The 115,343-nt window shown below is 40.8% G+C and carries 116 protein-coding genes and 1 riboswitch (2 of these 117 running past the window's edge); of the genes, 16 read left to right on the top strand and 100 right to left on the bottom strand.

Features of this window, described 5'->3' with window-relative positions; genetic code table 11:
- Positions 1-329, top strand: the 3' end of a protein-coding gene (locus tag MHB37_RS15400) for a hypothetical protein (RefSeq protein ID WP_312149527.1). It extends 463 nt beyond the left edge of the window; only the last 329 of its 792 coding nucleotides appear in the window; the start codon falls outside the window, past its left edge; it ends in the stop codon at positions 327-329.
- Between the two features lie 70 nt (positions 330-399).
- Here MHB37_RS15400 and MHB37_RS15395 read toward each other — a convergent pair whose 3' ends face one another.
- The 8 genes from MHB37_RS15395 to MHB37_RS15360 form a co-directional block, all read right to left on the bottom strand.
- Positions 400-666, bottom strand: coding sequence for a CD3324 family protein (locus MHB37_RS15395; protein ID WP_038570858.1), 267 nt, complete (start codon positions 664-666; stop codon positions 400-402).
- Between the two features lie 187 nt (positions 667-853).
- Positions 854-2,248 (bottom strand): protoporphyrinogen oxidase, encoded by a 1,395-nt coding sequence (locus MHB37_RS15390; protein WP_076280682.1) that lies wholly within the window; start codon positions 2,246-2,248, stop codon positions 854-856.
- Between the two features lie 143 nt (positions 2,249-2,391).
- Positions 2,392-4,995: an ABC transporter permease gene (locus MHB37_RS15385; protein WP_405169543.1), complete on the bottom strand. Its 2,604-nt coding sequence runs from the start codon at positions 4,993-4,995 to the stop codon at positions 2,392-2,394.
- Entirely contained in the window at positions 4,992-5,675 is a 684-nt protein-coding gene (locus MHB37_RS15380; RefSeq protein ID WP_076125806.1) for an ABC transporter ATP-binding protein, read from the bottom strand. Before MHB37_RS15380 ends, MHB37_RS15385 begins: the two co-directional genes overlap by 4 nt.
- A 95-nt stretch (positions 5,676-5,770) precedes the next feature.
- On the bottom strand, positions 5,771-6,772 hold the full coding sequence (locus tag MHB37_RS15375) for a sensor histidine kinase KdpD (RefSeq protein WP_076125808.1): 1,002 nt from the start codon (positions 6,770-6,772) through the stop codon (positions 5,771-5,773).
- On the bottom strand, positions 6,773-7,456 hold the full coding sequence (locus MHB37_RS15370) for a response regulator transcription factor (RefSeq protein ID WP_076125811.1): 684 nt from the start codon (positions 7,454-7,456) through the stop codon (positions 6,773-6,775).
- 35 nt (positions 7,457-7,491) lie between these two features.
- Positions 7,492-8,292, bottom strand: coding sequence for a GNAT family N-acetyltransferase (locus MHB37_RS15365; protein ID WP_405169542.1), 801 nt, complete (start codon positions 8,290-8,292; stop codon positions 7,492-7,494).
- Between the two features lie 211 nt (positions 8,293-8,503).
- Positions 8,504-9,271: an SDR family NAD(P)-dependent oxidoreductase gene (locus MHB37_RS15360; RefSeq protein ID WP_405169541.1), complete on the bottom strand. Its 768-nt coding sequence runs from the start codon at positions 9,269-9,271 to the stop codon at positions 8,504-8,506.
- A gap of 256 nt (positions 9,272-9,527) precedes the next feature.
- Between MHB37_RS15360 and MHB37_RS15355 the strand changes: the two genes are divergently transcribed.
- Positions 9,528-10,136 carry a TetR/AcrR family transcriptional regulator gene (locus MHB37_RS15355; protein WP_405169540.1) on the top strand — a complete coding sequence of 203 codons (609 nt, stop codon included), beginning with the start codon at positions 9,528-9,530 and terminating at the stop codon, positions 10,134-10,136.
- A 99-nt stretch (positions 10,137-10,235) separates the two neighbouring features.
- On the opposite strand, the gene MHB37_RS15350 is transcribed toward MHB37_RS15355, so the two are convergent.
- The 4 genes from MHB37_RS15350 to MHB37_RS15335 form a co-directional block, all read right to left on the bottom strand.
- Positions 10,236-10,553 carry an iron-sulfur cluster biosynthesis family protein gene (locus MHB37_RS15350; protein WP_076125818.1) on the bottom strand — a complete coding sequence of 106 codons (318 nt, stop codon included), beginning with the start codon at positions 10,551-10,553 and terminating at the stop codon, positions 10,236-10,238.
- A 121-nt stretch (positions 10,554-10,674) separates the two neighbouring features.
- Positions 10,675-11,133, bottom strand: coding sequence for a DMT family transporter (locus MHB37_RS15345; protein ID WP_076125820.1), 459 nt, complete (start codon positions 11,131-11,133; stop codon positions 10,675-10,677).
- Between the two features lie 31 nt (positions 11,134-11,164).
- Positions 11,165-11,590, bottom strand: a complete 426-nt coding sequence (locus MHB37_RS15340) for a DMT family transporter (RefSeq protein WP_076190424.1) — start codon at positions 11,588-11,590, stop codon at positions 11,165-11,167.
- A gap of 190 nt (positions 11,591-11,780) precedes the next feature.
- Positions 11,781-12,182 carry an NUDIX domain-containing protein gene (locus MHB37_RS15335; RefSeq protein ID WP_341164918.1) on the bottom strand — a complete coding sequence of 134 codons (402 nt, stop codon included), beginning with the start codon at positions 12,180-12,182 and terminating at the stop codon, positions 11,781-11,783.
- Between the two features lie 367 nt (positions 12,183-12,549).
- Here MHB37_RS15335 and MHB37_RS15330 point away from each other — a divergent pair, with 367 nt between their 5' ends.
- The gene (locus tag MHB37_RS15330; RefSeq protein ID WP_076125834.1) at positions 12,550-13,350 is read left to right on the top strand and encodes a polysaccharide deacetylase family protein; all 801 of its coding nucleotides are present in this window, start codon (positions 12,550-12,552) and stop codon (positions 13,348-13,350) included.
- A 74-nt stretch (positions 13,351-13,424) separates the two neighbouring features.
- On the opposite strand, the gene MHB37_RS15325 is transcribed toward MHB37_RS15330, so the two are convergent.
- The 16 genes from MHB37_RS15325 to MHB37_RS15250 all read right to left on the bottom strand — a co-directional run bounded on the left by MHB37_RS15325 (position 13,425) and on the right by MHB37_RS15250 (position 33,955).
- Positions 13,425-14,567, bottom strand: coding sequence for a copper amine oxidase N-terminal domain-containing protein (locus tag MHB37_RS15325; protein ID WP_076190425.1), 1,143 nt, complete (start codon positions 14,565-14,567; stop codon positions 13,425-13,427).
- Between the two features lie 68 nt (positions 14,568-14,635).
- Positions 14,636-15,796, bottom strand: a complete 1,161-nt coding sequence (locus tag MHB37_RS15320) for a DHHA1 domain-containing protein (RefSeq protein WP_076190426.1) — start codon at positions 15,794-15,796, stop codon at positions 14,636-14,638.
- A gap of 129 nt (positions 15,797-15,925) precedes the next feature.
- Positions 15,926-16,153, bottom strand: coding sequence for a hypothetical protein (locus MHB37_RS15315; RefSeq protein ID WP_076190427.1), 228 nt, complete (start codon positions 16,151-16,153; stop codon positions 15,926-15,928).
- Between the two features lie 89 nt (positions 16,154-16,242).
- A complete protein-coding gene (locus MHB37_RS15310; protein WP_405169539.1) occupies positions 16,243-17,868 on the bottom strand; it encodes a DUF4179 domain-containing protein in 1,626 nt (541 codons plus the stop codon).
- Positions 17,846-18,436, bottom strand: a complete 591-nt coding sequence (locus tag MHB37_RS15305; RefSeq protein ID WP_076125840.1) for an RNA polymerase sigma factor — start codon at positions 18,434-18,436, stop codon at positions 17,846-17,848. The genes MHB37_RS15310 and MHB37_RS15305 overlap by 23 nt, the downstream gene beginning before the upstream one ends.
- Positions 18,437-18,605: 169 nt before the next feature.
- The gene (locus tag MHB37_RS15300; RefSeq protein WP_341164919.1) at positions 18,606-19,895 is read right to left on the bottom strand and encodes an amidase; all 1,290 of its coding nucleotides are present in this window, start codon (positions 19,893-19,895) and stop codon (positions 18,606-18,608) included.
- Between the two features lie 95 nt (positions 19,896-19,990).
- Positions 19,991-21,556 (bottom strand): ABC-F family ATP-binding cassette domain-containing protein, encoded by a 1,566-nt coding sequence (locus MHB37_RS15295; protein ID WP_341164920.1) that lies wholly within the window; start codon positions 21,554-21,556, stop codon positions 19,991-19,993.
- 445 nt (positions 21,557-22,001) lie between these two features.
- Positions 22,002-23,312, bottom strand: a complete 1,311-nt coding sequence (locus MHB37_RS15290) for a voltage-gated chloride channel family protein (RefSeq protein WP_341164921.1) — start codon at positions 23,310-23,312, stop codon at positions 22,002-22,004.
- 67 nt (positions 23,313-23,379) lie between these two features.
- A riboswitch (Fluoride riboswitch) is annotated at positions 23,380-23,442 on the bottom strand.
- Positions 23,443-23,449: 7 nt separating this feature from the next.
- The gene (locus MHB37_RS15285; RefSeq protein ID WP_036678376.1) at positions 23,450-24,172 is read right to left on the bottom strand and encodes a YebC/PmpR family DNA-binding transcriptional regulator; all 723 of its coding nucleotides are present in this window, start codon (positions 24,170-24,172) and stop codon (positions 23,450-23,452) included.
- Positions 24,173-24,336: 164 nt separating this feature from the next.
- Positions 24,337-25,464, bottom strand: a complete 1,128-nt coding sequence (locus MHB37_RS15280; RefSeq protein WP_076146088.1) for a 5-methyltetrahydropteroyltriglutamate--homocysteine S-methyltransferase — start codon at positions 25,462-25,464, stop codon at positions 24,337-24,339.
- Between the two features lie 139 nt (positions 25,465-25,603).
- Positions 25,604-26,719, bottom strand: a complete 1,116-nt coding sequence (locus MHB37_RS15275) for a 5-methyltetrahydropteroyltriglutamate--homocysteine S-methyltransferase (protein ID WP_339282087.1) — start codon at positions 26,717-26,719, stop codon at positions 25,604-25,606.
- Between the two features lie 16 nt (positions 26,720-26,735).
- The gene (locus MHB37_RS15270; RefSeq protein WP_076105621.1) at positions 26,736-27,668 is read right to left on the bottom strand and encodes a LysR family transcriptional regulator; all 933 of its coding nucleotides are present in this window, start codon (positions 27,666-27,668) and stop codon (positions 26,736-26,738) included.
- A 120-nt stretch (positions 27,669-27,788) separates the two neighbouring features.
- On the bottom strand, positions 27,789-28,916 hold the full coding sequence (locus MHB37_RS15265; protein WP_076184510.1) for a phosphodiester glycosidase family protein: 1,128 nt from the start codon (positions 28,914-28,916) through the stop codon (positions 27,789-27,791).
- A gap of 174 nt (positions 28,917-29,090) precedes the next feature.
- Positions 29,091-30,620: a TPM domain-containing protein gene (locus tag MHB37_RS15260; protein WP_076184509.1), complete on the bottom strand. Its 1,530-nt coding sequence runs from the start codon at positions 30,618-30,620 to the stop codon at positions 29,091-29,093.
- A gap of 1,267 nt (positions 30,621-31,887) precedes the next feature.
- The gene (gene cysK, locus MHB37_RS15255; protein WP_076129370.1) at positions 31,888-32,820 is read right to left on the bottom strand and encodes a cysteine synthase A; all 933 of its coding nucleotides are present in this window, start codon (positions 32,818-32,820) and stop codon (positions 31,888-31,890) included.
- Between the two features lie 112 nt (positions 32,821-32,932).
- The gene (locus MHB37_RS15250; protein WP_076185862.1) at positions 32,933-33,955 is read right to left on the bottom strand and encodes a LacI family DNA-binding transcriptional regulator; all 1,023 of its coding nucleotides are present in this window, start codon (positions 33,953-33,955) and stop codon (positions 32,933-32,935) included.
- A gap of 315 nt (positions 33,956-34,270) precedes the next feature.
- Between MHB37_RS15250 and MHB37_RS15245 the strand changes: the two genes are divergently transcribed.
- Positions 34,271-35,323 (top strand): 2,3-butanediol dehydrogenase, encoded by a 1,053-nt coding sequence (locus MHB37_RS15245; RefSeq protein ID WP_076308544.1) that lies wholly within the window; start codon positions 34,271-34,273, stop codon positions 35,321-35,323.
- 686 nt (positions 35,324-36,009) lie between these two features.
- Here the strand turns inward: MHB37_RS15245 and MHB37_RS15240 are convergent.
- Positions 36,010-36,606 carry a GNAT family N-acetyltransferase gene (locus MHB37_RS15240; RefSeq protein ID WP_076302012.1) on the bottom strand — a complete coding sequence of 199 codons (597 nt, stop codon included), beginning with the start codon at positions 36,604-36,606 and terminating at the stop codon, positions 36,010-36,012.
- Positions 36,603-37,283, bottom strand: coding sequence for an HAD family hydrolase (locus MHB37_RS15235; RefSeq protein WP_076185867.1), 681 nt, complete (start codon positions 37,281-37,283; stop codon positions 36,603-36,605). Before MHB37_RS15235 ends, MHB37_RS15240 begins: the two co-directional genes overlap by 4 nt.
- A 129-nt stretch (positions 37,284-37,412) precedes the next feature.
- On the opposite strand from MHB37_RS15235, the gene MHB37_RS15230 reads away from it, so the two are divergent.
- Positions 37,413-37,907, top strand: coding sequence for a DUF6803 family protein (locus tag MHB37_RS15230; protein ID WP_076302011.1), 495 nt, complete (start codon positions 37,413-37,415; stop codon positions 37,905-37,907).
- A 78-nt stretch (positions 37,908-37,985) separates the two neighbouring features.
- On the opposite strand, the gene MHB37_RS15225 is transcribed toward MHB37_RS15230, so the two are convergent.
- Positions 37,986-39,434: an MDR family MFS transporter gene (locus MHB37_RS15225; RefSeq protein WP_076129364.1), complete on the bottom strand. Its 1,449-nt coding sequence runs from the start codon at positions 39,432-39,434 to the stop codon at positions 37,986-37,988.
- A 154-nt stretch (positions 39,435-39,588) separates the two neighbouring features.
- Here MHB37_RS15225 and MHB37_RS15220 point away from each other — a divergent pair, with 154 nt between their 5' ends.
- The gene (locus MHB37_RS15220; RefSeq protein ID WP_076129363.1) at positions 39,589-40,137 is read left to right on the top strand and encodes a PadR family transcriptional regulator; all 549 of its coding nucleotides are present in this window, start codon (positions 39,589-39,591) and stop codon (positions 40,135-40,137) included.
- Between the two features lie 60 nt (positions 40,138-40,197).
- Here the strand turns inward: MHB37_RS15220 and MHB37_RS15215 are convergent, their stop codons facing one another.
- The 4 genes from MHB37_RS15215 to msrA all read right to left on the bottom strand — a co-directional run bounded on the left by MHB37_RS15215 (position 40,198) and on the right by msrA (position 44,270).
- Positions 40,198-41,595: a cell wall metabolism sensor histidine kinase WalK gene (locus MHB37_RS15215; protein ID WP_076129362.1), complete on the bottom strand. Its 1,398-nt coding sequence runs from the start codon at positions 41,593-41,595 to the stop codon at positions 40,198-40,200.
- Positions 41,592-42,299 (bottom strand): response regulator transcription factor, encoded by a 708-nt coding sequence (locus MHB37_RS15210; protein WP_175620041.1) that lies wholly within the window; start codon positions 42,297-42,299, stop codon positions 41,592-41,594. Before MHB37_RS15210 ends, MHB37_RS15215 begins: the two co-directional genes overlap by 4 nt.
- Positions 42,300-42,397: 98 nt before the next feature.
- Positions 42,398-43,588: an ArsR family transcriptional regulator gene (locus tag MHB37_RS15205; protein WP_076129361.1), complete on the bottom strand. Its 1,191-nt coding sequence runs from the start codon at positions 43,586-43,588 to the stop codon at positions 42,398-42,400.
- Positions 43,589-43,757: 169 nt separating this feature from the next.
- Positions 43,758-44,270, bottom strand: a complete 513-nt coding sequence (msrA, locus tag MHB37_RS15200) for a peptide-methionine (S)-S-oxide reductase MsrA (protein ID WP_076194248.1) — start codon at positions 44,268-44,270, stop codon at positions 43,758-43,760.
- Between the two features lie 161 nt (positions 44,271-44,431).
- On the opposite strand from msrA, the gene MHB37_RS15195 reads away from it, so the two are divergent.
- The gene (locus tag MHB37_RS15195) at positions 44,432-45,340 is read left to right on the top strand and encodes an aldo/keto reductase (protein ID WP_405169538.1); all 909 of its coding nucleotides are present in this window, start codon (positions 44,432-44,434) and stop codon (positions 45,338-45,340) included.
- 336 nt (positions 45,341-45,676) lie between these two features.
- On the opposite strand, the gene MHB37_RS15190 is transcribed toward MHB37_RS15195, so the two are convergent.
- The 22 genes from MHB37_RS15190 to MHB37_RS15085 all read right to left on the bottom strand — a co-directional run bounded on the left by MHB37_RS15190 (position 45,677) and on the right by MHB37_RS15085 (position 64,415).
- A complete protein-coding gene (locus tag MHB37_RS15190; protein WP_076302004.1) occupies positions 45,677-46,369 on the bottom strand; it encodes a class I SAM-dependent methyltransferase in 693 nt (230 codons plus the stop codon).
- Positions 46,370-46,477: 108 nt separating this feature from the next.
- A complete protein-coding gene (locus tag MHB37_RS15185) occupies positions 46,478-46,876 on the bottom strand; it encodes an Rrf2 family transcriptional regulator (RefSeq protein ID WP_076306767.1) in 399 nt (132 codons plus the stop codon).
- Positions 46,877-46,965: 89 nt separating this feature from the next.
- Entirely contained in the window at positions 46,966-47,148 is a 183-nt protein-coding gene (locus MHB37_RS15180) for a hypothetical protein (protein ID WP_076194255.1), read from the bottom strand.
- Positions 47,149-47,167: 19 nt separating this feature from the next.
- Positions 47,168-48,250: a CHAP domain-containing protein gene (locus MHB37_RS15175; RefSeq protein WP_254848978.1), complete on the bottom strand. Its 1,083-nt coding sequence runs from the start codon at positions 48,248-48,250 to the stop codon at positions 47,168-47,170.
- Positions 48,251-48,325: 75 nt separating this feature from the next.
- Positions 48,326-49,015, bottom strand: a complete 690-nt coding sequence (locus MHB37_RS15170) for a hypothetical protein (protein ID WP_076306766.1) — start codon at positions 49,013-49,015, stop codon at positions 48,326-48,328.
- Position 49,016: 1 nt separating this feature from the next.
- The gene (locus tag MHB37_RS15165; protein ID WP_076308553.1) at positions 49,017-50,405 is read right to left on the bottom strand and encodes a serine hydrolase; all 1,389 of its coding nucleotides are present in this window, start codon (positions 50,403-50,405) and stop codon (positions 49,017-49,019) included.
- A 116-nt stretch (positions 50,406-50,521) separates the two neighbouring features.
- Positions 50,522-50,758, bottom strand: coding sequence for a DUF3977 family protein (locus tag MHB37_RS15160; RefSeq protein WP_076219092.1), 237 nt, complete (start codon positions 50,756-50,758; stop codon positions 50,522-50,524).
- Between the two features lie 30 nt (positions 50,759-50,788).
- Positions 50,789-51,304 (bottom strand): GNAT family N-acetyltransferase, encoded by a 516-nt coding sequence (locus tag MHB37_RS15155; RefSeq protein ID WP_076219091.1) that lies wholly within the window; start codon positions 51,302-51,304, stop codon positions 50,789-50,791.
- A gap of 150 nt (positions 51,305-51,454) precedes the next feature.
- Positions 51,455-52,111 carry a CatB-related O-acetyltransferase gene (locus MHB37_RS15150; RefSeq protein ID WP_339174046.1) on the bottom strand — a complete coding sequence of 219 codons (657 nt, stop codon included), beginning with the start codon at positions 52,109-52,111 and terminating at the stop codon, positions 51,455-51,457.
- Positions 52,112-52,295: 184 nt separating this feature from the next.
- Positions 52,296-53,072 carry a DUF817 domain-containing protein gene (locus tag MHB37_RS15145; RefSeq protein WP_076135041.1) on the bottom strand — a complete coding sequence of 259 codons (777 nt, stop codon included), beginning with the start codon at positions 53,070-53,072 and terminating at the stop codon, positions 52,296-52,298.
- A gap of 2 nt (positions 53,073-53,074) precedes the next feature.
- Positions 53,075-53,290: a helix-turn-helix transcriptional regulator gene (locus tag MHB37_RS15140; RefSeq protein WP_076129351.1), complete on the bottom strand. Its 216-nt coding sequence runs from the start codon at positions 53,288-53,290 to the stop codon at positions 53,075-53,077.
- A 9-nt stretch (positions 53,291-53,299) separates the two neighbouring features.
- The gene (locus MHB37_RS15135) at positions 53,300-53,782 is read right to left on the bottom strand and encodes a DUF2975 domain-containing protein (RefSeq protein WP_038570783.1); all 483 of its coding nucleotides are present in this window, start codon (positions 53,780-53,782) and stop codon (positions 53,300-53,302) included.
- 208 nt (positions 53,783-53,990) lie between these two features.
- The gene (locus MHB37_RS15130) at positions 53,991-55,205 is read right to left on the bottom strand and encodes a hypothetical protein (RefSeq protein WP_076194266.1); all 1,215 of its coding nucleotides are present in this window, start codon (positions 55,203-55,205) and stop codon (positions 53,991-53,993) included.
- Between the two features lie 24 nt (positions 55,206-55,229).
- Positions 55,230-56,075, bottom strand: coding sequence for a hypothetical protein (locus MHB37_RS15125; protein ID WP_248548200.1), 846 nt, complete (start codon positions 56,073-56,075; stop codon positions 55,230-55,232).
- On the bottom strand, positions 56,072-56,758 hold the full coding sequence (locus MHB37_RS15120) for an ABC transporter ATP-binding protein (protein WP_076280707.1): 687 nt from the start codon (positions 56,756-56,758) through the stop codon (positions 56,072-56,074). The genes MHB37_RS15125 and MHB37_RS15120 overlap by 4 nt, the downstream gene beginning before the upstream one ends.
- Positions 56,755-57,171, bottom strand: coding sequence for a GntR family transcriptional regulator (locus MHB37_RS15115; RefSeq protein ID WP_076129346.1), 417 nt, complete (start codon positions 57,169-57,171; stop codon positions 56,755-56,757). Before MHB37_RS15115 ends, MHB37_RS15120 begins: the two co-directional genes overlap by 4 nt.
- A 138-nt stretch (positions 57,172-57,309) precedes the next feature.
- Positions 57,310-58,818: a malate:quinone oxidoreductase gene (locus MHB37_RS15110; protein WP_076129345.1), complete on the bottom strand. Its 1,509-nt coding sequence runs from the start codon at positions 58,816-58,818 to the stop codon at positions 57,310-57,312.
- Between the two features lie 216 nt (positions 58,819-59,034).
- Positions 59,035-60,075 carry a hypothetical protein gene (locus tag MHB37_RS15105; protein WP_340395575.1) on the bottom strand — a complete coding sequence of 347 codons (1,041 nt, stop codon included), beginning with the start codon at positions 60,073-60,075 and terminating at the stop codon, positions 59,035-59,037.
- Positions 60,076-60,311: 236 nt separating this feature from the next.
- Positions 60,312-61,313 (bottom strand): Gfo/Idh/MocA family protein, encoded by a 1,002-nt coding sequence (locus MHB37_RS15100; RefSeq protein WP_076194274.1) that lies wholly within the window; start codon positions 61,311-61,313, stop codon positions 60,312-60,314.
- Between the two features lie 30 nt (positions 61,314-61,343).
- Positions 61,344-62,432 carry a Gfo/Idh/MocA family protein gene (locus tag MHB37_RS15095; protein ID WP_076278977.1) on the bottom strand — a complete coding sequence of 363 codons (1,089 nt, stop codon included), beginning with the start codon at positions 62,430-62,432 and terminating at the stop codon, positions 61,344-61,346.
- A gap of 32 nt (positions 62,433-62,464) precedes the next feature.
- Positions 62,465-63,226 carry a sugar phosphate isomerase/epimerase gene (locus MHB37_RS15090; RefSeq protein WP_340395574.1) on the bottom strand — a complete coding sequence of 254 codons (762 nt, stop codon included), beginning with the start codon at positions 63,224-63,226 and terminating at the stop codon, positions 62,465-62,467.
- Positions 63,227-63,251: 25 nt separating this feature from the next.
- Positions 63,252-64,415, bottom strand: a complete 1,164-nt coding sequence (locus MHB37_RS15085) for a Gfo/Idh/MocA family protein (RefSeq protein WP_076185915.1) — start codon at positions 64,413-64,415, stop codon at positions 63,252-63,254.
- Positions 64,416-64,569: 154 nt separating this feature from the next.
- Here MHB37_RS15085 and MHB37_RS15080 point away from each other — a divergent pair, with 154 nt between their 5' ends.
- The 4 genes from MHB37_RS15080 to MHB37_RS15065 are packed head-to-tail and all read left to right on the top strand — an operon-like array spanning position 64,570 to position 67,714.
- Positions 64,570-65,406, top strand: a complete 837-nt coding sequence (locus MHB37_RS15080; RefSeq protein ID WP_305953559.1) for an AraC family transcriptional regulator — start codon at positions 64,570-64,572, stop codon at positions 65,404-65,406.
- Between the two features lie 29 nt (positions 65,407-65,435).
- The gene (locus tag MHB37_RS15075) at positions 65,436-65,912 is read left to right on the top strand and encodes a GNAT family N-acetyltransferase (protein ID WP_280753001.1); all 477 of its coding nucleotides are present in this window, start codon (positions 65,436-65,438) and stop codon (positions 65,910-65,912) included.
- Between the two features lie 34 nt (positions 65,913-65,946).
- Positions 65,947-66,801 carry an SDR family oxidoreductase gene (locus tag MHB37_RS15070; RefSeq protein WP_076280711.1) on the top strand — a complete coding sequence of 285 codons (855 nt, stop codon included), beginning with the start codon at positions 65,947-65,949 and terminating at the stop codon, positions 66,799-66,801.
- A 22-nt stretch (positions 66,802-66,823) separates the two neighbouring features.
- Positions 66,824-67,714 carry a LysR family transcriptional regulator gene (locus MHB37_RS15065; RefSeq protein ID WP_405169537.1) on the top strand — a complete coding sequence of 297 codons (891 nt, stop codon included), beginning with the start codon at positions 66,824-66,826 and terminating at the stop codon, positions 67,712-67,714.
- A 24-nt stretch (positions 67,715-67,738) separates the two neighbouring features.
- Here MHB37_RS15065 and MHB37_RS15060 read toward each other — a convergent pair whose 3' ends face one another.
- The 9 genes from MHB37_RS15060 to MHB37_RS15020 all read right to left on the bottom strand — a co-directional run bounded on the left by MHB37_RS15060 (position 67,739) and on the right by MHB37_RS15020 (position 75,906).
- Entirely contained in the window at positions 67,739-68,422 is a 684-nt protein-coding gene (locus MHB37_RS15060; RefSeq protein WP_076129337.1) for an ABC transporter ATP-binding protein, read from the bottom strand.
- Positions 68,419-69,537 (bottom strand): ABC transporter permease, encoded by a 1,119-nt coding sequence (locus MHB37_RS15055; protein ID WP_076185926.1) that lies wholly within the window; start codon positions 69,535-69,537, stop codon positions 68,419-68,421. Before MHB37_RS15055 ends, MHB37_RS15060 begins: the two co-directional genes overlap by 4 nt.
- A 69-nt stretch (positions 69,538-69,606) precedes the next feature.
- Positions 69,607-70,983, bottom strand: coding sequence for a HAMP domain-containing sensor histidine kinase (locus MHB37_RS15050; RefSeq protein ID WP_340395573.1), 1,377 nt, complete (start codon positions 70,981-70,983; stop codon positions 69,607-69,609).
- Positions 70,980-71,657, bottom strand: coding sequence for a response regulator transcription factor (locus MHB37_RS15045; protein ID WP_340395572.1), 678 nt, complete (start codon positions 71,655-71,657; stop codon positions 70,980-70,982). The genes MHB37_RS15050 and MHB37_RS15045 overlap by 4 nt, the downstream gene beginning before the upstream one ends.
- Before the next feature lie 71 nt (positions 71,658-71,728).
- Positions 71,729-72,535: an NmrA family NAD(P)-binding protein gene (locus tag MHB37_RS15040; protein ID WP_340395571.1), complete on the bottom strand. Its 807-nt coding sequence runs from the start codon at positions 72,533-72,535 to the stop codon at positions 71,729-71,731.
- A gap of 17 nt (positions 72,536-72,552) precedes the next feature.
- Positions 72,553-73,002 carry a MarR family winged helix-turn-helix transcriptional regulator gene (locus MHB37_RS15035; protein WP_076129332.1) on the bottom strand — a complete coding sequence of 150 codons (450 nt, stop codon included), beginning with the start codon at positions 73,000-73,002 and terminating at the stop codon, positions 72,553-72,555.
- Positions 73,003-73,144: 142 nt separating this feature from the next.
- Positions 73,145-74,338, bottom strand: coding sequence for a metallophosphoesterase (locus MHB37_RS15030; protein ID WP_076301988.1), 1,194 nt, complete (start codon positions 74,336-74,338; stop codon positions 73,145-73,147).
- 152 nt (positions 74,339-74,490) lie between these two features.
- On the bottom strand, positions 74,491-74,901 hold the full coding sequence (locus MHB37_RS15025) for a bacteriohemerythrin (RefSeq protein ID WP_051491008.1): 411 nt from the start codon (positions 74,899-74,901) through the stop codon (positions 74,491-74,493).
- Positions 74,902-75,036: 135 nt separating this feature from the next.
- Positions 75,037-75,906: a cation diffusion facilitator family transporter gene (locus MHB37_RS15020; RefSeq protein WP_076129330.1), complete on the bottom strand. Its 870-nt coding sequence runs from the start codon at positions 75,904-75,906 to the stop codon at positions 75,037-75,039.
- A 249-nt stretch (positions 75,907-76,155) separates the two neighbouring features.
- Between MHB37_RS15020 and MHB37_RS15015 the strand changes: the two genes are divergently transcribed.
- Positions 76,156-77,514, top strand: a complete 1,359-nt coding sequence (locus tag MHB37_RS15015; protein WP_405169536.1) for a PQQ-binding-like beta-propeller repeat protein — start codon at positions 76,156-76,158, stop codon at positions 77,512-77,514.
- A 37-nt stretch (positions 77,515-77,551) separates the two neighbouring features.
- On the opposite strand, the gene MHB37_RS15010 is transcribed toward MHB37_RS15015, so the two are convergent.
- Positions 77,552-78,055: a ferritin gene (locus tag MHB37_RS15010; RefSeq protein ID WP_076129328.1), complete on the bottom strand. Its 504-nt coding sequence runs from the start codon at positions 78,053-78,055 to the stop codon at positions 77,552-77,554.
- Between the two features lie 127 nt (positions 78,056-78,182).
- On the opposite strand from MHB37_RS15010, the gene nagZ reads away from it, so the two are divergent.
- Positions 78,183-79,481, top strand: coding sequence for a beta-N-acetylhexosaminidase (nagZ, locus tag MHB37_RS15005; RefSeq protein ID WP_340395568.1), 1,299 nt, complete (start codon positions 78,183-78,185; stop codon positions 79,479-79,481).
- A gap of 19 nt (positions 79,482-79,500) precedes the next feature.
- Here nagZ and MHB37_RS15000 read toward each other — a convergent pair whose 3' ends face one another.
- From MHB37_RS15000 to MHB37_RS14945, 12 genes are all read right to left on the bottom strand, one after another.
- Positions 79,501-80,589 (bottom strand): efflux RND transporter periplasmic adaptor subunit, encoded by a 1,089-nt coding sequence (locus MHB37_RS15000; protein WP_340395567.1) that lies wholly within the window; start codon positions 80,587-80,589, stop codon positions 79,501-79,503.
- Between the two features lie 30 nt (positions 80,590-80,619).
- Positions 80,620-82,008, bottom strand: coding sequence for an ABC transporter permease (locus MHB37_RS14995; RefSeq protein ID WP_175617373.1), 1,389 nt, complete (start codon positions 82,006-82,008; stop codon positions 80,620-80,622).
- Positions 81,998-82,717, bottom strand: coding sequence for an ABC transporter ATP-binding protein (locus MHB37_RS14990; protein ID WP_076129325.1), 720 nt, complete (start codon positions 82,715-82,717; stop codon positions 81,998-82,000). The genes MHB37_RS14995 and MHB37_RS14990 overlap by 11 nt, the downstream gene beginning before the upstream one ends.
- Before the next feature lie 39 nt (positions 82,718-82,756).
- Positions 82,757-85,354 (bottom strand): hypothetical protein, encoded by a 2,598-nt coding sequence (locus MHB37_RS14985; RefSeq protein ID WP_248548192.1) that lies wholly within the window; start codon positions 85,352-85,354, stop codon positions 82,757-82,759.
- A 132-nt stretch (positions 85,355-85,486) separates the two neighbouring features.
- A complete protein-coding gene (locus MHB37_RS14980) occupies positions 85,487-86,815 on the bottom strand; it encodes a hypothetical protein (RefSeq protein WP_339282072.1) in 1,329 nt (442 codons plus the stop codon).
- On the bottom strand, positions 86,812-87,900 hold the full coding sequence (locus MHB37_RS14975) for a DUF58 domain-containing protein (protein ID WP_076129323.1): 1,089 nt from the start codon (positions 87,898-87,900) through the stop codon (positions 86,812-86,814). The genes MHB37_RS14980 and MHB37_RS14975 overlap by 4 nt, the downstream gene beginning before the upstream one ends.
- A 3-nt stretch (positions 87,901-87,903) precedes the next feature.
- Complete coding sequence (locus tag MHB37_RS14970; RefSeq protein ID WP_076217909.1) at positions 87,904-88,881, bottom strand: MoxR family ATPase; 978 nt, start codon at positions 88,879-88,881, stop codon at positions 87,904-87,906.
- Between the two features lie 131 nt (positions 88,882-89,012).
- Positions 89,013-90,101 (bottom strand): GerAB/ArcD/ProY family transporter, encoded by a 1,089-nt coding sequence (locus MHB37_RS14965; RefSeq protein WP_076185951.1) that lies wholly within the window; start codon positions 90,099-90,101, stop codon positions 89,013-89,015.
- 21 nt (positions 90,102-90,122) lie between these two features.
- Complete coding sequence (locus tag MHB37_RS14960; RefSeq protein ID WP_076301985.1) at positions 90,123-91,274, bottom strand: Ger(x)C family spore germination protein; 1,152 nt, start codon at positions 91,272-91,274, stop codon at positions 90,123-90,125.
- Positions 91,271-92,713: a spore germination protein gene (locus MHB37_RS14955; RefSeq protein WP_340012544.1), complete on the bottom strand. Its 1,443-nt coding sequence runs from the start codon at positions 92,711-92,713 to the stop codon at positions 91,271-91,273. The genes MHB37_RS14960 and MHB37_RS14955 overlap by 4 nt, the downstream gene beginning before the upstream one ends.
- Positions 92,714-92,912: 199 nt before the next feature.
- Positions 92,913-94,190 carry a right-handed parallel beta-helix repeat-containing protein gene (locus tag MHB37_RS14950; protein WP_405169605.1) on the bottom strand — a complete coding sequence of 426 codons (1,278 nt, stop codon included), beginning with the start codon at positions 94,188-94,190 and terminating at the stop codon, positions 92,913-92,915.
- Between the two features lie 859 nt (positions 94,191-95,049).
- Positions 95,050-95,910: a DUF421 domain-containing protein gene (locus MHB37_RS14945; protein ID WP_076129318.1), complete on the bottom strand. Its 861-nt coding sequence runs from the start codon at positions 95,908-95,910 to the stop codon at positions 95,050-95,052.
- A gap of 207 nt (positions 95,911-96,117) precedes the next feature.
- Between MHB37_RS14945 and MHB37_RS14940 the strand changes: the two genes are divergently transcribed.
- On the top strand, positions 96,118-96,324 hold the full coding sequence (locus MHB37_RS14940) for a DUF1657 domain-containing protein (RefSeq protein WP_036678243.1): 207 nt from the start codon (positions 96,118-96,120) through the stop codon (positions 96,322-96,324).
- Between the two features lie 37 nt (positions 96,325-96,361).
- Here MHB37_RS14940 and MHB37_RS14935 read toward each other — a convergent pair whose 3' ends face one another.
- From MHB37_RS14935 to MHB37_RS14895, 9 genes are all read right to left on the bottom strand, one after another.
- Entirely contained in the window at positions 96,362-98,155 is a 1,794-nt protein-coding gene (locus tag MHB37_RS14935) for a sensor histidine kinase (RefSeq protein ID WP_076185958.1), read from the bottom strand.
- 16 nt (positions 98,156-98,171) lie between these two features.
- The gene (locus MHB37_RS14930; protein WP_076185961.1) at positions 98,172-99,752 is read right to left on the bottom strand and encodes a response regulator; all 1,581 of its coding nucleotides are present in this window, start codon (positions 99,750-99,752) and stop codon (positions 98,172-98,174) included.
- 170 nt (positions 99,753-99,922) lie between these two features.
- Positions 99,923-101,608, bottom strand: coding sequence for an extracellular solute-binding protein (locus MHB37_RS14925; protein ID WP_339282070.1), 1,686 nt, complete (start codon positions 101,606-101,608; stop codon positions 99,923-99,925).
- Positions 101,609-101,680: 72 nt separating this feature from the next.
- Positions 101,681-102,577, bottom strand: coding sequence for a carbohydrate ABC transporter permease (locus MHB37_RS14920; RefSeq protein ID WP_036678249.1), 897 nt, complete (start codon positions 102,575-102,577; stop codon positions 101,681-101,683).
- A 29-nt stretch (positions 102,578-102,606) separates the two neighbouring features.
- Complete coding sequence (locus MHB37_RS14915; protein ID WP_076129315.1) at positions 102,607-103,575, bottom strand: sugar ABC transporter permease; 969 nt, start codon at positions 103,573-103,575, stop codon at positions 102,607-102,609.
- A 244-nt stretch (positions 103,576-103,819) separates the two neighbouring features.
- Positions 103,820-105,040, bottom strand: coding sequence for an FAD-dependent oxidoreductase (locus MHB37_RS14910; protein ID WP_076185964.1), 1,221 nt, complete (start codon positions 105,038-105,040; stop codon positions 103,820-103,822).
- Positions 105,041-105,124: 84 nt separating this feature from the next.
- The gene (locus MHB37_RS14905; RefSeq protein ID WP_232061338.1) at positions 105,125-105,685 is read right to left on the bottom strand and encodes a YeeE/YedE thiosulfate transporter family protein; all 561 of its coding nucleotides are present in this window, start codon (positions 105,683-105,685) and stop codon (positions 105,125-105,127) included.
- A gap of 22 nt (positions 105,686-105,707) precedes the next feature.
- Positions 105,708-105,935 carry a sulfurtransferase TusA family protein gene (locus tag MHB37_RS14900; RefSeq protein WP_076129313.1) on the bottom strand — a complete coding sequence of 76 codons (228 nt, stop codon included), beginning with the start codon at positions 105,933-105,935 and terminating at the stop codon, positions 105,708-105,710.
- Positions 105,936-106,001: 66 nt separating this feature from the next.
- On the bottom strand, positions 106,002-106,691 hold the full coding sequence (locus MHB37_RS14895) for a YeeE/YedE thiosulfate transporter family protein (RefSeq protein ID WP_076135115.1): 690 nt from the start codon (positions 106,689-106,691) through the stop codon (positions 106,002-106,004).
- A gap of 173 nt (positions 106,692-106,864) precedes the next feature.
- On the opposite strand from MHB37_RS14895, the gene MHB37_RS14890 reads away from it, so the two are divergent.
- Positions 106,865-107,749, top strand: a complete 885-nt coding sequence (locus MHB37_RS14890; RefSeq protein ID WP_076135116.1) for a LysR family transcriptional regulator — start codon at positions 106,865-106,867, stop codon at positions 107,747-107,749.
- 2 nt (positions 107,750-107,751) lie between these two features.
- Here MHB37_RS14890 and MHB37_RS14885 read toward each other — a convergent pair whose 3' ends face one another.
- From MHB37_RS14885 to MHB37_RS14845, 9 genes are all read right to left on the bottom strand, one after another.
- Positions 107,752-107,967, bottom strand: a complete 216-nt coding sequence (locus MHB37_RS14885) for a sulfurtransferase TusA family protein (RefSeq protein WP_076129310.1) — start codon at positions 107,965-107,967, stop codon at positions 107,752-107,754.
- Positions 107,964-108,308 (bottom strand): PhzF family phenazine biosynthesis isomerase, encoded by a 345-nt coding sequence (locus MHB37_RS14880; protein WP_340395565.1) that lies wholly within the window; start codon positions 108,306-108,308, stop codon positions 107,964-107,966. Before MHB37_RS14880 ends, MHB37_RS14885 begins: the two co-directional genes overlap by 4 nt.
- A gap of 43 nt (positions 108,309-108,351) precedes the next feature.
- The gene (locus tag MHB37_RS14875) at positions 108,352-109,083 is read right to left on the bottom strand and encodes a DUF5071 domain-containing protein (protein WP_405169535.1); all 732 of its coding nucleotides are present in this window, start codon (positions 109,081-109,083) and stop codon (positions 108,352-108,354) included.
- A 44-nt stretch (positions 109,084-109,127) separates the two neighbouring features.
- Positions 109,128-109,568, bottom strand: coding sequence for a hypothetical protein (locus MHB37_RS14870; protein WP_175618980.1), 441 nt, complete (start codon positions 109,566-109,568; stop codon positions 109,128-109,130).
- 332 nt (positions 109,569-109,900) lie between these two features.
- Positions 109,901-110,404: a GNAT family N-acetyltransferase gene (locus MHB37_RS14865; RefSeq protein ID WP_339173991.1), complete on the bottom strand. Its 504-nt coding sequence runs from the start codon at positions 110,402-110,404 to the stop codon at positions 109,901-109,903.
- Between the two features lie 10 nt (positions 110,405-110,414).
- Positions 110,415-110,930, bottom strand: coding sequence for a TlpA disulfide reductase family protein (locus MHB37_RS14860; RefSeq protein WP_076185973.1), 516 nt, complete (start codon positions 110,928-110,930; stop codon positions 110,415-110,417).
- Between the two features lie 15 nt (positions 110,931-110,945).
- The gene (locus MHB37_RS14855) at positions 110,946-111,473 is read right to left on the bottom strand and encodes a ClbS/DfsB family four-helix bundle protein (RefSeq protein WP_076278990.1); all 528 of its coding nucleotides are present in this window, start codon (positions 111,471-111,473) and stop codon (positions 110,946-110,948) included.
- Between the two features lie 30 nt (positions 111,474-111,503).
- A complete protein-coding gene (locus MHB37_RS14850; protein WP_081386361.1) occupies positions 111,504-111,695 on the bottom strand; it encodes a DUF2569 family protein in 192 nt (63 codons plus the stop codon).
- The gene (locus MHB37_RS14845; protein WP_340395563.1) at positions 111,646-112,512 is read right to left on the bottom strand and encodes a S66 peptidase family protein; all 867 of its coding nucleotides are present in this window, start codon (positions 112,510-112,512) and stop codon (positions 111,646-111,648) included. The genes MHB37_RS14850 and MHB37_RS14845 overlap by 50 nt, the downstream gene beginning before the upstream one ends.
- A 170-nt stretch (positions 112,513-112,682) precedes the next feature.
- On the opposite strand from MHB37_RS14845, the gene MHB37_RS14840 reads away from it, so the two are divergent.
- Positions 112,683-113,177, top strand: coding sequence for a hypothetical protein (locus tag MHB37_RS14840; RefSeq protein ID WP_076185978.1), 495 nt, complete (start codon positions 112,683-112,685; stop codon positions 113,175-113,177).
- A 62-nt stretch (positions 113,178-113,239) separates the two neighbouring features.
- Here MHB37_RS14840 and MHB37_RS14835 read toward each other — a convergent pair whose 3' ends face one another.
- The 3 genes in view from MHB37_RS14835 to MHB37_RS14825 are tightly spaced (at most 41 nt apart) and all read right to left on the bottom strand, a layout consistent with a single transcriptional unit that may run on beyond the window.
- Positions 113,240-113,713: a GNAT family N-acetyltransferase gene (locus MHB37_RS14835; RefSeq protein WP_248548186.1), complete on the bottom strand. Its 474-nt coding sequence runs from the start codon at positions 113,711-113,713 to the stop codon at positions 113,240-113,242.
- A 41-nt stretch (positions 113,714-113,754) separates the two neighbouring features.
- On the bottom strand, positions 113,755-114,786 hold the full coding sequence (locus MHB37_RS14830; protein ID WP_405169534.1) for a Gfo/Idh/MocA family protein: 1,032 nt from the start codon (positions 114,784-114,786) through the stop codon (positions 113,755-113,757).
- 18 nt (positions 114,787-114,804) lie between these two features.
- Positions 114,805-115,343, bottom strand: partial view of a sugar phosphate isomerase/epimerase gene (locus MHB37_RS14825; protein ID WP_076129303.1) — the 3' portion only. The gene runs 349 nt beyond the window's last position; 539 of the gene's 888 nt are visible here — the last part of the coding sequence; its start codon lies beyond the right edge, outside the window; it ends in the stop codon at positions 114,805-114,807.

The raw sequence follows: 115,343 nt of genomic DNA, 5'->3' as shown, positions 1-115,343 counted from the left end.
ATGTAAAGAACAGAATAGATACAGGTAACAATAGAAAACAACGCTATACAGCGTTCAATAATGTAATCATTCCTAATTACACTAAGTTGGTAATAGAGGCGAAAAAAATTAAAGCACCCAATACAGAATTGCAGGCGTTACATGAAATCTATTTAAAAGCGATTAAGTTGCAATTAGAAGCAATGACAATGATGAAAGAAGCACTATACAAAACAAAAGTTTCGAGTACAGCTATTAATGCGGCAAATAAAAAGATGGATGAAGGCGTGAAGTATGAAGGACAGTTCGTAGATGGGATCAATAAATATCGGAAAAAGTATGGTATTTAAGATTAAATTATAATTAAATTCCAAAAACCACGTCAGAGTTTCCTCTAACGTGGTTTTTTTGGATGATAAGCTATTTTTTTGAATAAACAATTTTCTTAATACTATCCCTAGATAGGCAATATTCATCTGAAAGCTGGTCAACCGTTGCACCCACAGCAAACCTTAGACAGATTTCGATGTTTCTAGATCTTAAGTATTTTCTGCTCCCTGACTTTTCGCCCCATTTTACATGTGATTCTTCAGGCTTAGGGATATAAACCATACCCCCGTTGATATATTTCTGAATTTCCTCTAATAATTCTTTTGGGAAAATCGTATCTGCATTTACATATTTCATAATCGCTCTGCTCCTTAAACTTTTTATGAGTTTGAAGGTAGCAAAGTCTATTCTTTAAACAACCCATGCACACTGCACTAGCGGTAAAATCAATTTTTCGCTCTATACAAACAACCGCCGTTGTTTATAAGTCTAGACTTTGCATAGAGCTGATCGCTAATCTTCTCACGATTGTACACCCTCCTTTTTAATGTGAAATTACTTGTTCCAAAATACGCTCTGCTGTTTTTTCTCCATTCGCAATACAATCTGGAATGCCTACACCATAATAGGAGCATCCAGCAAGGATAACATTAGGATACCTGTCTGTCATCTTCTTCTCTAAGGATACTACAATTTGATGATGAAGTTTATGGTAGTTTGGCATTACATCATGCCATTTGGTCACATCGTAGGTAGCTGGCTGTCCTGTTATCCCGAGACTGGTCTGTATATCTTTCAAAGCCACCTTCAATAGTTCCTCTTCAGATAGCTTGATCAACGAATCATAATGAGGGTTTGAGCTTTTATAAAAGAGTCTGACAAGCAGACGCTGTTGTCCTGACGTATGCTCCCACTTGCGACTTGTCCACGTACACGCATTACATAGAACATCATCGCTGTTGGCAGTGATGAACCCTGTGCCATTCGCAGGCAGCTGACTGTCGGGGATATCAAATCCTAAATATACACTAATCATAGAACTATTATATAACTGATTGAAATCTTCATTTAGTTCTTCGTCTTGAAGTAGCGCTTGTGCAGTAGAATGCATCGTTCCAAGTACGACAACATCGGAGTCTATGATTCGTCCATCTGCCAAAGTTACCTGGTACTGCTCTCCACGCTTCTCAATTCTTTCGGCACGAATCCCTTTGATGATCTCCGAATTAGAAAGATGTTCTTCCATAGAGTCGATCAAGGCAGATACACCTCCCTTGAATGACATGAACTTCTTATCACCATTCCCTTGAAATTTGGCTTTATTTGCGGATAAGCCTTGAATAATACTGCCGTATTCATTCTTATAATCAATCAAATAAGGCAGCGTTGAGGCAATTGTAAGTTCGCTTAGCTTCCCGGAATATACACCTGAAAGAACCGGTGAAATTTGCTTCTCGACAAGTTCTTTTCCAAAGAATGCTTCTAGAAAATCACCCACGGAATCGTTTTTCGTAAACTTATTATTGGGAGTGTAGAAATCTTTGAGTGCTTCAACCTTTCCTTCAGCTGAGATCAGTTCTGTTGTAGCAAGCGACTCCATACTGAGCGGAATGCCAAAGACTGCATCTTTAGGAATTTGCTTCAGTTTACCTTCTGTATAAATAAAGGATATTCCTGTCGCGTTATATACAACCTCATTTTGAATACCCAACTCTTCAATCAGAGGTGCAACATTCGTTTTACGGGTGACAATAGAATCTGCCCCAGACTCCATAATGAAGTCTTCTTGTTTTAGTGTTCTGATTTTGCCGCCCAGTCTATCGCTGGCTTCAACCAAAATGATTTTTACATCTAGCTTGTTATGCTCTATAGATTTCTGTAAATAGTAAGCGGTAGACAATCCAGTAATTCCCCCGCCAATCACGACAACTGTTCTCAATTCGTTGACACCTACCTCGTGGTTATAATCTGTTCAATTCAATTGTGTACATTATATCATAGGAATTTATAAGAATTTACATACCAACGTGTCAGATATGACACAAAAAAGCCGCGTTAAACGCGGCAATGATGGGCTAATAGTTATATATTTTCCTGTTTCAATGCATCGATAATGTTCTCTTTTTTCACTTTTGAGCTTGAATATAACATAGCTGCGCTAACGATGATAAACACTGCCAATATGACACACAAGATACTCATCCACGGAAGTGTGAATCCATAAGAGAAGCTGCTCATCATTGATCTATAGATCAAGTACATAATAACTATACTAATCGGAAGCCCATATAGTAGTGACTTTATTCCATAAAAAACACTTTCGTAATTAATCATTTTATTAAAACCATTTGGCGTCATGCCCACAGACTTCAGCATCGCAAACTCTCTTTTACGAAGAGATATGCTGGTTGATATCGTATTAAAAATATTCGCAATTGATATTAAAGTAATCAAAGCAATAAAACCATAGGTGAAAATAGACATTAACATGATCATCTGCTCACTATTTTGTCTATTTTGATACACATTTTGAACATAGATATTCCCCTCTTTCATTTCCTCTATGGCTTGTTGTGTCGCTAATGGGTTTGTGCTGTTCAAGTTAAGCCGGCTTTGAATATCTTTGCTCATCGCATCATTTGTTAGTTTATCGAAGACTTGTTTAGAGACGATGATGTTTATTCCACCAACCATTGCTGAATGTACTCCCATTGGACGTTTATCAGTTAGAGCGACAATTTTTACTGGTGATAAATTCGTCTCTTTTTTGGTATCCCAATCCGTATAAATAAGCTCAAGCTTTTGGCCGACTTCAGAGTGAAAAGCTTTGGTCTCAACAATTTTTTTAGCTTTCTCATCCTCAAAGGTAACCGTATCATTCACAATAGCAGTCATCTGATCAAGCTTCGTTAGTTGTTCATAATTTATACCGACCGTTTCTGCATAGGTTTTCAAACTCTGTTCATTTAGTGCATAGATCTGAATATAGTAAGGATATTTCCCGTTCTTTAGAACACTCTTATCCGCCTGCACAATCTCTTGCAATTCTTTTGCCATATTTTTCTCATCAATCCATGAACTCACACTGAGTTCCTTAGTCACATTATATTCCGTTATATTAGGTAATTTGGATATCGAGTTCGTCAACCGGTCCACTTTTTGAGCGTCCTCAGTCCCCATATATACTTGGATATCATAGTTCAAACCATCCTGTGAGAGTTCTACCGATCTTCTCATATTAGAAGTGAACGCTGATACAGATAAAAATAAAACAATACTAATGACAAGTGAGAACACGGTTGCTTGGTACCTGCGTTTATTTCTCTTTAAATTCTTCAAACCAATTTCTGCTTCAATACCAAACAATCTGCGCACGAACTTGGATGTTTTCACCGCTTTACCTGAGAGCTTAACATCGGTTGTTTGTCTGATCGCATCAATTGCCGAGATCTTTGAAGCCTTTCTGGCTGGAAGATAGGTGGATATAAAAATTGTCAGTATTGAAACTAAACCAGCGGTTAGTAGAGACAGAGGTGTAACAATCAACATTAATCTCTCAGTTATCCCTAATACATCTTTAATCATCGAATTGATAAACATAAAAGTGATCCCGATGCCTGCTATACCGCAAATGATCCCAATTGGAATACTAATTAAACCGATAATCATTCCTTCAAAAAACACTGAATTCTGCTTTTGCCACTTTGTAGCCCCTACACTGGAGAGCATCCCTAAATGACGTGCACGCTCCGAGACAGAGATTGCAAAAGCATTATAGATTAAAGAAACGGAACCAATGATAATCACAACCATAATAATTACTGACAATAAAAGAAGTGTGTTACGTAAGCCATCGTTATTCGTCACACCATAATAGCGGAGCAGACTATTATTATAAGAGATCGACTCGATCTTATTTTCTTTTGCCAATTCCTCTGCATGCTTATATATGGAGCTGTCCACCTTTTTTAATACAACCGTCGCTGTGGTTTTTTCAGCTGCTCCAATCATGCTTTCATCCACATAACTTATGGCAGTATAACCCGGAGACCATGTTGGTTCCCAAGTAGGACGTTTTATCACTCCCACAATCGTATAGTTCATTGATTTTTTATGAATAATCTTTTCAAGCAGGGTATCCTCTTCAGTCCGTAATCGTTCATTCTGAGATAGGGGTTGGCCACTATTTTCATCATCGCTAGTGACACGTTCACCCACATCAAGCGTTAAAGTTTCACCAATCTTGTAAGAGACTTTTGCATTCTTTGCAATCTCCTCAGAAATGACTACTTCGTGGTTTGTCTTCGGGAGTCTACCTTCCAGCAGTTCAATCGGGAATTGTTTAAAACCAGCTGCATTATATTCCTTGATATACCAATAGGGTTTATTCTCATTCTTCCCACCCTCTAAAGGGGCGTAGCCACGATCGTTGGAGATCACTAGGGCTTTTGTCGCATCATCTGTTTCTATCGCTTTGAGCTGAGCTTTAGTAACATTTCTATATTGGACATGCCATTCTCCATTTGTAGAGATACTTTGCTTCTTCATTAATTCCATAAAAGAAAAACCTAACGTCGCCACAGCCGTTACCATAGCTACTGAAATGATAACTCCAATGATAGTTACCAATGTTCTTCGCTTATTCTGTTTCAAATGTCTTATAGTTAATTTGTTTACGATATTCACGGACGAATCACCTCATCTTTAGCGATCCTTCCATCTTCAATAGTAATAACCCGATCTGCTTGCAAGGCAATACGTTCATCGTGAGTAATCACAATCAGTGTTTGATTATACGTTTTATTAAACATTTTTAATAATTCAATAATTTCACTGCTATTCTTGCTGTCAAGATTACCAGTTGGCTCATCTGCCAGCATAATTGCAGGGTTACTAATTAATGCTCTGCCTATGGATACCCGCTGCTGCTGTCCGCCTGATAGCTGATTCGGCAGATGGTTTAAACGATTTTCCAAATTTAACGCCTTCACGGTATCTGCAAATTGCTTCTTATCCACTTTATGCTGATCGAGCAGCAACGGAAGTGTGATATTCTCTTCAACCGTCAGCACCGGTATGAGATTATAGAACTGATAAATAAGACCAATTTGTCTGCGTCTAAAGATCGCCAGCTGTGTTTCATTCAAATCATAAATATCCGTGTTATCTACAAATACTTTACCACTTGTCGGTCTATCCACCCCACCTAATAAATGCAGAATCGTTGATTTTCCTGAGCCGGATGGTCCAATAATCGCTACGAATTCACCTTTTTTAATTGAAAAAGATACATCATCCAGAGCCTTTACTGCGGTCTCGCCTTTACCATATGTTTTAGACAGATGTTCAATCTTTAAAATATCCATTGTTAGACCCCCATTTGTTGATGAGATCAGTATATCTGTCTACAATGACTCTTCAGTGACTCTTAAGTGACATTCTAGTCACTAAGCCATAAGTGTTAAATCACTTGCTTGTAAAATTTGATCCGAAATTGTGTCCCCTTTCCTACTTCACTCACCACATCAATCGTGCCGTTTTGTTCAGTGATAATACTTTGCGCCAAGGCAAGTCCGATTCCAACGCTGTCTTCGTTTGCATTTGTACCCTTGTAGAATCGTTTGAAAATATAGGGGATCTCTGCCTTAGGAATTCCTTTGCCATTATCAGTAATGACAATTTCCGTGAACAGCGTGTTTTCTGCAAAAGAAATCGTAATCTCTCCCCCAGCAGGTGTATGCTCTACACAGTTTTTCAGAATATTAATCATCGCCTCAGTTGTCCAATTGTAATCGCCTATGAATGAGGTAGCGTCTTCACCTTCGATTAGGATCCGTTGCTCCTTTATATCCATTGGAATCAGTATGGGCTCCATAGATTTCTGAACAAGCTTCTTTACTTTTATTGAATCTTTTTTAAATTGAATGGTTCCGGCATCGATCTTTGAGAACTTTAATAATGAAGAAACCAGCCAGCCAATCCGATCGAGCTGAAGGCTGATTTTCCGCGTAAATTCTATTCTTTTCTCAACGTCCAGATCAGGATCGCTTAATAAATCTGCCATCACGGTCATGGAGGTAAGTGGTGTTTTGAGCTGATGGGAGATGTCGGAGATCGCATTGGTAAGCTTTATTTTATCCTCTTGCAAAAGCAAACGCTGCTCCGATAACATCAACGTCACCTTATAAATATCATTTTTCAGGATACTAAGCTCGCCTTCCTGATTATCACGAACATCGAGCGAATAATTACCGCTGCTAATTTGACGTAGATACCCTGAAAGCTTCTCAATTTCGCGGTATCTCCAGCGGGTAAATAATAAACAACAACCTATAAGCAGAACTGAAGTTACCGCCGTGATCCCCATCGCTGCTGATGAAATAAATGCCGTTCCTATAATCGCCAGAAGGCTGATCGTAGTCATCGTTAGTAATAACCATCTAAATTCTCTGTTTCGTAACATCTAATCACCAACCTTATACCCTAAACCGCGTACTGTTTTGATCAGTGTGGGTTCTTGCGGGTTATCCTCTAACTTTTCCCTTAAGCGTTTAATATACACAGACAATGTATTATCATTTACAAATTCTCCGGCGACATCCCAAATCCGCTCTAACAGCTGATTTCTGGAAAGGACTTGTCCCACATGATTAGCAAATATCAGAAGCAGACGATATTCTAATGCTGTTAGCAGAACTTCATCGCCGTTCTTATAAACTTTTCCTTCAAGCGTATTAATCCGTATATTCTCTAGTTCAAAATTAGATGGAGTTTGAGCCTGCTTGTTATATCTCCTTAACACCGATTTAATGCGTGATAACAGCTCGCGAATCCGAAATGGCTTAGTTATGTAATCGTCTGCTCCCATATCAAGTCCCATCACTACATTAACTTCGTCATCAATCGCAGTTAAAAAGATGACCGGAATATCGCTCCGCTCCTTCACGATCTTACACAGATCATATCCGCTGCCATCCGGTAGAGAGAGATCAAAAATGCAAAGTGTTACTTCAGATAACCGCTCCGCCAACACCCTCCTAGCAGAGGTTGCATCATAACATAAAATAGTTTCAAAATGATCCTGCTGCAAGGAATATTCAAGTCCTGAAGCAATCGTTCTATCGTCCTCTACGAGCAATATTCTCATCAATGTTCATCCTAACCTAATAATTTGCGAAACCGTCATATTGAAAAAGCACTACACTTATATTGATGAATTTGCTGAAATCCTAAACGGAGCGCTAGCTTTCGGGAAGCTTCATTATCTAATGAACAGTCCCAGTAAGGTGTAAAACCATTTGTAAGTATATCCTCCGCTACTAAGGCCGCTAAATGAGTCCCCACTCCTCTATTCCGATACTTGGAGAGAGTTTCAATTCCGATAGCATGTGTATCCTCCGTAACGAAACTAGAATAACATACACCCATAATCTCAGTTCCCTCAACAGCAGCATATCCATAGCCTTTTGCCCTAAAGTCTTCTTTCGATGACCAGAATAAATCAATATTATCATGTACAAATTCTATATTCTTTAGATCTAAGTCCTCCCAGTCCAGCATTTTAAGATTTATAATTCTAATCGCATTATTAAGGGACTCAACGGGCTTGTGGAATAACTTGAACACCATTTGTTCAAAAGGATATAGCTTCCTAGAAGGAAACATCAATGCCAGATTCCATTCATTGTGTTGACCTGAGACTTCAAAATACTCCAGCCCAAGCTTTTTCATCCTCGGTGCAATATGACTGGATATATAACTATCTAAGCTCTTAATAAATAACTCATTGGTGTGATCGCCTATAATATAAAATCCTTGCATCCCCTTACTCCATACCAACGCGCTTTTTGGTGTTACAAGTTGATCTACAAAAATCCAGCCCGGATTATTTCCCTCGATAATGGAGAGAATTTCAGGATGAATAGGAGCACCTGTAAGTAACGGTTTCACTTCATTAAAATCCTGTTGAGATAATTCATGCATATGAACACTCCTCGCCAACAATTTATCTAAATCACTGATCAATACTTAAAAAGATTAAATCCCCTTTGTATATTCTATAAGATAATTCAGCAAATTGCTTATTATAAAATCCGATCCGGGTATCCTAAATAAAAAAGAATTGGACCCAATGCTTGACGCACAGGCCCAATCCTTTATTTGAAGTATCCTTAATGATCGAAATCAGCTTGCATTATTGACCTATCATACCACCATCGACTGTATATAGAGAACCCGTTACGAATGAAGCCTCATCCGACAGAAGGAAGTTCATCACAGCGGCAACCTCTTGCGGTTCTCCGTAGCGTCCCATAGGTGTTGCAGCTTCGTTAGCTGCCTTGTATTCTTCTGCGCTTCCAAAATTATTTTCAATTTTACGCATCATTTGTGTATTGATCGTTCCTGGGAGTACCGCATTTACACGAATACCAAGTGGTGCAAGCTCATTTGCAGCTACGCGAGTCAGACCAATTACAGCATGCTTAGACATAATATAAGGGGCCATACCTGGTGCACCCATGAGTCCTGCCAGAGAAGAAGTGTTCAGAATAGCACCTGAGTTTTGTTTTTTCATCACAGGAATTACATAATGTAGTCCAAGAAATACACCACGTACATTGACGTTATATACAAGATCAAGTGCTTTAACGTTAAGCTCTTCGATTTGACCTGCTGGACCTTCAATTCCGGCATTGTTTGCAAAATAATCAATGGTTCCAAATTTTTCTACCGCTTTATTAACATAATTCTGAACGTCTTCTTCATTAGAGACATCCGCAGCTACAGCTAAAGAGTTAGATTCATTTAAGCCTAAATCTTGGATGACATTTTTTATCGCTTCTTCATTCAGATCGACAAGTACAAGATTCAGTTTACGATCAGACAATCGACGGGCAAGCTCTTTACCTATTCCACCTGCAGCTCCAGTAATTACAGCAGTTTTTACATTTGATTCACTCATTGTATGTTCGCATCCTTTGTTATGAATTGGCTATATATTATAGTCTTAGGAGATGGGATAACTTATCTCTATTACTAGAGTACACCCCATTAGTTAACCTATTCAATAATCAGATTTTTAGTAATGTCGCCTAACCAACATACTTGCTCTCCGTGTTTACTTATGTCTAAATCTTGAACATTAGCTGATCTTTTGTTACTTTTAAAGTAAGAACTATAAATGAACGATAAAAAGATCATAGCTGGAGGTAGTTTTTTTGATACAGGAAGAACATGAAGACAGAAGAACCAGAAGAACACGCCAAGCTCTGAAATCTGCATTCGTTGAGCTAATATTGGAAAATAGCTATGATTCAGTTACGATATTGGACGTGACTAATCGAGCGGATTACAATCGAGGGACTTTTTATAAACATTTTGAGAGTAAAGAGGCTTTGCTTAAGGAAATACATGATGAATTTCTACAGGGTATAGGAGAGGCGCTATTAGACCCTTATGAGGGATTGGAACGTATTGAGGCAACGGAGGTCTTCCCTTCCATTCTGCAGCTGTTCGAATATATTGAGGGGCATAAAGCGGAGTTTTTAGCCTTATCCGCAGTGGAACGAGGGAAAATGACTATTGAACTGTTCGACCGTTTACGGGAATCCATGCGTGAGGATATGCGAATTGAGATAGAAGCTGATGCTGCTCCTGTGGATTATGAAATTATGTTGAGTTACCAAATGTCTGCTACAGTAGGTGTCATTATGCACTGGGCTGAAGTCAATTTCAAATATTCGGCGAGCTATATGGCAGAACAGTTAATTACACTGGTTAACAGCAAAATAGACCATATAGCTTTTATGAAAAAACCCAATGGGTAAGAAACGAATTGCAAGTGCCATATATAGGAACGAAATTTAAAAAACCAGCGCATTGAGAGATGATCTCAAATGCTCTGGTTTTTAGTAGCAGTGCTCTACTCAGCGAATATCTTTTACTCGAATATTGCTTCCTAACAGGCCCGAATCACTACTTAATCTGAATGACGGGTAATTCTCATCTGCTTCAAGTCGCATCTGTTCATCAAATAAAGATTCCTGTTGACGGTCCACAAAAAAAGTAAAGGGCTCTTTCTGAACTTCAATATCTGTAGCATGGGGTTCACTAATAATCTGAATTACGATCACGCCATTACAACCACAGCCCTCTGTATCGAAGAACAATTTAAAATAACCTGGTCGTTCACCAAGGTTTTCATTTAACTTTTCTGTAGTTAGAGAGTTCAATTGTATGAACATTGGATGATCTGCTCCTTATTTATAATTGAGTTACTACTTTCCCAAAGTATAGATTGATTTGCTTTCACTCTCGTGTGACTGCCATCACTTCTATTTTGACAAACATGAGTCTGAGGATAAATTAAGCCGACTTTTGAGTCTCCCGGGCACCCCCTAGCTTAAACACTAGAATACCGCCAACAATCACGAGTACTCCGACCAACTGCTTCCAGGTGAATGGAACCTTTTCAAGCCCTAACCAGCCGAGGGAATCCCACAATAAAGCAAACCCAAGCTGAGAGATTAATACGATCGAGATCGCATAGGTTGGCCCAAGACGTTTGGTGCCTTGCACGAGACAGATTACTACACCCACCCCGATCAATCCGCTGATCCAGTACCAAGGCTCCATATTTCGCAAAGTAAATATTCGGCCGCCTTCAAAGATAAGACTCATGATAAAGGAAGCCAGAAAACCCAACCCTAATACTAACGTCGTTGTGGCCCAAGATCCAACCTTTTGATTAACCTTCGTATTAAAAATATTTTGTAAACTAACGAATGAACCCGCGACAAGCGCTAATATTAACCCTAAAATCATAACGTAACTCCTCCAGTTGTTGATTGTATTCTCAGAATTTCAAAATCACTACTCCCGCAATCATCAACCCTATTCCAATAAACTGTGGGAGTCTCATTTGTCGTTTTTCCATCCCAAACCAGCCTTTAATATCAATTAAGAAGGTCAAGCATAGCTGTGCAATGAGCAATGTCGATATAGTAAAAGTAACGCCAATCTGTTGAATGGCAGTGACTTCACTGAAAATAACGACTGCGGCAAAAGATCCGCCAATTAGATATAATGGTTTTACTTCTTTTAATCCTTGCCATTTCCCATCTCTAACAAATAAAAGGATTAGTAACGACATGATAAATCCTGTTAACTGTGTAATTGTCGCAGCTTGCCAAGTCCCAATATCTTGACTAATTCGAGCATTAGATACTCCTTGCAGAGTGATACAAGCCCCCGCTAAAAACGCAAATATAATTCCTCTCATTTCTCTCTCTCCTCAACTTCGATCTCTTACATATTAAAAAGCAATTCAGGCCTTTAAAAAAGGACATCTGTCCCAAAGCAAAATAAACGATGTTGTTGCCCCTATAAGCCTTTCGTATATTTTCAAAAAAAAGACCGCCTCAAGCCATCTCTTAGGCTTAAAACGGGCTTTCAGAACTTTAAATTGTGGATTAGGAAAGTAATTTATGCTCATGCAATTGATCGAAAATGATCTGTGTAACGACTGAAACACGATTTCGATCCTTATAAGATAACCAGGATAACTCTTCAATTTCCGACGCAGGACTAAGTGTACCTTCAAAATCCGCGATATAACATGTCATTTTAACTATGACGCCTTCAGCTTTACCGTGAGCTTCCGCTTCAAAGGTTCCAAAATAGGAGATGGTTTCTGGTTTAATACGAACAGAGATCTCTTCCTCGATTTCGCGCACGAGCGTCTCCTCGTCTGTTTCTCCAGCTTCTCTTTTTCCTCCAGGCAAATAATAGGTATCTTTCCCTTTGGAACGCACACACAAAACTTGTCCATTCTGAATATGAATCCATGCAATTTTATCAATGATTGTAGTCATACAGTTCTCCCCATATTTTTTTCTAATAATTATATCATACAGCCAAGACCATCTATTTATACAACGTCTATATTTGATTTTTGTATGTGCAGCTTAGGTCAACCACATATTTCGTTATGAACAGCTCTGCAAATAGAATTGGTGGGCTCAGCAGGTTAGTGATAAAATATAAAAGTGAGTTTCTTTTGTCTTTTACATAGAGTAGCTTTACAACGTAGAGAAAGTCAGGCAGATAGCATCTCTCCTTAAGTGTATATTTTTCACTGAAAACTCTTTCCTTTTCAAACGTGGAATCTGATTATAACGTTAATTGTTTATAATTGGAAGAAGTACTTTCAAGCTCACCAAATTATAGGAGTGTGAATTCATGAAACTTCAATTCAACTTATTCCCAGGCGGATTATCAAAGGCGCTCACTATGAGCTATGATGACGGCCAGAAACACGATATCCGCTTGGCTGGTATTTTTGATCAATATGGAATCAAAGGAACCTTCCATTTAAATAGTGCAATGATCAATGCACCTGGGTTCTTATCGCCCGCTGATGTTAAGCATTCGCTCAGGAATCATGAAGTGTCCGCCCATTCCGTTACTCACCCACATCTAGAGCGTCTTCCTTTACCGATGGTAATTGAAGAGCTGTTCGAAGACCGTAAACGATTGGAAAAGCTGGTGGATTATCCAGTGCGAGGCATGTCCTACCCCTACGGTACATACTCTCAGGAGATAATTGCACCACTTCAGTCCGTTGGAATTGAATACAGCCGCACTGTTCACTCTACCAAACAGTTTGATATGCCTCTTAATTTCATGGAATGGCATCCAACCTGCCACCATATTGAAGATCTGCATCAGGTTTGGGAGCGATTCACAATGGAAGGACCCTCCCAGAAACTAAGACTCTGTTATGTTTGGGGCCATAGCTATGAGTTCGCACAGCAGAACAATTGGGAGTTAATCGAAACTTTTTGCCAACAAGCAGGTGGACATTCAGATATTTGGTACGCTACTAATATTGAGATTTATGATTATGTCACTGCCCTGTATTCACTGAAATTAAGTGCCGACAAAACGATTATCCGCAACAATTCTGCCATAGATGTTTGGGTATCTATAAATGATCAACCCGTTCAGATTAAGGGTGGAAGTATGATGACAACGAAATAATCATAAATACATAAAAAAGAGCGATGTTCAACATCGCTCCTTTTTTCTACTAATTATATTGATGTGATTCCGAATTATTTCGCTTGAAGTGTATATGTCACTGTTTTTGCTTTTTCTTCAAGGATTGGCGTATAGGTGAATGTCAGTACATTCCCCTTACGGCTTTTCATCCCTAACATTCTGCTCAGAATGTATTGATCTCTGCCATCATTTACTTTATCCCATTCTTTACGATCCTCACTAGTAATCAGTTGTTCACTGAGATTGACGATTTCTCCTGTACTGCTGTAGACAATATATAATTGAGTTGTATCTAATAAGCGAACGAGTGCCACATCCTCCGCGGCGTACTCCACTATGAAATCACCGGTTGCCCCGGTTAATTTCTCCATCTCAAACAACTTGCCCAAACCGCCATCCTTAGTAATATACTGAACGTTCTTCCCATCGGTCATATACACCTGAGTGGAAGGCACTTGAGGCGCGTGTGGATAAGCCGGAATCATATATTGATAATCCATTTGCTTAATTATTGTACCTGCTTGAACTAGTACCTGATAGCTGCTGTTGAAATCATAAAACATTGCATAATGATTGTCCGTTAATTGAAGTAAGTCCGTGCCATTTCCAAGTTTTTTAATCTCAAATCCATGATTGTAAGCTGACTCCTTAAGGGGTAGTTGGCCAATAATTACTGGTTTCCCAGCTGCCGTAGCCCGGTAATATAAATTTGCGTTTTTTTGAGATATCCAATAGGATCTACCTTCTACAGAAGCAGCAACAAATCTAGGTTCATCTACGATTTGGATAACCCCATCCGTTTTATTAAACGCGGTTTTACCCCCAAGTACACTGACTGCAGAGACCAAGGGCATGTACAACGAACCTTTTATGATACGCGGAGATTTTGTTAATGCCATCGCTGCCCCGTTCACTTTTGACGTTGCAGCACCCGCGGTGAAGATGACTTCACGCTCTGGACGTACCAGCTTGGCCATTTTGGACTTTTGATCCCACGATAACGTATAACCCATAGCATCTGCAAGTGATTTCAAGGGTACAAAAGTTGTATTCTCCGCGATCACTTGTTTACTGCTGATTCCAATTTCTTTATAGTTGAATTGAATTTGCTTGTCTGCTTGCGCAGATACCGCTCCATACCCAGTACTTAAAATCAAAACTGCAAAGATCCCTAGTGTTACCTTCCATTTATTCATTTCTATCCGTCTCCTTCGACCTTATAATCATATGTAATTAGACGGAAGATAATGGAAAAAGTTTCTTCTCACCCTCTAGCAAACTCATAAAATGCCAAAGCATCCTCCCAAGTTGGGAATCCTGCTTGCGCCAGTTTATCGCTGCCCCCGCCTTTACCATTATAGCTGCCTAGATGAGCTTTGAAAAAAGCTCCACAGGAAATCTCCGTGCTCCCGTTCTGCGCAAACACAACCTTATTCTCCGCAGAAGTAGCTAATAATACAGGAAGATCACATTTCGAAGTCAGCTTATTAGCTAAGCTCTGTAGATCTTTTAGCGATTTATCTTCAAATACTTGTGCGATCATCTTTCCCGCTTGCTCATTTAAAAGCTCTTGCACAACATAGTCGTCATTTTTTTCTTTAAGCAGGTAAATTTCAGCTTGCAGCAGCTTTTGTTCATTTTCCCATTTTTCAATTCGATCAATAATCTCATCTTTGCCTGTGTTGAATTTGGAAGACAGTGTTCCAAGGATTTGCTGACTAGTATTAAATTCCTCTAAAGCACGATATCCACATTTAAAATAAATCCGCGTGTTCGCTTTTATTTTCTCAGCTTTTAAAAGCTTAATCATTCCAATTTCACCCGTTGAGGACACATGTGTCCCCCCACAAGCGTTGTATTCAACATCTTTGATCTCAACAATCCGGATGTTCTCTGTCACTTTTGGCTGTTTAACCAATTTAAGCTGTGCAGCCTCTTCCCCTGTTACGAAATAACTGAGAATATTGTGATTTAAGTAAATCTGCCGATTAACTTCTCTCTCTATGGAGTACAGTTGATCAGCAGACAGTTCTGAAACTTCTATATCAATAGTGCAATAGTCCTCACCTAAATGAAAGCTTAAGGTCATAAAGTTATGTTTTTCTAGACAAACCGCTGAGAGCAAATGCTGGCCACTATGCTGCTGCATATGGTCAAATCTTCTATTCCAATCAATCTGACAAGTTACCGATTCCTCATTAGGTAAACGTTCCAGCTTATGCAGTACAAGCTCTTCCTCACTGATTACATCAAGCACAGGAATTCCCTGAATAGATCCAAGATCACAGGGTTGTCCACCACCATGCGGATAAAAAGCCGTCTCCTCCAAAAGAACATAAAGCCCATCTTCTCGTTCTATGGTTTCAGTCACACGGGTTGGCCAATCAGTCTGGTATGTAGAATTGTAGTATAGTTTGTTGGTCATAAATGGTTTCCTCTCTTTTTTACGTTATCGACATATTAAGTTTATAGTATCATAACGGATAGTTTGAATCTTATTATTTCAAAATAACCAGCTCCACGCAAAAACTGCGTAGAACTGGTATTAGGGTAATTAACAAGAACAAGTAGCATCTTTTAAATTTCTAATGGCAATTGCATTTAGTCGAAGCGCTTCTACTATTGAGTCTCTTACTGCTAACAATTCAAATCTTTCACGACTGCCAATAGGCAACCTGCAAAGAATGGCTTCAATTCTTTTAAGACTTTCTTTCAGAACCACTCTTTGCTTACGCAATGCGTTCAAAGCTCTTTGAATTTTTCTCTTCTCTGCAGCAGTCATAAACTACCACCTCTTTTCGATTGTGATAGTATATGAGATGCTTATTCCCCCTTATTTGCTTGTACAATCCGGAAACCAAATAACTATATTTACTCTTTTTTGCTAGCTTCCATGATAGGAACGGACCAGTCTACATTAGCATACATTCGATTGTTTATCGTGCGCACTAATTGAAGCTGCTCGGGAATTTGTGTAAGGCCATCGGCACGGAATTGGAAATATTTCTTTTGATTATTTGACTGAGACTCGATAAATTCAATATAACCATCTTTCCATCCTACCCCTTTAGTAGTAAAAGCTCCTTGTTCAGTGAGTTTGTACTCCTTGCCATCTAGTGTCTTAAATATCCATTCACTATTTAAAAACTCATTTCTCAATCTTCCTCTAAAATGTAATACACCTTCCTTCGCTGATACATTGTTATCGGGAGATGACTCCACTGTAAAATCATTTAACATCAGTTCATCCCCGTCAAATGCAAAGGGAATCGGCTGTTCTTTCAACTTGGCAGGCTCAAATTGCACACTAGAACCATCCTTCTCTGGGATGAAATATCCATCCAATACGAAAGTATAAGGCGTATCCTGAGGTAAATATTTAAACGTATAGCTCCAGTGCATAAGTCCCTTTGTTGCCCCGGGAAGGTTAGAGTAGGACATCACGCTATTCTTATTAGGAAACTTTCTAGCATTAACACTGTGAATCTCTTCGCCTGCTGTATCCTCAAAATGGAATTTCAAGCCCTGTTGCTTCCATAGTTCGCCAGGAGAACGGGTCAATGCCTCTTCACTCAATTGCGTATCAAACTCAAAACGAACACCTTGCACCATATGAGTTAATTTTTTCAAGGTCACAGTTAAACCGTCCGGGGAGGTGTAGCTACCCGTTAGTGGCATGGAGGTTGTTTGTTTATTCGCTTCTGTCATATCCATAGAAAAATTGAAATTCCAATCGCCTTTAAGAGTAGGGATGTTCTTGCGTTCACTTCCCAATTCAGTAATATGACCTTCGACCGTAATTCGATCAGTTTGCAGAGGTTCAGTGAAATTAGCGATCAAATAGTAAAAGTCACTGGTAAATCCTATATCGTATAACTCCCCAACAACCTTCCCTTGATCATCCTTAATCGCAATACTGTTCCCATCATTAAGGGCCAACCGCTTTTTATCATGCTTTCCATCTGGTCCAAACAACTGTAACGCAACAATTACCCGTGTAGGATCTGCCACTGCTTCATCTATTTTGATTGTGTAGCCCTTATCCTTCACCTTAATATTAGGATGCTCTACCAACCCAAATTCTTGTGCTCGTAGAAGGCCAATGTCCATTTTGTTTTTTACAAAAAGAGAACGTAAAGTCTCTGCCAGTGTAGGAACGGAATATAAGATCACGGCACTTAGCACAACCAGTAACAACGCCGCACCCATAAATAATCTCAGCAACTTATTGCGCTTCGGATGCTTGCGATTCCTTTGTGTTGGAGTAAATTCCTCAAGCTCTACTTGTTCCAAAGAAGCCATTACTTGAGCAGTAAATGAATCTGGTAAGCGCTCTTCATACATAGCCTGCGACCATTCAGCTTGTTCCTCAAGCTCTGCTTCGTAGATCATATTACAATGCGTACAAGTTGCCATATGTTCAGCTACGGCTTGATCTCGTAAGATAGATTTGCTTAAAATATATTCTTCGATCTCATAGGAATTTAAGCACCTCATCGGTCTTCACCTCCTGGAGTGTAATTAGCTGCTTCAAACGCTGTTTAGCCCGGTATAAATCATTTTGAATCTTGCTTAATGGAACATCTAGAACCATACACATTTCTTCATAGCTTAAATCATTGGTATAACGAAGCAGTAAAGCCGTACGATAATTAGACGGGAGCTTCTGCATCAGGTGAAGCAGCTCTGTGCGATGCTCCGATCGCATTAATTCTTCTTCTGGATTATCCGAAAGAGAATGTTCGGCATTGTCGTCCGGCAAACTCGCTGTCGGTCGGTCTTTTTTCCACAAATCCTTCAGTAAATTAGTCGCGATAGCATATAGCCACGCCGCAAAATTCTTATCCAAATCATGTGAGGCCAGCTTACGGTAAGCTTTAATAAACGTCTCCTGCGTTATGTCTTGTGCATCTTGATGATTGGCTCCCATTCCTCGCAAAAGCCCATAAATTTTATTCTTATATCGATTTACAAGATACGAATAGTCTTCTTTATGTCCATCGAGAACATTTTGGATCCATAGCCTCTCATCCTCTTTTTCAACTTTCGGTACATGTCCCTTCACCTTGAAGCCTCCTTGAAGCACGATACTATATAGACGATCCCTATTAAAAAAACTCTCACTTTATACAAAAAAAAGTAGATCTTCAAATAAAACGAAGACCTACTGTGTAATCTACCGATTACGTTTTAGAACAAAATACAACAATTGATCCATTTCTAAAGCCATAGAATCACTGAAGCGCTAAAGAAACCACTTTACTCCAATAAATTAACTCTTCATCCCTGCCATATGCCCCGATACATTGAAATCCTAATGGCATGTTATTTATAGAGGCAGCTGGAATACTCACCGCAGGCGCTCCAGCATATGACCAAATGGCCGTCATTCCGGTCCATCCGGTTCGTGAACCCCACAGCGGAGCTGTTCCTGCCTGAGCCGGCGAAACCCACAAATCAATCCCCTGTGACTTCTGCACATCTAATAGATCATTTCTGAGCTTGATTTGTCCGCTACGATATCCTTCCAGTTCTTCCTCAGTGATGGTTCGTCCAGATAAAATAGCCTGCCGTACGGTATCCTCATAAAGATCTTTATAAATATCAAATAGTGAATGATGGACTTGCGCCATTTCTCCGTGAACAAACCGCACCATGGCATCTCCGTAGATAAAGCTATCTTCCCACGGCATCGCAACTGTTTTTATGCTGAACCCTGCTTCCTCAAGCTTCTTAAGCTGCTTCTGAAAGGTTATCTTGGTGTCATCCTCCAATAATGTCATGTATACACCTTCGGGTATCCCTAGCACAGGTTTACGAGCTTCATTAAATGGTTTCCATTCTGTTACTAGCTCCGCGGCGAGAAAGTCCATACCCTCCATATCCTGAGTGAAAAATCCAAACGTATCAAAAGATGGCGACATCAATTGGACACCATCTATAGGGATACGCGCATAACTAGGTTTAAAGCCGACCACTCCGCAAAATGAAGCAGGTGCCATAACAGAACGCAAGGTTTGTGTACCTATCGCAAATGGACAGATACCCGCGGCAACCGCAGCAGCAGAGCCTGCACTAGAGCCGCCAGGCGTATGATCCAGCTGATGAGGATTGCGGGTTGTGATAGGTCCGGCATAAGCAAATTCCTCCGTCACTGTTTTGCCGGTGAACCAAACCCCTTTTTGCCGAAGCTTTTGAATAAAACTGCCCTCAGACTTCGTCAAAGCTTGTGGGGGAAGGTTCGACCCTGCACGGGTAGGCAACCCGTCTAAGTGAATTAAGTCTTTGATTCCAACAGGTATTCCATATAGCGATGGGTTAGGAAATTCCGAATACTTCTCTCTTACCCTAGCCACTTCATTTTTTATTCTATCTGCTCGGTTCTCCTCTGGCACAAAAGCACGCACGTGTGGTTCTACTTTATTGTAAAGATTTAAATACTGCGTAAGATATCTATCCATGGTCACATCTGAGGTCTTATTGCCCTGAGCAAACTGAGCTAACGAAGATTTATTAATGTACATGTCTGATTGGAGCCCTCCTTAATATTCACTTAAACCAGGAAGCCATTTGAAGACGATTGTATTAATTTGGAACAGCTTCATGTTACTAGGTAACCTTATCTATGGCTATACTTTAGTTCTCTATTTCTATTTTCATCCACAATATTGATTACACGATCCACCCACCCTTGATAAAATTGCTCCTCATGAGAAACTAGAATCACTGTACCTTTAAATTGGATTAAAGCATTCTGTAAAGCATCTTTTGTTTCGGCATCTAAGTGATTAGTGGGCTCATCTAAGATTAAGAAATTACATGCTGTAAGTAATAAAAGACATAGCTTAACTTTGGATTGTTCGCCACCGCTGAGTGTACGGATAGGCTGTGTAACGTGACTATCTTTTACAACACATAATGATAAATGACGACGTATTTCCTTAATAGTCAATTTTGGATAAAACGATGCGACGATTTCAATGGGTGTCATGCTATCGTTTTCCCAAATTAAATCTTGCTCGTAGTAACCAATAGAGACTTGTTCGGCAAAGCGGAATGCTCCGGCAACACAGGGGATCTGACCAACTAATGTTTTCAGCAATGTTGATTTTCCGATGCCGTTAAAGCCTGCTATGACTATCTTTTGTCCTCCTCGAATGGAAAATGTAAATTTTGGCAGCAGCGGCTTATCGTAACCAACCACAAGATGGTCTACTCTAAGCGCAACTTGTGCAGTAACAGGAAGCTCTTGAAAACGGATAGATGCTTTAGTGACAAACGTCGGTGCAGCGATTCTCTCCATACGATCCAGCTGCTTCTGACGGCCACGGGCAATTCTAGAATTAACACCAGCACCATTTTTCCGGATATATTGCTCAGTGGCTTCAATTTTTTTCTGCTGTGCATGGTACTGCCGGATATGGCTTTCGCGAATATGCTCCTTCTGTCTCAAAAAATCAGCATATTTGCCATGATATTTTTTAATCTTTTCCCCTTCAATATCGCAAATGCTTGTTGATATTTTATCGAGAAAAGTGTACTTATGAGAGACCACAATGAAGGCTTGATCGAACGCTATCAGATATTCAGCAAGCCAGTTGATATGCTTGGTGTCGAGATAATTGGTGGGCTCGTCGAGCAATAACACATCAGGTTGTTCAAGCAACAGCTTTGCCAATATAACTTTGGTTCGCTGCCCCCCACTAAGCTGATCAATAGGACGGTCCATCCCCATTGCATTTAATCCTAGCCCCGTAACCACTTTACTAATATTGCTCTCGATAGAATAATAGTCGAGCGCCTCAAGTCGTTCCTGAAGGTCTGCTGCCTTCTGCAAAAGCACTTCATTGCCAGAAACAGCACATTCCGCATAAAGTGCATTCATCTTTTCTTCCATTTCGTATAATTCAGTGAACGCTCTCCTTAAATAACTTTGAACGGTACTTGACCCATCAATAACCGCGTATTGATCAAGATGACCTATTTTGATATTGGGCTGCCATTTAATCGTTCCACCATCAGGAATCACCTCGCCCGTCAGTATACCAATCAATGTGCTTTTCCCTGTTCCATTCTGACCCACTACACCTACATGCTCCCCTTTGTAGACTTCCAAAAAAACCTGTTTATACAGCACTTTATCTCCAAAAGCATGTGATACATTAGAAATCTCAAGTAAACTCATTTACTTTCCTCTTTTCTATAATTGTTTTTAAGCACAAAAAAAGCAGAAGACACCGCGCCCTTGGGCGCAAGCCTTCTGCTTATTAGTGCACGAATAGACGGCACAAATAGATAATTGTCAGTTTGGAAACTGAACATTATAAACACAAAAGGCTGTAGACGAAAATTGTCTACAGCCCCTTAATCATTAACATCGGAAGATGGCGTAATCAAATAAGCATGAATAATCACACTAAAATGACCTAGCTATCTTTCGATGATATAAAAAGCGATTCGCTTTTTGATTAAGCTCCGGACAACGTTTCATCGTTTGTATCCGATTGTTCGGAGCAGCTTCTGGTATATAATTTTTCAGTTTCCACATGAATCATGTTGAACCATCCCTTCGTTTGGCTACATTTTAAATCGTGTATCCGCACTTGTCAACCACCATCCGAGAGGTGCTGTTATTTTTTGCGGGCGCGTTTGACCGTACCGATCCTAGTCCCTTGAGGAATAGTAATGAACTGGCTCTTCGATACACCAATAAGCTGTGAAGTATAAATACTACTATGTCCGGAGAATAAATAACTCACCACACAAGCGATAAACATGTATATGGCTCCTTCCGAACCAAACAGCTCGATCCCCATTAAGAAGCAAGCGATAGGCGTGCTAGTAGCTCCACAGAAGACAGCAATAAAACCGAGGGCAGCTAAAAAGGGTCCATACACATGTAATATTCCAGCCAAGACATTTCCTAGTGTGGCACCAATCGTAAATAACGGAGTAACCTCACCACCCTGAAATCCTGTTCCTAAGGTAAAGGCGGTAAAGATCAGCTTCCATAAAAAAGCGAACGGCGAGACATCTCCCTCAAAAGAATCCTTGATTAATGGAATTCCGAGGCCTAAGTAATCACGAGACCCTACAAGGAATACTAAGGCAATGATAATTAATCCACCTACCGCACCTTTTATCATTGGATTGCTTATCCTGGCGGTGAAGATTCTTTTTAGAAAATGAGTCAGTTCACTGAAAAGCATACTCACGAGACCAAAAATTACAGAGGCCAATACCACTTTTAGAATAATCATTAAACTTAAAGCTGGAAATTCATTCACTACATAGTGTGTATGATGAACACCCCACAATCGAGTGGTGACCAGATCACCAACAAAGCTAGCCACAAAACATGGAAGTAATGCCTGTTGGCTAATAAGTCCAATGGTTACTACCTCTAGACCAAATAAGGTTCCAGCCAGCGGTGTTCCGAAAATAGAACCAAAGCCTGCACTGATCCCGCACATTAACAGTATCTTACGATCCAGAGGACTGATTTTAATCAGCTTTCCGAACCATTCCGCAAGGCCTCCGCCCATTTGAACAGCTGTCCCTTCACGCCCAGCGGATCCACCGAATAAGTGGGTTACTAATGTTCCGAACAACACCAATGGAGCCATTCGCAAAGGTATGGTTTCTTGTCCGTCCTGAATTTGTTCTAGAATGAGGTTATTGCCTTTAGAACTGTTCTTGCCATATCGCATATATAAGAAACTAACAAGTACTCCCCCAAGAGGCAACAAATAAAGTAGCCACGGATGCTCTAAACGTACATCTGTAACGTAATCCAAGCTTTTCAGAAAAAAAGCAGAGGCGGTGCCGGATAAAATGCCAACCACACTACCAAGCACAATCCATTTGATAAATGTACTCCAAAGTGCAAAATAACTTCGCTTCTTAGTGATTTCAAACCATCGGGTAGACCATGGATTCATCTCGACAGCTCCTAAGGACAAAATAAATTAGTCTCAACAATAAAACAGACTCCTACCAGGGAAGCTCACACTGGTAGGAGTCATTAGTCTCAGAGAGACAGTTACGGCGAACTCCATCGCCCTTTATAAAACTTAAATTATTCTTCTTCTGAATCTACGTTATGATACACTTGTTGAACATCTTCCAGGTCTTCCAAAGCATCAATCAATTTCTCGAATTGAGCTTGAGCATCTTCTGGGAGTGCCACATAGTTTTGTGGAAGCATGTTTAACTCAGCAACAGTAAATTCAGTGATGCCTGCATTCTTGAATACTTCTTGTACTGCATTGAACTGATCAGGTTCTGCATAAACAATAACTGCATCATCCTCTTCCAGCACATCGCGTACATCAAGTTCTGCATCAAACATCATTTCAATTACTTCATCAGCAGTTTTACCTTCCACACCTATAACGGCCGTAGAGTCAAACATGTAAGCTACTGATCCGCTGACACCCATATTTCCGCCATTCTTACTGAAGGTTGAACGGATCAATGGAGCTGTCCGATTAACGTTATTTGTGAGCGCATCAACGATGATCATTGAACCGCTAGGTCCAAATCCTTCATAACGAAGCTCTTCATAATTTTCTTCAGCGCTACCTTTAGCCTTATCAAGCGCACGGTCAATGATCGCTTTTGGTACATTGTAAGTTTTTGCACGTTCTAATACAACTTTCAGGGCCCGGTTCGCTTCTGGATCGGGTTCACCCTTCTTTGCTGCTACATAAATTTCAACACCAAACTTTGCATAAACACGACTTGTGTTTGCGTCTTTGGAAGCTTTCTTTTCTTTAATATTATTCCACTTACGACCCATATTGTTCCCGCTCTCTTTCAACATGAATTAAAAACAATTGTTACTTATTATACCCTTCTTCGATAGCTCTAGTAAAGTGCAGTAGTAGGTTAATCCTCTAAGCTGTCACAATACAGATAGAAAAAGCCCCTGATTCAATCAGGAGCCTGCTAATTTTTTATAGATTACTGCCAAATTTCATCTGCAATCTCTTTAATAAACTGCAGTTTATCCCATTGCTGTTGATCTGTCAGATGGTTTCCTTCTTCCGTAGAGGCAAAACCACATTGTGGGCTCAGGCACAACTGATTGATATCCACATATTGCGAAGCTTCTTTAATCCGTCCAATAATTTCTTCTTTATTCTCAAGCTCACCTGACTTCGAACTGAACAAACCTAAAACTACTTGTTGATCTTTAATAAATCTAAGGGGTGCAAAGTCTCCGGCCCGATCCGTATCGAACTCCAGATAGAAACCATCTACATCCACCGTTCCAAATAACACTTCTGCGATAGGCTCGTATCCGCCGGATGCTGCCCAAGTGGACGCGTAGTTCCCACGGCATACATGCATCGTGATAACCATATCTGCTGGGTGATCTTTAATCGCTTCGTTATTTACAAATGCGTATAACTTAGCGATTTCGTTAACATCTACACCCTCTTTTTGACGTGCTTCCCAATATCCTTTATCACAGAGCATACCCCATGTGCAGTCGTCCAATTGCAGATTACGGCAACCTGCCTCATAGAAATCACGAATAACTTCACGATAAGCTGCAGCAATATCAGCCACAAGTTCATCCTGCTTGTCGTAAACAGCTACAGTAGTCTTTTGATTGCGCTGAAGTTCAGCAAGGAACTGAGCTGGCGAAGGAATCGTTTGGCGCGCTACTACATCATTTCCCGCTACGCTAACCAATTGTCTGTAGTCAGCGATCATTGGATGGTTAGTCCCACGGATTTTACCGGATAATTCTGCAGTTTCCGCTCTGGTCTCTACACCATTAAACAGGTAGCCCACTGGGCTGACTTTCTTTGTTACCCCTTCAAGGCCCCACATAAAATCTAAATGCCACCAGGAGCGGCGGAACTCTCCATCCGTTACACCTTTTAATCCAACCGCTTTTTGTTTTTTCACAACTCTGGCAATCTCTGTATCTTCTACCTTGCGCAATTCATCAGCGGAGATTTCATTATTTTGATATTGGACACGAGCTCTCTTAATCGTTTCCGGACGTAAGAAGCTGCCAACGATATCTACTCTGAATGGCACTTCAGTTCTTTGTTTTCCTTTTTGGATGGTACTCATAGGGGTTCGGCCTCCTTCATTGTCTGTGCTTTTCTGTTGAATTCACTATAGCACTGTACAATCAGGACAGGGTAACTCCTAAAAACTATGGCCTACCATAAGCTTACGCTATAGCAGGCCACCAAATTAGCTTATTTAATTATAACCAGACCTCTCGGGCGGTTTCGATCACAAGGCGTATTTTATCCCACTGCTCTTCTTCAGTTAGAATATTTCCTTCCTCCGTAGAAGCAAATCCACACTGAGGGCTGAGGCACAGCTTTTCAATATCTACATATTGTGCGGCTTCTTCGATTCTTGCCTTAAGCTGCTCTTTACTCTCCAGACCCCCATGTTTGGTCGTTACTAATCCCAACACTACAAATTGGTCTTTAATAAATCGTAAGGGCTCGAAATCGCCAGCTCGTTCATTATCATATTCCAAGAAAAAGGCATCAACTTTGGTATTGGAAAAAAGCACCTCGGCAACAGGCTCATAACCGCCAGCAGCGAACCAAGTGGAGCGAAAATTACCTCGGCAAACGTGCAGCGCGATGGTCATATCATGCGGACGATTCGCAATACTCTCATTGATCAGCCTAACGTAATCCTTTGCTAACTGATCGGGATCTGTACCTCTACTGCGTAAATGGGCGCGATGTCGGCCACTGCTCAGCGTTCCCCAAGTTGTGTCGTCTAACTGAAGATAACGGCAGCCTGCATCGTAAAAGGCTTGAATCGCAGTTTGGTAAACCGCGATGATATCTTGAAATAGAGTTTCCTTATCAGGGTAAACTTCATTTCCATTAAACTCCTCCACAAAGTGAAATAGGGCAGGTGATGGAATCGTCATTTTGGGTATCCGGTCTCCCGCCATTTCCTTCAGCTTTATAAATTGCTGTAGCATGGGATGATCTTCAAAGGAAATCCGGTCAACAATTCGGAATGATTCTGCACGCTGAACCGTTTCCGCTCTTCCATTCCCTTGATTTAAGTTAATCTTTTCAGTTCCTTTAATTCCGACAAAGAAATCAAGATGCCACCAGGAACGGCGAAACTCACCATCTGTTACTGCTAATAATCCTACTTCCTTTTCTAATTCCAGTAGTTTAGCAATCTCAATATTCTCTATTTCATAAAGCTCACTACCTGTAATTTCACCATTCTCATATTGGAGGCGGGCTGCTTTAATCTCTTCCGTACGCAAGAAGCTGCCGACGATATCATAGCGAAAGGGTGGAGCATTTCTCTGGGTGCCAGTTACGGGTCTAATCATACCGATCCTCCTACAGCTATAGTAAAAAATGATTTAGATCAAAATAACTTCCGGAAACCAAGTCATTTAAGATTTCTATATACTTGGATGCCATCACACTAGGTCTACGATCTTTATGCGCAATCCAACCAACCGTGAATACTTCATTACTCTCAAATGGAATCGTCTTCAGTCCATTACCGTTCAGATCGGATGCCATGATTCCTGTACCCACTGTATAACCGTCCGTGCCCATTAATAAATTGGTCAAGGTTGCCCGGTCATTCACTTTAATATTCTTCTCAATCTGAGAAAAACTTAACATTTCCTCCGAGAAGTGAAGTGAATTGTTCTCACCCTGTTCAAAAGTAATATACGGAAAAGGTAAAATATCGTCCTGCGAGATCCTTTCCTTCTGGGCAAGCGGATGTCCAGTTCTAACATAAAGATGTGGGTCAGTATTAAAGAGTGGCGTGAATTTCAGATTACCGTCACTGAACAGCTTATTCATATGCTTATAGTTGCTCTCGTTAATATAAAGAATCCCCAAATCGCTACGGAGAGTACGCACATCTTCGATGATGTCGTAGGTTTGCGTCTCTCTCAAGCTGAAGTTGTACTCTGAGACATCACTTTGCTTCATGAGACTCACAAAAGCATCTACCACAAAAGCATAATGCTGAGTCGAAATGGAAAAATAGATTGGGCTACGCTTTTTCCCAGTATAACGATTCTCCATAAGCTCTGTTTGTTCAATGATTTGACGGGCATATCCGAGAAATTCCATTCCTTCTACAGAAATGCTGATTCCACGGTTCGTCCTTTCAAAGATGGTAATCCCAAGTTCATTTTCAAGCTCTTTAATAGCGTTGGACAGGCTCGGTTGAGAAACAAAGAGTTTCTTTGCCGCCTCATTCATGGAGCCACTATTTGCAATTTCGATAGCGTAGCGGAGCTGCTGCAACGTCACTCCTATTCCCCCTGTTCCAGACCTATTCGTACTACATTCTGTTTCATACTAGCTGATATCGTAGCATAAATACACATCTCATTCCAAGATAATCCTTATTATGTGCCCAATAACGCGTACTTATTGTGTTCTCTTTTTCCCAGCATCAATCTTGGCAGGATCTAGTCCTTTCCAGATATTTGGCATATCAACCTGTTCTGGATGCTCAAAAACTAAAAAAGCTGTAGGCAAATACCGCTCACCATATTGGGATGAGGGTTTATTCATAATCTCATTATCTTTTACTAGTACCGTAGAAGATCCACCATCCAGATTAGCCGCTATCACAGCTCCATGCTTAAGCAAAATTTGCTGCACATCATAGAGATTCGCTCCAATACTATAAGTAGGCTGTCGTCCGTCAATTACCACAAAAATAATAGCGCCATCTGCCCGCTGACCCATTGCTGTTCTAGGTGCAATCCCCCAACCTTCTGCTGCATTCTTAATCAATCCTTTGCCATTGACGATTAGCCGCGGGCTAAAAGTAACTGCCTCCTGAACCCCCATTTTACTAATCTCATCTAGCGTATAATTCCCTGCAACCATTTTCCCTTGTTTATCAAGACCAACAATCTGTGTAGATTTTTTACCGCCAAGACCGTTGTAATATAACTTACCTTGTGAGACTACAATTCCTATGGGTTTAAACCCGTTACCTTTCCAGTTCGGATCAGCGAACCCACCACCGTTAACTCCAGCGATAGCGCCTGTACGCTTCACCATACTGGTTACTTTTTCACCTGAACCAATCTTATTAGGTATTCCTAGTCGGACTTTGGTTGGATCATTAACAATCATTACATATCCGGTATAGCCACTGCCTGAGACATTCTCAATCTCGACAAGCGGCTTCTCTACCACCTCAGGTTCGGGAGCGATCGTATGTGTATCTATTTCGTCCCCCATCTCTTCAAAACGGGCGGTATATTCGGTTACCCGTTCCTTTAGTTGATCTTCACCTATAATATATTTAGCCATATAGCGATGTTGTGTTGTAATTAGCGTATCTGCGATTGTATAACGTAAGTTCTGAGCCGAGGGTGCAAAATAAAGCCATCCACCAGCAGCGATCATTAAGAATAAGCAGAATAAAAAAACTTTGGATAAGGTGCGAAAAAAACTTCGTTTCTTCCGCTTTTTTATTGGTTTCTTTACAGGTTTCTTATTGCGTGCATTGGAACGTTGAGGTAATGATGAAGTGCTCACTTCTGAGTATTCCTCCCTAAATATTACTAATTTGATAATATGTACAACTCGTCCTTATCATAGACGATGATTTTCGTTAAAAGTTTCTATTTGAGTAATAGTCATCATTTCAAAAACAAAAAAGAGCAGGTTTCCAATATCTTGGCTACCTGCTCATCTAAAGCTAAACAAAATCTAATGTCTTCCTACTCCACCGCCGCTGCTAGCGCTACCGCCGCCGCCTGATGAGCCACCACCGCCGGAATAACCGCCACCACCTGATGAGCCTCTATCATCATCATCTGAGTAGCTGCGGCTGGATGAGCTTGAAGAATGTCTTCCTGCTCCTCCACCACTGCTGGAACCTCCACCACCATGGTTCTCGTTGCTTGAGGAATACCTTCCTGCACCGCCACCGTTAGTAGAGCCTCCGCCACCACTGTTTCCCCAGAAACTTGATTGCGAATTGTTTGTATTCCTATGGTGGTGATGATAATAACGTCTGTGCCAGCGTCTGCCATAACCGTAATCCGCTTGACCATGCCAAGGACCATAACGGCGTATATTCCTTTGGCTATATGGATTAAATGGCAAACCATACATTTCTATATATCTATTGCGTCGTGAAGCAGTAAATCCAAATAAGATAAGCGAACCAAAAATCGCTGAGAAAATTAGAAAAGCCTTGCTTTTACTAACCGCCTCACCTCCACTTGTAGCTGTAGTAGAGGAAGAACCAGAGTTCGTTGTAGTTCCAGGATTAACATTGTTTCCGTTGTTTCCAGTGACTCCTTGCGGATGATCCGCTCTAGCTAACAAGAAACTGTAGAACGAATTAACTGTCGTTGTAGCTCCCGTACCGTAATCTTTTTTCACAAATTGGGGTTCAAGCACGGTATTTAAAATATTACTAATAGCCTCATTGGTTAAAACCTTGTCGATATCCTTGCCTTGTAGAACATGATAGTTGTCTCCGCCTATGTCCAATACCAGCATAACATCCTTAGGACCCGCACCTACCGAAGCAAACTTCATATAGGTATAGTCCTGCAATGTTTTATCTCCAGCATTTTTTACGGTGACCACATAAATTCCACTTCCGGTTGTTGTTTTATATCTGTTGCTGGAATCGTTCAGATAGTCTTTAGTTACTTTTTTGAGCACACCCGCATTATCGGATACGTAATTTTTGGTGCCAACATTTTCTGCCCAAGTGCCGCCCATAGCTTGAATAAAAGCTCCATACGTCTTCCTAGCACCATTACTGTATGTTTTAGCTGCGAAATCCGGCTCAAGATATTGTGAAAGAATCTCTTTAATCTTACTGTTAGGCAATGATTCCTCTATACCTTTACCTTGTACCGCCCAATAATCATCATCTTTTATAGAAAGGAGCAGCAGCAGACCGTTATTTTTATCCGCAGCCCCCACACCCCAGCTATTGAAAAGCGATTTTGCATACTCTTCCATCGAAACCCCTTCAGTAGAATCGACAGTTACAAGCACAACTTGAGCTCCAGTAGCCTGATGTAATCGAATACCGTAGTTCACCATGTAATTCTCTGCTTTCTCGTCAATCACATTCGCAAAATCATTCACATAAAATGACCCTGTATGCTTAGGTACAGCAGTTTTGGCTAAACTTACGGCCGGCAAAAGCAATACACTTAACAATAAGGCAGCAAGTGTGGTATGTAGCAGTATTTTTAGAGTTCTCGTGTTCATATGTACCTCCTGATCTATCATTATCTCTCTTATTTATCGGTTACGCGCGGTTAGCGGAATAGTTCCATTTTATTCTAAACTGGAAATTACACAACAGGAAAAAACGGTTAGAGTTTGTGAGGCGGGTGACTTGAGGCGTGCAAGTCGCTTTAGGGGCAATCATCGTGTTGTGTTGATGGATCAAACTCAAGAGCATTGGAGATTTGGAATCCCCTACTGGATAACATACTTTTCGCCGATGGATCGGACTCAGGAGACGTTATTTTGTTCATTCTAGCGTTTGTGGCAGGCTATCGGACTCAGTTGCAGCTATTTACTCAAAACCACACTGTTTATCCACAAATGTTGGCCAATAAGTGCTATACAGTCCGATAACGCAGCAAAATGAGATTAAATGGCGAAATAGCTGCAATACGGTCCGTAACACACTGAACTCTCTTAGCTACTTGAGATAATGGGGGGATTGGAATCCCCCTTAAACTTCCTAAGCTACTTGAGGAACATTGGAGTTTTGGAATCCTGCTACTGGATAACATACTTTTCGCCGATGGATCGGACTCAGGAGACGTTATTTTGTTCATTCGAGCGTTTGCGGCAGGCTATCGGACTCAGTTGCAGCTATTTACTTAAAACCACACCACTTTTCCGCAAATGTTGGCCAATAAGTGCTATTCAGTCCGATAACGCAGCAAAATGAGCTGAAATGCTGAAATAGCTGCAATACGGTCCGTAACACCCTGAACTCTCTTAGTTACTTGAAATAATGGGAGTTTTGGATCCCTCTTAAACTTCTTAGTTACTTGAGGTACATTGAAGTTTTGGAATCCCCTGCTGGATAACATACTTTTCGCCGGACTCAGGAGACGTTATTCTGTTTATTTGAGCGTTTGCGGCAGGCTATCGGACTCAGTTGCAGCTATTTACTCAAAACCACACTGTTTATCCACAAATGTTGGCCAATAAGTGCTATACAGTCCGATAACGCAGCAAAATGAGATTAAATGGCGAAATAGCTGCAATACGGTCCGTAACACACTGAACTTCCTTGGCTACTATACAAAATGGGAGATTTGGAATCCCCCTTGAACTTCTTAGCTACTTGTAATAATGGGAGTTTTTGAATCCCTCTTAAACTTCTTAGTTACTTGAGATACCCGTTATCTGGAGATATACAGCCAATACTCCAACAACAAAAAGGCTCAGCCTATAGCTGAACCTTTTGTTTGCTTTTTAAAGCCAATTCCTTGGATCTAGCGCTCATGTTCCGTTAAAAATCAAACAGCGTAGTGGTTAAGTAACGTTCACCGGTATCCGGCAGAATCACCACGATGGTCTTGTCCTTATTCTCAGGACGCTTAGCGATTTGTGTAGCTGCGTAAACAGCTGCTCCGGAGGAGATACCCACCAGCAATCCTTCTGTTCTCGCAAGTGCACGTGATACGCTATAGGCATCATCATTTTTCACCTGAAAAATCTCATCCACCACTTCATTATCGTAATTCTCAGGAATAAAGTTTGCTCCAATGCCCTGAATCCCATGTCCCTTAGGACGGCCTCCTGATAAAACAGGAGAGTCAAACGGCTCGATGGCGACAATTTGGACTGCGGGGTTCTTTTCTTTCAACGCTTTCCCAACACCCGAGATAGTGCCTCCAGAACCAACACCCGCTATGAAAATATCAACATCTCCATCGGTATCCCGCCAAATCTCCTCTGCTGTAGTCGTTCTGTGTATTTCCGGGTTCGCAGGATTGCTGAATTGTTGGGGAATAAATGAATTTGGAATTTCCGCAGCTAATTGTTCTGCCTTTCTTACAGCTCCGCTCATTCCTTCAGTTCCCGGTGTTAACACAAGCTCAGCACCTAATGCCAGCATTAATTTACGGCGTTCAATACTAAATGTATCTGGTAGGACGATGATCAGTGAATACCCTAAGCTAGCAGCTGCAAAAGCAAGTCCTATCCCAGTGTTTCCACTAGTAGGCTCAATAATGACAGAATCTTTATTAATGAGACCTCTCTCTTCCGCATCTTTGATCATTGCATATCCAATACGATCTTTAACACTACCTGCAGGATTAAAAGATTCCAGCTTGGCAAGAACTCTTGCTTCTACGTTTTGGGTTTTACTATACTTTGAAATCTCTAATAACGGTGTATTTCCGATCAGATCGGTTAAGCTCTTATAAATATTAGCCATAATGATCCGCACCTCATTTCTTAATTTCCAATCAAATTACTCTGTATTAAGTCTAGCAGGATTTAAAGGATTTACAACCTATTCATTCTTAGTAGTCGCAAACTTAAGGTCTTTAATTCGTACTACGTCTAACCGAAACACTTGACTCTCGCACGATTAATCGCGGATCAAGCTGCACCCTTTGATACTCCCCGGTAATATTATCCTGAATACGTTGCAAAAGAAGCTGTGTGGCTAATCGTGCCACTTCATTCCCCATGATGGAAACTGAACTAATCTGAGGCGTTGTGATAGTTGTCCATGCGTTATTATCTACCCCAACCACCGCCACATCTTCTGGAACACGAACGCCTAATTCTTTAAACCGATTCACAATACCTATGGCCACCATGTCATTCACTGCATAAATAGCGTCTGGCATATGCGTCAGGCTGTAGAAATAGTCAGCGGCTTGTAGTCCAGTTTGCAAGGAAAAGTCTTCTCCAAAATAAACAAGCGAAATATCCACTTGATTTAAAGCTTGCTGATAAGCAAGATAACGATCTTCAATAAGATCTTTTTGTGCCCCTGCATATGCAATTCTAGAACGACCGATATTGATTAAATGCTCCATCACTAATTGTCCTTCAAAACGTGACAAACTAACGACGTCAGCTTTCACATTTTCTGTGATTCTTTTCCCGTAGTTAATGATGGAGACCGGAACACTCGATTTATTAATTAACTCTACCATGGTCTTTGGATAAGCAAGAGGCATGATAATGAGTCCATCTACATGTAATTTTTTGACCTCACGAATCGTTTCGAGCTCAGTGCGCGGGTTGCCAGAAGTATTAATTTGAATTACCCGATAGCTATGTTGTTTGGCGGCTTGCTCTACGGACCAGGCGATATCCGGAATAATTGCGTTGCGAATGTCAGGAACGGCCAGAGCAATCTGCTTCGTTTGGCGGATTTTGAGGCTTTGCGCAGAGGTATTTGGAGTGAAACCCATCTCCTCAATCACTTGCAGTACTAGCGCCTTAGTCTTGGAACTAATTCCCTCTGAATTATTAATGGCTCTTGAGACAGTAGCAATACCTACCCCCGCCCGTTTCGCTACATCCTCTATGGTTACTTTGTTTTTATTAGCCACTCTGATAGTCCCCTTATTTCCGGAATCGTTTTCGTATTCATCTCTATTCCACTCATCTAAAATCAAAATTCCAATGTATAGATTATAACATAATAGTACATAGAAGAATACTTATCTCAGCTGCCACTGTGAGCCTAAAGGCTTGATATAACTCTATTTTAGTGAAAAATTTCACTAATTTTCAATATTAATATTTTCAATATTTAAATTTGACAATATGAAAATTATGTGACATATTTGTTCTCGGAAACGTTTCCTCTTTTCCAGGAATAAAATACTATTTATTATTAATTATTAATCTAGGAGATGAATGATATGCAAGCATTAAGATGGCATAACGTCAAAGATCTACGGTTAGAAAAGATTGAAGAACCAGCAGCCCTTGAAGGAAAAGTGAAAATCAAAATCGAATGGTGCGGAATTTGTGGCAGCGATCTTCACGAATATGTAGCCGGTCCTATTTTCATTCCCCAAGGAACAGATCATCCCCTTACTGGTGAAAAAGCTCCAGTCGTAATGGGACATGAATTCTCTGGACAAATCGTAGAAGTAGGTCAAGGCGTTAGCAAGTTTAATGTTGGTGATCGCGTCGTCGTAGAGCCTGTTTTTGCATGTGGTGAATGTGTGGCTTGTCGACAAGGTAAATATAATCTTTGTGAAAAAATGGGCTTCCTAGGTTTGGCTGGTGGTGGCGGTGGATTCTCAGAATACGTCGCAGCAGACCAACATATGGTGCACAAAATTCCAGACAGCTTATCCTATGAACAAGGTGCTCTGGTGGAACCTTCTGCCGTTGCTCTACACGCTGTTCGTTCCAGTCAACTGAAGGTTGGAGATAAAGCTGTAGTATTCGGTGCTGGCCCAATCGGTTTGCTGGTCATTGAAGCTTTGAAAGCATCCGGCGCAGCTGAAATCTATGTAGTAGAACTTTCCGAGGAACGTAAGAGTAAAGCTGAAGAACTTGGTGGTATTGTAATCGATCCTAAACAATATGATGTGGTCGAAGAAATTCAAAAACGTACCGATGGTGGCGTAGATGTTGCGTTTGAAGTGACAGGTGTACCTCCCGTTCTAACCCAAGCCATTAATTCCACTAAATTGAGTGGACAAATTATGATCGTTAGTATTTTCGAAAAAGATGCTACGATTACACCAAACAATATCGTACTTAAAGAACGCAACTTAACTGGTATCATTGGTTACCGTGATGTTTTCCCAGCTGTAATTAGCTTGATGGAACAAGGGTACTTCCCTGCTGAAAAACTTGTTACTAAGAGAATTAAACTGAATGAAGTGATTGATCACGGGTTTGAGGCTCTTTTGAAAGAAAAAAATCAAGTGAAAATCCTTGTAAGTCCTAAACAATAACCATAAGCAGCCTATTGGCTGAATCATAAAAGAAGGCGCTGCTCCAAGCAGCTCTTTCTAGAATTTGTAGCGGTCTCTGTTATTAAAAAAAACCAGGCAGCGATTCTCCGGGATTGGAGTATCACTGCCTGGTGTTTTTGATCTGTGGGGGGTGTTTAAGCAAATTTATGGGCAAATCCTTATACGCTCTGGCTTAACTCGCTTAATCATCCGCTGATCCACCAAGTATATTCATCCTCACTAAGCAGGAGTTGCAAGTCTGATGCCTTGAAGAAATCCTTTCAGACAGAACGTAGCTTCCGGTGCATCCCCTCTTGTTATACTTCTAGCACCTAATTTAAAGGATTCGAATGAGATAATGGAGAGTGATATAGGGTAAATGTGAAATAACTGTATTCTGTACACTTATTCCGTATGCAAAAGTAACTATTCTTGTTTTAATTGTATTCTGTACAATTAAAACCCTGAAAATCCACCTATAAGAAATTAAATGAGGAATATAGATGTACTAAATACAGTTATATCTATACCCCGACCAATTAAGGAATTATAGTTGTACAAAATACAATTAAACACTCACTCTGCTTTAACAAATTGCTTCCGTCGCCACTCTGATTCCTCAATTATAGATGAAGTGTAGCTCCCTATGGAACGGCCCCTAGCCCGTTTGTTTGCTTCATCTATACTTATGCGTATTTATCATTTATCAAATAATGCAGATTCTCTTTTACAGCAGGCCATTCGGTATCCAATATGCTAAAGACCACATTATCATGAATCGATCCGTCAGACTTGATTCTATGCTTGCGCAGAACCCCTTCTTTAACCGCCCCTATTCGTTCTACTGCTCTTTGTGACCTCAAGTTGTTCGCGACCACTGCAAATTCTACGCGGATCAGCTTTAGTTCTTCAAAACAATAGTGTAGCAGCAGCGACTTGCCTTCTGTGTTCACACTAGTTCTCCAATAGTCTGGTGAGATCCAGGTACATCCAATTTCAGCGTTACGATGAACCAAATCCGGATGCATAATACGAGTGGTTCCGATAATTCGCTCCGTTGCTTTATCAATGATAGTAAAGGTAATTTGTGAACCGTTCTTTTGATTCGCTAAAGCTGTTGAGATTAATCCTTGCACCTGCTCGTCCGACGTTATTTTTCGCCAGGTAAATTCCCAGATGTCTGGATTTCTTAACACTTTCGCCAATCCTTCTGCATGACTTTCATCTGTTGGAACCAGCTTAATCGATTTCCCGTCAAGTATTACAGTATTCATAACACTCATTTGGTGCACCGTTCTCTCAATGAAATATGCTGAATGATATCTGCAATTTCTTCCACACGAAAGGCGATATGGTCTGCTCCGGCTTGTTCAAGCTCCTCCTTGGGACCATAACCAAAAGTCACTCCAATAGATTCGACACCACAGCCAATAGCACCGATGATATCATGCTTACGATCTCCTATCATTACCGCTTCCTCTGGATGTATGTCATTCTCATCAAGCACGTACTGAATAACCTCTTGCTTCTTAGAACGGGTACCGTCCAGATTACTTCCTCCGATATGTTTGAAATAATGATCGAGCTTATAATGCTCAAGAATCTGTGCTGCAAAAACAGTCGGTTTGGAGGTTGCTACATACAATGAGTATCCATTCGTCTTAAGTCCCTCCAGCAATTGGGGTATACCTTCAATCACCATATTCTCAAATAATCCCGTGGCACTGTAACGCTCCCGGTAAAAAGCAACCGCTTGAAGCGCTTGTTCCTCAGTGAAATGGTGCAGCTCGATAAATGAATCATATAACGGAGGACCTATGTAAGGAAGAAGCTCATCCAAATGTTCGATCTGTATATCAAATTTGTTCAAAGCATATTCTACGCTTTTGGTGATGCCTTCTTTGGGGTCTGTTAAAGTACCATCTAAATCAAATAAAATGTTTTGTAATCCTCTTCCCACGGTTGTCTTGCTCCCCTCGACTGTTATTATTGCATATATTTATCATACCTTCGTTTCCACATACTTTCCACATACTTCTCGAATACGATAAGTAACTGAAGCTATTACATATTATCGGAGGAGTATCTTATGAACATGACGCATTACATGTCTTTGCTAGCGGACAACCAGCCTTGGAACTTGATTATATTCATGGCAATCCCCGTGATTTTTGCTGAGACGATTACCATTACAGAGTTTATTATTTTGTTCACCAAGAATCTAACAGGCCCACTACGATCCTTCAACAAAGTCTGCAGCATACTCGCAGGGATATATTTCACAGGTGTATTCCTCTACTTGTTTCCAACTTCGTTTATTCCTTTGTCTGTGAATGGGGAATGGCACACATGGGTTGATATCGTAGCCGTGGGCTTCTATTTAAGCGGAGTACTCTTCTTATTGCCACTGGCTTTGTTAGATCTTGGTCTGATTGCCCGTAAACGATCGGAAGAGTATAAGATGAAGCTGCATTTTCTGCTTATTAGTGGATTCTTGGTCGTGGCGCATATCGCGATGATCTTCGGGATGATTAATCCGGAAATTGTAGGGAGTATGGGTGGAATGGGCGATATGATGCATTAAAGTTTATTAACAAAACGTAATCTAAGACAAAAAGCAGATCAAGGATAAAACCTTGATCTGCTTTTTGTATCGTACCGGTTATCCTGCGTTTTGTACAGTTACCACAGTACGCTTCTTGCGTAATAAAAACATCAGTGGAAATCCAAACAACACAATAATGGAACCTACCACAAAAACATCATTCACACCCATCGTGAACGATAGCAAACGTATCGAATCTGTATTACTTGCACCGGAGCTGATCAACTCTTTAGAGTGGAGTAAGGATCTACTCGACAGCAGTGAGGTGAATACTGCAATCCCAAGTGAGCTTAACACATTGCGAACCCAGTTGTTGATCGACGTAGCATGCCCAGACCATTCGACAGGAATTTCCTCCATTGAGGCTGTACTGCTTGGAACATTGGCTAGTCCAATGCCGAGATTACGAACGACCATCGCCCACATAATAAAGCTATAAGATATGTTCGTTTGCAGCCGACTAAGCATGAATAAACCGATGAATATAAATAAAATACCCGCAGAAATCAACTTCACAGGTCCGAACTTTGGATACAGCTTACCTACGATTGGACTCAGCAAGGCAAGGAGGATCGAGGACGGCAATAAAATCAGCCCTGTTTTAAGCGTTGTAGCCCCTTCTACCGTTTGTAAGAACAAAGGGGTTAAATAGGTTCCGGCATACATCGCAATCGTAACCAAACTATAGATACTTAGCATGGCGGTAAAACGGCGATTACGGAATACACGCAAATTCAGCAGAGGTACCTCCGCCTTCAGCTCGCGCAAAACAAACAAAACTAACAACACAACTCCCAAAAGGATTAACGATAAGGTTTTCCACGAAGTCCATCCCCAGCTATTGCCTTGGCTAAATGCAGTTAATAATGATAAACTACCGAGGACAACGGTAAGGAAACCAGGAATATCAAATGACTTCGGAATATTCATTCGATAATATGGAATTAACGTTAGGGTTAGAATAACAGCTATGATTCCAATAGGGATGTTAATTAAGAATAACCAATGCCAGCTGGCATATTGGAGCAGCCACCCGCTAAACGTTGGTCCTATGGCTGGCGCGACCATCGCGGATAACGACCAGAGGCTTACTGCAAAAGGTCTGCGTTCTCCCGGTATTACTTGAAATATGATGGTCATTGTACAAGCCATGATGAGACCGCTACACGAACCCTGTAGCATCCGAAATACAATTAATGATGTTGGATCCCATGCTAAAGCACAAAGCAAAGAGAACATGGTGAATCCCATCAAGGCGAAAAGATAAAGCTTTTTGTAGCTGAATCTTCCTCCGAGATAGCCGGCGAGTGGTGCGGTTACTCCTGTCGCCAGCATAAAACCGGTGACCATCCATTGCATGGTGTTCAGACTCGTATTGAAATGATCCATTAAAAGAGGAACAGCAATGTTGATCGTCGTTGTACTTAAGACAGAGACGAAATTTCCGAAGAATATGGCAATCATGATCGGCCAAAAATGTATTTTGCTTGCTTGATTTTCTTCCATGCTTCCCCTCCTCATTATTTTTTTATATGTCTACTTTTACATATATAAGGTGACTTGAATAATGTTATAATCGTATGATCAATATGTCAATGATGACATATCCCCGAAAAATTCAATGAAAACGGATTTATAATAACTGGAGGGCTTTATAGTAATGAATACACTGTCTTATGGACTTCTAGCTTTACTTAGCGCTAACTCATTGTCTGGATATGAATTAACTCAGAATATCAAGCCGCTCTGGCGTGCTGGACATAGTCAAATCTACCCTCTATTAATGAGCATGGAGCAGCAAGGTTATATCACCTTTAAGCTCATTGAACAGACCGATAAACCGGATAAAAAAGAATACTCCATTACGAAAGCAGGACTGGAGCAATTGCGGCAATGGGTGGAAACTACTGCAGAGCCTCCGGTGCTGCGGGATGAGCTGCATTTTAAGCTGTATAGCTTATGGCTATCCAACCCGGAAGAAGCCAAGGACCTATTGCTAAAACGTGCAGAGTTTTGTAAAAGTGAGCTGGAGCGATACAAGGTTTTGCTCAAAGCAAACGAAGTCTTACGTGATGAACGCGGTGAGACGCGTGAGTTAAAAGCCACCACTTTTGGACGTTATTTACTGATCCACAAACGTGTGCTTGATATGGAGAGCTCTATACAATTTTGCGAATGGGCACTTGAAGAGCTTGAGTCGAATAAATAACATTATAAACATGCAAAAAAGAGACCTCATTTTGTATCTGAAGTCTCTTTTTACTTACATTTATTCGGATTTAGATAGATTAAATAGTTGCACCTCGCAACGAGTACCCGCTCCAGGCTGACTCATCATTCGAATCTTGCCTCCATGCAATTCCACCAGCTTTTTAACAATGGAAAGCCCCAGACCTGAACCACCGTATTGTCTTGAACGTGATTTCTCTACCCGGTAGAAACGTTCGAAGATATAGGGAAGCTCTTTCTCAGGAATACCTATTCCTGTATCTTCAACTATTAGAGTTGCAGCATCCGCTGCAAATTCCACATGAACAATAATCTCGCCTTCATCCGTATAACGAATTGCATTTTCCAGAAGGTTCATTATAATCTGTTCCATACGTTTTTGATCTCCACGGATCATATACGCATCTCCGCTAAGCTGAATCTTCAGGTGTAATCCCTTCTCTTTTGCTTTCAGTTCAACTCTGCGCACGGCTTGTTCCGCTAGCTGACTGAGATCGATCCACTCTTGGGTAAGTGTAACCTTTCCTTCCTCCATCTTTGCCAGTTCAAATAAATCATCCACCAGATGCTGGAGCCGATGTGCTTCCTGATGAATGATGTCCAGGTATAGATCTCTTTCCCCTTCGGTCTCGTAAAGTCCATCTTTTATAACCTTGGTGTACCCCTCCAAATATGTAATGGGCGTTCTCAGCTCATGTGAGATATTTGCCAGAAATTCCTGCCTTGTATCCCTGTATCGTTGCAGATCGACAGCCAGATCATTTATGGCCTCTGCCAAAAAACCAATCTCATCGTTACTACGTATAGACAGTCTCGTTTCCAGCTCGCCAGCCGCGATTTTCCGGGTTGCCTTTTGCATCTTGATCAGAGGTCTGGACAAAATCATGGCGATCACACCAGTGATCCCTAAAGCCAATATAAAAGCCCCTATTCCTGCAATCAGCAGCAGGTTCCGGATGGAAGCCAAAGATTGCTTCATACTCTCTGTAGAGGACATTACATAAAGTGCAGACTGAGTTGTATCCCCCTCCATTATTGGTTTTCCAATGATAAAATAAGAATATCCAGCAGGATCTTTATACTCAAAATCAATACTTTTCCCAGCAAAAATCCGGCTAACATCCGAAGCTTGGATGAATGAACGATCCATACGATCATGTGCACCCGAGTGGAGTATCACATGGCCATCCTTCGAGATATTAAAGATACTGACATCCGAAAATTCTGCAAAGGTACTCATCATCTGCTCGTTTGAACTATCCTGCGATTCCGCCATTCCAATAAAATGTGAGGTGAGTTCCTCCGTCTCTTTTTGCATCTCGTTGTAATAAAAGTTTGTAAACATCCGGTCTATAGTAATTCCAAGAACAAGCAAAACAACCACAAAAACAGACATAATAACAAAACCGAGCTTAAGTCCGATGATGTTATTTTTCATACCTGATTACCGGGAGCATGAAATTTATAACCTAATCCCCACACCGTCTGAACCGGATTATAGGCTAGGCCTGCTTTATGTAGTTTCTCGCGGATATTCTTAATATGAGTGTCAATAACACGATTCTCCCCCTCATAATTATTCCCCCATAATCGCTCCACCAGTTCTTCTCTCGTAAAAACCCGGGTAGTGTTTTGCGCCAAAGTGGCCAGTAGATCAAACTCCTTGAGCGTGAATTCAATGGATGTATCCTGAATATGTACCTCCCTAGCTTCTGGGTATATTTTAAAATCAGGGTATGTGAGCACCTTTTCCTGAGGTTGTTGAACAAAAGTAAGTGTTGAACGCCGCAGCAGAGAATAAATCCTAGCCACTAATTCTTCCGGCTCAAACGGTTTAGTAAGATAATCATCTGCACCTATACCGAGACCACGTACCTTATCCTTGGTTTCAGAACGTGCGGTTAGCATTAGAATTGGGATAGAGCTTGACTCCCTCACCAGCTTGCAGACCTGCCAGCCATCCATATCCGGCATCATCACATCCAGCAAGATTAGGTCAAAGCTGTGTTGTTTCAACAGTTGGAGTGCCTCATGACCCGTTGACGCCTCTTTTGTAGACATCCCTTCTTTACTTAAATAAATCCGCAATAAATTCCGCATGTTCCACTCATCATCTACGATCAGTATCTGTAGCTTATTCAAGCCGTTCACCCTCTTTATGACCTAGTTCTTCTCATTATACAAAAAAAACACAGAACAAGCCGACATCATCCCTAAATGATGCCAGCCTGTGATGATGGTTAGTGGCCGGAATGCGGATTGCCTCCTGCAGCAGGTGAGATTTCTAGCATGTCATCGATTTCACTTTGTGCTCGCTCATTTATTGTAAGGTTATCCCCAGTTATCCAAGCATGATTGTAAGGACCTTCTGCTGGTGAATCTTGAAATTTAGGCTGAAGCTCCATCATATACTCCATTACTGAATCTGGCAGCCCGTCTTTTTCCGTAAAAATAAGCGGCGCATGTTTCCCCAAATGAGAAAAAGGCGCAGCGGCGATAGCGAGCATCGTTGAATCCGTGGTTAACAAAGACAGGTTATGACCGGGTGTATTGATTCCCCAGCCGAATCCGTTATTGGCATCCTTAAAACTTGCAAAAGCTATAGCGTTCTTAAAAACATCTTCTCCAGCTATACGGAGAACTGTTCCGTATTCTTTTAATTGCTTTTCTACATCTGCTGAGACAATGTCTTCTGGTCCTAGGATGTAAATGGTTGCGCTACCTCCACGTTCTTTTAAAGCCTCGACCGTTGAGTTAGGAATTTCGTCTTTGGTTACAAAGAGAAGAGGTTCAGGCATATGTGCGATCCAATTCACTGCTGGCAACGTGTACTCAGGGCTATCCATAGAACCAATAATGACCGACTTTGGAAGTTCACCCGCTGCTTTGGCGTAATAAGTATCTATAGCCTGAGCTACTGCCGCTGGCTCATCCCCTTCTATCCGGTCTACTTTTAAATCAATGGCCTTTAATTGTTGTTCGACATTGGATGCCATAGGCCCAACAAGCACTACCTGAACCCCTTTATTGCCTTCAGCACCTATTGGATTCAGTCGCTTAAGTTCAGCGAGAGTAACCTCAGGAACCCCTTCTTTTGTAGTATACAGTACAGGCCCATTACTGGGATGATGAATCAAATCTGCACTAACTGCGGCGATCTGCCAATTACTCACATCCGTCAAAACTACACTTGAAGGTCTATTATTCTTTGTTTGCGCAGTCCATAAAGTCTGAGAAACTAACACTGCGGCTTGAATCGGATCTGAAGTGTTAATACGAGTAGTATTCTTCGTAGCTATCCATGGTTGCTCCACCGTTGCAGAACTAGCTTGCGAATTAACCTTAGATGGAACATTATTGCCTGATTGGCAGCTTGTTAACACTGTACTCAAAAGCAAACTAACGGCAACAAATGGTATGATTTTTTTCATCCTAAACCCTCCTGTGTGATGTTCTCGCTTGATTTAGAGTAGTTTAGTCTACAAATGTGTGGAAAGTATGTAGAATTTAAAATAAATAAAATTTGTATATAATGCAAAAAGAGCATCCCGTAAGCCATGAATGACTCAGGATGCTCTTGGTTTAAAGTTTTTTCAACACTTACCAGTGTTTAGCGATAAAAGTATCCCGACCGGATTGCTCCCGATCTTCTTTGTAGTGCTTGGGATTCTTATGATGATAATCCTGATGGTACTCTTCTGCACGATAAAAAGTTGGCGCCGGAAGAATTTCCGTAACGACTGGACCGGAGAATCTGCCACTGACCGCAACCTGTTCCTTCGAGGCAAGAGCTGCTAAACGCTGTTCTTCATTATAATAGAAGATCGCTGTCCGGTACTGAGTTCCTCGATCCTGGAATTGCCCACCATCATCGGTAGGGTCAATCTGAGGCCAATATAATTCAAGCAGCTTCTCGTATGAAAAAAGCGCTGGATCAAACGTAATCTGCACAACCTCGTAATGCCCCGTTGTTCCGGTTTTGACTTCTTCGTAGGTTGGATTCTCAGTTAACCCTCCCGCATATCCCGATACAATTCCTTGAATGCCTGGTAATTCCTCAAACGGTGTCACCATGCACCAAAAACATCCGCCTGCAAACATCGCTTGTTCCATATGATCCAATCTCTCCCTATCTATCTTCATCTAATAAATAATATATGCTATGACGATAAAGCCAAAAGATCATAAAGTCAATGGAAGTCCGAAGCACCATTAGAATTCAATTCTCCAAAACGTTATAATATAACAACAACAGAAGTAGAAAGGAATGCGCTATGAGAAAAAATCGTTTAGGACAATCCGATTTGTATGTAAGTGAAATAGGACTTGGCTGTATGTCTTTGGGTACGGATGAGGCGAAAGCCATTTCCATTGTTCATGAAGCACTCGATCAAGGAATCAATTTTGTTGATACAGCAGATCTTTATGATGAGGGCCGTAATGAAGAGATTATTGGCCAAGCCATTCGTCAACGTCGACAGGATGTAATCCTGACCACAAAAGTTGGCAACCGCAGAATTCCCGGCCAAGATGGCTGGAGCTGGGATCCTTCAAAAGCCTATATTAAAAATGCAGTCAAAGATAGTCTCAAACGGCTGCAAACCGATTACATCGATCTATACCAGCTGCATGGCGGCACTATTGAAGATCCAATTGACGAAACGATTGAAGCTTTTGAAGAACTTAAGCAAGAGGGTCTTATCCGCTATTATGGGATCTCTTCTATTCGTCCTAATGTAATTAGAGAATATGTGAAAAAATCAAATATCGTAAGTGTTATGAGCCAATATAGCATTTTAGATCGACGTCCTGAGGAAGAAATCCTTCCTCTGCTAGCTAAGCATGGAATTAGCATGATCGCACGCGGGCCTTTAGCAGGGGGCATTCTATCAGAGCGTGGTCGCAGCAAAGCCGAGAAGAATTACTTAGATTACAGTAGTGAGGAACTTCTGAATTTGCATGATCAGCTTTCGCAGGAAACTAGTGACTCTCGCAATCTTGCACAAACAGCGCTTCATTATCCACTAGCTAATCCATCTGTAGCCGTTATTATTCCTGGGGCAAGCAGTCTGGAGCAATTAAAAAGCAATGTAATGGCTGCTGATGTAGCTCCACTCACTTCGGAGGAACTTGCAGACATTCAGCGGATAAGCAAAGCAAATCGTTACAAGCTTCATGTATAGATTAGTCACTTTCGTTAAAAACAATGAGGTGTCCATAGCCATACAATGGCTGTTGGGCACCCCCTACTTTTTGGAGCTACCTGATCGCTGAACTAATCCTTAAACTTGGTTTAATTAAGTACTAATCACACTTATGAATCGCACTATAGGACATAGTTGACCTTATACGCTACTTTTTCCTATATTAAGGGTGCTCGCGGACTCCATAGCCGCTATGAGCATGATAATCACCATATATCACCCTCTATTTAAGGAATAGCAGCACTGGAGTCCGAAATCATGCTCCAACGCCTAAATATATACAAATAACGTCATCTGGGTCCGAAAGTATTCAAGTCACTCCGCGTGACACATCCAGCCTGCCATAATTCCAGTAGAATAAAATCGAGTGATTCTTGTGAAGCCTGATTCTTTCAATAACTCTTCAATTTGTTTTTCGGGAAGGAAAGAAATTTTTGTAATATTGCTACTTACATTATCAAACGCATCGGGAGATTCATACCCTGCAACCCAAAAGCTTTTCCATACGTTTATTCTGTCGTGGAGTTCAGGATCATCCAAATCTCCATATGCACTTACGAGAACAAATGGAGCACCCGGTTTCAGATTATCCTTTATGGAGCGTAGCAATTTCAATTTTTCTTGAACATCATGGATGAAATGAAGGACCAAAATACAACTTGCCACATCGAACTTTGAGTCCTGCTGAGGAAGATCATCGATTGTCCCAGAAATCAGACTGACACGGCTCTCTAAGCCCAGTTCATCTATCTTTAATTTCGCGATCTTAAGCATATCTTCCGAAGGATCCACTCCAGTAAATGTCCAGTTTGGGTTAGATGGCCCCCATGCCGAAAATTCATTTCCTCCGCCCGCACCGACCACGAGCATAGATACAGGGATGTCACCTAACTCGAAGCGAAAATAAGATTGGATCATCGAAAATAATGAATCATAAGAGGGAATCGAAATATGAGTGGTTTTTTCATAGGTCGCCCTCTTGGCATTTAATTTTTGCTCTTCAGTCATTGTAATCATCCTCCATTGTTTTAAACTTCATATTTTAGTATCAAAACCCACATTAAAGTCATTACGGATTTATATTGTCTCTAATAACCCCGAAAAAAGAACGGATCTTTACTCCGCCTTCATCGTTTTTGCCAAATCTGCAATTTTCGTGTTCTCTAAGTACTGCTCCATCTGTCGCTCAGCGTCAATCACAACCTGTTGAATCAGACATTCACTTCCGTGATCTAGACTGCATTCAAAAAAGGAAGCCGTTCCTTCGATTGCATGGATAATATCCAAAAAAGAGATTTCTTCCGACTTGCGTCTGAGACGATAACCACCATTAGCACCAGGTGCAGATTGAATCAATCCAGCCTTCACTAGCTTAGTCATCATTTTGGACAGATAGGTTTGGGAAACACCTAACTTCTCAGCAAGCAATTGAACACCCACCGGCTTATCAGACGCCACCGTCACCATATAGAGCATTGCATGAAGTGCATAATCTGTCGCTTGGGAATATTTCATTCAGCACCTCCATTAACGACTTTAGAAATCTATGATAACTCTAACATTGCTAAAAGGCAAGTTTGTTCGCTTTTTAAAAGAGAAGAAGCTCAAGAATCTTTGTCCCAAGCTGGCTCATTTTTTGCTTCAAAAGTAACGATAAAAACCGGAGTTTTATATAGATGTTTTTGCTGTTGCAGCGTATTTTTTTCCAGAGCTTGTTCTGAAAATAATTCAAAATTAGGGTTAGACATTAATAAATACTCAGCCATAATATTCTTAACTGTGATCATCCGAATGAACTCCCCTCAACTAAATTGGAGTATACTCACCACTAAACTCAAATTCATAGTCATTAGCGATACGGATATAGCCATATACGCAATGCCAGCGATCTCTGTAGAAAACACTGGAATAATTCTGATTATCCCTATTTCCTTCAGCAACTAAGATCTCCTTGTCATCGCATGCTAAAACAATACCTGTATGATCGTGAGGGTCATTAGTTAGCAATTTTTCATAAATCACAATATCACCACGCTGAGGAGTAAACCCCTCTTGCCCGTCAAAATAAAAAAATGCGGTCTCAGGTAGTTGCGCCCACTCTAACCATGCCCCTACGCCAGCTAATCGAAAATCAGCATTCGGATATCGAATCGGCAGCAGAAATCCAGCTTGCATACAGCAGTAATATACAAATGCTGCGCACCAATTGTTTTGTAATACTTTATAAATCGCTTGGTCAGGCCAATATTTACAGATTTCTCGATATCGTTCGTTTCCTGGTATTCCAACAATGTTTTCTTTTCCAAATGCTTCAGCAATAGTAGCTAACTTACCTCGTTTATCCGTAGGCTGGAGAACTTCAGCCCCGCTGCTGTAATCTATCTCTTCCAAAAAATCCTCTGGAATCGTCATTTCACGAAGTACATTCCGAAGCCTATTCGTGTCCTGTTGTGTTACATTACATCCCCTATTCTGCAAGTGTAATTGTAGAACTTGAGCATCCTTTAGAATCTCTTCATAGGGACCCTGAACTTTATTCCTGTCCCCTTGATGGAAGATTGCCTTTAGAATTTGAGTCAGCTCTTCTTTGGTAAACATATTCAAGTCTCTTAATAAAGGCCTTATGGTATCTGCACTGTTGGGACCTGGAAATTCCTTGACTCCGGTTTTGAAGAAATAATAATTATGAAGCAGTCCTATAATGGCTGCCAATTCCTGATTTTGTTCTCTTTTCACGGCAAGCAATGAAGCGAAACTAGACACTCCGTACAGGTGAACACACGCTTCCTGTTTCCGTTGTTCGCTACCTATAGACATGATCATTTCTTGAACAAGCACACGCACACTATCGAGGCGCTGGTTTACTTTTGTTATCAGGCGTTGAGTCACTGGAAACCTTCCCTTCCGTTACTACTCAGCTGTAATAATATTAAAACTAATACTGACATGAATCTTTTTATTAATTCAGTCCCTAATGACTTCCTTTTTATGTCCATCCTTGACGAACTCCACACCAAAATAATCGGTATTACCGTTCGCCCCGAATTCAGCAATCCGAGCGTCAGGCTTACTCTCAAAGTGAATGTTATGTTTAATATTAGATCTTGGAAACAAGGTAATCTCTTGCGGCTGAACCTCTGCGAATGACCAGATCCCTTGAGGATTACCGTACTCTCGAAAGATTGGACGGATCATAACGGTTTCATTTTGCCCGCCATAGTTGATTAGCCTGATTGTACATTGAACCTGCACAATATCCTCTTGAGTACCGTACATACAGTGCGAATCTTTTTCCAGAAAATCCACAACTTCAATTCCTTCATTGTTCATATTCACAAGATAATACAATCGTTCTGTTAGAAATGGATATAATATAATGAAAATGATGATAGCAAGCAAAACGGTTCTGCCTACATATTTTTTATAACACTGTCTAAAGTGCTTTATAGTTAAATTCCCACTGAAAATTAACAAAATGATCCCGAATATTGCTGAATAATGTAAACCATGGTTTGTCGCAGGTTCGCTCCAAGGTGGAATTCCAATAGTTCTGAAGAGGTAATCCCCAAACATAGTCCCCTGATGTGTGATTCCCACAAAAACTAAAGAAAACAGCAAAAATAAAACAGCTATCCAACCTTTACCCTTGGTCATTTCATCCCTCCCAACCAATAACAGTTATGTCTTCTCTATCCTCTAAGGAAAGATTCCTATGCATATGCAGTTCAATTTTTTTACCGCTAAAACTCAAAGTGTAATCAACTACGTAAGGGGTTTCAATGTAATATACCGTGAGGATTAATTTGGAATCATCATATTGCCAGCTTGCAGATGTACAAACTTCCTGCTCACTAAGGGATAAGTCTTTAATAAATAAACTTTTTGCATGGGTAGGCCTTGAAAAATCGAACGGAAATTCATCTAAATGATCGTCGTAAAGTAAAGAAAAACTAAGGTGCTCTTCTTCAATCTTCAGTGTTAATTCTTTGATTTTATGCTTATTATCTTCAAAGATATAAATTCCACTGTACGATCTATAATCTACTTTAACAATCCTGTTTACTAAGGAGGTAAATGTAGGAGGTTTAATAATGTTAGATGCAACCGTTGGCCAATCAAAGTTCAGTAATTTTGCATATATGATATCTAAAAAATCCTGTAACTTCTTCATCTCGGTAAAACTTGAAGTTGCAGCAATCACAATCTCTTGACTCGGATCAATGAAACACAATTGACCAAAAGCTCCATTCCCCATCTTACATCCATTCCTGCACATAAAGAACTGATAACCATATCCGTTTGACCAGTCAGCCTTATTTTGTCCCCAACGATTATCGCTTTGTTCATTTAGCGCCAGCTTTAAATAATCTTTCGAAACAATTCTACGACTATTGTAAACCCCTTGATTGAGGAGCATCTGGCCAAATTTCGCAATTGCATCTGTTGGTATGCTTAGTCCCATTCCACCAGCAACAATTCCTAACGGGCAAGTCTCCCAATCCGGTCTTTCTATGTCCAATGGCGTAAATAATCTTGGCATTAGAAAATCAACAAGATTTTCTCCAGTCGTCTTTTCGATAATAGCCGAAACCATATAAGTGGCGTGTGTATTGTAATTGTAATAACTTCCCGGTTCATCTTCTACGTCCAAAGCTAAAAAGGCACGAACCCAATCATTTTGCTTGGCTATCGCACCATATATATTATTGTTATGTCCTGTATTCATGGAAAGAAGATGATGTATCGTCATCTTCTCTAAATTAGGTGAAATTGAGCTAGGAAGCTGATCCGGGAAAAAAGAAACCACTTTATCCGTTAATTCAAAATAACCCTTATCCCATGCTATGCCTGCTGCAATAGATGTAAAGCTCTTACTTAGAGAAAATAAAACCTGGGGAACGTTTTTGCGGTACGGTTGACGATAAAACTCGGTAATAACTTCTCCCTTACGTAATAGCATAAAAGTATTAACCGGTAAATCAGATCGTTCAAGTTCTTCATAAAACTTAGACAGCGCTTGGGTCAAATTCTCTGGATTATCCATTTAAACCTCGCTTGTCGTTATATTTTGAGTTTTTAATAATTCTCAGGTAGAGCACTAAGTCTCGTGTCAGGTCTCCTCCATTTGTTCATTTAGACGGCAACCTTGTCATACTTAACCTAAAGACTTGTTATACCAAAAATAATCTTCAACGTTTTACGACTCTTCTTACATATTTTCAAGCCTTGTTTTAAGTCTAGAATGATTACAGTTTTGCCAATCCAAATCCTGAAATATAACGAGCGGAACTTTACCGGTGTCACTATGCCTTTTTCTTCATATTCCGTTCCATCCTCTAACTCCGTTTCAGTTCTAATAAGCCATGTATTGCCGATACCAAATTCGATATACTTCAGAATCTATCTCCCCCCGTACAAGAGCTGCTTTTATTGCTCAATAGTTTTTATAAGATAAAGGCAGAGATCATCGTCCACACAAACATGTGCCCCAGGCTCAATAGGCTTATTATCGTACATGATTCCCCGCCCATCAGGGATAAAACCACGCTTTATATACATCCGTTGTGCGGTTCCATAGTCAGCGTATAATCCAAATCCAATACCAATAGTATTAGATATAGTAAAAGCATCTTTTTCAAGAGCTTCAATTAATACACTTCCTACCCCACGTTTCCTAAATGGCGGGATGACGTCAAAGTTTTGAATTTCAGGTATATTATTCTCTGCAAAATAAGGATATTCCGACCTGTATACCACATGTCCCCATCCAACAAACTCATTTTCACAAAAAGCTAAAAGTGTAACTCGCTTTTCATTTTGATTTTCTTGCCAACAACGTTGGACATAATCAAGAGGTTGGCTTACGTCATGCTCAGATAACCCCATATGTATAATATCAATATCGTTTTGTGTCATTCGACGGATTTGTAAAGGTAAGGCCATAATATAATTTCCTCCTAACTTATTAAATGAGTCCATTCCTATATTAACATACTAATTAGGATTAATCTGGTAAAAAACAATTATTGTTAAACGAACCTGTCAGATAAAAGAACAGGCTGCCGAATATACCGGCAGCCTGTGCTGATTTTGTTATTTTTTTATTTCTTTAAGGTAAAAGTCATATAATTGATCAATAGATGAACTGGAAAAGATAGACGTGGCTTGTTCAATTTTCTCACGTTTCCAATCGAACCAGCGCATTTCCTTTAACTTTTCGATTTCTTGATCTGTAAACCGTTGCTTGATCACTTTAGCAGGATTGCCGCCTACTATCGTATACGGTGGGACATCCTTTACAACAACTGATCCTGCCGCAACAATAGCACCTTCGCCTATTTTCACACCGGGCATAATCATTGCATTCATCCCAATCCAGGCATCACTAGCAATGATTGTATCCCCTTTGGATTCGTAAGAGTTTGCAATCTGGTCTACAAAAGGATACACGGTAATCCATTCAGGATGATGATTGTGATTCCCACCCATGAGAATAATTACACCACTAGCAATACAAACATAATTTCCTATAATCAATTTATCTAAATGCCAACCATAATCTTCACTGGGATTAAACAACTTTCTTGATTGTTCATCACCCCAAAGGTATCTGACACACCCATCTTCAAAATCAAGATTATCGTAATAACCAGAGTAGTAAGAGTACTCTCCTACCTCAATCATTGGGTTGGTGACAATATCCTTTAAATACTTAATTTCAGACCAGTGGCTGAACTGATGTTGTTTCATTTTCTTTCCCTCGCTTCTAAGTAATGTAATTCATTTATACTTAGAAGCTTGATGCAGTAGCGACATTCTTAAACCTTTTCAAACGACGAACCATCGTCCTCATCCTTTTCCTAATTGATGCCGTCATTGTAACAAACGAATGATTTATTCGTCAAATCAACCGTATTGTCCCAACTCAGCTCAATTATGAATTTATCGGATTACGGCTAGCCTTAACATGTTTAAGCTGGGCAACTATAATGACGCTAATGATCACTAGAAGGAACCACGAACTGATCTTACTGAAACTAACCAGTTGCCACGTTTGATATTGATCAGGATATTTCCATGCATTAAAAAATGTAGCGATATTTTCAGCTAACCAGATAAAAAATCCTACAATAAAAAAGGCCAGTGTCAAGGGCATTCGATAGGTAACCGTCCGTACCCTATAAATGATCCATGTTTTCCAGAAGACAACAACCACAAGCGCTGTCAGCCACCAACGAAAATCAGGAATGAAATGATGTGTGAAAAAATTTAAATAGATGGCTCCTCCCAACAATCCCGCTGAAGCAAGCCCCGGCCAACCGGTCATATCCATTTTCAATCTTCGCCATATCTGGCACATAAAGCTTGCGACACTTGCATACATAAATCCACTATAGAGGGGTACACCAAACACCTTCGTAAACCCTGGCTCAGGGTATGCCCATGAACCCATCTTTACCTTATAGATTTCCAGCAATAAACCAATAACGTGGAACACACAGATTACTTTTATTTCATCCAGCGTCTCTAATCCAGTACGGTACATGAGGTACTGCACTGTAAGCAGTATTAGAAGAATGGCATCATAACGGTAAAGAAAAGGCATTTCTATTATGTTAGAAAGAGCTAAAGTCCCAAAAATCGCAACTGGAAATATGCAACTCATCGCCTGATGATATCCGAAATGCAGCAATTGTGTTATTGACTTCATTCTTATGTTTCCTCATCATTTTTGTATTCTAATAGATCTCCAGGCTGACATTCCAAAGCCTTACAAATTGCCTCTAACGTTGATAATCGCACCGCTTTTGCTTTTCCATTTTTCAATATAGAAAGATTAGCCATTGTTATTCCAACTCTCTCCGAAAGCTCAGTAACACTCATTTTTCTTTTGGCCAGCATCACGTCGATATTAATTATAATCGCCATTGTTTCACCTCAGACAGTTAAGTCATTTTCTGATTTTATATCAATAGCTTCTTTTAAAAGCTTTTGTAGAACTGCAGCAAAAACGGCAATCACCATGGAGGCAAAAATGATAATCAAGCCGATGACTATAATCCCTGGGGCATCATCTTTCTCCGCCATGAGGTAAAAGAGTGGCATACCAACTACATACAAGCAACTGATGATGATTGCACAATATTTTATTTTCTTTAAAACCTGTACAGACATTTCCGAGAAAGCATTGTTCTTGTCAATATAGCCTAACAGTTTAAAAGCTTGATACAGTGCAAAGTAAAAAGGTATCGCCGAGGCATACAAATCAATGGCAATGAGATATTTCAATAAACTATAATCCGGATACAGTTCTGCTGCGAAACTCGCTATTTCCGGCACCACAAATATGCACAAGGCAAGCACCGGGATACCAATAAGAATAACCGCTGCCCTTAAAAAAAGTGTTGATCCTCTTTCCATAATAAACACACCTCACAGATTTATTGTGAATTGAATTTATCATATTATTTATCGTTTTACAATATATTTTAATCGATATACAGTTATTATTGGTTGTTTTATAACTTTCGACTAAAAAGCCGAGCTAATTGACTTTTGAAGTCACTAGCTCGGCTTATTTCACCTTTTCATATCTCTTTATCTCTATTTTTCTATTCTACAAGTAATTCTAATACTGACCAAGATCGATAAAATTCAAATCCATGTTAGCTTCATCTTCAGCCTGATTTGCAGCCTCTGTAGATACTGCTTTTCCTTCGTATTCAAGGTTACCGCTTGTCAAATTGAATACATATAGACGATTACCTTTGAAGTACTTATTATCCATATTCTTATAACCCACAATATAGAGATAGTCTTGTTTAAAATCATAGGTAATGTTTTCACTTAAATCTATATTTGTATTCTTCAGAGTAGTCTCATATTCTTTACTCACGAGATCGTAAGAAATAACAGTAAATCCTATATTCTCCTTACCCGATACAGCTTTTTGCAGGAAATAAATTTTCTGTCCATACGCATTCATAATATTATTCAATAACATTTCATGCCCTTGGAACGCGAGCGGCGAGATTTGTCCTGTTGCAACATCTACTTGATATGCCTTTTTATGATTATCTTTACTAACCGTTAAAATCCATTGATCCGAGTGATCCAGATTTTGATTGGCTAACCTAACGAATTGATTATCCCCATTTGCTGCTTCAGATTTAGCTCCTGGTAATACGAGCGGCTCATTCGTAATCTCCTTTGTTGTTAGATTAACACGGATAATCTGCGGTTCAGTTACATAACCTTTGGCGCCGTGATTCAAAAACACCATTGCAACAAGCTCTTGATCAACAAGCTGTACATTTTGTACATAGATATCTGAAATATCATGATCCACATTGATATCGGATCTGATTTCCTGCGTATTATCCTTTTGCTTATTAAGCACAGAAATACTGAGTCTAGCATTTTTCTTCGCTGATGGATCATTTGATTGCTGCTTATCTACGGTCCAATTCACGTAAGCAAGCATATCCTGATTTTCATAGAACCCAGCTAAGTTCTTCTTCCCACGCATGAACTGACGATGCTGATCCCTCCATTTATCCAATTGTGTGTTCACTGGTCTTCGGTTTAAGCTTTGGCTGATCGTTAACTTTTCATCTGGATAATCTGTACCATTTGTAGTGATATTAGCTCGTTTGATGCCAAAAACACTATCCTTAGTCAGATAATTTCCGTATAAGGCTATACCTTCAACGAGGGAAGCATCCCCTTGAACCATCGTCAGCTTATAATTAGGTAGTGTCTCTTGTGAGGCCTGTACATAATACGTCCCGATTGTAACAACCGAGAACACTACAAGAACGGCGGTAACCATATATTTTCTCATTCCTTAACCTCCATACCCCTTCAATTATACCGATATTTTCTTACGCAATAGATATAAGCTGTACCAAAGCGAACCTCCAGCAATAATCACTATTAATCCGAGACAAGCACCTATGATCTCTCCGGGATAGAAGTAGCTATCATATCTGCTATAACCCATAAGATAGGGTATTGAGGCTAATCCAGCCAGAACCGCTAAGTATAATATGATAAAGCCGATCCCTTTCAGTCTGTAGCTCCGCTCCATTAGAATCGCTGTGAACAAGACGATCAAGCCCGTAATGCCCAGTCCATAATATAGAACAAACTCAGAAAAGTAGGGCGGAACCAGAACTTTAAGCACAGTAGGATACTTCAAATAATCAAATACCGAGATGTTCCGATATAGTTCAGCAGGAAGAATCGACTGTGCTATCAAACGCTCCAGTGGCACAAGGACAATTTGCAGGGCAACAAGTCCAAATGCGAATAGCAAGATCGTAACCAGCTTGGCAAAATACAAATTCGCCCGATTGGATGGCAAGGTGAGCAGGCGATATACTATCGTATTTTTACCTCTCCAGTCACGGTACCAGATGAAGCAGCTATATATTAGCAACACTGTTATGCTCAAAAATATGGGTCCGAAATATAGAAGTCCATTATAGCGAGCATACATCATACTGTTTAGCTGAATATATCCAGTCACATTGTGATATTGCTCAAGCGTCCATTGATTCACTCTCATTGCCTCATTCGCAGAATCCAGCCAATGATTAGCACCGATGGTGACTGCTGCAAGCTGCAAGGCAACTGTCAGCACCATGAGTCCAATATATATTTTGGCAAATCGGTTCATTTCAAAATTCAATAGCTTCACAAAAGCTCTCATTTCATGTACACCTCTCTCATTACGTCCGTAATGGACTTACCTTCCTGCTCGCGAACTTCTTCACAGTAGAATTCACGTTCTACCTTCCCATGCTGTAGCAAGACCGCTTTATCAATTAAATGCTCAATATCGTTAATTTCATGAGTTGTAATAATCACACCACGATCCTCGATCAATTCACTCGTGAACACATCAGTAATTTGCTCGCGGCTGAACATATCAATTCCCGAGAACGGCTCGTCCATTAGGATGTAATCACAATCCAAGGCAAGTCCCAGCAACAAATTCACCTTCGCAGCCATCCCTTTCGACAATGAGGATACGCGATCTGAAGAGCTCAGTCGGAAGAACTTAAGCATTTCCTTTGCACGTTCAGCGTTCCAATTCCGATAAAAGTCAGCCATAAAGCTCAAGCAATCAGCAATTCGCATATTAGAGGGCATCGTTAACGAATCTGGAATGAAAGTGATTTTCTCATACATCGCAGGTGTTAGTGATACATTATCGATTAAAACTTCCCCTTTGAATGGTGTCAGTCCCATGATGGACTTCAGCACTGTTGACTTCCCGGCACCATTGATTCCGATCAGGCAGGTAATCTCTCCCTTGGCAGCAGTGAAGCTAACGCCATTTAGTACCTTCTTGAATCCATAATTCTTTACCATCTGATTCACTTGGATCATCTTGTGTCACCACCCTCTGGAGATAACTTGCGCTCGGATGTATATTTTGTCTTTATGATCTCTACCAGTTCTTCAACTGGAATTTGAATATTCTGAATGGAGCTGATGAATATATCCACTGCACTTTCGATTAATTCAGCTCGAATCGAGTTTAGTATTTGCTGATCCTGTGTAATTCGGCTCGGGGAATTCCCTTCTGTTACGATCAAACCCTGTTCCTCCATTTCCTTATATGCCTTCTGCGCCGTGTTCGCATTAATCTTCATTACTGATGCCAGTTCACGCCGTGAAGGAATTTTGTCTCCCGCTCCGATTTGCCCTGTGGCGATCTGTTCCTTGAAATGACGCACAACTTGAATATATACCGGCTCACGAATATTAAAGCTGACGCCTGATTTCTGTTCTTCTGTCATACAACCAACTCCATATACTAAGTGTGTGTACTAAGTGGTTCATACATCTCATTTATGTACTATACGTGTAATACACTTTTGTGTCAATAGTTCAGATTTGAGCAAAAAAAAAACTGCCTCTCGGCAGCTCCTTTATTACTAAAACACCTTTTGATTAAAAACATGTTCTTTTCCACCTAAACCCAGTGTATCTGCTGTTGTAGTGTGAATTTTCTGCAGAAGCACGGGATTATCCATTAGTGACAAGCCATAAGAAGGAATCATTTCTTTTATTTTGGGTTCCCATTCTTTTATATATTGAGGGAAACATTTGTTAAGCACTTCAAGCATCACGTGAACAGCCGTAGAAGCTCCAGGGGAAGCCCCTAACAATGCTGCGACCGAACCATCAGCGGCACTAATAACCTCCGTACCAAATTGAAGTGTGCCTTTGCCAGCTTCTGTATCTTTGATAACTTGCACACGCTGACCAGCTACAACAAGATCCCAATCTTCAATTTTGGCATTGGGGATAAACTCTTTCAGTTCTTCCAGACGTTTTTCTTTCGATAACAGCACTTGTTCGATCAGGTATTTTGTTAATGACATATTTTTAGCACCTGCCGACAGCATTGTTATGAGGTTATCCGGTTTCACAGAAGTTATTAAATCAAACATTGAGCCCGTTTTTAAGAATTTAGGTGAGAATCCGGCAAATGGTCCAAATAGCAGTGATTTTTTATTGTCGATAAATCTTGTGTCTAAGTGCGGTACGGACATTGGAGGGGCTCCAACTTTAGCTTTGCCGTATACTTTGGCATGATGCTGCGCAATAACTTCCGGATTATTACACACCATAAAAATACCGCTTACTGGGAATCCACCGATATGTTTTCCTTCAGGAATACCGGATTTCTGCAGTAAGTGCAGACTTCCTCCCCCGCCACCAATGAACACAAATTTCGCTGTATGTTGTTCAATGTTACCGCTGGCATTTCTGATTTTTAGATCCCATAAGCCAGCACTGTTGCGCTTCATACTATTGACACTATGTTTGTAGTGAAGATCGACGTTTTTACTCTTTAAATGCTCAAATAAGATACGCGTTAAAGCACCAAAGTTAACATCCGTTCCAGAGTCAATTTTTGTAGCCGCAATGGATTCATTCGCAGGACGATTTTGTATAATAAGCGGAATCCATTCCATCAGTTTTTTAGAGTCAGCGGAAAATTCCATCCCTTGGAATAATGGATTTTTTGAGAGCGCTTCAAATCTTTTCTTTAAAAAAGCTATATCCTTCTCCCCTTGCACCAAACTCATATGAGGTAACGGCATAATAAAGTCCTGGGGAGTATGTATCAGCTTGCGATTTACAAGATAAGACCAAAACTGCATCGAAAGCTGAAACTGTTCATTAATCTGAATAGCTTTGCTAATATCTATAGATCCGTCTGGCTTTTCAACAGTATAATTAAGCTCACAGAGCGCCGCATGCCCGGTTCCTGCATTATTCCATTCATTAGAGCTTTCTTCCCCTGCTTTTTCAAGCTTTTCAAATACTTTAATTTTCCATTCCGGTACTAATTCCTTCAAAAGTGTTCCTAAAGTCGCACTCATGATTCCGGCACCAATTAAAATGACGTCTGTATCAGTTGCACTTTTGCCCATTATTACCATCCTTATCCCCTGAATTTTGCAGAAAGGATGTGGGCGCTCCTTCTTAGGCGTCACACCTTTTCTGTATCAATTATAACCTTATCATGGTGTATTACAATTATTTATAAATTTAATATCTACTATTATATGAAAAAAATAAAATATTTAAAAGCTTGTAAAAAAGATAGAAATAAGTCCTCAAGATTTATGGAACAAAAAAAGGCTTTATCATGCCCTGTTCTCATTGTAGACAATTCCGTTTTGATAGCCCAACCCCACTATTGTTTTTTGAATTTCCTGATCTACTTTTCTTTTAAAAGTTGCAAACTCTATTGTGGTTAAGCCGATTGGAAGCTCTTGTTCTATAAATGAATCAAAATCGATCGCCGTTTTGAAAATACGAAGCTTGTGCAGAAAAGGTAATTGCTCCATTCCCGTCAAATGAGCCAATGTTTTGCAATTCATAATCGTTAGCTCTTCCAGTGCCTTCATCTGCTGATCAAAGTTAATCTCACGTAACTGGATTTGATCTTCAATCACAAGCTTTTTTAACGCACGAAAAACCGAAATATTACTCAGGTCATGAAAGCCACGGACTCTACAAATTTCCAGGCTCTCGATTTCATTTTCTTCGATGTCCTGAATATGTTCTCTGCCTCCAAGTAAAATACGTAGGTCTTTCAATTTCTTTAGCCGATTAATAAAATGTAAGGGTTTATTGCTGATGGAGTGCAGCGCGAGATAGGTAAGATCCTCCAGATCTCCAATAGCATCAAGGTTTTTAACCTTACCTATAACATGCAACTGTTCTAAACGGGAGAATTCTTTTAGGTATTCCAGATTAAGCATCTTTTTCTCCGAGCTAATATTTAAAATACTTAGAGACCGTAACGTATCTATACTCAGAATTTCCGGATTTTCAAGCTCATATATCCCCAAGCTCAGACTATACAGGTTATTCAGCTTAGCCAATACGTTCGTGTTATGTGCCTGGTGAAGACAATTCAGCAGCAGCATTTTAACATTTGGAATCTGCAGGAGTGTCTCACAATCAAAGGATACAGAATAGTGGCCATAAAAACGCACTCCAAAATTTTCATCAAAACGCGCGCAAAGCTCATTTACTTCATCCAGAATCGAACCATAGGTCGATGGATCAGAGAACTGGACAATAACTTGGTTGCCGCTGTACAAGTCTTGCTGAATCTGAACTGGATCTAGTGAAATAGGATCATTGATCAGAATCCTTCTTTTCCATGTAACACTCATTCCTAATCCCTCCTACTTGCCGTTAATCATCAGTGTATATTTATTGTAAATCTACGAATTACTTACCCAAGAACATAATTACATAAATCAACCCCATGGACAAGCTACCAAGGAAGGTTACAGGTTATTTAGAGTTTCGTTGATTTAGGAGGATTGAGTACAAGTGTTTTACATTAAAATACAATAAGCTGTATCATTCGTAGATTACTCTACTTTTGATACAGCTTATTTATTATTTATTCAGCCTTCTGCGATGAACTATAAATCCCCGCCACCAACTCCAGCGCTTTTATCCCTTCAGCACCATCCAACCAAAACTTTTGACCCCTGGCGACATGTTCATAGAAGTCCTCAATCAGTCTCTTATGCCCGGTGCCCCAATAGGATTTACCTTCCGTGGCACTGAAACTAGGCTCGCACAGCAAGGTTTCCTTTCCATCCTTCCAAAGATACAAATGATCTCTGCGGAGGTTGATAGTACCCTTTTCAAAAACTAGCTCCAGCTCCACTGGAGAATTCTCCAGATAGGTATTTGTACCATAAAAAAGCCCTCTGACATTACTAGTGAAATCGATGCAGGCATGGGCGGTATCTTCTACCTCTATGACCCCATTTAGCACATCCGTGGTAATACTCCCTTTCACCGATGCCACCTCTCCACCAAACCACTGAAGTAAATCCAGTGTGTGAATGGTTTGGTTAATTAGCAGACCTCCACCTTCCGTAGACCAGCGTCCTCTCCAGTTACTATCGCTATAATAACTTTCGCTACGGTGCCAGGTTACGATTCCTTTCATACAGAGCAGCTTCCCATATATTCCTGAGTCAATCACCTGCTTAATATACATGGAGGCATCATTATAACGGTTCTGAAACACCACACCAAGCTGACCTGTGCTTTGCTGTGCGGCTTCAAGTATTCGTCTGGCTGAAGGAAGATCTGCCGCCATAGGCTTTTCGGTAAGGACATGTTTTCCTGCTTGTAACAACTCCGTAGCCATCTCTGCATGTAAATAATGAGGCGTACAGAGATGTACAACATGAATACGGTCATCCTTTAAAATTTCTCTATAATCATTAGTGGCTTGGCAGTCATATTCATTAGACGTCTGCAATGCTTTATCAGCATCAATATCTGCAACCGCAAGTAGTCTCACACCATCGATGCCTGTTAATGTTTTTGCATGAAGAGGGAAAATGGCTCCGCATCCAATAATGGCTGCTCCAAGTTCTTTCATCTATATTACCCTCCGTTCATCATTCCATCGTTATCTGAGTATTGCTGGGGTTAGATTGATCGCTTGCTCTTGAGCCTTCAGACATAGCTCGGCAGCTTTGAACACATGGGTCTGTGTCATCGCCAGCTCTGTCCGATTCAGACAGTCAAGGATTAGCTCACCAAAGAAAGGAAAACCAACCTTCCCTGCTACATGCTCATAATGTTCCCCTTCCCCATTGACCCAGTACACATGATCCGGTGTATTTGAACGACTTATATCAGTATATTTACGCAGTTCAATGTATCCTTCAGTCCCCATAATCATCGTGCGCCCGTCTCCCCAAGTGCCCAGCCCATCAGGGGTAAACCAATCCACGCGAAAATATTGTGTTGCCCCATTGTCCCCTACAAGAGTAGCATCACCAAAATCCTCTAATTCGGGATAAGTCGGATGATTGTAATTGGCCACTTTACTATGAATAACCGAAGCATCCTGACAATCAGCATAATACAAAAATTGTTCTATTTGATGACTGCCTATGTCACATAGAATCCCACCATATTTCTCCCTTTGGAAAAACCATTCCGGCCGGTTAGGAGCATTTAGACGATGTGGCCCTAATCCAATGACTTGCAGAACACGGCCAATAGCACCTTGTTGAATCAGCTGCCCTGCATAGATAGCGCTTTCAACGTGAAGACGTTCACTATAGTAGACCATATATTTCTTATTGGTTGCAGCTGCCATTGCTCTAGCGGATTCAAGCTGTTCCAGGGTCGTAAAGGGGGCTTTATCCGTAAAATAGTCCTTACCGTGAGCCATTACTCTATTGCCTAAAGGTCCTCGTTCAGATGGAATTGCGGCCGCTGCAATTAATTGTACTTCGGGATCTTCCAGAACTTCTTCCATTGATCCGGCAGCTTTGACACCGGGATATTTACTAATAAAATTTCTGACCTTTTCCTCGTCCGGATCATATACCCATTTCAGCTCTGCCCCTGCCTCAACCAGTCCGTTACACATCCCGTAAATATGACCGTGATCTAGGGCAATAGCGGCAATGATGAATTCCCCCGCCTTCACTACGGGTTTGGATTCATACGTTGGTGCATAGGTCATCCCATTTTTTCGATTCATAGAAACCCTCCTTCTATTAGTATTACTCCATTCTATAAGGTATTAAGAAGATACCGCAGACTGATCTCCAAGCTTTCAAAAGGATCACGGCGGCAAACATCCTGCTCCACTACGAACCATTCAACACCCGTTTCGCGACAGACATTGATAATTTCTTTATAGTTCATATTCCCTTCACCGATTTCAGCAAAGATCTGTTTTCTATTAACAATCGCCATATCTTTTAAATGCACTACCTGCATTCGACCTGCAACTTTGCGTATCCATTCGGCTGGACTCCCTCCGCCCGCTTGAACCCAATATAAATCCAGCTCAAAACCAACGGCAGGATCAGACTCAGTGAGCAGAATTTCCATGCCAGTCAATCCATCAAACCGTTCAAATTCAAAATCGTGATTATGATAAACAAATTGCAGATCATGTTGTTCTTTTATTGTAACTGCAATGCCCGACATCAGCTTGGCGAATTCACGGTAACCTTCTTGCCCCGTACGGAATTTTTCCGGTAAACTTCCTAGTCCAATATTTTTGCAGTTCCACAGCTTATGTTCAGCGGCTAAAGCATCCAAATCGCTTACTAGCCGATCCCAAGACACATGGGTTGCACATATTGCCAGACCTGCTTCATCCGCATACTCTTTTACGAGCTTCGGATCGATTGGCCCGATGCCTGAAATCTGAATAGCTTCATAACCCATAGCAGAGACCTTTTGAAAAGTGGATCTTAAATCCTCCGCAGTTTTAGTAAAATCACGTAATGTGTACATTTGAGCAGCAATGGTTGAACGATTCATAGGATCTTTCCTCTCTGATTAAAATTTAATGAGTTCCCTTAACATCAAAGGTTTGGGCGGCTGTGGTTTCTTTGTTGAAGTTAGAATTCTCCACCTTTTCCATGAGCTTCTCATAAAATAAATCTTCATCAATCGGTAACTCCACCCAATCGTCGGTCCAAGCCGATAAATACATCCCATTAGATAACGTTAGACCGTGAATGCCTTCCTCACCCGGAGCTAACAATTTCTCATCGTGTAGAATGGCATTCGTAAAGTTCCGCAAAATTCCTTTATGCTGTTCCCCGCCACCCTCTTCTACAGGAATCTCACATTTCCAACATTCTGGACTGCCGAATCCTCCCGTAAACTCTGCATTGAATTGCGGCTCCGGCGTGCGTAGACGCCAAAAGGTTAATTTCCCGTCTTCCACTATGATTTTTCCATGATCACCAGTAATTTCGAAACGGTTAGTTCCCGGTGCTTCACCTGTTGTGGTGATAAAAAGCCCTGTCGCACCATTTTCATATTCCACATAAGCGGTTACATCGTCTTCAACCTCAATATTGCGGTATTTACCAAAATGACAAAATGCTCTGATCCGCTTAGGCATCATACCTGTCGTCCACTGCCATAAATCTAGTTGATGAGGATCTTGATTCAGCAGCACCCCGCCACCTTCGCCTGCCCATGTAGCCCGCCAACCACCGGAGTTATAGTAACTTTGTGATCTGTACCAGTTGGTGATAATCCAATTTGTGCGGCGGATTTCGCCTAGTTCACCAGACTGAATGAGATCCCTAAGCTTTTGATACAAAGGATTCGTCCGCTGGTTATACATGATTCCGAATTTGCGATCAGACTTTGCTGCAGCTTCGTTCATCTGCTTAACAGCTTTGGTATAGACCCCAGCCGGTTTCTCAACCAATACATGATAGCCATATTGAAAAGCCTCGATAGCTAAAGTTGGATGATCATAATGTGGAGTACAGATTAATACTGCATCTATGAGATGAGACTCATATAACTCTTGGGGTGTTGCAAATTTCTGTACACTTTCCGGTAAATGCTCTTCTGCCCATTTCAAACGTTCTTCCCTTACATCACATACAGCTGCAAGCTCAGCATCTTTAATATGATTCAACAGACTTTGTGCATGTGCACTCCCCATATTCCCAATTCCAATAATGCCATACCGTACTTTATTCAATCAGATCACTTCCCTATTTGAGGTTATGTTATGAGAATATACTTAATTAATAGACATGAACATGAGCGAAACTAAGCATTATTTGCACAATAATAAGATGATTTAGTTAAATTAATTCGTTATAATAAGGATAATCAAGTCATAGAGGAGCTAGATGATGAATAATCCAGGTAACCTTACCGGCAGATTCCTCCAGAATCTTACCGTAAAAGTGACCCATGCCCAACTTAGAAGCGGATATAGCGGGTGGAATCGTACGTTGGAAACTCCAACATTTAATCGGCTGTATTTTATTGACCGCGGTGAGGGAAAAGTTATCATTAACGGTGTTACTTATTATCCGAGAGCAGGTCAGCTAATGATCATGCCCGCAGGAAGCACTCAAACTACAGAGACGTCAATGAATGATCCCTATACACGCTATTTCTGCCATTTTGATGCTGATATTGGGGAGTGGCCCTTATTCCATTCGGCAAACAAACTGTTTATCTGTGATGCGCCCAACCCAGATTCCGTACGGGTTATTTTCACAGAAATGATCGAACAGTTTCAAAAAGATGATGTATTGTCCATTCTGCGTACTCAGGCGAACGTCCTCAATCTAATTGCTACTTGTCTTGAATCGAACGAGAATATCAAAACAGACTTTATGCAAGAATTTATACATACGGGGGATCAAGGAAAGCTCGCCTATGTGCTTCAATATATTGATGAGCGGCTGGATAAACCCATAGAAATAGAAGAGTTAGCAGAAATTGTCCACTTACATCCGAACTATTTCATCCCCTACTTCAAGAAATTTATAGGGGTTCCCCCCATGCATTATGTACAATTGAAAAGAATGGAGCATGCTAAAAGACAGCTTTCTTATAGCAATTTCAGCATTTCAGATATCGCGGAGCAAGTCAGTATGGAATTAGCCCATTTCTCTAAATATTTCAAAAAGACAATAGGAATCTCCCCTTCTGCCTATCGTAACAGCACTAAGTAAATTTATTAGGGAATGTCTTAATCTATGTGATGAACTATAATAAAAAGGCTCTAACCTTCAATTTTGAGGTGGTGAACGATATTCTTATCAGAACAGCATCTATAAGCGACATTCAAGAGATAGCAAGACTCTCAAGCCAGCTTGGATATCCTTTGAATATCGATCAATTAGGAGAAAGACTACAAGAAATCGGAACACACAAAGATCATACTGTATATGTAGCTGAATCAGATCACCAATTGGTAGGATGGATACATGCGACCGTTCGAATCTTACTTGAATCTCCTTCATTTATTGAAATAGGAGGTCTTGTTGTTGATCAGACTTGCCGCGGAGAAGGAATTGGCAGACAGCTTGTAGAAACCTGTGAACGATGGGCAATCCAAACAGGGTTTAGCAAAATTAGAGTACGTACCAATCAAACCAGAGAAGATGCTGTACGGTTCTATAATCATATAGGATTTTCGCCAAAAAAATCACAGCATGTACTTGATAAGGAACTTTAATCACACTCAGGACTTTTAGGGAGGTTCAATGGTTATGATAGAATTAACTTTGCATCCAGCATTAGAAGGGAAAATCGCTGTGATTACCGGAGGAGCCGGTGTATTATGCCGGGTTATGGCGCTAGAGTTAGGTCGGCAAGGAGCTAAAGTCGCGATTCTAAATCGCACCGCAGCTAAGGGAGATTTGGTTGCCGCTGAAATTACAGCCGCAGGCGGTCAAGCGATTTCACTTTCCTGTGATGTTACAGATCAACAGAGTGTTATGAAAGCCGCAGAAGCTGTTAAGAATCACTGGGGTCCTTGCGATCTATTAATTAACGGTGCTGGCGGAAATGATTCCTCAGCAAATACGACCCAAGAGATTTTCAAAAATGATGATCTGGAGAACCCGGACATATTTACTTTTTTTGACCTTAGTGTAGATGGATTTCGCAATGTGATGGACCTTAATCTGATTGGAACATTGATCCCAACCCAAGTTTTTGCCAAGCAGATGCTCGGCAGAACGGGCACATCTGTTATTAATATTTCATCCATGAGCGCACCTTCTCCAATGACCAAAGTACCTGCCTACAGCGCTGCCAAAGCAGGAATTAATAATCTCACCCAGTGGCTCTCCGTTCATTTCGCTGAGTCTGGTATACGTGTGAATGCCATTGCCCCTGGCTTTTTCCTTACTAAACAAAATGAGAAGCTGTTGGTTCGTGAAGATGGCGAGCTTACAGACCGTTCCCAAAAAATCATCTCTCATACTCCAATGCGCCGCTTTGGACAGCCGGAGGATCTGCTTGGCACACTACTCTGGTTAGCAGATGAAGCAATGTCCAGCTTTGTGACCGGAGTTACCGTCCCCGTTGACGGTGGATTCTTGGCTTATTCGGGAGTATAGACTAATCTAATGAGGGATTACAATGATTGTAGATCCATTACGCGTATTCGTTACTGTAGCTGAACTGAGTCATTTTTCCAAAGCAGGAGAAGCGCTGAATTTATCTCAACCCGGTGTCAGTCTGCATATCCGGAATCTTGAGAATGAGCTCGGTGCTAAACTCCTGCATCGTTCTTCTAAACAGGTTAGATTAACAGAAGCCGGCAGTATTCTTTATAAACACGCCAAACAAATATTGGCTCATTTCGATGAAGCAAGTCAGGAAATCCATATGCTTCAGGACGAAGTCACTGGGAGTATACATATCGGCGCTAGTTTTACTATAGGTGAATATATTTTGCCGGCAAGACTTGCTGATTTTGCCAATCAATATCCGCAGGTCAAGCTGCAAGTGACGATAGGCAATACTGAGGAGATTATTGGAGGCGTTAAATCCAACGAACTGGACATAGGGTTTATTGAAGGTGAGGTCCATGAGAATGATCTGAATGTCACTCCTTATATGAAAGACGAGATGATTATGATCGCTCCTGCTACCCACCCTCTGTCAAAAGCGATTTCTGTGGAGCAGAGCATGTTGCAGGATCAGGTTTGGGTGCTTCGGGAGCACGGCTCGGGTACACGAGCTTTCAGTGATCATTTCCTACAGGAGGAAGATATATCTGTTAAAAGATCCTATGTCTTCAACAGCTCTCAAGGTGTTAAAGAAGCTGTAGCCTCTGGCCTCGGAATCGCCATGCTCTCCAGATGGATTGTACGGAAGGAACTAGAAAGCGGTGAGATCAAAGAGCTGCCAATCAGGCAACATCATCTGGAAAGGCAATTCTCAATCATCCGACATCAAGAATGTTCTTCTTCCTTAGCTACCGATGTCTTTATAAAAAAGCTACTTGTCTTTAGAAAAGACAAGTAGCTTTTTTTCTTCCACACTATGAAATTATACTTGATGTTCAACCAAATGCCCGTCTTCCAGATGCAGAACCCGGTCACACCATTCGAGCATCCGTTCATCATGAGTGACCATTACCGCTGCTTTACCTTCACTCTTCACCTCATCAGCGATCATGCGTACAACTTCTCTTCCGCGTTTGAAGTCCAGACTGGCTGTCGGCTCGTCTGCAAAGAGAATCGCTGGTTTATTCATCCACGCTCTAGCGATAGCTACACGCTGCTTCTCCCCACCGGAGAGCTGTTCCGGATAATGATTACGCCGTTTCCAGATATCCAGCCGCTTCATCAAATCAGCAGCCCGTTCCTTCGCTTCCTTAGCACTCATTTTCGCCTGCTTGGCTACAAAAAGGAGTTGCTCCTCCACCTTCAAATAAGGCAACAACTGAGCGCTTTGGAACATAAAACCTATCTTCTCTAAACGGAGCTCCGTCAGCTCACTTTTACTTTTATCTGTAAGTGATTCCCCATCTATAAAAATTTCACCACTAGTAGGTGTTAGAAGTGCACCAGCCGCTGAAAGGAATGTACTTTTCCCTGTTCCCGAAGGTCCAAGGACAGCAACGAATTCCCCTTCATTAACGATCAGATTCAAATTGTTCAGCACAGACACCGTTGTGTCGCCATCACCGTAGTTTTTGGTTACTTGCTTCATGATTAGTTTTGCACTCATGCTCCAGCCCTCCCAATAGCTTCTAATGCATCTACTTTTGCCACTTTAGCGACAGAAATTAGTGATCCTAAAAGAGACATCCCAACGAATAAACAGCTGGTTAAAAGAATGGTGGAAGGCTCCAGTTGGAATGGCATCGAATCAGGCAGAACCTTATTCATCCCAAAGGTAAGCAGTAAGCTAATGCAAAGACTTGAAATAGCTAAAATCATAACCTGCCCTACCACACTCCAAGCCAAGTAAGACATTTTGGTACCCATCGCCTTCAGAATACCAAACTGACTAGTTTTCTGAATCGTAATGACATAGAAGAATACTGCCAGAACAAACGCTGCGATCACAAACAGGAAAACAATCATCATTAGCAGTGAACCCTGCTCTGCCGAGTAGCCCGGAATATTGGAAATAGCTACTTTTTGCGTAATGACCTCTACATCTTTTACATTCGTTGAAATCTTATTTACTTGATCAGCATTCGCATTAAGGGCAATCACATTAAACGGTACCGACGAAGAGGTTTCTTCTCCTTGGTTAACCCCCTGCTTCATAGCTTGCCAATCCTGATTGTTGATATAAACTACTGGGGTATGGCTGTAAGAGCTATCCTCAACAAAACCTGCGACAGTAAATTCCATCCCGGTTGCCTGATCACGAATGATACTGCCAAGTTTGATTCCTGACTGTTCCAGGTCACGATCAACAAGGACTTTACCGTTTGTCTCGTTTGTAATCTTGTCACCTTCAACTACTTTAGGAGCTAATAACCCATTCATATCTACTGCAAAAAAAGTAATATCTGCTTTTACGTCTGCCTCGTTAGCAGTGACAGTGCTCATCTGCATTGCAAGTGAAGATGCATTATTGTCTCCAACTACTGCACGTACATTCTGGAGCTCCGTATCTGTTAACTGAGAACGTCTAAAGGTCTGATCCGCATCACCTTGCACTACAAAATAATTCGCCGGCATGTTCTCTACTGCAGAGATATTTGCATAAGCTAATCCTCTGGCTAGTCCCGTGACGAAAAGTACAAGAAAGGAAACCAATAACATGATAACCATAATTAATAGGTATCTGGCTTTAGAATGTCGCATTTCCCTTAAGGCTAAAAACATATTACCACTCCTTCTAATCTGTATAGTCACAGTTTAGAAGATGAAAATGAACGGAGTATGAATAATGAATTACAAAAGCGGAAGTGTAACTGTAAAGGTAGTCCCTTCACCCAAAGTACTGGTTACTTCAATGGTTCCGTTATGCGCTTCTACGATTTTTTGAGAAATCGCAAGTCCAAGTCCGCTGCTATGTGTTTCCTGCGTACGTGCTCGATCTACTTTATAGAAACGATCAAAGATTAACGGCAACTCCTCAGCTGAAATGCCTTCACCCGTATCAGACACAGAAACAATACAGTTCTGTTCCACAAGCTTCGCGGAAATCATAATGGAACCTTCAGCAGGTGTGTATTTTATGGCGTTGGAGAGCAGGTTCATCCATACCTGGAACAATAGATTTGGATCACCTAGAACGCTGATATCTGCAAGATTCAAACGCACGGCCAGTTGTTTCTCTGTTAATCTCCATTCCATGATTTGTACGACCTGTCTTAGTTGTGCACGCAAGTCTGTCGACTTTTTCTGTATGGAATTAGGATCATAATCAAGCGAAGACAAGGTAAGCAGCTGTTTGCTTAGCAATGAAAGACGATGGCTTTCTTGGTCAATGATATTGAGATACTGTAACCGTTCATCCTCAGGTAAGGTTGAATCTTGTAACGCTTGGGCAAATCCCTGAATAGATGTTAATGGCGACTCAATTTCATGTGATACATTAGCGACAAATTCCTGACGTGCCCGATTTGTTCGTTCCAGCTCCCGGCTCATAATCATAAAATGGGAAGCTAACTGACCAATCTCATCACGCCGCCACGTATTCAATTTGATATCGTATCTGCCTTTTGAGATCCGTTTAGTGGCCGTCGTCAAACGTGTAATAGGTCTAACTACATGCAGTACGCTAATCATTACAAAGCCTAAGCTAAACAACACGGTGAACCCAATGATCACAGCAAAAAAGACGCGCAGCTCACCGAATTGTACTTCAGCATCCGGACGCATAAACAAAGCATACGTCTCATTGTTTACTTTTACAGGAACACCAATTGAATTACGCAGTTGATTATCAAAAAATCCGGTAATAAATGCACTGTCCGGGAAATCCGCAACCCCATGATAAATTTGCCCATTCAGAACCTTCTCTAGTTGCTGCTCATCCAAATCTTCTTTTCTAAAGGGCTTACCGTAGAATCTTGATTCCCCTTCAGCATCTGTTAAATAGATTTTATAACCCAGCTTGGCTATACTCCGCAAATAATCCTCCATTGTCTCCGGATGTGATTCTGCGAATTGTTGAACCTCGATAGCCATTCCGGTAAGTTTGGCATCGTTCTGAGATTTAATCTGGGCTTGATAGTAAATATTAGACACCAAAAATCCAAGAAGGCTACTCACCACAATTACTGAACAGAAGACAATACACATCCGGACATACAAGGATCTCATACGTTAACCATCTCCAATTTATAGCCAATGCCTCGAACAGTTCGGATCACAAAATCTTCCTGATAATCTACGAAGCGCTGACGCAAACGTTTGATATGTACATCGACTGTTCGCTCATCCCCTTCATAATCCATGCCCCATACCAGTTCAATTAACTCACTACGTGTATATAACCTGCCTGGATATTGTGCGAGTTGAGCCAGAAGCTCAAACTCTTTTACCGGTAGCAGCAGAACCTCATCACCATCGGTTATTTCATAATTTTTGCGGTCAATAACTAGAGAATTTAATCGAATCCGATCATCTGAAGCAATGGAATAGCGGCGAAATAACGCTTTGATCCGAAATAGCAACTCTTCAGGCTCAAAAGGTTTCGTTAGATAATCATCCGTCCCCCGCAAATAACCTTGCTCTTTATCACTCAGCTGCTGACGTGCTGTCAATAAAATGATCGGAATATCATACGTTTCTCTAATATGCTGACATAGCTCTAACCCATCTACATGTGGCATCATTACATCTACGACCGCTAAATCCGCAATACTGTCCTGCAATTTATGTATCGCATCTCGGCCATGACTGGCCTCCATCACCTGATATCCTTCCCTTGTTAGTACATGTTTTAATAATGTTCGAATATTCACATCGTCATCTGCTACTAAAATCTTCTTCATCATTTACACTCCCTGAATAATGGATGAACTCATAGTAACAACTTTATAACGATAGAACAACTAAAGTCAGATCAAACAAAAGGCTTAATACTCTCTCTAAGTGTGGTAACCGGCCGCTCCATCAGTCTCTCCAGATCTTTTGATGTAGAAGCAGTATCTATCTTCGCTAGAAACGTATAAATCCAATGCTGAATACTTGAATCCTGGCGAAACGTAAATTTTTTCCCTGATAACTCTGATAATACATCAACTAATTCGTTGAAGTCCCAAACGTTTGGTGCAGCTAGTTCGTAGACTTGGTTCATATGTCCATTCGTTGTAAGAACCTTTGCCGTAGCTAAAGCGAGGTCCTCACGAGTGACTGAATTAAACTGCCAGTTCCCTGGATAAGTGGGTAGCTCGCCGCTTTCCATGGCTTCCTTCAACCCAAGCACACCCACAAAATCTATATACAAAGCGTTACGCAGAAACGTATAATCTATCCCTGATTCAAGAATCATCTGCTCAGTTAGTAAATGAACATGATAAGAAGGAATCGGACCTTTGGGTGGAAAGGCAAATCCAGTATAAAGCAGATGCTTCACATTGGCCTTTTTTGCTGCATGAATGACCTGAGCATGCTGATATAATCTGATCTTATCATCGGTATGAGAGCTGGAGATTAAAAGTAACGTTGTGACCCCAGTAAAAGCTTCAATCAGCGTATCTAACTGGTCATAATCGCCAAAACGGACTTCGAACCCTTTTTCTAAATAATTAACAGCTTTCTCTGGCTGACGAACACAAGCAATAACTTGACTAGCCGGAACGTACTTCTCAAGCTTCTCCATAATTAAGCTGCCTAATTGACCTGTGGCTCCTGTAACCATAATCGACATACATAACACCCTTTCTGTTATTCGAATGTACTCAGTTTTTGTAATAAAAAGATAAGTTGATGAAGCTCCTGATCATTCAGATTCTTCATTCTCTCTGCGACAGCCTGACGATTCTCTGGAAGATGCTCCAGAAGTAATTGCTGGCCTTCAGTCGTAATCGAAATGACGCTTTTTCTGCCATCCTTGGTATCATTCGAACGGGTTATTAATCCGTCTCGCTCCAATGGTGTTAACAGCATGCTTATATTAGCTTTGGTAACTCCAATAATGTGAGCCAATGTAGAAGGTAGAATCGCACCTCCCTGTTTAGAGATCTCCACCAAGATACGAATTCTTGCTCCGTTCAATCCTTTCGACTGCCAATATTTCTCAGAAACAGAAACTAAATTTGCAGTAGCTTCAACTAATGTAAAAAATGCTTTGGTATGCAATGGCTGATTCAGCACAAACTGTTGTAAATGATCCATTTTCTATAATTCAGCTCCAATATAGTTAAGTCCTTAACTAATTTTAAACATACTACACTCCCCATGAGTTGTCAAAAAAAGAAGCTGCCTCACCTGGCAGAATAAATCTGCTGATGAAACAGCCTCTACATATAAACTCACCCTAGATTAACACTGTTTTTGTGGAAACAGGCTCTTCACTGTATTTTTTAGAACCCTCCAGCATAACCTCCAGCTTAATGATCTCCGACCGGCTTGCTAAACGAATTGGGGGTCCCCATGTTCCATAACCTGACGACACGACTACATGCAAATTGTCCTTACGAAGATATCCCCAGTCCAGTTCGAACAGACGTTTAGTGATCCAGTGATTAGGAGCAATCTGTCCTCGGTGTGTATGACCCGAGAGTAGAACGTCTACCCCAGCTTGAGCGGCTACGTCGAAGCCGGTAGGCTGATGATCCATCATAATCACAGGACGTGTAAGATCAAGTCCTTCGAGCAAGGAGCTTACACTTTGTCTGCCACCGGCTTCCATCGCCTCGGCTGTCTTATCTTTTCGGCCTACAATATACGTTCCTGCGACTTCTTCAACCTCATCTTGCAGGACCTTGATCCCAATACTACTCATCAAATCGGTATATTCCTTAATTGATCCACCATAATATTCGTGATTGCCCAGTACTGCGTAGACACCATAACGAGCTTTTAACTGTTTAATCTGTTCACTCATACTATTGCGGATAAAAGGTTCAATGCTGTCATCCAAGACATCTCCAGCCAGCAAAATCACATCGGGTTGCATCGCGTTCATTTGTGCCACCATTTTTTTGAGATGACGATTGCCCACGATATTCCCTAAGTGCAGGTCTGAAGCAACCGCGATCGTTAATGGCGTGCTGGTGCCAATAGATTTATCAATAGGAATGGAATGTGTGCGGATCACGGTACTCCAGGCGTTGATTGAACCCCAGACCAGAAAGACTGCCAGTAATATCAGAATTGTCCCGCCCGCTTCTGCGATGTAATAGGTACGATCGATTCCCGACCATCCCAGTATCACATATAATAGGTCTGCCAAAGGTAACGTAATGATAGCAAATTCCATACACGCTAAATAATACGATCCAATCACTTTAAAGAATCTGGCGATCGGTTTAACCGATTTTGGCCATGGAATCATTCCAATGACATACGCAAAAGCGATGAGCATAAATAATGTCCAGAATACTGCTGACGAAACACCAGAAAACCATTCATGAATAAGTAACCAGCCGTGATAGCCAATGTAGAAATTAACAAGACCCAGAATGAGCAGCATAGCAAATCCTGAAGCTAACATTCGTAATGTTTTCATCGTTTCTCTCCCCTTTACCTAACTACTTCTCTACTTCTTATCTCAAATCATAACACAAACCGTTAACCCAGTATAAACTGCAATGCGGTGTTCGGAAAACATCGGAACTAAAAAAAGAAAATGCCCATAGGCATCTTCTTTGGAGGTTTATCTTATATCGCTTTATCACGTGTGGCCATACATTGACCAATCAGCTTATCGCATTTATTGATGTGATTTATCAGCCAGTCTGTTAACGTTCGATTAAGCTTGATGGTTGAGAGTACGGATACTCCCTTTGTTTTGACCGTTTCTTCCAATTCGAGAACTGCCTTCACGAAATCAGCATGCGTCTGACGATGTTCAGCTAGTTCAGGGAAGTTGATCTCCTCCATCAGCTGCTCTTCATTACTGAAATGTTCAATCGTGTATTCTTTTAAGAATTTCAGTGTTTCCTCAATCTTTTCTTTCCCTTGCTGATTACTGCATGCTTCAAAGAATTCGTTCAATTTCGCTAACAACTGTCTGTGCTGGCAGTCAATTTTTTCTACACCGATATCATATGAATCTTTCCAAGCGATCATGAAATCACCATTCCGTTTCTTGAAAATTACATTTTAATTTTATTTTCCACCTTTCTCCACAAAAGAACTATTAACAACATCACAGGTGCTTATATTCAACCATTAGCTGTACATATGGCACCTATTGATAAATCTCTACTTCATCACGGGTTCGATATGTACAAGTACATTGGAAACTTGGTGCCGGTCTTTTAACTGTTCTTCAATTTCTTCCGTAATATCATGACTCTGCACTACACTTAGCTGAGAATCCACTAGCACAGTTGTGTCTACTAATACGTTATTCCCATGGATACGGGCTTTGATATCTTTTATGGATTGTACACCATCAATTTCTGCTACAGTTTCTTTCATATGTTCAAGCTCTTCCGCATCAAATCCGTCCGTCAGATCATGCGTAGCTTTGCTAAAGATATCCCATGCCGTCTTACAAATGATTAGTCCGACAATGATGGCTGTAAGCGGGTCAAGCCAAGGAACGCCCAAGGAGGAAGCCACAATTCCGATAAAAGCGCCCACGCTAACTATAGCATCTGATCGATTATCCAGTGCTACTGCCCGCATTGCGTTACTGTTAATGGCACGGGCCAGCCTAATATTATACATATAGACAGCCATCATAACTACAGCACAGCCCACTGCCGTCCACGCTGCTATGAGATCAGGACTTTCCAGTGCTGGTTGAATAAATTTGTTCACAGCTTGGTACAAAACTTGAAGCCCTACGGCAATCATAATGAATGAAGCAATTAATGAAGCCACGGTCTCCGCTCTAAAATGCCCGTAGCTGTGGTTCGAATCCGGCGGTCTTCTGGAAATCTTCAGGCCAATTAGTACCGCGATAGAAGCAATAATATCTGTACTGTTATTCAATCCATCTGCAAGCAACGCTTGAGATCCTGAGACCGTACCTATGAACAGCTTGATAGCTGATAAAAAGATATAAGCAACGATGCTTAGCCAAGCTCCTTTTTCGCCTTGTTTAATGTCGTTATAAGTTTCCAAAAAAAGAACCCCCAAAGAATAGTATTGTTCTATACTACACTTTGAGAATCGGGTGGGTCTAGAGAAACAGTGTTGCTACGGGGCGCAATAGTTCCCTCTGTCAAATAGAGTTGCAAGGTCGTAACTGTTTTGCAGGACGCAACATAGTTTGCCCCCGTTCAACTTTGCTTCCATTCTTCTGGAATAGTAACTTTTTGCTATTTTTATTGTCTAATTATAGTAATGACTAATTCAAAGGAGCGTGGAGTGATGATTCAGTCTTTGCCGAAGAAAATTGTTACATGTTTAGCTATAGGGAGTATTTTAATTCCAATAACAAACAGTGGATCAATGTCAGTCATTTCTGCAGAAAAAGCAATTGTAAGCCTAAGTAACACTTATTACAGTGAAGTCACAGCCCCGATCCTAAAACCTGTTTGGTCAGCACAACTCGCCATTTTAAAAAAAGACAGAATCACCGGACAGGACATTACAGCACTCGCGGAAAACGGAAAGATCTTTGCGTTGCAGCGCAATGAAAAATTAACCGCAATGAATGCGGCAACAGGCAAAAAAATATGGGAGTTCGGAAGTGGATTAGCGCCGCTATTCACGTACAGCAATGGATTTATCTACGGTCTGACCCAAAGCGGCTCCCTATATGCCGTTAATGAGGCAGGTCAAAAAGCATGGTCGGCTTCCATAACACTCCCCAAAGCTACAAATATACAGCGTTTAGGATCTACTATTTATGTTACTCAAGAGGAACAATTAGCAGCAGTTGACGCCGTAACCGGAAAGATCAAATGGAAGGCTGTAGAGAAAAGCAATAACTTTACAGGCTTATCAGAGGTCATGGAATCAGATGGGGTCGTTATTCGCAGCTATCTGTCTCAAGGGGCCTTAACAACTGCTGGACTCGCCGCTTATGACAGTCTGACAGGAAAAAAACTATGGGACCAGACCCGGCAGTGGATGCCGTTAGCAGTGAAGGATGGGCTCCTCTACTCTATCACGAATACATTTATGATGGATGATGACCCGGTAAATCGAAAAGTCAAAGTATCCGTGTTCAACATAAAGACAGGTGAATTAAAAGGAGAACGTTTATATAAATGGACAGATACCGAGAATAAAGATGGTGTGTACAGTTATAATGAGATGAATGGAAACGCGTTTTTGGATGGAAAGGACTTTTACATCTTTCAGGGCAGTAAGTTTGTGAAATATGATTTCTGGAATTATTCTGCAGAGGGTAAACCGGTGCAAACCTGGGCCTCGATGGTTAAAGAAAAAGACTCTCCATTGAACCAAGTTTATCAACAAAGAATGTTATTTCAAAATCAAGATAAAGGTACTTTATCCGCACTTAAGCTAGGAACCGGCCAGCTTGTCGACCTCAATATTGGAGAGAATCCAGTGGTACAGACGGATCTGTTCGGAAACGTGGTTTATAGTGGACAATCTGATGGCCTATTTCACGCTTATGACATGTTAACTCTAAAGCCTATTTTCACTGTGAACACAGGCTCTCGTAACTTTGCCCCTTCCCTTAAAACTGGAGGGATGCTGATGATTCGGACGGATAATAAGCTGCTCGCGATTAAACTTCCTACATCTATAAAATAAAAAAGCCTGATTTCTCAGGCTTTTGGGCTTCAATAACTTATTCAGCCGGAGCTGTAAAAGTACGTGCAGCAAACTCGGCATCCAGCATGTAGAAGGCGTTGCTATCTTTTTCAATTCGTTTCAGTTTACTGATGATGTTGCTAAAGAGTGCTTCTTCTTCTACTTGCTCGTCTATAAACCATTTCAAGAAATAAATCGTCGCATGTTCACGCTCATCCAGAGCAAGGTCAGCCAAATGATAGAACCGTTTAGTGTTCTGCTGTTCATGCGCGAAGGCATGTTCAAAAGCATCTAACATCGAGTTATATTCGTTCTTCGGCTCTGGCAGTGCTTCTAGCGTAGCACGGTTATCCCGGTCGTTAAGGAATTTATAAATCTTCATGGCATGGAACCGTTCTTCTTCGGCTTGAATTAGAAAAAAGTTTGCAAATCCATCCAGACTTTCGCCGGAACAATAAGCAGCCATCGCTAGATAAACATGAGCGGAATAAAACTCGAAATTCATCTGTTCATTAAGTGCTTGTACTAATCCATCTTTCATTGGACCGTCACCTCATTATTCAAATTTAATATGTAAATATTTAAGTTTATCTTATCACCGTGCTTCTAAGTCAGCAAGGATTCCTCTTCCAATATCTAATTTAGCTAACGAAAGGACGACTATTCAGATGATTAGATTCACCCGTCACAGCCTAAAGCCTAAGATTTCCGGTACACTCTTCATTATTGCAGCTATGGTGTCACTGTTCCTCATTGCTGGCTGTTCTAATAGCAGCAGTAATTCACAGTCCGAAGCTACCGATTCACCGACCTCCCAATCCACACCTGCACCAACCACCAGCTTGGCTCCCACCCCCTCAGCAGTCAGCGATCCAATTGCTCTTCAGGTTGCTGAGATGACTTTGGAAGAAAAAATCGGACAAATGCTCCTAGTTGGAATTGATGGAACTGTCCTTGATGAGCAAGCTAAAAAGATGATTACCGAAGACAAAATAGGTGGAATCATCCTCTATAAGGACAATATTAAAAGCCTGAAAGGGATGATCAGTCTTATCAATTCTATGAAAAAGAGTAACACTGGCAACCCTGCCCCACTATTCATGAGTGTTGATCAGGAGGGTGGAAAAGTCAGCCGGATGCCTAAAGAATATGCTACATTCCCTTCTAACGGAACAGTGGGTGCAAGTAATGACGCTGCTGCTGCCGAGAAAATGGGAAAGCTGCTCGCAAGAGAAGTACGTTCAGCCGGATTTAATATGAACTTTGCTCCCGTTCTCGATATCAATAGCAATCCAGACAATCCAGTCATCGGAGACCGGTCGTTCGGCAATGCTGCTGACCAAGTCATTCAACTAGGAATTGCCGAAATGAAGGGAATTGAGAGCGAAGGCGTCGTTCCTGTTGTCAAGCATTTCCCAGGACACGGAGATACTTCTGTCGACTCCCATCTGGATCTGCCGATTGTGAACAAAACAGCCGGTCAGCTAGCTGACTTAGAATGGCTCCCCTTCCAAGCAGCCATTAAAGAGGGGACGGACGCCGTAATGGTCGCTCATATTTTGTTTCCAAAATTAGATCCAGACAAACCTGCATCCTTATCGCGTACCATTATTGGTGAACAGCTTCGAGATGAAATGGGCTACCAAGGAATCGTAATTACAGACGATCTAACCATGGGAGCCATTATGAAGAACTACGATCTGACTACAGCAGCAGTAGATACTGTGAATGCAGGTAGTGATATTCTCCTTGTTGCTCACGGCTATGATAATGAAAAACGGGTCATGGACTCCCTCCTGCAAAACGTAAAAAACGGTAAGATTCAAGAAACACGGATTGATGAAAGCGTCTATCGGATCTTAGCCTTAAAAGCCAAATATAACCTTTCCGATGAGCAAATCCCGGTTCCTGATCTTACCGATCTTAATAAAGATATTAACGTTTGGCGTCAAACGATTGAGAAGTAAATCTAAGCGTTAGTCATTTTTACTGAAGAACAACAACATCTCCAACCTTCAACCCAGAGAGAATCTCTGTTTTGTCCGTAGTTTCCAGACCCACTTCGATATCTTTTCGTTCATATTGCCCGTCCCCTTTATCCAGCATAACGTAGGAGAGGTCTCCTTCATGCATTACAGCTATGCTGGATACAACGGTGGCATTTTCTTTGCGAACTGTTTCAATTTCTCCGTTTAAGCTTAAGCCACCGATCAAATGCTCGTCAGGCTGCAGCGTGATAACCACTTCGAATTGAGGAACCGAACTGGCAGTAGCATTCTGCCCTGAAGCTGTCTTTGCAAATTTCGCTACCTTCGTAACTTCTCCAGATAACTTCAAATCTTTTATAGCTGTCATTTTTACGTCGACCTTCATGCCTGTCTTTATACGGAAGACGTCTTGTTCACCTACAAGAGCAATGAATTCTAGCTTGTTCATATCTACTATTTTTCCGATATATTGATTATCTGTCACTGTTTGCGGAATTTCGCTTGCACTGTCAAATAAGAAAATGCCGGTTGCCGGAGCATAATAAAGTGCTGTTTTGAGTTTGGCTTTTTTCTCTGTTAATTCGCGTGCTTGTATTTCGGCATTGACCTGATTAAGCTCGTCCCCTAGCCGTGTTGCTTCTTGGGCTGTGAGTGCTTTAATGCGTTCTGCTTCAGTCGCACCAAGGGCTGCATTCTCCTCGTCTTGCTGGCTCACAAATGCATTCAGCTCTGCTTCCAGCTTTGCTTTACGGATGGTCGCCTCTTGTGTAGCAATCTCATTCTTCAAGGCTTCCTGATCGAGAGTAAACAGTAAATCACCTTTTTTGACCTGTCCACCGTTCTCAACCTTCCACTTTGTCACCTTTGAAGCATATGGAGCATAAACAAGCGTTTCTTTCTCATAATTAGAATTACCTTTAACTTGTATGGAATTGGTAATGGTCTCCTGTGTGACCTCAAAAGTTATGGCTTGTGGGGGTTCAACAGGCTCTAACTGCGCTTCAGGCTTATACATCTTACTATATAGAAAATAACCTGCTGCAATTATAATCAGTACCAGTACAATCCACTTGATTCTCCTCTTCATCACTTTGGCTTCCTTTCAACTTAAAAATAGCTAATCCCGTTTAATCGCCGTGAGTGCATTCGTTCTGGATGCACTGATCGCCGGATAAATACCCGATAATACCCCTGTCATTACCGCAAATGCGATCCCTACCGGAAGAGTCATCAGAGGAATATAAATCACCAAAGGCTCGCCTCCACCCATTCCTGAAGAGTTACCGATGAGCTTATTAATTCCTAATACAATCAAGTATGAAAAGGCTATGCCGAGCAATCCGCCCAACATCCCGAGCAATGCCGCTTCTGTAATGAACATATTGCGGATCTGACCCATATTGGCGCCTAACACTTTCATAATACCGATCTGCCGTCGTCGTTGATGAGTGGACATAGTCATCGCAACGATAATGGAGATCGAAGCAATAATCAGAATAAATACACCTATACCGAGAGCTGCTTTCTTGACCATGCTGAAGGTATCAGCGAGTGCCTCTTTTTGATACAAATTCGTGCTTGTTGTTAAGGTGAGTTTCTGAATAAGCTTCTCTAGTTCCACGATATTCTCAGTGCTGTCTACCTTTACAATCGCTGAGTTATAGACACCCTTTTGCCCAGCGGTTCCACTCGATAGCTTCATTTGTTCTACAAGCCGCTCGCCAGTCTCTAGTGACACATAGATCTTCTTGTCGTACATAGCCATATTCTCGTTCGTTCCACTCGGGTTGTCGAGGATTCCCACCACTTGAATCGGTGAGCTAACCAACATCCCTCCAGTTTGAGAGGCGGGATCAAAAGACTGTAATTGAACCTGCTGCTTGTACATATCTGTTGGAAGCATGCTTAAGCTGTTGTACTGTTCCATCAACTTATTGTTATATGGATCTGTACTCAGTTGTTCAAAAAGACGCTGCCGAGTTTCGTTATCAATCAGTCCAACGGTTGCACCATAGTTCAGTACAGCCATTCCTACCAAATCAGAAGCTCCGCCTTGTTTGAATTTCTTATCATATTTCGTTAACAAGCGTAGGTCCGTTCCAATAAGCTGTACATCTGTTATTTTATTATCGATAGTCAACATCTGTATGTACCCTAGCTCTTGAAAGGGAGCTGCTGCAGTTACATGCCGCAAGCCTTTAATAATCTCCAGCTTTTGCGCCGTCAGCCTGCCGGGATCAAGCTTTTCATTGGCCGCAGACGATCCGCTGCCACCGCTGCCTCCTCCTTGGGAGGGTATTCCTCCGTTGGGAGACACCGTAATTTCATCCATTTTGAAATTGCGGTTGATTTCCCGCTCCGTGTAGCTCTGTGCGGAGTCTCCTATACTTAATGCAACTATGATTGCAGCACATCCAATGGATATGCCAGCCATACAAAGACCTGTGACAACTTTCCGCCGTTTGACCTGTTCCCAAGCCAAGCGGGAAATATCACTAATCCTCAATGAGTATACCCCCTTCGAGTTCAGTATTCGAAGAAGTTTGGTTTTCAGTAATCATATATCCGTCCCGAAGCGTGAATATCCGCTGCATTTGCTCCGCGACTTTTAGCTCGTGAGTTACAACTATGAAGGTAGTCTTCATCTTCTTGTTCAGGTTAAGCAGGATATTGATAATTTCTTCTTCTGTCTTCGAATCTAGGTTTCCGGTTGGTTCATCTGCAAAGATAACAGATGGTTCCGTAATCAAGGAGCGTGCAATACTAACACGCTGCTGCTGTCCGCCAGACAGCTGGGAAGGGAACAAGTCGGCTTTATCAGGAATGCCGACTCCTTCCAACAATTCTAAAGCTTTTTGTTTACGTATAGAGGGTGCAACGGATTGAAAAACCAGCGGCAGCTCTACATTTTCACGGACTGTCATGCTAGTAATCAGCTCATAAGCTTGAAAGATAAACCCGATATTTTTTCTGCGAAATTCCGATAGCTTATTCTCACTCATCTTCACGATATCTTGATCGGCAATATAAATATGGCCTTCCGTAGGTTTCATTAGTCCTGCCATCAGATTGAGCATCGTTGACTTACCGGAACCCGAGCTCCCCAGCAGTGCTACCATCTCCCCCTCTTTCACAGAAAAGTCAATTTGATGAAGCACTGCTGTAGTTTCATTACCGTTTTTATAAGAATGCGTTACATTTTCCACTCGCAACATTGGAGCTGCTCCTCTTCGTACAATAATAGATATGAAATGCTATTTCTCAGTTACAACTGCTCTATCAATCTTGATGTTATAAGCTTGACTAGCCAGCTCGATCCGTTCGCCTTGGAATTCATCGTACAGCGTGATCCGGTAGGTTCCTCCTGACAAATTCTTATACATATTATTGCTAAAGCTTGCTGTATACGAGTTGTTGGTCCCTTCAAGAATATCGGTGCCAATGTTCAAGCTTCGTTCCTGAGATAGACCATATGGATCCGTCATTTTGAGAACCAGCTTATGCGTGAAGGTTCCCATATCATAGCTGCTGTCACGAAGAAGATTGTAATTCATAACTATATTTATAGAGTCACTGCCTTGTAGTGAGCGCCCTTCCGAACTTAGAACGGACATGGTATACGGATAAATAGCCACCTTCGTCAAGTTCTTCTCTGGTGGTGTGATGACCGGATTTAATGACAGTGATGCCATATTAATAAATCCAGTGGATTCCTGACCGGGTTCCGTCAGCTTATTCCCAGTAATCCCTGGCCCAAGGAACAGGCTTACATCAGAAGCATTAACAGCCTTCGGAACCTTAGCCCAAAAGGTGATTAATTGCTTACCGCCTGGAGTAGCAGACGTATCCGGCTGATTGGCTGTAGCTTCGAATAGCTGACCATCTCCCGTTTTGTAATAAGCTTGGAGGCGAGCCATTTTGCTTTGTCTTTTCTCTTCACTGCTCAGAAGCAGCTCTGTGTATACGAGATTGGAGTTAAGTCCTTCATAAATAATGGTTTTGTTCTCTTGCACTTTTGCGTTCTTGCCTTTACCAGAGATAACATAACTTCCTCCAGTTTCAATAGAAGCTACAGCGTTCATCATGCTGTTCGTAGTAACTGACAGGAACGAGCTTTTCTCTTCTTTTACCATAGAATAAAGATTTAATTTTAATTTATCGAACTCTTGTGTATAAGGAATTTTGGCAAACACATAGATTTCAGCGTTTTTACCGGGCCCAATCGTTGAAGTTTCCTTATCCATAAACAATTCCGTTGAAGATGACATGTCCTCATTGTCTACCTGAACAGCTCCCTTTAATTCCGGCAGGGACAAGGCAACCGATTGGGTATTCGTAATATTTAATCTGGCAACAACGATATCATCGTCTTTCCATGGAAAACGCTGCAAGGAAACTAAACTATAAGTAAACGTCCCATATTCATTTGTTGCTCTATATTCCATACCTTTCTGTATCTCAGGACGCAAGGTATAGGAGATCGTAAAGTAAGCAACCGGAACCGTTAGTTTAGCTGTGTTGCTCGTAGCGACATTGGTTCCACCAGTGCTTCCAGTTGCTGCACCTTCTCCAGTAGTTCCCGTTTCACTATTATCTGGAGCAGAAACAGCCTCAATCATCTGCAATTGCAGTGAATTCTGTTCTACCTCAAGGGGTACCTGTGCGGTAAGCGGGATGATTTTTTCCTCCAGCGGTTTTATGGTTAATCCGCTCAAGCCCTTAGAATTGATCGGAAAGGTTGTCCCCGTTGAGGATTTGACAGCAAGCTCATAAGAAGGTAACGTAACGGCTGTCTTTCCTGTATTCTTCACTCGCAGCTGAAAAGTCCAGAATCCCTTATTGTTCTCTGCGTATACGGTTGCGTTATTTAATTGGGTTTCAACCGTATTGTTATTGATGGTAATTTTCTTGATTACACCTTTGCCAACTACCAGATTTGGTGTAGTAGCCGCAGGCAGCTTGTACGAGGATTTGGCAATCTCCAGCTTCAGCGCCTCATCCTTTTGGGTGAATTGCAGTTTCATATTCTCCGTCTTCATATACGAAGGAATTTCTGTAAGATAATAAATGGTTTTTTTCTCTTGGGGCTGAATTTTATAACTAAGCTGAGAACGGTCAAGGGCTAATTCATACGAACTTCCCCCTGCCGAGACCAAATATGCTGCGTAACCAGGATCACTTAATACTTTGCTGCCTTTATTGGTCAAGCTTATGCCCACCTTGGCATAAACCTTTCCGCTGTATTTGTAGAGCTCCAAGGATTCACTTTTAGCAATAACCGGAATGTCATTCATTGTAGTGCTTACATTTTTTCCGTTTACAGCGGTTGGCGAATAGTTGGCGGGTATATTAAAAGTTCCTACTTGCTTGAGATACCCCTTGGTTTTGGAATCCCAAACGTACATTGGAATCTTGATACCTTTTAACGAATTTACCTGGCCGACATTAACATAATATGTAACGCGTAAGCTTTCGTTAGAACCCACTTTTTTCTTAGTAGCGTCCGCACTTAGTGGATTCCCTGGAATAACAGAGCCGCCAGAGGTCATAACTCTCGAAAAATAATACAGTAGGCTAGCACTTTTGCTGCTGCCATTCGAATAGTTAATTGTATAAGTTAAAATATTGCCTCCAGGCTGTGACCAAATATTTACATCTTCCAGTGTAGCTTTGATATTAGCTCCTAAAGAAACGGAACCCAGATTACTAGGAGCTGTTACAGTTGCAGCAGCTACCGCCGATTTTGGCTGAACAGAACTAACTGCAGCAGCCGAAGCGGTATGCCCTGTCAACTGGCTTATGACAAAGGTGCTTAAGAGTAAAACAACATATGTACTGCTATGCTTTCTCATTGACTTCCCTCCACGAGTATTTTACTAGAATTATTATAGTGGTTAGCACAGATCCAATTGTATCCATGTTGTAACTCTTACAGGTCTTTTGTAACCTATTTGTTCCAATTTGCATATATTCTGAAAATGATTCTATAATTTCAGTTGATTTTTCAAAGCTGCAATATCAGAAGCGGCAGGCTCGTCTTCTCCGTATCTAACTTTTTCATATATTTCAATCAATTGATCTGCTGCTAAAGAATCATCATCACCCTTACGTTTATGCTTGCTACGATCTCCCCATAGCAAAACATCCCTTTTTGTTTCCTGCGGCGTAAGATAACTTTTCATTTCATAACCGTTATCGCGCTTTATATTAAGCCACCGCCGATAAAGCCAACGGACACGTTCCTGCTCGCCATTCATCTGATCCCAGCGATCCTTACGATGTTTTGAAGGAAGACGAGAGCTCCAGAAATCCTTTAACCCTCGAACGGTTTGTTCCCAAGTAAAGACGCTTTTCTCCTCGTCAAGATATGCTGTATTATTCTTAGGGGTATGTTCCCTACGTAACATCGATAACAATGCATCTATGACTTTCCGCCACTTTTCTCCAGCATTTCTGTACAACCAGCGAAGTGCATAATAGGCTGCAAATCCCAATAATACCGCCGCCAAAATATAAAACCCGTATTCTAGTATAATAGCTAGCCAGCCACGCTTTTGCTCGCCAATTGGTGGTAACATCGGAGTTGCTGGCGGCAATTCTGCTGGCGGAGGCTCTGGTTCTTTTGTGCCAGAAAATAACTGATTAATAAAATTGAAAAATGAGCGTAAGAGTCTCCATACCAATGATCCTATAGCTTTACCGACACCTGCCGCTAGTACAGCTGCAATAACTCCAATCACAATGACATATATACGATTATTCCGTTGTATCCCTTTGGGCAGCGTTTCATTCTCTTCAGTAAGTGCGCTGTATCGTATATAGCTGCTATTAGAAATAAGTAAAGTCAGTATTAAATACAGACTGCCACACCAGGTCAATAACGGCACACTTGGCTCCAATTCAGGAACTCTATGAAACGCTATAGTTGCCACAAAATAGATTATTATACCTATCCAAAACATTCTGAATCTATTATTTCTAGAGTCTACCGTCATCCCTAAGAATGTACATATAATTCCAGCCACACCTAAGGGAAGGCTTTCGATGGATAAACTCCCTGAAGCCACACCTAATAATGCCCCGAGGATTAAGGCGGCAAGTAATTGCTTCCATCTTACATTGCAAAAATTGCGCAAAAGAATGCCTGCTAAAGCTAGTATAGGCAGCGCAATCAACCATATTTGTTCATCTTGTTGGGGCAACAAATAAATCTGAAATAGAACCCAAACCGGTAGAAATAGCAACAATTCAATAATAGACCACAACCAGAGTTTCACTGTTTCCCTTACATAGCCAGACAACGTAAGCTTCATGCGCTCTCTCTCCCTTGTTCCGGAATATCCAGCCATTCCACACCATTGCCTTGCTGCATTAGGAGATCCGTCGCCTTTTGCAATTCTGCTCCCCTATGGCAGCTTATGATTAGAAAGTCTGTGTCACTAATTCCACTCTCAACCTGCAATTCCAATAGTCGACTCATAGGAAGTGTTCTATCCAGCTTCAGCCTTGCCAGGAGCTCTAACATATCTTCGAGCTGAGCCATCGGCTCTGCTTCAATTGGATCTCTTTCGCCAGCATCGTCCAATCTGCCATTACAGATTAATCCGGTCTCAATTCCATGCTGCATTGCGTATTCAGCTATAGTCGCTGCATATCTTATTCCTTGCTCGATTCGTTCCACATCAGTCACCGTTCTCCACATGGAATCACTGTCCTCTATATTCAGACAGATGACGAGCCGGGAATCAGCCGTGTAATCTTTTTTATGAACCTGCATAACACCAGTACGTGCTGTAGCCTTCCAGTTTACCAATCCCATAGAATCTCCTGAGCTATATTCACGAATGCCAGCAGTCAGAAAAGGGTCTTCAACGATCCATCTTTTCACAGGAAGCTCACCCAGCCAGCTATGAATGGGCAATGGAAGCTCGTCTAGATTCAGCAGAACGGGATAGATCAACAACTCTAACTCGAGTGGATATGTTTTGTTTTTTCGAGTCAAACCAAATGGATCTCCCGTTGTCATAGTCACGGATTCTAAACGATATAAACCACGACGCTCACATGTCACTTGATGCCGTCTTTTAATATGACGATAAGATTTTAAATAGAATAAACTAATATGATTCTGAGAGATTTCTCCTGTACTAATCCCAAGATTATCCTGACTTCCAAATTCCAGACCTCTCGCAATACTAGACTCCAATCGGAGCCACGGCAAAGGAAGAAGCTTCGCATTAATGATCTCCTCGATCATCTCAATACGTTCTCCTTCATAAGCAGTCTTACTTGAAAAATAACGAGAATAACTAAGCGCTTTCAGACCATTCCGTTTATAAATGTCAGCAAGAAGTAACACCAACGCCACTGTAATGAAAATGAACCAAGGCAAAGCCATAGGTCATTCCACCTTTCCGCCTCTTAAGGACGTCACGGGTTCAGCAGGCACCTCAACTTCACGAAGCACTTGCAATACAATATCCGCGGCTTGTCCCTCTCTTGAGCCTAATCCCCGATGAAGCAGCAGACGATGTGCAAGCACGGAAACAGCCACGGCTTTGATATCATCCGGTGTTACATAGGATCTGCCTTGAATAAGTGCATATCCCTGAGCTGATCTAAGCAACGCGCCACTGGCACGTGGACTCGCACCCAGTTTTACTGCCGTAGATTTGCGTGTAGCTTCCGTTATCCGTACGATATAACCTAATAAATCATCACTGATACTTACCGATGCGGCTAAACGCTGTGCGGCTTGAATATCTTGTGCCGTTGCTACAGGAAAAGACTCTTCGAGCGGATTATTCTCACGAAAACGCTGCAAAATATGTATCCCTTCATCAAAGGTAGGATAACCCGTAGTAATCCGCATCAAAAATCGATCTAATTGAGCCTCAGGCAGTGGGAAGGTCCCTTGGTTGTCTATCGGATTCTGAGTAGCAATGACAAGAAACGGTGCTTCTAATCCGTGCGTTACCCCATCGATAGTAATTTGCCGTTCCTCCATACACTCCAGTAGGCTGGATTGGGTTCTAGGTGTTGCACGATTAATTTCGTCAGCCAGCAGTATATTAGCAAATACCGGACCTGGTCTGAACTGAAACTCTCCCGTCTTCTGATTGTAATAGTTGATCCCGCTTAAATCGGAAGGCAATAAATCCGGCGTAAATTGTATGCGCTTAAATGAACAATCCAATGATTTGGCAAGAACCTTTGCCAGCAAGGTTTTACCCGTACCAGGTACATCTTCCAGCAAGACATGTCCATTCGCAAGTAATGCGGTCAGCAGCAGGTCTACTCCCTCCTCTTTTCCTACAATGACTTTGGCAAGATTGGCCCTAATAGATTTGATAAGTTCAGTTACTTCTTGAAGATTCATGTGAATACACCATCCAATCTGAGGATAATTATGTAATAAGTGCTTTAATCATAACAGAAAGCGTACCCGATTTATAATTCACAAAAAAAGCACTGTCCGTAATTAGACAGCACCCGTCTTCCATTCGATTTTCATTTCGCAGTCTTATGCCGATATCGAAAAAAGGCTACAATCCCATAATAGATGGGTATGCTTTCAACGATTAGCCAAATGATCACAATGGCAAAGCTTTTGTAGTGTTCGTAATATCTGCCGACGTCGCGTGAATATAAGTATGCTATTGTCACTGAAGCCAGTGTTAAAAGGGGAACGTAAAATTTTTTACTATTAGTATTAAACAAACTTGCTACACATTTTGAAGCTACATAGATAAGGAAAGCGCTGTGAATAAACATCGAAGACGACCATATTCCAATCAAAAGCGGGTCAGTATTACCTAATAAATTATCTTCTTTTGAACTACGCACCATCTCAAGAAAAGGATATTGGAGTTGCTGGCCTAAATGTGGACCAAAACTCATCATTGTCAATAACCATCCTATTAAGACCGTAATTGAAACATAGAACTGCGCAAATACTAATCTTTTCATCATTTTCGCTTCAATTTTTAAATCAGGTGCAATGAACAAAAGCACAATCCATTCTCCAAACCATGACATGACCACAATAGAATCTTTCAGGGCGATTCCAGGATCATGATAATGAAAGAAAGCAGGTACCATATTAAAGTCCGCGTTTGGAAGGAATAAATTAAATAATATGATCACGGTAATAAAGAAAATAATAAATAATCCATCGGCCATATATGTAATTGTTGCAAATCCTAGACTTGCCGTGTACATGATTACGAGACCAACGACACACTGGATAAATAGAGGTGGAGTTCCTCTTAAATAATTCGAGCCGAAAAATAGTACGAAATTCTCTATATCGAAAGAAACATAATAAACACACCAGCATAGTAGGAGCAGAATCATAAATTTATGTGGCCATTTGCCAATGATCTCTTTTCCAAAGTGAACCCAAGCTTGATTAGGTCGCAGCTTACCAACATAGATTGTAAACCACAATAATATCAATCCTAATAAGGAGCCAACGATTAATGCAATCCAGCCTTGATAAGAGGAAGTAGCAATAATAGCTGGTATCAAAAAAATGGTGGTTTGTGAGCTAAAAAAAATGGTGATAAACCGGAACAGCTGCCACTTTGTTGTACGCATAACTTCTCCTTCCTCAGTTCTTTATTTTGCTGTCCCAAAATCCACAATCCGAAAGTCCGTCTTCACCTTAATATCTGCCTCATGAGCGTAGTAATTATCCCAACGTTCTCTTAATTGCTTCCAAAGTTTCGGATCATTCCATTCCAGCAACATGCCGAGCTGTAGAACATCCGCACCTGCTTGCTGGGATAAACGTATAGCTTCGGTCAGATTAGCAGTTACTTTATCGCTTAGTTTCTCTGTAATGATATTACTGATCTCCTCTAGATTTCTTTTCTTAGGATCCCTTAAATAAATCACACTAGCTTTTCCCTTTAATTTCACTGTAAAAACTGGACCCTTATCCGTTATTTTTACTTTTTTCGAAGATTTGGTGCTAACAAATACAACACTTGCTGCACTTTCTCCACCATCCCAGGTAACAGAATAAACCGACAGCTTAAGCTTGCCTGCGGCCCATGCCAATGCCCTCCCCTCTTTAAGCTTTAGTATTCCCTTCATTTTCTCATTCTGAAACAACATAGCTCCTTGAATGCCTGCCCAATATTGTGGTTTGCCTTCTTTTGTAGTTTCTTCTTTTTTGCCAAATGAAAGATTATTTATAGCAAATCCAACGCCCGAAGCCTCAGCGAATATGCAGTCCTTAATTGTAGTCGAAAACATGTATTTTTCTGTTCCAAAGCTCCTCAGTACATCAGAAGGCAATTGTTCATAGATAGGTGTTAATGTATTCATCTCTTTTGCACTGCCGGGACTAGCCATGACATAGGTTCCAAGGGGGAGACTTGGCTCTCTTCTAATCCATAATAGGAGTTCACCAATCCCTTGTTCTGCATAAGCTTTCCCTAAGACAATTATTTTCAATTGGGAAAGACTAAGTTGACGTGTCAGATCTTTCTGAACTAGTAACATGGCGTCTGCGATCGTATCTGCGGTCTTAGAAACTGTAGAATAACTATTCCCATCACCGCCACCACTTGAGGGCTGGCTTCCCGAGTTGAGACGATTGGGCAAAGGAGAGTTAATCGTAATTTCAACGGTGCCTGCTTCTTTGCCTACATCTATAAATAAGCCGTACACAAAGGTTAATTCGTCCAGTTCCACCTTTGAAGACCAACAGCCTGTTAAATTTAGGAGTAGAAGTATAACAACTCCTATCTTTAGAGTTCTCATTTTTGATTCTGTCTCCTTAGATTCCTGTTGCTATAAAGTTTGCTGCGTTTCTTCATATAGTTAGAGGGAAAGCGAGATAATGTGTCCTTCCAATCTTCTAACACCAAAGGGGCAACGGGTTGTAAATACGGTGAGCCTAACGGTCTAAGATTAGCTAAATGTCCGTAAATCAAAAAAGCTGTAATATATACCCCGAGCAATCCCATTGTTCCCCCCATAATCAATAAAGGGAAACGAAGTAAGCGAAAAGTCAGACCGAGCTCATAATGGGGAATAATGTAGGTGGCAATTCCGGTAATGGAAACAACAATAACCATTGGAGCGGATACAATTCCCGCTTGTACCGCAGCCTGACCGATGACTATACCCCCAATAATAGAAACGGTCTGGCCCACAGGCTTTGGTATTCGGGTTCCAGCTTCTCTAAGGGCTTCGAAGGTAAGCTCCATAATCAAAGCCTCAGTCAATGCTGAGAAAGGAATGTTCTCTCTGGCAGATGCTATCGTAATTAACAGGTTTGAGGGAATGATCTGAGGATGAAAGGTTGTAATCGCAACATAAAGCGATGGAAGAATCATCGATAGGATGGAGAACACAAATCGAACCATTCGAATCCAGCTTGCGGCATAGAAGCTTTGATAATAATCCTCAGAGGATTGTAGCATTGTAAAAAAAGAGGTAGGTGCAATCATTGCAGTGGGTGTGCCATCCTGTAATATTCCGATCCGGCCTTCCATTAAAGAAGCTGCCACCGAGTCGGGACGTTCTGTATATTGAAATACCGGAAATGGTGTCAAGTTCCCCTTCCGTAATTGTTCCGATATATAACTAATGCCCAATATGCCATCAATATCTATTTCATTTAGTTGCTTTTCAATTTCAGTAAGAACTTCTTTTTTATAAAGTCCTTCAATATATACAACATACACATCAGTTTTTGTATATTTACCAATCGTATAATGAATAGTCTTTAGATCCGGATGTTTAATTTTGTGTCGGAGCAGGGACAGATTTGTTTCAATATCTTCAATAAATGCTTCTTGTGGTCCAATCACCACAAGTTCATTTTGTGATTCCGTAACCGATCTTTTCTGATATTGCGTGATCTCAAAATAATAAACATAAGGAAGCTCTTCAAAATAAAGCACTACTTTTCCAGCGACAATCAAATCCACAGCCTTGTTTATGTCAAACTCCTTAAGATACGGGATGGGAAAAACAGCTCCTCGATCCAGTCGTTCTAAAAAATCCGGCCATTTGTGCTCTGAATTTGCTTCATTTTTTAGCGGCAATGCAATATCTTTATGAAGACTCAGGGAATTTACGATGAATGGGATATAGATCAAGTCACAGGAATGCCCATGAAGGCGAATGTTTTGAAAAACTGCATCACTAGATCCTTCCAGTTGTTCTTTTATTGTTTCAATAATTCCAGACATCTGCAGACTACCTCCAAAATTGTGACTTGTTAATCTGGCTTAGTTTGCCAACGTGATGGAAGGTTTATACTTAAAACAAACCAAATAGGCACAAATCCGGTATAGTACCGGACTCATGCCCATCAAAATATCGAATAAAATGACCTATCTAATCCTACAGAGTCAATTAAATAAGGAGCTCATACCCCTAGCTTTCAAATCACGGAAAAGTTGCACCAATATTAGTTCCGCTAGGTGTTCCAGATCCGGTTAGATCGCTACCCCCAGTTAATTTGAGGAAACTGCCCAGACTAAAAGAACCATCTGCATTTCGCACCACTGAAGGTGTAAGACTTACAAAATCAGCGGCACTGGCCACCAAACCCTTGGCATTGGTACTTGCATTACTTTTCCACCACACATTAGTACTTAGAATATCGGTTCCACTTGTTTTGTCACTCGATCCTCCAGCAAAAGACAAGTTGTTCGTAAATTGGTGAGTACCGGCATCAAAAGCAAAGTTACTCTGTCCGTTACTCCAAGAAGTATTATTTGTTAACTGAATGGAACCTGGATTACTATTGTAAGTGAATCCGTGTTTTTTATTTTGAAACGCTATGCTATTCAGCACAATGTGGTTTACTGCAATTTTTTCACCACCTAGTTTGAATCCATTCCCATCACTGTTTGCCGTTGAATTTCCATCTGAGGTCTGTCCGTTCTTATAGGAGATACTATTCTTGATCGTCACCACTCCGATGGAGCCTGTTTCTGATTTACTGTAAAGATCCCAGCCGTCATCTGTATTCCATGCAGCTATACATTTATCGAATACGTTACCAGGACCTATGGTCAGCTTAGCAGCAAAACCATCAGCGTCTTCCCCGTTATCCGGATCATAATTATCATGAGAATACACTCCAATGATCTGATTATAGCTCGGCCATTGACTCATGCTGGTCAGTGATGAAGCATAACGGCTGATTTGCAGTCCCGAATCCCGATTATGGTGGGTTTCAACATTCTCAATAATGTTATAGTTCCCGCCAATAAAGATCCCATTGTCTCCTGAGCCTCTTATCTCTAATCCTTTTACCTTCCAGTAGTTACCGTATATCTGCAAACCACGTTGAGCTGGGTCAAATGGCTGGGCGTAAAAATCCAATATAGGCTTCTCAGTCCCATATGCAGTGATGTTCTTTCGTAAGTTAGAGCTTCCGCTATTATCTTGTCCAACAATTATTGTTGAAGAATACGTGTAAACCCCTCCACGCATATAGATGGTTTCCCCGGGGGCTACCTTCGTAATCGCTGAGGCCAGTGTGGTTGGACTACCAATTGTTCCTGCGTTGCTGTCCAGACCATTTGGAGCTACATAAATAGAGCCTGCAACTGGTGTTGCTGTTGGTGTGACGGTTGGAGCTACTGTCGCAGTGGGGGTTGCGCTTGCTGTTGGAGTAGCCGTAGGAGCTACCGTTGGTGCAATTGTTGGAGCTATAGTAGGCGTTGGTGTCGGAGTGCCCGTGGTGATATCGGAGACATTGATATTGTCGAACTTCGCTGCTGTCTTATAAGCTACAAGTCCTATACCTCCTGCTGTCAAAATGTTATCGTGTGCATTTAGCTGTAAAACATCATTAACATACATTTTAAGCGAATCTCCACTAAGCTCTAGCCTAACTGTATAGGCAGTCCCTGTAGTTATAGGAAAATCAGTTTTACTAGCCAGTGTTGAACTTGAACCATTCACTTTTTTTCGTATTTCAAGCGTCCCACCATTACTGTTAGACAGAGATGCAGCATAATAGTTATTTCCGTCAACATAGCGCCCGCACACATAAGTTCGATTAGTCCCATTGAAATCATCAATCTTCACATCAGCTTGAACGCTGTAATCTGTCCACGTGTTGCTACCGGAGAACGAACGTCCTTCGTTTTGACTGGATTGGTAATACACATGATTGCCACCTTCTTCAACTACAGACCAAGTTCCTGTTGTACTCATCCAATTGTCGGCACTTCCATTCTCAAAATCATTACTGAAGATATTTGCTGCCTGAGCGGTAGGGTTACTCCATGCCAAATTACCTAGAACCAGCGAAGTTGTAAGCGCAACCATAATTCCGAATGAAAATCTTCCTTTTAGTTTCACGTGAACATCTTCCTCCTTGTTTTCTGATGTAAATAAAAAGCGAAGGCATTCCTCCAATCTTGTGTCATCTATAACTCCAGCCTAATCTCAACTATAATTAATATTTCGAAGTTGTACAGCTACTTTATGCCCATATTATTACATTTATTTAAATTAATATAAAAAACACCCTCGATCTTACTCGAGAGTGCCTTTATCTTTACCCTTAGCTTTGAATTAACGGTTTCAAAACCTTCAGTGAAGCCTGCAATTGCTCCGAACATTGTTCATACATTTTTTTAGCTTTTTCGTTATCTGTTGATAAACTGAACATCTCTAAATCAGCTTCACACTTTTTCAGCAAAGCATATAATTGAGGCTTATCCTGCGGCTGTGGGACTTTAAAGTTATCTGCATACAAATCGACAGTCAGCTCACCATAAGAATCAACTTGTCCAAGAAAAACATTCTCAACCGTAAAACCCATTTTCTCAAGGGCTCCATCCAGCCAGCTTCGCGTCAGGTTTAGGGTGTCTAATGGTTTGTCGAGCACTTTACCATCCATAATGACAACTTGCGACTCTTTCTCCGGGGCAACCTTTATACCCAATTGCTTAGGGGTTACCGGCTGATATTCACTCTTGAGTAAAACATTTATGGCTCCATCAGATTCCATAATCGCAAATTCCACTTCCGATATATTGAAAACGTCTTTTTTGCGTAATTCCTCCAGCAGTTCATCTGTGGTTAAACGTTCTTTTTTCATATGATCTTCGAGTATTTTTCCGTCCTTAATTAGTACGGTGGACTTGAAATCAATAAAGTCTCTTGCTTTTTTACTCTTCATCTGAAGGTATTCGATCCCTAAAGAACAAGCCACCCATACAATCAGTGCAATGAGCCCTAAATGCCATAACTTATCCGTATCCAAAGAAATGTAAGCGGCTAAGCTGCCGACGGTTATCCCCGTTATATACTCGAAGAACGAGAGCTGCGATACTTGTCTCTTTCCCAGTAATTTTGTTAAAAAGAAAAGTACAACCACAGCAAAGAGCGTTCGAACTACAACCTCTAACCACTCCGGCATTACAATTACCCTCCTTTTGAATCAAAACTTGTTTACTAACACTCATTATTTGTCAATAAAGGCGCATTCAATCCGGAATTTCACTACTTATTTATGGAAAATCATCTATTACTAGAAGTATGAATTTTTTTCCTGCATAACGCTAGAAGCATTTGAGGACAATAGCATTCGTCATGCTAATAATCCAACACAGAGGAGAGAAACTCAATGACAGTAGCCTCACAAGTTAAAACATGTTTATCTTCTTTAAAAGGTGCTCAAGCCAGTCTTGAACAATTTGCACTAGAAACACAAAACGAGAGTGCAAAAACCTTGTTCACGAACGCAGCCGAGCAAACACAACAAATCGTAACTCAAGTAGAGAACCGGGTAACCGAATTGGAGTCCGAAGAGCCTCAATATAAAGGATTTTAATTAAAATTAAAGGGGTCTTAGGCTAGAAAAACTAGCTTTAAGACCCCTTTTCATCATGTACAACATTCGAACGAATGCCACGCTTGCCCTTATTAGCAGGAATTAGTATCTGAACAGAAGTGCCAATTCCAACACGGCTAAAAATGGTTACGCCGTACTCAGATCCATATTGCAGTTTAATCCGCTGATCTACATTACGGACCCCATAACCTGTATTCGTGTGGCCCTTTGGATCAAAAATTTGATCAATACGTTCCTGTCTCATGCCGATTCCATCATCAATGATGCGGAATAGAATATCATTGCCCTCTTTACGCCCAACAATGCGTAAATGAATGTGATCACCACACCAGGCGTGCTTCAGCACGTTCTCGATAAAGGGTTGTAGAATCAGTTTTATAGTCTCATAAGGCCAGATTTCTGTATCAAAATCAAACATAACTTCCAGACGATCACCGTATTTAATTTTCTGAATTTCTAAATAAGCGTTTGCCTGCTCAATTTCAGTCGGGACCGGAATCATGGTTCGTCCTTCATTAAGCGTCAGGCGATAAAACTTCGCTAATTCCAGCACCATCTGCTGCAGCTTCTCATTTTGACCAAACTTGGCTAATTGAATAATAGATGACAACGTATTATATAGAAAATGAGGATTGATTTGTGATTGCAGAATTTCAAGCTCTGCTTCCTTCTTCTGGAGCTGCGTCAAATATACCTCTTTAATCAACATATCGATATTTTCGCCCATATCATTTAATGCGGTTGCAATCTGAGAGAATTCATCCTTGCCTCGATAGGAAATACGCTTGTGAAGATCACCTTCCCGATAGGCATTCAGCACGTACACGAACTTATTAATCCGAATTGAAAAATATCGGGATATAAATATGCCGACAAAACTAAAAACTACACAACAGATGAGACACATCAAAATAATAAACAGTCGTACCTTCACTGCATCCTGTTCAAGAATCGTAATTGGAACTAGCGCGTTTAATTGCCAAGCTTGGTTAGAAACTGTAACTGTTTCACTAATCGTCAGGTAATCCTTATTAAGTTCGGCTTCGTTGGAATAGTGCTCTGGTAGTTCTCCCGATTGGTACATCGTTCTTCCGAACTCGTTTTTTAAAATTAGAATACTTCCTTTTCCTATCTTCGTATAATTCACACTATTGAACAGATCTGGAATGCCTACATTAATCCGCAGGAAGCCAATCTCCTTAGGTACAAGAGGATCATATGTATCTATTAATCTACGTAGCAACGAGATACGATTATTTTCTACATCGCGCTCAATCTGCCACCATTTCATAGTCTCCGCATATTTCTCGGTTGGAAAATCATAATACCAGGATTTCCCTTCAATCCGGTTCATATGGTAAAGATGATAGAAGCTACTATTATCCAGATAGCCCTCTAGTGAATTCGAATAGATCTCAGGAATGGATTCATTCTTTAAAAATAGCGACATCCCAATCCTCATACCCGTTGATTGAATAGCTACGTCCAGCTTTGGAAGTACCTTCATAGACATCCGGTCATAATTCTCCCAGCCTTCTTCATAGCTTCGCAGATTCCGATAGAAATCATAATCACTATATAATTGCGTGGATATCCGGGTAACTTCCCCCATTTTATAATCAATATTATCGCGAATTTGCAACAACGTACCTTTAATATTCGAACTTGTATGCTCGCGTAATGAATCATTGTACATAGAGTGAGAGACAAAACCTATCACAGATACTGGGATAATAATGAAAAAAATATACGTCAGCATTAATTTATACCCTATCGGCACATACTTATGTTTACTTCTTGGTTGTTTCATGCAACATCATCCCCCATCACTTCTCCCGCTTACGATACTCCATAGGTGTCATACCATAGGCTTCTTTGAATTGTCTGCTGAAGTAAGGAAGATAACGGTAACCTACCTGGCTCGCGATTTCATAGATTTTACACTTCGGATCTTTCAAAAGCTTGCCGGCTTGTTCCATTCGCAGCTGAATGAGTACTTCGCTGAACGTTTTCCCAGTTTCCTCTTTAAATAGATATCCCAAATAGTTGGGTGAGAAAGAGAACTGCTGTGCAATATCCTTTAACGTAAAATTCTCGCTCATCTTATCCTTCATCATTTGCATAATTTCTCTAATCAGTTTATTGTTCACTGACTCTGTTTTGCTGCGTAGGTACTCGGATATCTCAAACGTTTTGAGTACAAGCCAAGAGCGTATATCACTGATCGTATCGAATTGAAGCAAAATATCTAAACTATGTAACTCCATACCTAAGATTTCAAATAAATCCTCACTAACCTCTTTCAACTGCTGATCCAGCTTCCATATAATATACATGGCTAGATTATGAATCGTGAATTTAGATCTTAAACTACTCACGGATTTAAACAGCTTATCGATCTCGTCATAAATAAGGACTAACTCATATTCTTTCATCGCTTTAAAAAGCGTATCCATACGGGCATCCAACGTACGGGCATCAATCATTCCAGGTTCGCTGCTAACCGTTTCATACATAATTAGTTTGCCCTTGCCGAGAAACATCTTTCCGTCAACGGCTTCCATAGCTTGCCGATAGGAGGTGTGGACCTGGTCCATAGCAAATGTAGGCTTCCCTACCCCTACGGTCATAGTGACAGGAAATTTTGTGCGAATTGACTCATAAATTTCTTCAATAAACTTCTCCATCTCCTGTTCGTTAATCAACAACGCGATTCGATAAGAAGATACCTTATAGCAATGTGGCATACCGTGCTTCTGAGCAATAGTATTCACTTCATACAGAAAGTCCTTGGACATTAGATGTTTAGTTAGATTATCCTGTTCTTGCAACCAGTTGAAATAATCCAGCTCCAAAACCGCCACACGTATAGGCCATTCCAGCTTATCCAGACCGTAGGACTTCATAAGCTTTAACATTCCAGCTTGAGTGTCCCCCTCCCATTCCCCTTCAAATAAGCGGATCAACAAATCATTTTTGGCCATAGGAATCATATGCTGATAAGCTTCTTCAACGTCACGCCGTTTACTTTCATCATCTAAATCCTGCTTTACTTTCTGTAGTGCAGCAATAAGTTCCTTGTCATCCATTGGCTTAAGGACATAGCTATATGCTTTTAGTGAAAGCGCCTGTTTCACATAGCTGAAATCCTGGTAACCGCTTACAAAAATCACACGTATATCGTTTTTTTTCTCTATGGCAATCCGAGCCAGCTCTAGACCCGACATATTCGGCATATTCACATCACTAACAATAATATCAATAACATGCTGTTCTAAAATATCGCATGCCGTAAACGCGTTATTCGCTGCCTCCACGACCTGCATACCCAGTTCATTCCAAGGAATGAATTGTCTCATGCCTTCAAGATCAAGCATCTCATCGTCTACTAATAATACGTTGTACATCAACACAATCCCCCTTTGAAATGTTTTAATCAAACAGCTGAATTCTACTAACCAATCTTTTTCAGTATACCATTCATTCTCTTCCCTAACAGCTGATAAAACATTGAGTACAAGAAATGGGACGTAAAAACGAAGGCTTGCTAAATAGCAAACCTTCGTATTACAAATTATTATTTACCTAAAGCTTTCTTATTTTCTGTCCATACTTTTGTTACATAATCAAGGAATTTCTCATAGCCAACCTTGATAGAATCTTCATGTGCTTTATCAAGAATTGCTAATGCTTCTGCATCAGTCTTCGCATACATCGATTTTGCTCTTGCTGTTAACCAGATATCTCTGACACTTTGTCTGATAATCCCTTCTTCACTGTCTGGAGCCGGATCCCAATTCAGGAACTCCGTAAAGTCACCTTGCGAAGCCCAAGTTACTTCCATCTGCCAACGGTTACTAAAGTCAATCTTGTCAGCTGGAAGGGTTTGCAACATCATTTTCTTTGTATTATCCAAGAAAACAGTATTACCTACCCATACCAAGTCACCGGCTTTTCCGTTAATTTCGGACAGAGCTTCTGGCTCATTCAGATATTTATCTTTATTAAATTTAGGAGTAAGTCCATCTGCTTCAAATCCATCCCAATACCCTTCTGGTCCTGGAGGACCCCAGTTAAGAACCATAGAACCTTCTGGTCCTGTCATCCAGTCAAGCATAGCGAATACAGCCTCTGGATTTTTAGCGTTTTTAGTGATTGTAGCAACGTTCCAACCTAACTGATTATACGTTCCTGGAGTAATCTTACTTTGATCCAAACCAGCTTTGTAAATCGGTTTAATAAACATATATCCAGCTTCCGGATCCGTCTTCTTCATCTCTTCATCAGCAGTGGCGAGCAATTTCATTGGATCAAAAGTCGCAATAACAGCAAACTTGCCATTCATCGCTTTCTCTCTAATTTGATCTTCTGTTTGAGTATTCGCATCCTGCGTCATTAGCTTCTCACGCATTAATTTAGCAGCAAATACAACTGACTCACGGAATCCTTCATCCTTGTATATCGAACCCATTTTATCGCCATCAGGTACGGCGTATATTCTAGTATACGACAGATTACTCTCTTTAAAAGAGGAGAATAACTGGTCAATTCCGTTACCATCTCTCGCTAAACCCGTCTCGAACGGAATAACGTCAGGGAACTTTGCCTTAACAGCATTTAAATAAGCATACAAATCATCTGTCGTTTCTAGCTTAGGAGAACCAAGCTCTTTGTAAATCTTTTTATTAATAGCATAACCGGCGTTTCCGTTTGGTTGAGTTGTATAATAATTCGGCAGCTGATAGATCTTCCCATCAGGGGAACGAAGCAATTCCAAATGTCCAGCTGTTAAGTATTTCTTAAAGTTTGGATATTTATCAATATATTCATCCAAAGGAACTAGCATATCCGCTTGGCGAAGACGTTCTACGTCAGCACCTTTCTCGGTCCACACAATATCCGGCAGCTCGTTACCAACGATCATCGTTTGCAGCTTTTGAGCGTTATTACCACCAGAGCTAATTCCTGTGACATTGATCTTCAGATTATCTAAAATCCATTTAGAAGCAGCATCTTTGCCCCATTTCGGCATTTGATACCAACCGTAATTTCCGTAGAATGAGACTTCAAGCGGTTCTTTCCCTAATTCATACAAATCAGCCGCAGGAGCTTCAGTTGCTGTGTTGACCGCTGTTCCCCCTTCTTTCTCTGGTTCAGCAGTTGCCGCCGGAGCGCTTGAATTGTTGCCACTACAACCCGCCACCAAAGTCGTCAATAGCAAGGTAGACATCATACCGAGAAGCATCTTTCTCTTAGTCTTCAATGTATTTTCCCCTTTCAATTTGTAATCTATGTTCAAAGCAATACGCTCTAAACCCAATCTCATTCTATCATCCTACTCTTTCAATGATCCGACCAAGACCCCTTTAACGAAGAATCTTTGTAGGAATGGATACACACATACAATCGGAATGGTTGCGACCATGATCGTAGCCATCGTTAATGACTTCGAGGTTATTTTCTTAGCCGAGTTAATATGAGCAATGGAGCTTGCATCTACATTTGACAGCTGTTCTGAAGCAATATTAGAGAACAATATCTGTCTTAAAATGGTCTGAATCGGCATTAACTCCTCTTTCGTAATGTAAATACTCGCTACGAACCACTCATTCCAGTGATTTACTGCTGTGAACAAAGATAATGTTGCTATAACTGGTCCCGACAAAGGAAGTACGATGCGGACAAAAGTCCCCCAATATCCACAACCGTCAATCTTTGCTGACTCCTCTAAACCTTGTGGAAGACCTTGAAAGAAGGTCCGGAATATGATCATATTCCATACGCTGACCAGTGCAGGAATTATAAACACCCAAAATGAGTTGAAGAGACCTAAACTTCTGATAAGCATGTAAGACGGAATGAGTCCCCCACCGAAATACATAGTAATGATACACATAATCATGTAGTATTTGCGACCCATCAGTTCACGCTTCGACATTCCATAAGCGAATATCGAAGTGGCCAGTATCGCTGTTACTGTACCGATTACTGTCCGCAATGTAGCAATGACGAATCCACCCATTAGACGAGAATCTTCAAAAACGATCTTATAATTCTCAAGCGTGAACTCACGGACCCAGAAAGTAACTCCACCTTTCGAAGTATCCATCCCCTCATTAAAGGAAATAACAAGTGAGTTCCAAAATGGATAAAAAGCGGAAAATGCCAGTAAGGTCAAAAATACATATATGAATCCTATAAATATTCGATCTCCTATATTAATACGTTTCATAGTTTGGTCCCCCTATATTGAGTAATTCATTACCACAAGCTGTTCCCTGCTCTTCTGGCAATGAAGTTGGCAAAGGTAAGTAATGTCACGCTGATCACGGCCTTGAACAATCCGATAGCAGTCGCATAGGAGTACCTGAAATTGTCTATACCGACACGTACAACATATACATCAACTGAATCTGACACTTCTCGTAGAGCTGGATTGGAAGCTAGGATCAAAATATCTTCGAATCCTGCATTCACCAGATTACCGATTGCCAAAATCATAAAGATGATTACAACTGGCATAATTGAAGGCAACGTTATCAAATATATCTGTTTAAACCGACTTGCACCATCCATCGAAGCCGCTTCGTATAAATGCGGGTCAATACCAGCAATGGCAGCTAAGTACACGATTGAAGCAAATCCAATTTCTTTCCATACATTGGTTGTAACTAAAATGCCCCAGAAATATTCTGTCATGGAAAGGAAGTTGATCGGTTCATCAATGAATTTCAATTTCTCAAGCAGCATATTTATACTGCCGTTATCTACGGATAACATCGAGGTAACCATTGAGCCGATAACTACCCAAGATAAGAAGTGTGGCAAGTAAGTAACGGTCTGAATCACCCGTTTAAAGAACATCTTACGGACTTCGTTCAGCATTAACGCCAAAATAATCGGTGCAGGAAATCCAAAACAAAACTTCAGTAAGCTGATAATGATTGTATTTTTCATAACCACTTCAAATTCAGGAGCATTAAAGAAGTAAATAAAGTGCTTTAAGCCAACCCAGTCACTGCTAATAAAGCTATTTCCTAACTTGTAATCCTGGAATGCAATTAGAATCCCGTACATGGGGATATAGGCAAAAATAAAAACTAGAACAAGTGCTGGCAATACCATAAGCTGTAGATCTATTTGCTTAAAAAAGCGTCTGATCCCGCTAGTTCGTTGCTTGTTGAGATTCGGTCCGGATCTCTTGTCTGGTGCGACGCTTGCGTTCGCCATAGGTGAATCCTCCTTGTGATGATTTTGAAGATATGTACAGATAATTGATGTCCTTTCTCCCTCCGCTATAGTTGCAACATTTATAAAATAATCATAAGGTTTAAGCGCTTTCAAAAATATATGACAAAACAACTATTATTGATACTTTGACACTCTCTTGCATTAGCTCGTCTCATATTCCTTAAGCTTGAATAAAAAAAGACACATACAGAGATAACATCTGTATGTGTCTTTGACTTTCTCCTTAATTAGCAAGAGTCCTCAGTATTTCTTCATTTATCTTTTCAGTAATTACTTTTTGGACCTTCCCATTATCCAGATAAACAATAGAAGGAACTGAATCTATCCCTAGCTTGGCAGCAAGTCCGGGTGACTTATATACATCTACCTTTGTGACCCTGACATCCGAATGGGATTGCTCAAATCCCTCAATTAGAGGCAATAACTCCCGACAGGAAGGATCTGTGGCATTCCATAAATAAACAACAGATGCTTTGCCTTGATTCAGAATTTGATGCTCATACACCTCACATTCAGATATATACTTCTCTGCACCATACCCTGCAATGGCACCATCGCCAACAGCGGTAGCAACTTGTTTAAGAAACTTATCGCACACATCTCCTGCTGCAAAGACCCCAGGTATATTCGTTTCCATTTTCTCATTAATAAGTACATATCCATTACGATTTAGATCTACTACCCCTGATAAAATTTCTGTGTTAGGGGTGTATCCAATAAATAAGAAACATGAATCGACCTTTACGTTTTGCAGTTCATTAGATTTTAAATTTTTCAGGACGACGGAATTCAAACGTTCCTCACCTTCGAAAGAACTTACCACCGTATTCCACATGAATTCCATTTTAGGGTTTTCTAGTGCCTGCGTTTTGGCAATTTCATTACAATCCATTTTCCCATGATCATGCATGACAGATACGATCACTTTATCTGCAAACTTAGTCAGAAACATCCCTTCCTCAATAGCTGCATCACCACTGCCAACGACCATAACTGTTTTTCCCGTATTTGCCGCAGCGTCACAGGTTGCACAAAAGGAAATTCCTTTATCATATAAGAACATATCTTCATTAGCTGCACCTGTAATTCTTGGTTTTCCTCCACTGGCTATGATAATGACTTTACATTCATATCGAACCCGAAAGGTTTCCACTACTTTAATCTCTTCCGCTGCCGAGACAGATTTGACATCTGTCATTTTGAAATCAACACCAAATTTTTTGGCTTGTTTATGAAATAATCCCATAAGATCTGTTCCGGTCGTTCCTTCAGGAAAACCAGGATAATTTTCTATTTCATTAGTATAAGTCGCAAGACCGCCTACCAGCGATTTTTCCAAAAGAAGTGTCTTCAATTTTGCTCGTCCACAATAGATCCCTGCTGTTAATCCAGCAGCCCCGCCACCGATAATGACGACATCATACTGTTCTGTCTTCTTTTCCATTTCAATTGACCCTCCTGTGTAGACTATGATTTCAATAAAATAGGCTGACTCTCGTCAGCACTATAAGCTCAGCCTATTTCACTTTTACATAAAGAATTTGGCTAATAATTTACTGCCTATAAATGCACCAACCAGCAGGAACAATCCAAAAATCCAGCCTGAAAGCGATAAAGAAGCTATAGCCGTAAATAATGCACCTATATTACATCCATTAGCCAGTCTAGCTCCGTACCCCATGAGCAACCCACCAAGTACAGCCGCCACTACCTGCTTTTTGGACTTAATTTTCTTAAGCTTGAACTCGGAAGCAAACAATGTCGCTGCTAATGCACCTAAGATAATCCCTACATTTCGAATAGACCCACCATCATTCAAAAATCCGGAAGATAATGTTTTTTGAGCTTTCTCCGTACTAAAGTAAGCCCAGTTATCTACATTTCCTCCTACCAGTCGATACGCCCAAGCTCCCCAGTCCGCGAAGGCGCTGGTTACTCCCCATCCTTTTGAGAAAACAGCCAGATGTGCTGTAGCGAACACAGCGAGAAGTACAGCTCCAGTTACATAAGTAAACGGTTCTTTGAGCAATTGCTTGTAAAAGCGGTTAGACGATATCTTCAACCAGAATTCGTTCACCGTTTCATTCACCGTCCTTTCCTACTTAGCGATCCTATTTTACCTTCTCAATAACAACTTCCCACTCGCCATCATCGACCTCTTCGATTTCCACATTATGTCCCTGTTTTCTCGCCCATTCTGGTACGTTTTTCATTGCGCAGCTATGATCAATAGCAACAACTAGAACGTCTCCAACATTTAGTTCAGTCATTTTCTTTTCTGTTCTCATTAACGGTACCGGACAAGCTTCTCCCAGGCAATCAAGTGTAAATTCAGCCATCTTAAAAACCACCTTTTATATTTTTTAAAATTCCTAATAGTGAAAATATTCACGTAATAACTTAAACTAATCTGCGCTTCCCATCTTTTTCTCTTGCCATTTAACTGCAGCGATGTACAACAGAAGAATGATCAGGAACTGAACAACTAGCGCTCCAAGCCAACCAAAGACGTCTGGTAAAAATACAGTGGGTGCATCCTTTATAACGTTAGCTCTCCACCAACCCATATCATGTGATCCCCAAAGTGAACCAATGACAAAAAACACAAGTGACAACATCTGCATCGTGAATCCTTCACCTACACGCATCAATGTACCCGAAGCGCAACCCCCTGCAATAACCATGCCAATTCCGAATAATACTGCGCCAATTATCAAAGCAAAACTGATTTGACCCACATTATCCATCCCAGGAATCGGTTTACCTTCCAGGAACGCTGGATACTTTATGGCTGTAAATCCGATCGTAGCGAGAGAAAATGCTATCAGTACAGCTCTTGTTACCGATGTGCTGCCTGTAATACATGGATCTCTAAGTGATGCAGTAAAGCAGAAACGTGATCTTTGCAAAATAACGCCAAACGAAATACCGAAAAGCAGGTAGACAACCATTTTATCGTGGGAATGGTCTAGGAAAAAACCAAACCCAATAATGAGAACTGTGACCAGCAACGCGATGGGCAACTGACTCTTTTTAGGTTTTCTAGGAGCTCTGGTTCGGGTTGATTTCGTTTCGGGACTTACGGTTTGCCCCATAGTCTAACACCTCCATCGTTTTATGTAATTGACTATGTGAAAATAGTAACATACTTATTTGCGCTGTGGTTATCTGCTTTCTTTATGCTGTATAAGTGTTACTAATGGCACAGATGGAGCGTAATCAAGTATGCTATAGTTTGCACTAACAGCGGGCAACAGGAGGAATAAGTATGAATATGGAAACGCTTAAATTATTTTTAGATATTGCTTCGTTAAAAAGTATATCTAAAGCCGCTCAGAAATCTCATATCACCCAATCCGCACTGAGTCAGCAGTTGAAATCCTGGGAGAATACCTTGGGTTCTGAGCTTTTTGTGAGAAGTAATAAAGGGGCCAGCCTAACAGAAGCAGGGATTATAGCAGAGAAGTATGCGGAGCAAATCTGTAAATTGTATGATGATATGGTCACAGAGATCAATCATTTACAGCCAACACAACATGAGCTGTCTATTTATGCGATTCCAGAAGTCTGTAATTATGCCCTGCCATGTACCTTATATGAGGTAAAAAAGCATTTTCCCAATTGCCATATCACTCTAAACGAAGGGGCATCGTCACTGGTAGAAGAACGTTTGCTTCTTGAAGAAGGTGATGTTGGCTTTATTTCCGGGCCTTCCCCGAAATCTGAATTAAGCTCCAATATGGTGTTTTCTGATCAAGTTATGCTAGTGGCAAGCAGTACGACCGTTTGTCCTGATAAAATCACACTGAATGAGCTCCCTAAATATCCGTTAATCTGGTCCTCACAGCTTCATTGTGTGCAAAGGGCTTTAAATAACATATCTGCGGGTGAGCTTAAATTAAACATACTGTTTAATCTGGACTCCCTTGAGGCGGTAAAGCTTGCTGCAATTAGAGGACATGGTGTTGCCTTTCTGCCTTATATGTCCATAAAAAAAGAGTTGTATAGTAAACAACTCAAGATTATTCATATTGATCAGTTCCAAGTAAATAACGATGTCTACATGGTAAAAAAACATAATCAGCGTTGTGACAATGATACGAAACAATTAATTCGTTATATAGAAAAGACATTGATTGATACATTGTGTTGAACTTATATCTCAATCGTAATCTCCCATACCCCATTAATAACTTCTTGGATGGTACATTTCAAATTTGAACCACGACAGTAATCCGTGATGGAAACTTTTGCGCAGCTATGATCAGTAACCAGCATCACCTGTTCGCCATTTTGAATGGCTTTTTGATGTTTTTTTAACATCATTACTGGTACTGGACAGATTTCTCCCAGACAATCAATTTCAATCATGAAGTTACCATACTGAATTGAATGGGTAGCACCCCCACGTTTGTTTCGATCTTTATCGAGCCAGCCTCACCAAGGATCCACTTTGTTTTTAAAGCAAATAAAGATGCCATTGTAGCATGTCCACAAAGATTGATCTCATGGGCTGGCGTAAAATACTTAAGCCTTAAATCAGCTACATCTGATGAGACTACAAAAACTGTTTCGTTAAAACCGACCTTATGAGCTATCGCTTGCATGTCACTTTCCCTCAAATGAGCCGCATCTAATACTACACCAGCTGGATTTCCTTTGTTGGAATAAGGAGAAAAAGCATCATAATGAAGTACTTTTATGTTGTTCATTGGTTAGTCTCCTTTCAATTTATTTCAATAAAGCTTGATAACTTCACGAAGTGAGAAACTCAGCAGTAAAAATTTCTATTTCTCTTAAAACTTCTTGGCGGTTAGATATCGCATTACATATATAAAAACGGTCTTTATTGTGCTCATGAAACTGTTTAATTACATTAGGCTGCTGATTTAAGAATTCTTTATGAAGAGCTTCACAATCAATTTCAAGATGAGTATCATGAAGTTCCTTGAGTTCAAATACAAGGACATCTTTTTTGTGCTGGATTATTTCACAGACCACATCTTTTGCGTATATACCGTGAGTTAATAAGATTCTTAATGCCGATAGGTCATTGGCTTTTTCCTGTGAAATCTTAATTAATTCTGCTTGTATCTGTTGGACTTGGTTCGTGTTCCAATGATCAATTAATTTTTCGAAAATCCAATACACCCATTCTTGATCATCGCTGTGTTGATTTAGTACATCTTTAACATATGGAATCATCGGATCCCCTATTTCAAGTAAAAAACCAGCTATTTCCCCCGCACCTGGCCAATTTAAATCTTGTATCCATTCAAGCAAACCCGGCAATATGCTTTTCACACGTGGATATCCTAAACGTATGACTGTTTCAGCCGCTCCATCCCAATAGTCTTTTGATATAGGTTGTACTAATAAATGCAAAGCTTCATCCTTTATATATTGTAGCTTATTAATTGCATCTTCCTTTTCCTCTTCGCGTGTGTGCCATGATAATTTTTTGATTAGACTAGATGCTTCTTCCACTAGATTCACCCTTTGAACTTGAATTTTCCACCACGCCGTTCTAGCTACAACACTGCTTTCTTCCGCTTCATTATCCAAATTATTAATAAGACGATAACCGATGTCCCCAATAAGAAATACATCCAAATCGTTTTTTTAACCAATTCATCATTGGGATAATGGCCTTTATTATAAGCTTTTACAAAGATATCCTCTTGGGTCTTAATAGCAATGTAATCTTTTGGATCCGTATTGATAATTGAGTAGTAGGGCGTACCTTTAGGATAAATATTCGAGAAATTTCCCCTGTACGTGCCTTCCTCATCGGAATATTTAGTTACATGCCCTATCTTCTTATCGATTTCTTCGGAGGGGATGAGTTCATCGTCTGATATTTCGTAGATGTCACCTGAATAAACAACAAACGAACCGGCCCAATCCGCGGAGACCGCATGTAATGGCAATAAAGCAATTATGGCTAGAATTACAATAATGAATTTCTTCATCTCAACCTCCTAGCTTTGGGATTCGATTGATTTATAGATTGTTTTGAAATATTTTCCATTATTTAATCCATCAATAAGCTCCACTAAACCTGACAAAGATTCCAAACCATCTATTAATTTCTGAATGGGCGATCACATCCGCGTTAAATCCGTCTGGATCAATATCGTTCAAAAGTATCGTTGTTGTGACCTCTGTAAAATCTGGTTCTACATAACAGGTTGAGGATTTATTATATAGACTACAATCAGCATCAGAAGCAAAAATGAAAGAAATGCGGTGATGATTATGAGTTTCTTTCTTTTTTTGATCATAGGGATTAACTCCTTACGGTTTAGATACAAAGTGATTTCCGATAAATGTATTTATGATCCTCATCCATATCCGATGATTTCATATACCCCACACTGCGCCAAAACCTTTCATTTGCATCATTAGTCGGGGTTAACTCGATATACTTTGCACCGTCTGCATAAACATGTTTTTCGACCATTGAATAGGCAAATTCACCATACCCTAAATTCCGATACGTAGGTTCAATATAATACTCCATTAAAAAACACTTTCCACCCTCATCAAAATAAGTAACATACATTAAAAATCCAAGCACAGTACTGTCCTTATGTATAAGAAACAAATTTAAAGGATTTATATCTCTTGTTCTTAGCTCTTCAATGATCTCTCTATACTCGTCTGAATAAAAGTAATCCAGGTCAAAATCATCGCCCATAGATACGTGGAGAGATAATTCATTAATGTAACTATTAAAAAGTCCCCAAAATATATCTACATCCGATTGATCTTTTGCTGCAAAAACCTCTAAATGGATCGTATTCATTTCAACCTCCTTAATCATAGTTTTTAATGAAAATCTTAAACGAGCTCTCAATTGCGTCAAAATCAGTCGAGCCAATAATTTGATCCATAACCTTGCCATCAGAGTTTATAAAAAACAACGCAGGAAAAGCTTGTTCACCAAATTGTTTATGGAGATCACCTGTTTCATCTAGGAGAACAGGATACTTTATGTTGTAATCCGCCACGTATTGTTTTACTTCAGAAAGATCATCTTGATAAAGCAAATTGATTCCGTATATGTTCACTCTATTTTTATATTTCTCATACAATGAGACAATCTTAGGAGCGTCGTCATTACAATATGGACACCATGAGGTGAAAAATACGAATACAGTGGGTTTCTCCGTGAAGTCCACTTGTATTTTGTTTCCATTCGCCAACTCTTTTAGTTCAATGTTCTCAGGACTCTTAATGGGTTTAGAAGTGTTGTTTACTACGACAAGTATAATCGAGCTTAATGCAATCAAAAATATAAATGTACTTACAATAATAGATATCTTCTTCAAAAATAATCCGTCCTTTTATACTTCCTTAGTTACATTAAGCTTTTTCCATTTGCGAATCTTAGAACGAAAAGTCTTAAACGGTGCTACTGAATTAATATGAATCCATTTGACCATTGGCCATCTTGGATTGTTTCCTGTCCATTTCCGCACGCCTTGCGTAAAAAGTTCTTCATCACTTAAAGAATCAATCCAGTTCTGCCACTGATGCTCTGTCTCTTGAAATAAAGATCTTAACTCGTCTAATGAGTAGGCAGCATATGTATGATAAAACGATTGATATAATCCGCCAAGCTGATTCCATTTATAATCCGGTGAAGGTGTAATAACGGTTAACCCTGCTTTTTCATCCTTATCCCATTTCATAATAAGATTCAACCAGCCCAATTGATAAGCAATGATTTCTGCTGGGGTACGATCAACCCCTTCCATACGATTGTCTCTTTGGGAGTGCTCAATGCCATCAAATTCATGATCAAGAGACTGATAGGCAATATGAATCGCATCTTTCAATTCTTCTTTTGATAGATAATCTTGTGTAGACATCATACCCCTCCTTTAAAACACTTTTTTAAATTACTTTACAAACGTATTATGTACTCGCTCTGATTTCAATAAATATGCAGTCCAAATTGCACACGTAAACACTGACCTAATGATCCCTTTGAGTGAATCTCCATTTCCAAGTTCTCTGGCAAGCGGAATTTGATAAAGAATTTTACAAAGTGATTTTATTGCCCACAACAATACACTTACTGTTACTGCCATGCCCAAGCTCAGCTGTCTTTATGATAGGAATGGAGGCGGAATGGCTAATTTCCTTCACATACTCTTCTACTATCGGGAATTCATTAAAGTTCTCAAGTTCTGAAAACGACCCTAGAATCAATCCAGCACAAGCATCAAAATATTTCAATTGCTGGAGCTGAGCAAAAAAGGAGACTATTTTGTTAGCTCTGCCACTTAAACTCTCCAACAATAATATTTTGTCACAAGGATCCGGAAAATAGCTTGTCCCTGCCAGCTTCAAAAAACAGCGAATATTCCCCCCGATTACTATCCCGCTCATCTGGTTACCACGAACCCAATGATACCGGAAATCGTAAAGATCGTTTTGACCCTCGAAGAATGTTCGATAAAAAGCCCTTTGCTGCTCCGCCCCATCAGAAGACACTAGATTCATCAACTGATAATGATAGGATTTCGAATTATTTTGCGTATATAAAGCGTTCAAAATAACTGACAAATCACTTATTCCGAAAAAGGGTTTGGGGTTCATTCGGATACTTTCATAGTCTATGTACTCTAAGATCTGATTGGCAGAATCCCCACCTGAAATATCGAATATCGCGCTAATTTCAGTATTTTTAAATAGTTGATTCAGCTCCGCTGCTCTTTCCATGGGATTGCCGCTGAAATAACCCTCTTTTCTAAACAAAGTATTAGCCACCACTACATGGAGTCCAAATGAATGCAAAACTCTTTTTAATTCCTCTACTTTAGCTAGGTTTTCTACTCTCACACCATCTGAACAAGCAATCAGTCCTACTTTATTCCCGCGAGTAAATTTTAAGGTTGTGTTCATTTTAATAATCCTTTCGATGCTACTTTTTAGTTTAATCTCCTCAAATTTACGATCATATTTACACCATACCATATTTAGGGATTTGAATCATTTTCTTCTTGAAATTTTGAAACCACAACATGGTAATATAAGTATAATAATGCAAGATCAAATACATTGGGGGTGTACTAATGCGTAAATCACCGTTGATATTAAGCATGATATTATTTTCCCTGGCGTTAATTATGGGATGTAGTTCAGAAGTAGATGATGCTACTAAAGCCGCAGAGAAATATAAAAATGTAGAATATACCGTCAAGGCTTCTGAGGATTTAATGTCTGATGAATCCATTCTTGCGCGAAATGAAGAGATGAAACCGTATTTTACAGAATACTTTTCCGAAAAGGCTATAGCGAACCGAATTACAACTATCCCATTTAAAATCGCTGATACACAAAAGCTTTCTTTAAAACCGGAAAACCTAAAATTCAACCTTTCCGAACAAAAAAAGGATATTGTCGAGTTAAAATATACGGTGGATCTTGTTTTATTGGATAAGGATGACAAAGAAAGTAAACGTGTACCTTTGGAAGGTATATTGACTCTCTTTGATGTGGACGGTAAATGGTTAGTTCAAGGGGATCGATTTGATACTGTAGCATTAATGAACTTGATTGATGGGTGAATTTGAATATCCTTCTTATCATAAAAAGCAGACTGCTCTAATGAGCAACCTGCTTTTTTGAATTACATTATTTTTTTGCTCATCCTATAATTGACCAACAGAACACCTTTTCGTTCTATACTTTGTTTCGCAATAAGCTGGTATCCCAGTCGTTCAAAAAAAGGTTTAGCAGTGATGCTTGCTTCGGCATCCATTTCATAAAGACCCTGTTCTTTTGCTTTCAATTCAAGCTTATTCGCCAATGCAGAGGCTACACCTTGCCCTTGGTAATCTTTGTGAACATATAATCGATCCAAATGTCCTTCTGCTGTCATATCAGAAAAGCCCACAATAATATTATTAATTTCGGCTACATAAGTGATATTTTGACGTAAAGAAGCTCTCCAAGTATTAAGCTTAAGTGCCTCTTCCTCTTTAGGTGCCCAAGCATCCAGCTGTTCCTGTGAGTAGTCTTGTTTGTTTACGGAATGAACTGTTTCGTAGAACAATGAGATAATTTGAATAAGATCCGATTCTCGGTAAGCTCTAATATTCATTTTGATCTCCTTGCTGGCGATTGTAGTAACAGAAGTCAATCTCAAAACTCCACTAGATCGATTTTCCGGCCAGATTCAGCACTTTCCAGCGCTCCGAACACCATTGCCATACTATACCGATTATCTCTACAATTCGTCTCTGCAGGACGTTGCTCTGCCAATGACAAGAACATCTCATCCAAACACCCTTGATGGAATGTTTTACTCATCTCAACGTTTTCACCCTTTACACGCTTTACGTCACGAATGAACATATCGCTCTGATCTCCTGCAGTAACTACCTCAGCATATGGCAGCTCATGACCATCCCAGATTGCGGTTCCTTTCTCCCCGTTAACCCGCCAAGAAGCTTCCCATGACGTGGATGCACCTTCTGCACACCAAGATCCCTGATAGGTAAATATTGAACCGTCGGACATCTCGAAAATGCACACTGCCGACGCATTCCCCTCATACCATGAACCGGGAGGATTAAACTCCTGACAGTATACGGACACAGGGTTCGCGCCACTAATAAACCGGGCCTGGTCGAAGGTATGAATCGCCATATCCAGCAGCAACGGACTTTTCATAACATCACGGAACCCCCCGAAATGAGCCCCAAGGAAAAATCTTGCACCGATAAATCCTGTTCTACCAATCGTTCCTGATTCTATGATTTTTCTTAAAGAACGAATACGAGGATCATAACGGCGGTTCTGCATCACCGCATGAGCGTTTCCAGTCCGTTCCGAGATCTCAACAATCTTATTACATTCCTCCATAGTCTCAGCTAAAGGTTTCTCACTAAACACATTACACCCAAGTTCCAATGCAGTGCTAGAAATATTGAAATGACTTCCGGGAACAGTAACGTCAAAGACGAGATTTGCTGCGGTCTCCTGTATCGCCTGCTTAATATCCGTAAACGTCAGACATGAAATCCCATGCTTCACGGCCATCGCCTCAGCCGACTCCAACCTTATATCTACTAGAGCAACGATCTTAGTATCTGTACGCAATAAAGCGTATTCAATCCATGCATTAGCCATTCCTCCGCAACCTGCAACTACTACCCGATACTGTGCTGTCATATTTCTCCCCCTGACTTATTAAAGCGGATTAGGCACAAAGCTGCCCCCGCGGCATTGTTTTAAATGATTCAAGGCATGTACTTGACCCATCATTTCCAGTTCATCCCGATAGACAGGATCATGCCAACCTTCAATATCAATGGTTCCTTTATAACCAGCCTGACGCAAAATGGAGATAACATCCGTCCAGTTCGTATCACCAAAACCCGGAGTACGGTGCCATACATAAGGTTTCGGGCCGTGGATTCCATATTCTTTTACAATATCCCAAGCGATGGTGGCATCCTTGCCGTGTACATGGAAAATCTTATCTGTCCATTTGCGCAGCTGTGGAATCGGGTCAATCAACTGCACCATCTGATGGCAGGGCTCCCATTCGAGTCCCATATTGTCAGCAGGGACAGCGTTAAACATCTTTTCCCAGGCTATTGGATGATGAGCGATATTCCAGTCCCCTGAAGTCCAATTGCCATCCATGGAACAGTTCTCAAAAGCAATTCTTACTCCGCGATCTGCTGCTCTTTTTGTCAGCTCACCAAATACCTCGGCAAACTTCG

It is taken from the genome of Paenibacillus sp. FSL H3-0286 (assembly GCF_045040705.1).
Taxonomy (GTDB): domain Bacteria; phylum Bacillota; class Bacilli; order Paenibacillales; family Paenibacillaceae; genus Paenibacillus_AQ; species Paenibacillus_AQ odorifer.
This window is presented reverse-complemented; position numbering and strand designations above follow the sequence as displayed.

Bases quoted from the DNA above. Each gene is read 5' to 3' on its own strand.
- MHB37_RS15395 (WP_038570858.1), bottom strand. From the start codon at position 666: ATGAAATATGTAAATGCAGATACGATTTTCCCAAAAGAATTATTAGAG.
- MHB37_RS15380 (WP_076125806.1), bottom strand. From the start codon at position 5,675: ATGGATATTTTAAAGATTGAACATCTGTCTAAAACATATGGTAAAGGC.
- MHB37_RS15375 (WP_076125808.1), bottom strand. From the start codon at position 6,772: ATGTTACGAAACAGAGAATTTAGATGGTTATTACTAACGATGACTACG.
- MHB37_RS15370 (WP_076125811.1), bottom strand. From the start codon at position 7,456: ATGAGAATATTGCTCGTAGAGGACGATAGAACGATTGCTTCAGGACTT.
- MHB37_RS15365 (WP_405169542.1), bottom strand. From the start codon at position 8,292: ATGCATGAATTATCTCAACAGGATTTTAATGAAGTGAAACCGTTACTT.
- MHB37_RS15360 (WP_405169541.1), bottom strand. From the start codon at position 9,271: ATGAGTGAATCAAATGTAAAAACTGCTGTAATTACTGGAGCTGCAGGT.
- MHB37_RS15350 (WP_076125818.1), bottom strand. From the start codon at position 10,553: ATGTTCATACAATTGAACTCTCTAACTACAGAAAAGTTAAATGAAAAC.
- MHB37_RS15345 (WP_076125820.1), bottom strand. From the start codon at position 11,133: ATGATTTTAGGGTTAATATTAGCGCTTGTCGCGGGTTCATTCGTTAGT.
- MHB37_RS15340 (WP_076190424.1), bottom strand. From the start codon at position 11,590: ATGAGAGGAATTATATTTGCGTTTTTAGCGGGGGCTTGTATCACTCTG.
- MHB37_RS15335 (WP_341164918.1), bottom strand. From the start codon at position 12,182: ATGACTACAATCATTGATAAAATTGCATGGATTCATATTCAGAATGGA.
- MHB37_RS15330 (WP_076125834.1), top strand. From the start codon at position 12,550: ATGAAACTTCAATTCAACTTATTCCCAGGCGGATTATCAAAGGCGCTC.
- MHB37_RS15325 (WP_076190425.1), bottom strand. From the start codon at position 14,567: ATGAATAAATGGAAGGTAACACTAGGGATCTTTGCAGTTTTGATTTTA.
- MHB37_RS15320 (WP_076190426.1), bottom strand. From the start codon at position 15,796: ATGACCAACAAACTATACTACAATTCTACATACCAGACTGATTGGCCA.
- MHB37_RS15315 (WP_076190427.1), bottom strand. From the start codon at position 16,153: ATGACTGCTGCAGAGAAGAGAAAAATTCAAAGAGCTTTGAACGCATTG.
- MHB37_RS15310 (WP_405169539.1), bottom strand. From the start codon at position 17,868: ATGAGGTGCTTAAATTCCTATGAGATCGAAGAATATATTTTAAGCAAA.
- MHB37_RS15300 (WP_341164919.1), bottom strand. From the start codon at position 19,895: ATGTACATTAATAAATCTTCGTTAGCTCAGTTTGCTCAGGGCAATAAG.
- MHB37_RS15295 (WP_341164920.1), bottom strand. From the start codon at position 21,556: ATGAGTTTACTTGAGATTTCTAATGTATCACATGCTTTTGGAGATAAA.
- MHB37_RS15290 (WP_341164921.1), bottom strand. From the start codon at position 23,312: ATGAATCCATGGTCTACCCGATGGTTTGAAATCACTAAGAAGCGAAGT.
- MHB37_RS15285 (WP_036678376.1), bottom strand. From the start codon at position 24,172: ATGGGTCGTAAGTGGAATAATATTAAAGAAAAGAAAGCTTCCAAAGAC.
- MHB37_RS15280 (WP_076146088.1), bottom strand. From the start codon at position 25,464: ATGAGTACCATCCAAAAAGGAAAACAAAGAACTGAAGTGCCATTCAGA.
- MHB37_RS15275 (WP_339282087.1), bottom strand. From the start codon at position 26,719: ATGATTAGACCCGTAACTGGCACCCAGAGAAATGCTCCACCCTTTCGC.
- MHB37_RS15260 (WP_076184509.1), bottom strand. From the start codon at position 30,620: ATGAACACGAGAACTCTAAAAATACTGCTACATACCACACTTGCTGCC.
- cysK (WP_076129370.1), bottom strand. From the start codon at position 32,820: ATGGCTAATATTTATAAGAGCTTAACCGATCTGATCGGAAATACACCG.
- MHB37_RS15245 (WP_076308544.1), top strand. From the start codon at position 34,271: ATGCAAGCATTAAGATGGCATAACGTCAAAGATCTACGGTTAGAAAAG.
- MHB37_RS15240 (WP_076302012.1), bottom strand. From the start codon at position 36,606: ATGAGTGTTATGAATACTGTAATACTTGACGGGAAATCGATTAAGCTG.
- MHB37_RS15230 (WP_076302011.1), top strand. From the start codon at position 37,413: ATGAACATGACGCATTACATGTCTTTGCTAGCGGACAACCAGCCTTGG.
- MHB37_RS15225 (WP_076129364.1), bottom strand. From the start codon at position 39,434: ATGGAAGAAAATCAAGCAAGCAAAATACATTTTTGGCCGATCATGATT.
- MHB37_RS15220 (WP_076129363.1), top strand. From the start codon at position 39,589: ATGAATACACTGTCTTATGGACTTCTAGCTTTACTTAGCGCTAACTCA.
- MHB37_RS15215 (WP_076129362.1), bottom strand. From the start codon at position 41,595: ATGAAAAATAACATCATCGGACTTAAGCTCGGTTTTGTTATTATGTCT.
- MHB37_RS15205 (WP_076129361.1), bottom strand. From the start codon at position 43,588: ATGAAAAAAATCATACCATTTGTTGCCGTTAGTTTGCTTTTGAGTACA.
- msrA (WP_076194248.1), bottom strand. From the start codon at position 44,270: ATGGAACAAGCGATGTTTGCAGGCGGATGTTTTTGGTGCATGGTGACA.
- MHB37_RS15195 (WP_405169538.1), top strand. From the start codon at position 44,432: ATGAGAAAAAATCGTTTAGGACAATCCGATTTGTATGTAAGTGAAATA.
- MHB37_RS15190 (WP_076302004.1), bottom strand. From the start codon at position 46,369: ATGACTGAAGAGCAAAAATTAAATGCCAAGAGGGCGACCTATGAAAAA.
- MHB37_RS15185 (WP_076306767.1), bottom strand. From the start codon at position 46,876: ATGAAATATTCCCAAGCGACAGATTATGCACTTCATGCAATGCTCTAT.
- MHB37_RS15180 (WP_076194255.1), bottom strand. From the start codon at position 47,148: ATGATCACAGTTAAGAATATTATGGCTGAGTATTTATTAATGTCTAAC.
- MHB37_RS15170 (WP_076306766.1), bottom strand. From the start codon at position 49,015: ATGACCAAGGGTAAAGGTTGGATAGCTGTTTTATTTTTGCTGTTTTCT.
- MHB37_RS15165 (WP_076308553.1), bottom strand. From the start codon at position 50,405: ATGGATAATCCAGAGAATTTGACCCAAGCGCTGTCTAAGTTTTATGAA.
- MHB37_RS15155 (WP_076219091.1), bottom strand. From the start codon at position 51,304: ATGGCCTTACCTTTACAAATCCGTCGAATGACACAAAACGATATTGAT.
- MHB37_RS15150 (WP_339174046.1), bottom strand. From the start codon at position 52,111: ATGAAACAACATCAGTTCAGCCACTGGTCTGAAATTAAGTATTTAAAG.
- MHB37_RS15145 (WP_076135041.1), bottom strand. From the start codon at position 53,072: ATGAAGTCAATAACACAATTGCTGCATTTCGGATATCATCAGGCGATG.
- MHB37_RS15140 (WP_076129351.1), bottom strand. From the start codon at position 53,290: ATGGCGATTATAATTAATATCGACGTGATGCTGGCCAAAAGAAAAATG.
- MHB37_RS15135 (WP_038570783.1), bottom strand. From the start codon at position 53,782: ATGGAAAGAGGATCAACACTTTTTTTAAGGGCAGCGGTTATTCTTATT.
- MHB37_RS15130 (WP_076194266.1), bottom strand. From the start codon at position 55,205: ATGAGAAAATATATGGTTACCGCCGTTCTTGTAGTGTTCTCGGTTGTT.
- MHB37_RS15125 (WP_248548200.1), bottom strand. From the start codon at position 56,075: ATGAGAGCTTTTGTGAAGCTATTGAATTTTGAAATGAACCGATTTGCC.
- MHB37_RS15120 (WP_076280707.1), bottom strand. From the start codon at position 56,758: ATGATCCAAGTGAATCAGATGGTAAAGAATTATGGATTCAAGAAGGTA.
- MHB37_RS15115 (WP_076129346.1), bottom strand. From the start codon at position 57,171: ATGACAGAAGAACAGAAATCAGGCGTCAGCTTTAATATTCGTGAGCCG.
- MHB37_RS15110 (WP_076129345.1), bottom strand. From the start codon at position 58,818: ATGGGCAAAAGTGCAACTGATACAGACGTCATTTTAATTGGTGCCGGA.
- MHB37_RS15105 (WP_340395575.1), bottom strand. From the start codon at position 60,075: ATGAGTGTTACATGGAAAAGAAGGATTCTGATCAATGATCCTATTTCA.
- MHB37_RS15100 (WP_076194274.1), bottom strand. From the start codon at position 61,313: ATGAAAGAACTTGGAGCAGCCATTATTGGATGCGGAGCCATTTTCCCT.
- MHB37_RS15095 (WP_076278977.1), bottom strand. From the start codon at position 62,432: ATGAATCGAAAAAATGGGATGACCTATGCACCAACGTATGAATCCAAA.
- MHB37_RS15090 (WP_340395574.1), bottom strand. From the start codon at position 63,226: ATGAATCGTTCAACCATTGCTGCTCAAATGTACACATTACGTGATTTT.
- MHB37_RS15080 (WP_305953559.1), top strand. From the start codon at position 64,570: ATGATGAATAATCCAGGTAACCTTACCGGCAGATTCCTCCAGAATCTT.
- MHB37_RS15075 (WP_280753001.1), top strand. From the start codon at position 65,436: ATGAACTATAATAAAAAGGCTCTAACCTTCAATTTTGAGGTGGTGAAC.
- MHB37_RS15070 (WP_076280711.1), top strand. From the start codon at position 65,947: ATGATAGAATTAACTTTGCATCCAGCATTAGAAGGGAAAATCGCTGTG.
- MHB37_RS15065 (WP_405169537.1), top strand. From the start codon at position 66,824: ATGATTGTAGATCCATTACGCGTATTCGTTACTGTAGCTGAACTGAGT.
- MHB37_RS15060 (WP_076129337.1), bottom strand. From the start codon at position 68,422: ATGAGTGCAAAACTAATCATGAAGCAAGTAACCAAAAACTACGGTGAT.
- MHB37_RS15055 (WP_076185926.1), bottom strand. From the start codon at position 69,537: ATGTTTTTAGCCTTAAGGGAAATGCGACATTCTAAAGCCAGATACCTA.
- MHB37_RS15050 (WP_340395573.1), bottom strand. From the start codon at position 70,983: ATGAGATCCTTGTATGTCCGGATGTGTATTGTCTTCTGTTCAGTAATT.
- MHB37_RS15045 (WP_340395572.1), bottom strand. From the start codon at position 71,657: ATGAAGAAGATTTTAGTAGCAGATGACGATGTGAATATTCGAACATTA.
- MHB37_RS15040 (WP_340395571.1), bottom strand. From the start codon at position 72,535: ATGTCGATTATGGTTACAGGAGCCACAGGTCAATTAGGCAGCTTAATT.
- MHB37_RS15035 (WP_076129332.1), bottom strand. From the start codon at position 73,002: ATGGATCATTTACAACAGTTTGTGCTGAATCAGCCATTGCATACCAAA.
- MHB37_RS15030 (WP_076301988.1), bottom strand. From the start codon at position 74,338: ATGAAAACATTACGAATGTTAGCTTCAGGATTTGCTATGCTGCTCATT.
- MHB37_RS15025 (WP_051491008.1), bottom strand. From the start codon at position 74,901: ATGATCGCTTGGAAAGATTCATATGATATCGGTGTAGAAAAAATTGAC.
- MHB37_RS15015 (WP_405169536.1), top strand. From the start codon at position 76,156: ATGATTCAGTCTTTGCCGAAGAAAATTGTTACATGTTTAGCTATAGGG.
- MHB37_RS15010 (WP_076129328.1), bottom strand. From the start codon at position 78,055: ATGAAAGATGGATTAGTACAAGCACTTAATGAACAGATGAATTTCGAG.
- nagZ (WP_340395568.1), top strand. From the start codon at position 78,183: ATGATTAGATTCACCCGTCACAGCCTAAAGCCTAAGATTTCCGGTACA.
- MHB37_RS15000 (WP_340395567.1), bottom strand. From the start codon at position 80,589: ATGAAGAGGAGAATCAAGTGGATTGTACTGGTACTGATTATAATTGCA.
- MHB37_RS14990 (WP_076129325.1), bottom strand. From the start codon at position 82,717: ATGTTGCGAGTGGAAAATGTAACGCATTCTTATAAAAACGGTAATGAA.
- MHB37_RS14985 (WP_248548192.1), bottom strand. From the start codon at position 85,354: ATGAGAAAGCATAGCAGTACATATGTTGTTTTACTCTTAAGCACCTTT.
- MHB37_RS14980 (WP_339282072.1), bottom strand. From the start codon at position 86,815: ATGAAGCTTACGTTGTCTGGCTATGTAAGGGAAACAGTGAAACTCTGG.
- MHB37_RS14975 (WP_076129323.1), bottom strand. From the start codon at position 87,900: ATGGCTTTGCCTTGGTTCATTTTCATTACAGTGGCGTTGGTGTTACTT.
- MHB37_RS14970 (WP_076217909.1), bottom strand. From the start codon at position 88,881: ATGAATCTTCAAGAAGTAACTGAACTTATCAAATCTATTAGGGCCAAT.
- MHB37_RS14965 (WP_076185951.1), bottom strand. From the start codon at position 90,101: ATGCGTACAACAAAGTGGCAGCTGTTCCGGTTTATCACCATTTTTTTT.
- MHB37_RS14960 (WP_076301985.1), bottom strand. From the start codon at position 91,274: ATGAGAACTCTAAAGATAGGAGTTGTTATACTTCTACTCCTAAATTTA.
- MHB37_RS14955 (WP_340012544.1), bottom strand. From the start codon at position 92,713: ATGTCTGGAATTATTGAAACAATAAAAGAACAACTGGAAGGATCTAGT.
- MHB37_RS14945 (WP_076129318.1), bottom strand. From the start codon at position 95,910: ATGCCGGAGTGGTTAGAGGTTGTAGTTCGAACGCTCTTTGCTGTGGTT.
- MHB37_RS14940 (WP_036678243.1), top strand. From the start codon at position 96,118: ATGACAGTAGCCTCACAAGTTAAAACATGTTTATCTTCTTTAAAAGGT.
- MHB37_RS14935 (WP_076185958.1), bottom strand. From the start codon at position 98,155: ATGAAACAACCAAGAAGTAAACATAAGTATGTGCCGATAGGGTATAAA.
- MHB37_RS14930 (WP_076185961.1), bottom strand. From the start codon at position 99,752: ATGTACAACGTATTATTAGTAGACGATGAGATGCTTGATCTTGAAGGC.
- MHB37_RS14920 (WP_036678249.1), bottom strand. From the start codon at position 102,577: ATGAAACGTATTAATATAGGAGATCGAATATTTATAGGATTCATATAT.
- MHB37_RS14915 (WP_076129315.1), bottom strand. From the start codon at position 103,575: ATGGCGAACGCAAGCGTCGCACCAGACAAGAGATCCGGACCGAATCTC.
- MHB37_RS14910 (WP_076185964.1), bottom strand. From the start codon at position 105,040: ATGGAAAAGAAGACAGAACAGTATGATGTCGTCATTATCGGTGGCGGG.
- MHB37_RS14900 (WP_076129313.1), bottom strand. From the start codon at position 105,935: ATGGCTGAATTTACACTTGATTGCCTGGGAGAAGCTTGTCCGGTACCG.
- MHB37_RS14895 (WP_076135115.1), bottom strand. From the start codon at position 106,691: ATGGGGCAAACCGTAAGTCCCGAAACGAAATCAACCCGAACCAGAGCT.
- MHB37_RS14890 (WP_076135116.1), top strand. From the start codon at position 106,865: ATGAATATGGAAACGCTTAAATTATTTTTAGATATTGCTTCGTTAAAA.
- MHB37_RS14885 (WP_076129310.1), bottom strand. From the start codon at position 107,967: ATGATTGAAATTGATTGTCTGGGAGAAATCTGTCCAGTACCAGTAATG.
- MHB37_RS14880 (WP_340395565.1), bottom strand. From the start codon at position 108,308: ATGAACAACATAAAAGTACTTCATTATGATGCTTTTTCTCCTTATTCC.
- MHB37_RS14870 (WP_175618980.1), bottom strand. From the start codon at position 109,568: ATGAAGAAATTCATTATTGTAATTCTAGCCATAATTGCTTTATTGCCA.
- MHB37_RS14865 (WP_339173991.1), bottom strand. From the start codon at position 110,404: ATGAATACGATCCATTTAGAGGTTTTTGCAGCAAAAGATCAATCGGAT.
- MHB37_RS14855 (WP_076278990.1), bottom strand. From the start codon at position 111,473: ATGTCTACACAAGATTATCTATCAAAAGAAGAATTGAAAGATGCGATT.
- MHB37_RS14850 (WP_081386361.1), bottom strand. From the start codon at position 111,695: ATGGCAGTAACAGTAAGTGTATTGTTGTGGGCAATAAAATCACTTTGT.
- MHB37_RS14845 (WP_340395563.1), bottom strand. From the start codon at position 112,512: ATGAACACAACCTTAAAATTTACTCGCGGGAATAAAGTAGGACTGATT.
- MHB37_RS14840 (WP_076185978.1), top strand. From the start codon at position 112,683: ATGCGTAAATCACCGTTGATATTAAGCATGATATTATTTTCCCTGGCG.
- MHB37_RS14835 (WP_248548186.1), bottom strand. From the start codon at position 113,713: ATGAATATTAGAGCTTACCGAGAATCGGATCTTATTCAAATTATCTCA.
- MHB37_RS14830 (WP_405169534.1), bottom strand. From the start codon at position 114,786: ATGACAGCACAGTATCGGGTAGTAGTTGCAGGTTGCGGAGGAATGGCT.